Annotated in this window: 93 protein-coding genes, 4 tRNA genes and 2 pseudogenes (2 of these 99 running past the window's edge); 75 read left to right on the top strand and 24 right to left on the bottom strand. The window is 43.8% G+C overall.

Annotated features, from left to right (window positions below; genetic code table 11):
* Together ileS and NYE25_RS13490 are read left to right on the top strand one after the other, a co-directional pair.
* Positions 1–31: the final stretch of an isoleucine--tRNA ligase gene (ileS, locus tag NYE25_RS13495; protein ID WP_341146116.1), read on the top strand. 3,062 nt of this gene lie to the left of the window's left edge; the window shows 31 of its 3,093 coding nt (coding positions 3,063–3,093); the start codon falls outside the window, past its left edge; the stop codon is at positions 29–31.
* A 194-nt stretch (positions 32–225) separates the two neighbouring features.
* Complete coding sequence (locus NYE25_RS13490) at positions 226–657, top strand: DUF5665 domain-containing protein (RefSeq protein WP_341146115.1); 432 nt, start codon at positions 226–228, stop codon at positions 655–657.
* Between the two features lie 426 nt (positions 658–1,083).
* Here NYE25_RS13490 and NYE25_RS13485 read toward each other — a convergent pair whose 3' ends face one another.
* On the bottom strand, positions 1,084–1,809 hold the full coding sequence (locus NYE25_RS13485) for a TraR/DksA C4-type zinc finger protein (RefSeq protein ID WP_341146114.1): 726 nt from the start codon (positions 1,807–1,809) through the stop codon (positions 1,084–1,086).
* A 246-nt stretch (positions 1,810–2,055) separates the two neighbouring features.
* On the opposite strand from NYE25_RS13485, the gene lspA reads away from it, so the two are divergent.
* From lspA to NYE25_RS13415, 14 genes are all read left to right on the top strand, one after another.
* Entirely contained in the window at positions 2,056–2,568 is a 513-nt protein-coding gene (lspA, locus tag NYE25_RS13480) for a signal peptidase II (RefSeq protein ID WP_042190823.1), read from the top strand.
* On the top strand, positions 2,561–3,532 hold the full coding sequence (locus NYE25_RS13475) for an RluA family pseudouridine synthase (protein WP_341146113.1): 972 nt from the start codon (positions 2,561–2,563) through the stop codon (positions 3,530–3,532). Before lspA ends, NYE25_RS13475 begins: the two co-directional genes overlap by 8 nt.
* Before the next feature lie 207 nt (positions 3,533–3,739).
* Positions 3,740–4,993 (top strand): LL-diaminopimelate aminotransferase, encoded by a 1,254-nt coding sequence (locus tag NYE25_RS13470; RefSeq protein WP_341146112.1) that lies wholly within the window; start codon positions 3,740–3,742, stop codon positions 4,991–4,993.
* A gap of 624 nt (positions 4,994–5,617) precedes the next feature.
* Positions 5,618–6,181: a bifunctional pyr operon transcriptional regulator/uracil phosphoribosyltransferase PyrR gene (gene pyrR, locus NYE25_RS13465; protein WP_042130202.1), complete on the top strand. Its 564-nt coding sequence runs from the start codon at positions 5,618–5,620 to the stop codon at positions 6,179–6,181.
* Positions 6,182–6,185: 4 nt separating this feature from the next.
* Positions 6,186–7,091, top strand: a complete 906-nt coding sequence (locus NYE25_RS13460; RefSeq protein WP_341146111.1) for an aspartate carbamoyltransferase catalytic subunit — start codon at positions 6,186–6,188, stop codon at positions 7,089–7,091.
* A gap of 110 nt (positions 7,092–7,201) precedes the next feature.
* Complete coding sequence (locus tag NYE25_RS13455) at positions 7,202–8,485, top strand: dihydroorotase (protein WP_188114730.1); 1,284 nt, start codon at positions 7,202–7,204, stop codon at positions 8,483–8,485.
* Between the two features lie 117 nt (positions 8,486–8,602).
* Positions 8,603–9,781 carry a glutamine-hydrolyzing carbamoyl-phosphate synthase small subunit gene (gene carA / locus NYE25_RS13450; protein WP_042190808.1) on the top strand — a complete coding sequence of 393 codons (1,179 nt, stop codon included), beginning with the start codon at positions 8,603–8,605 and terminating at the stop codon, positions 9,779–9,781.
* A gap of 1 nt (position 9,782) precedes the next feature.
* On the top strand, positions 9,783–13,010 hold the full coding sequence (gene carB, locus NYE25_RS13445) for a carbamoyl-phosphate synthase large subunit (RefSeq protein ID WP_341128910.1): 3,228 nt from the start codon (positions 9,783–9,785) through the stop codon (positions 13,008–13,010).
* Between the two features lie 110 nt (positions 13,011–13,120).
* Positions 13,121–13,867 (top strand): orotidine-5'-phosphate decarboxylase, encoded by a 747-nt coding sequence (pyrF, locus tag NYE25_RS13440; RefSeq protein WP_341052318.1) that lies wholly within the window; start codon positions 13,121–13,123, stop codon positions 13,865–13,867.
* Positions 13,864–14,502: an orotate phosphoribosyltransferase gene (pyrE, locus tag NYE25_RS13435; RefSeq protein ID WP_341052319.1), complete on the top strand. Its 639-nt coding sequence runs from the start codon at positions 13,864–13,866 to the stop codon at positions 14,500–14,502. The genes pyrF and pyrE overlap by 4 nt, the downstream gene beginning before the upstream one ends.
* A gap of 396 nt (positions 14,503–14,898) precedes the next feature.
* Complete coding sequence (locus NYE25_RS13430; RefSeq protein WP_341146110.1) at positions 14,899–16,386, top strand: ABC transporter substrate-binding protein; 1,488 nt, start codon at positions 14,899–14,901, stop codon at positions 16,384–16,386.
* A 112-nt stretch (positions 16,387–16,498) separates the two neighbouring features.
* Positions 16,499–16,663, top strand: coding sequence for a hypothetical protein (locus NYE25_RS13425; protein ID WP_019909365.1), 165 nt, complete (start codon positions 16,499–16,501; stop codon positions 16,661–16,663).
* Between the two features lie 82 nt (positions 16,664–16,745).
* Positions 16,746–16,822 (top strand) — tRNA-Met (locus NYE25_RS13420).
* A 44-nt stretch (positions 16,823–16,866) separates the two neighbouring features.
* Positions 16,867–16,940 (top strand) — tRNA-Ile (locus NYE25_RS13415).
* A 119-nt stretch (positions 16,941–17,059) separates the two neighbouring features.
* Here NYE25_RS13415 and NYE25_RS13410 read toward each other — a convergent pair.
* Positions 17,060–17,521: a tyrosine-type recombinase/integrase gene (locus NYE25_RS13410; protein ID WP_341147727.1), complete on the bottom strand. Its 462-nt coding sequence runs from the start codon at positions 17,519–17,521 to the stop codon at positions 17,060–17,062.
* A 210-nt stretch (positions 17,522–17,731) separates the two neighbouring features.
* Here NYE25_RS13410 and NYE25_RS13405 point away from each other — a divergent pair, with 210 nt between their 5' ends.
* The 4 genes from NYE25_RS13405 (at position 17,732) to NYE25_RS13390 (ending at position 20,472) form a co-directional block, all read left to right on the top strand.
* On the top strand, positions 17,732–17,995 hold the full coding sequence (locus tag NYE25_RS13405) for a GNAT family N-acetyltransferase (RefSeq protein WP_341146109.1): 264 nt from the start codon (positions 17,732–17,734) through the stop codon (positions 17,993–17,995).
* Between the two features lie 76 nt (positions 17,996–18,071).
* On the top strand, positions 18,072–18,548 hold the full coding sequence (locus NYE25_RS13400) for a GNAT family N-acetyltransferase (RefSeq protein WP_341124383.1): 477 nt from the start codon (positions 18,072–18,074) through the stop codon (positions 18,546–18,548).
* A gap of 216 nt (positions 18,549–18,764) precedes the next feature.
* On the top strand, positions 18,765–19,367 hold the full coding sequence (locus NYE25_RS13395) for a restriction endonuclease (RefSeq protein ID WP_341147726.1): 603 nt from the start codon (positions 18,765–18,767) through the stop codon (positions 19,365–19,367).
* Positions 19,368–19,968: 601 nt separating this feature from the next.
* Positions 19,969–20,472, top strand: a complete 504-nt coding sequence (locus NYE25_RS13390; protein ID WP_341146108.1) for a hypothetical protein — start codon at positions 19,969–19,971, stop codon at positions 20,470–20,472.
* A 336-nt stretch (positions 20,473–20,808) separates the two neighbouring features.
* Here the strand turns inward: NYE25_RS13390 and NYE25_RS13385 are convergent, their stop codons facing one another.
* From NYE25_RS13385 to NYE25_RS13375, 3 genes are all read right to left on the bottom strand, one after another.
* On the bottom strand, positions 20,809–21,798 hold the full coding sequence (locus tag NYE25_RS13385) for a hypothetical protein (RefSeq protein WP_341146107.1): 990 nt from the start codon (positions 21,796–21,798) through the stop codon (positions 20,809–20,811).
* Positions 21,795–22,289, bottom strand: coding sequence for an RNA polymerase sigma factor (locus NYE25_RS13380; protein ID WP_042190786.1), 495 nt, complete (start codon positions 22,287–22,289; stop codon positions 21,795–21,797). Before NYE25_RS13380 ends, NYE25_RS13385 begins: the two co-directional genes overlap by 4 nt.
* Positions 22,290–22,466: 177 nt before the next feature.
* Positions 22,467–22,799: a DUF3139 domain-containing protein gene (locus NYE25_RS13375; RefSeq protein ID WP_341146106.1), complete on the bottom strand. Its 333-nt coding sequence runs from the start codon at positions 22,797–22,799 to the stop codon at positions 22,467–22,469.
* A gap of 108 nt (positions 22,800–22,907) precedes the next feature.
* On the opposite strand from NYE25_RS13375, the gene NYE25_RS13370 reads away from it, so the two are divergent.
* Positions 22,908–23,081: a hypothetical protein gene (locus NYE25_RS13370; RefSeq protein WP_341146105.1), complete on the top strand. Its 174-nt coding sequence runs from the start codon at positions 22,908–22,910 to the stop codon at positions 23,079–23,081.
* Positions 23,082–23,204: 123 nt separating this feature from the next.
* Here NYE25_RS13370 and NYE25_RS13365 read toward each other — a convergent pair whose 3' ends face one another.
* The 3 genes from NYE25_RS13365 to NYE25_RS13355 form a co-directional block, all read right to left on the bottom strand.
* Entirely contained in the window at positions 23,205–23,366 is a 162-nt protein-coding gene (locus tag NYE25_RS13365) for a hypothetical protein (RefSeq protein ID WP_179085777.1), read from the bottom strand.
* Positions 23,367–23,442: 76 nt separating this feature from the next.
* On the bottom strand, positions 23,443–23,985 hold the full coding sequence (locus tag NYE25_RS13360; protein ID WP_231573332.1) for an ImmA/IrrE family metallo-endopeptidase: 543 nt from the start codon (positions 23,983–23,985) through the stop codon (positions 23,443–23,445).
* A 140-nt stretch (positions 23,986–24,125) separates the two neighbouring features.
* Positions 24,126–24,302: a YjfB family protein gene (locus NYE25_RS13355; RefSeq protein WP_076098563.1), complete on the bottom strand. Its 177-nt coding sequence runs from the start codon at positions 24,300–24,302 to the stop codon at positions 24,126–24,128.
* Positions 24,303–24,451: 149 nt separating this feature from the next.
* On the opposite strand from NYE25_RS13355, the gene NYE25_RS13350 reads away from it, so the two are divergent.
* Positions 24,452–24,598 carry a hypothetical protein gene (locus NYE25_RS13350; RefSeq protein ID WP_156113170.1) on the top strand — a complete coding sequence of 49 codons (147 nt, stop codon included), beginning with the start codon at positions 24,452–24,454 and terminating at the stop codon, positions 24,596–24,598.
* Positions 24,599–24,676: 78 nt separating this feature from the next.
* Here the strand turns inward: NYE25_RS13350 and NYE25_RS13345 are convergent, their stop codons facing one another.
* Positions 24,677–25,108 (bottom strand): NucA/NucB deoxyribonuclease domain-containing protein, encoded by a 432-nt coding sequence (locus tag NYE25_RS13345; protein ID WP_341147725.1) that lies wholly within the window; start codon positions 25,106–25,108, stop codon positions 24,677–24,679.
* A gap of 107 nt (positions 25,109–25,215) precedes the next feature.
* Between NYE25_RS13345 and NYE25_RS13340 the strand changes: the two genes are divergently transcribed.
* Together NYE25_RS13340 and NYE25_RS13335 are read left to right on the top strand one after the other, a co-directional pair.
* Positions 25,216–25,632 carry a cytidine deaminase gene (locus NYE25_RS13340; protein ID WP_042194350.1) on the top strand — a complete coding sequence of 139 codons (417 nt, stop codon included), beginning with the start codon at positions 25,216–25,218 and terminating at the stop codon, positions 25,630–25,632.
* Between the two features lie 173 nt (positions 25,633–25,805).
* Positions 25,806–27,281 carry a glycosyl hydrolase gene (locus tag NYE25_RS13335; RefSeq protein WP_341146104.1) on the top strand — a complete coding sequence of 492 codons (1,476 nt, stop codon included), beginning with the start codon at positions 25,806–25,808 and terminating at the stop codon, positions 27,279–27,281.
* Positions 27,282–27,363: 82 nt separating this feature from the next.
* Here the strand turns inward: NYE25_RS13335 and NYE25_RS13330 are convergent, their stop codons facing one another.
* Positions 27,364–27,852 (bottom strand): PH domain-containing protein, encoded by a 489-nt coding sequence (locus tag NYE25_RS13330; RefSeq protein ID WP_341146103.1) that lies wholly within the window; start codon positions 27,850–27,852, stop codon positions 27,364–27,366.
* 117 nt (positions 27,853–27,969) lie between these two features.
* Here NYE25_RS13330 and NYE25_RS13325 point away from each other — a divergent pair, with 117 nt between their 5' ends.
* Together NYE25_RS13325 and NYE25_RS13320 are read left to right on the top strand one after the other, a co-directional pair.
* Positions 27,970–28,530 (top strand): hypothetical protein, encoded by a 561-nt coding sequence (locus NYE25_RS13325; RefSeq protein ID WP_339243088.1) that lies wholly within the window; start codon positions 27,970–27,972, stop codon positions 28,528–28,530.
* Between the two features lie 382 nt (positions 28,531–28,912).
* A complete protein-coding gene (locus NYE25_RS13320) occupies positions 28,913–29,248 on the top strand; it encodes a YolD-like family protein (RefSeq protein WP_042130171.1) in 336 nt (111 codons plus the stop codon).
* On the opposite strand, the gene NYE25_RS13315 is transcribed toward NYE25_RS13320, so the two are convergent.
* On the bottom strand, positions 29,245–29,409 hold the full coding sequence (locus tag NYE25_RS13315) for a hypothetical protein (protein WP_179283823.1): 165 nt from the start codon (positions 29,407–29,409) through the stop codon (positions 29,245–29,247). The two genes, NYE25_RS13320 and NYE25_RS13315, sit on opposite strands and share 4 nt — an antisense overlap.
* 298 nt (positions 29,410–29,707) lie before the next feature.
* Between NYE25_RS13315 and NYE25_RS13310 the strand changes: the two genes are divergently transcribed.
* From NYE25_RS13310 to NYE25_RS13270, 9 genes are all read left to right on the top strand, one after another.
* A complete protein-coding gene (locus NYE25_RS13310) occupies positions 29,708–30,394 on the top strand; it encodes a M15 family metallopeptidase (protein ID WP_042190775.1) in 687 nt (228 codons plus the stop codon).
* A 76-nt stretch (positions 30,395–30,470) separates the two neighbouring features.
* Positions 30,471–30,941 (top strand): hypothetical protein, encoded by a 471-nt coding sequence (locus NYE25_RS13305; protein WP_042190773.1) that lies wholly within the window; start codon positions 30,471–30,473, stop codon positions 30,939–30,941.
* Between the two features lie 161 nt (positions 30,942–31,102).
* Positions 31,103–31,188: transfer RNA gene (locus tag NYE25_RS13300), tRNA-Leu, on the top strand.
* Between the two features lie 40 nt (positions 31,189–31,228).
* Entirely contained in the window at positions 31,229–31,474 is a 246-nt protein-coding gene (locus NYE25_RS13295; protein WP_341146102.1) for a TipAS antibiotic-recognition domain-containing protein, read from the top strand.
* A 30-nt stretch (positions 31,475–31,504) separates the two neighbouring features.
* Positions 31,505–31,936: a MarR family winged helix-turn-helix transcriptional regulator gene (locus tag NYE25_RS13290; RefSeq protein ID WP_341146101.1), complete on the top strand. Its 432-nt coding sequence runs from the start codon at positions 31,505–31,507 to the stop codon at positions 31,934–31,936.
* 125 nt (positions 31,937–32,061) lie between these two features.
* Positions 32,062–32,415, top strand: a complete 354-nt coding sequence (locus NYE25_RS13285; protein WP_060626660.1) for a carboxymuconolactone decarboxylase family protein — start codon at positions 32,062–32,064, stop codon at positions 32,413–32,415.
* A 104-nt stretch (positions 32,416–32,519) separates the two neighbouring features.
* Entirely contained in the window at positions 32,520–34,214 is a 1,695-nt protein-coding gene (lpdA, locus tag NYE25_RS13280; RefSeq protein ID WP_341146100.1) for a dihydrolipoyl dehydrogenase, read from the top strand.
* Positions 34,207–35,151, top strand: coding sequence for a lipoate--protein ligase (locus tag NYE25_RS13275; RefSeq protein WP_341146099.1), 945 nt, complete (start codon positions 34,207–34,209; stop codon positions 35,149–35,151). The genes lpdA and NYE25_RS13275 overlap by 8 nt, the downstream gene beginning before the upstream one ends.
* A gap of 84 nt (positions 35,152–35,235) precedes the next feature.
* A tRNA-Leu gene (locus NYE25_RS13270) sits at positions 35,236–35,321 on the top strand.
* A gap of 108 nt (positions 35,322–35,429) precedes the next feature.
* Here NYE25_RS13270 and NYE25_RS13265 read toward each other — a convergent pair.
* Positions 35,430–35,636: a DUF6809 family protein gene (locus tag NYE25_RS13265; protein ID WP_341129588.1), complete on the bottom strand. Its 207-nt coding sequence runs from the start codon at positions 35,634–35,636 to the stop codon at positions 35,430–35,432.
* A 73-nt stretch (positions 35,637–35,709) separates the two neighbouring features.
* On the opposite strand from NYE25_RS13265, the gene NYE25_RS13260 reads away from it, so the two are divergent.
* Positions 35,710–36,204 (top strand): hypothetical protein, encoded by a 495-nt coding sequence (locus tag NYE25_RS13260; protein WP_341146098.1) that lies wholly within the window; start codon positions 35,710–35,712, stop codon positions 36,202–36,204.
* A 112-nt stretch (positions 36,205–36,316) separates the two neighbouring features.
* Here the strand turns inward: NYE25_RS13260 and NYE25_RS13255 are convergent, their stop codons facing one another.
* The 5 genes and pseudogenes from NYE25_RS13255 to NYE25_RS13235 all read right to left on the bottom strand — a co-directional run.
* Positions 36,317–36,715 carry a nuclear transport factor 2 family protein gene (locus tag NYE25_RS13255; protein ID WP_076284730.1) on the bottom strand — a complete coding sequence of 133 codons (399 nt, stop codon included), beginning with the start codon at positions 36,713–36,715 and terminating at the stop codon, positions 36,317–36,319.
* 4 nt (positions 36,716–36,719) lie between these two features.
* A complete protein-coding gene (locus NYE25_RS13250; RefSeq protein WP_341146097.1) occupies positions 36,720–37,541 on the bottom strand; it encodes a cytoplasmic protein in 822 nt (273 codons plus the stop codon).
* A gap of 26 nt (positions 37,542–37,567) precedes the next feature.
* The gene (locus tag NYE25_RS13245) at positions 37,568–38,197 is read right to left on the bottom strand and encodes a DsbA family protein (RefSeq protein WP_076284728.1); all 630 of its coding nucleotides are present in this window, start codon (positions 38,195–38,197) and stop codon (positions 37,568–37,570) included.
* A 100-nt stretch (positions 38,198–38,297) separates the two neighbouring features.
* Positions 38,298–38,477, bottom strand: a pseudogene (locus NYE25_RS13240) (FMN-dependent NADH-azoreductase); the annotation flags it as partial.
* A 121-nt stretch (positions 38,478–38,598) separates the two neighbouring features.
* Positions 38,599–38,802: pseudogene (locus NYE25_RS13235) on the bottom strand (transposase); the annotation flags it as partial.
* Positions 38,803–39,344: 542 nt separating this feature from the next.
* Between NYE25_RS13235 and NYE25_RS13230 the strand changes: the two are divergent.
* Complete coding sequence (locus tag NYE25_RS13230; RefSeq protein ID WP_341146096.1) at positions 39,345–40,937, top strand: sensor domain-containing diguanylate cyclase; 1,593 nt, start codon at positions 39,345–39,347, stop codon at positions 40,935–40,937.
* 326 nt (positions 40,938–41,263) lie between these two features.
* Here NYE25_RS13230 and NYE25_RS13225 read toward each other — a convergent pair whose 3' ends face one another.
* Both NYE25_RS13225 and NYE25_RS13220 read right to left on the bottom strand, forming a co-directional pair.
* Positions 41,264–42,337 (bottom strand): Gfo/Idh/MocA family oxidoreductase, encoded by a 1,074-nt coding sequence (locus tag NYE25_RS13225; RefSeq protein WP_341146095.1) that lies wholly within the window; start codon positions 42,335–42,337, stop codon positions 41,264–41,266.
* Between the two features lie 327 nt (positions 42,338–42,664).
* The gene (locus tag NYE25_RS13220) at positions 42,665–43,507 is read right to left on the bottom strand and encodes a DNA-binding protein (RefSeq protein WP_341146094.1); all 843 of its coding nucleotides are present in this window, start codon (positions 43,505–43,507) and stop codon (positions 42,665–42,667) included.
* Between the two features lie 364 nt (positions 43,508–43,871).
* Here NYE25_RS13220 and NYE25_RS13215 point away from each other — a divergent pair, with 364 nt between their 5' ends.
* The 3 genes from NYE25_RS13215 to NYE25_RS13205 all read left to right on the top strand — a co-directional run bounded on the left by NYE25_RS13215 (position 43,872) and on the right by NYE25_RS13205 (position 51,189).
* The gene (locus tag NYE25_RS13215; protein ID WP_341147724.1) at positions 43,872–47,768 is read left to right on the top strand and encodes a X2-like carbohydrate binding domain-containing protein; all 3,897 of its coding nucleotides are present in this window, start codon (positions 43,872–43,874) and stop codon (positions 47,766–47,768) included.
* An 84-nt stretch (positions 47,769–47,852) separates the two neighbouring features.
* Positions 47,853–48,698, top strand: a complete 846-nt coding sequence (locus NYE25_RS13210) for an NAD-dependent epimerase/dehydratase family protein (protein ID WP_341146093.1) — start codon at positions 47,853–47,855, stop codon at positions 48,696–48,698.
* A 280-nt stretch (positions 48,699–48,978) separates the two neighbouring features.
* Entirely contained in the window at positions 48,979–51,189 is a 2,211-nt protein-coding gene (locus NYE25_RS13205; RefSeq protein WP_341146092.1) for a helix-turn-helix domain-containing protein, read from the top strand.
* Between the two features lie 179 nt (positions 51,190–51,368).
* On the opposite strand, the gene NYE25_RS13200 is transcribed toward NYE25_RS13205, so the two are convergent.
* Positions 51,369–52,292 (bottom strand): helix-turn-helix transcriptional regulator, encoded by a 924-nt coding sequence (locus NYE25_RS13200; protein ID WP_341146091.1) that lies wholly within the window; start codon positions 52,290–52,292, stop codon positions 51,369–51,371.
* A gap of 406 nt (positions 52,293–52,698) precedes the next feature.
* On the opposite strand from NYE25_RS13200, the gene NYE25_RS13195 reads away from it, so the two are divergent.
* The 7 genes from NYE25_RS13195 to NYE25_RS13165 all read left to right on the top strand — a co-directional run bounded on the left by NYE25_RS13195 (position 52,699) and on the right by NYE25_RS13165 (position 64,400).
* The gene (locus tag NYE25_RS13195) at positions 52,699–53,583 is read left to right on the top strand and encodes an ABC transporter permease (RefSeq protein ID WP_143759569.1); all 885 of its coding nucleotides are present in this window, start codon (positions 52,699–52,701) and stop codon (positions 53,581–53,583) included.
* 15 nt (positions 53,584–53,598) lie between these two features.
* The gene (locus NYE25_RS13190) at positions 53,599–54,495 is read left to right on the top strand and encodes a carbohydrate ABC transporter permease (RefSeq protein WP_042190759.1); all 897 of its coding nucleotides are present in this window, start codon (positions 53,599–53,601) and stop codon (positions 54,493–54,495) included.
* A 108-nt stretch (positions 54,496–54,603) separates the two neighbouring features.
* Positions 54,604–56,259 (top strand): extracellular solute-binding protein, encoded by a 1,656-nt coding sequence (locus NYE25_RS13185; protein WP_445667177.1) that lies wholly within the window; start codon positions 54,604–54,606, stop codon positions 56,257–56,259.
* A gap of 98 nt (positions 56,260–56,357) precedes the next feature.
* Complete coding sequence (locus NYE25_RS13180) at positions 56,358–57,491, top strand: SGNH/GDSL hydrolase family protein (RefSeq protein WP_341146089.1); 1,134 nt, start codon at positions 56,358–56,360, stop codon at positions 57,489–57,491.
* A gap of 64 nt (positions 57,492–57,555) precedes the next feature.
* On the top strand, positions 57,556–59,259 hold the full coding sequence (locus NYE25_RS13175; RefSeq protein WP_341146088.1) for an alpha-1,3-galactosidase-related protein: 1,704 nt from the start codon (positions 57,556–57,558) through the stop codon (positions 59,257–59,259).
* Positions 59,260–59,405: 146 nt separating this feature from the next.
* The gene (locus tag NYE25_RS13170) at positions 59,406–61,787 is read left to right on the top strand and encodes a glycoside hydrolase family 95 protein (RefSeq protein ID WP_341146087.1); all 2,382 of its coding nucleotides are present in this window, start codon (positions 59,406–59,408) and stop codon (positions 61,785–61,787) included.
* Positions 61,788–62,339: 552 nt separating this feature from the next.
* Positions 62,340–64,400, top strand: coding sequence for an alpha-galactosidase (locus NYE25_RS13165; protein ID WP_341146086.1), 2,061 nt, complete (start codon positions 62,340–62,342; stop codon positions 64,398–64,400).
* A 71-nt stretch (positions 64,401–64,471) separates the two neighbouring features.
* On the opposite strand, the gene NYE25_RS13160 is transcribed toward NYE25_RS13165, so the two are convergent.
* Complete coding sequence (locus tag NYE25_RS13160; protein ID WP_341146085.1) at positions 64,472–65,341, bottom strand: helix-turn-helix domain-containing protein; 870 nt, start codon at positions 65,339–65,341, stop codon at positions 64,472–64,474.
* Positions 65,342–65,593: 252 nt separating this feature from the next.
* On the opposite strand from NYE25_RS13160, the gene NYE25_RS13155 reads away from it, so the two are divergent.
* The 3 genes from NYE25_RS13155 to NYE25_RS13145 all read left to right on the top strand — a co-directional run bounded on the left by NYE25_RS13155 (position 65,594) and on the right by NYE25_RS13145 (position 74,782).
* On the top strand, positions 65,594–67,918 hold the full coding sequence (locus NYE25_RS13155) for a glycoside hydrolase family 95 protein (RefSeq protein ID WP_341146084.1): 2,325 nt from the start codon (positions 65,594–65,596) through the stop codon (positions 67,916–67,918).
* Between the two features lie 227 nt (positions 67,919–68,145).
* Complete coding sequence (locus tag NYE25_RS13150; protein ID WP_341146083.1) at positions 68,146–69,687, top strand: response regulator; 1,542 nt, start codon at positions 68,146–68,148, stop codon at positions 69,685–69,687.
* A 286-nt stretch (positions 69,688–69,973) separates the two neighbouring features.
* A complete protein-coding gene (locus NYE25_RS13145) occupies positions 69,974–74,782 on the top strand; it encodes an S-layer homology domain-containing protein (protein WP_341146082.1) in 4,809 nt (1,602 codons plus the stop codon).
* A gap of 436 nt (positions 74,783–75,218) precedes the next feature.
* Here the strand turns inward: NYE25_RS13145 and NYE25_RS13140 are convergent, their stop codons facing one another.
* Complete coding sequence (locus tag NYE25_RS13140; protein ID WP_341146081.1) at positions 75,219–76,973, bottom strand: cache domain-containing sensor histidine kinase; 1,755 nt, start codon at positions 76,971–76,973, stop codon at positions 75,219–75,221.
* A 227-nt stretch (positions 76,974–77,200) separates the two neighbouring features.
* On the opposite strand from NYE25_RS13140, the gene NYE25_RS13135 reads away from it, so the two are divergent.
* The 3 genes from NYE25_RS13135 (at position 77,201) to NYE25_RS13125 (ending at position 80,826) form a co-directional block, all read left to right on the top strand.
* Positions 77,201–78,157, top strand: a complete 957-nt coding sequence (locus tag NYE25_RS13135; RefSeq protein ID WP_042190740.1) for an ABC transporter permease — start codon at positions 77,201–77,203, stop codon at positions 78,155–78,157.
* 27 nt (positions 78,158–78,184) lie between these two features.
* Complete coding sequence (locus tag NYE25_RS13130; protein ID WP_042190738.1) at positions 78,185–79,075, top strand: carbohydrate ABC transporter permease; 891 nt, start codon at positions 78,185–78,187, stop codon at positions 79,073–79,075.
* A gap of 137 nt (positions 79,076–79,212) precedes the next feature.
* Positions 79,213–80,826, top strand: a complete 1,614-nt coding sequence (locus NYE25_RS13125; RefSeq protein ID WP_179085782.1) for an extracellular solute-binding protein — start codon at positions 79,213–79,215, stop codon at positions 80,824–80,826.
* Positions 80,827–80,894: 68 nt separating this feature from the next.
* Here NYE25_RS13125 and NYE25_RS13120 read toward each other — a convergent pair whose 3' ends face one another.
* The gene (locus tag NYE25_RS13120) at positions 80,895–81,746 is read right to left on the bottom strand and encodes a helix-turn-helix domain-containing protein (protein WP_341146080.1); all 852 of its coding nucleotides are present in this window, start codon (positions 81,744–81,746) and stop codon (positions 80,895–80,897) included.
* Positions 81,747–81,877: 131 nt separating this feature from the next.
* On the opposite strand from NYE25_RS13120, the gene NYE25_RS13115 reads away from it, so the two are divergent.
* Positions 81,878–84,343 carry a beta-mannosidase gene (locus tag NYE25_RS13115; protein WP_076284711.1) on the top strand — a complete coding sequence of 822 codons (2,466 nt, stop codon included), beginning with the start codon at positions 81,878–81,880 and terminating at the stop codon, positions 84,341–84,343.
* Positions 84,344–84,610: 267 nt separating this feature from the next.
* Positions 84,611–86,794, top strand: coding sequence for an alpha-galactosidase (locus NYE25_RS13110; RefSeq protein WP_341146079.1), 2,184 nt, complete (start codon positions 84,611–84,613; stop codon positions 86,792–86,794).
* A gap of 44 nt (positions 86,795–86,838) precedes the next feature.
* Here the strand turns inward: NYE25_RS13110 and NYE25_RS13105 are convergent, their stop codons facing one another.
* The gene (locus tag NYE25_RS13105) at positions 86,839–87,717 is read right to left on the bottom strand and encodes a helix-turn-helix transcriptional regulator (RefSeq protein ID WP_042190729.1); all 879 of its coding nucleotides are present in this window, start codon (positions 87,715–87,717) and stop codon (positions 86,839–86,841) included.
* A gap of 318 nt (positions 87,718–88,035) precedes the next feature.
* Here NYE25_RS13105 and NYE25_RS13100 point away from each other — a divergent pair, with 318 nt between their 5' ends.
* The 20 genes from NYE25_RS13100 to NYE25_RS13005 all read left to right on the top strand — a co-directional run.
* Positions 88,036–88,233: a hypothetical protein gene (locus NYE25_RS13100; RefSeq protein WP_042190727.1), complete on the top strand. Its 198-nt coding sequence runs from the start codon at positions 88,036–88,038 to the stop codon at positions 88,231–88,233.
* Positions 88,226–89,488: a DNA polymerase IV gene (locus NYE25_RS13095; protein ID WP_341146078.1), complete on the top strand. Its 1,263-nt coding sequence runs from the start codon at positions 88,226–88,228 to the stop codon at positions 89,486–89,488. The genes NYE25_RS13100 and NYE25_RS13095 overlap by 8 nt, the downstream gene beginning before the upstream one ends.
* Positions 89,485–89,958 (top strand): hypothetical protein, encoded by a 474-nt coding sequence (locus NYE25_RS13090; RefSeq protein WP_339266457.1) that lies wholly within the window; start codon positions 89,485–89,487, stop codon positions 89,956–89,958. Before NYE25_RS13095 ends, NYE25_RS13090 begins: the two co-directional genes overlap by 4 nt.
* A gap of 151 nt (positions 89,959–90,109) precedes the next feature.
* Positions 90,110–93,040 carry an insulinase family protein gene (locus NYE25_RS13085; RefSeq protein WP_341146077.1) on the top strand — a complete coding sequence of 977 codons (2,931 nt, stop codon included), beginning with the start codon at positions 90,110–90,112 and terminating at the stop codon, positions 93,038–93,040.
* 205 nt (positions 93,041–93,245) lie between these two features.
* On the top strand, positions 93,246–95,009 hold the full coding sequence (locus tag NYE25_RS13080; protein ID WP_341146076.1) for a sensor histidine kinase: 1,764 nt from the start codon (positions 93,246–93,248) through the stop codon (positions 95,007–95,009).
* A gap of 32 nt (positions 95,010–95,041) precedes the next feature.
* Positions 95,042–96,616: a response regulator transcription factor gene (locus NYE25_RS13075; protein WP_341146075.1), complete on the top strand. Its 1,575-nt coding sequence runs from the start codon at positions 95,042–95,044 to the stop codon at positions 96,614–96,616.
* 85 nt (positions 96,617–96,701) lie between these two features.
* Positions 96,702–98,228 carry a glycoside hydrolase family 31 protein gene (locus tag NYE25_RS13070; RefSeq protein WP_341146074.1) on the top strand — a complete coding sequence of 509 codons (1,527 nt, stop codon included), beginning with the start codon at positions 96,702–96,704 and terminating at the stop codon, positions 98,226–98,228.
* 276 nt (positions 98,229–98,504) lie between these two features.
* Positions 98,505–99,791, top strand: coding sequence for an ABC transporter substrate-binding protein (locus tag NYE25_RS13065; protein WP_341146073.1), 1,287 nt, complete (start codon positions 98,505–98,507; stop codon positions 99,789–99,791).
* 68 nt (positions 99,792–99,859) lie between these two features.
* The gene (locus NYE25_RS13060) at positions 99,860–100,756 is read left to right on the top strand and encodes a carbohydrate ABC transporter permease (RefSeq protein ID WP_341146072.1); all 897 of its coding nucleotides are present in this window, start codon (positions 99,860–99,862) and stop codon (positions 100,754–100,756) included.
* A complete protein-coding gene (locus tag NYE25_RS13055) occupies positions 100,753–101,577 on the top strand; it encodes a carbohydrate ABC transporter permease (RefSeq protein WP_341146071.1) in 825 nt (274 codons plus the stop codon). The genes NYE25_RS13060 and NYE25_RS13055 overlap by 4 nt, the downstream gene beginning before the upstream one ends.
* Before the next feature lie 154 nt (positions 101,578–101,731).
* A complete protein-coding gene (locus tag NYE25_RS13050; RefSeq protein ID WP_042190718.1) occupies positions 101,732–102,163 on the top strand; it encodes a MarR family winged helix-turn-helix transcriptional regulator in 432 nt (143 codons plus the stop codon).
* An 18-nt stretch (positions 102,164–102,181) separates the two neighbouring features.
* On the top strand, positions 102,182–103,564 hold the full coding sequence (locus tag NYE25_RS13045; protein ID WP_341146070.1) for an MATE family efflux transporter: 1,383 nt from the start codon (positions 102,182–102,184) through the stop codon (positions 103,562–103,564).
* A 293-nt stretch (positions 103,565–103,857) separates the two neighbouring features.
* Positions 103,858–104,757, top strand: a complete 900-nt coding sequence (locus NYE25_RS13040; RefSeq protein WP_076284705.1) for a carbohydrate ABC transporter permease — start codon at positions 103,858–103,860, stop codon at positions 104,755–104,757.
* 63 nt (positions 104,758–104,820) lie between these two features.
* Positions 104,821–105,603, top strand: a complete 783-nt coding sequence (locus tag NYE25_RS13035; RefSeq protein ID WP_042194330.1) for a carbohydrate ABC transporter permease — start codon at positions 104,821–104,823, stop codon at positions 105,601–105,603.
* A gap of 139 nt (positions 105,604–105,742) precedes the next feature.
* On the top strand, positions 105,743–107,107 hold the full coding sequence (locus tag NYE25_RS13030) for an ABC transporter substrate-binding protein (protein WP_341146069.1): 1,365 nt from the start codon (positions 105,743–105,745) through the stop codon (positions 107,105–107,107).
* A gap of 105 nt (positions 107,108–107,212) precedes the next feature.
* Complete coding sequence (locus NYE25_RS13025; RefSeq protein WP_256716403.1) at positions 107,213–109,012, top strand: cache domain-containing sensor histidine kinase; 1,800 nt, start codon at positions 107,213–107,215, stop codon at positions 109,010–109,012.
* A complete protein-coding gene (locus NYE25_RS13020) occupies positions 108,987–110,585 on the top strand; it encodes a response regulator transcription factor (RefSeq protein WP_042190710.1) in 1,599 nt (532 codons plus the stop codon). Before NYE25_RS13025 ends, NYE25_RS13020 begins: the two co-directional genes overlap by 26 nt.
* Positions 110,586–110,609: 24 nt before the next feature.
* Positions 110,610–112,475, top strand: a complete 1,866-nt coding sequence (locus tag NYE25_RS13015) for a DUF2264 domain-containing protein (RefSeq protein ID WP_341146068.1) — start codon at positions 110,610–110,612, stop codon at positions 112,473–112,475.
* A complete protein-coding gene (locus NYE25_RS13010) occupies positions 112,465–113,580 on the top strand; it encodes a glycoside hydrolase family 88 protein (protein WP_341146067.1) in 1,116 nt (371 codons plus the stop codon). The genes NYE25_RS13015 and NYE25_RS13010 overlap by 11 nt, the downstream gene beginning before the upstream one ends.
* Before the next feature lie 374 nt (positions 113,581–113,954).
* On the top strand, positions 113,955–115,343 hold the 5' portion of the coding sequence (locus tag NYE25_RS13005; protein WP_341146066.1) for a sensor histidine kinase. The gene runs 288 nt beyond the window's last position; 1,389 of the gene's 1,677 nt are visible here — the first part of the coding sequence; its start codon is at positions 113,955–113,957; the stop codon falls past the right edge of the window.

The following is a 115,343-nucleotide window of genomic DNA, read 5'->3' as shown; positions in this document are numbered from 1 at the left end:
TAAATCCATCGGTATCCATATTGAAGTGTAAATCTGCATTACCTGTCCCAAAACAGCATATACTAGCGGCACAAGTGTAAACAGAGAACTTCTGTTTATGCGGGAAATATAGTCTTTATATTTCGCCCGCGAAAATAACGAGCCTCGTGCTCAAGGAGATGTATTCTCTTTGACCGGGCTCGTTTACTTTGTGGCGAATATAGACGTATGAGAGGAGCTGTGGCTGTGGAGGATCAGAAGAACAGAATCTCCGTCAAGACATCCGGCAACAAGAACAGCCCAGATAAGGGAATGGAGAAAAAGGTTATTCCTGAGGAAAACCCTGAGCGTTTAACAGCAGATCATCGCAATCCAGAAGACATTCCACTGGAAGAAAAAATGAATACAATGTATCGATTAACCTTTGAATGGGCCCATATCTTAGAGAAATCACGAATTTATCAGTATACGGAGCTGTTATATTCACCTTGGACTCTAATTTGGAAAAATATTTTATATGGAGCGGCTCGTGGAGTAGGGATCGCGCTTGGCTTTACTTTTTTTGCGGCAACGATCATCTATGTTCTTCAGGTTCTTGGAGCCTTGAATCTACCGATCATCGGAGATTATATTGCGGATATTGTACGAATTGTTCAGCGTCAGCTGGAATTCAAATAGCTTTTTAAGGCGTAGCTGTCTTTACTTGGTTTGTAGGAGAGAGTGGGGTTCGGTCAATCTTATTTGGTATATTTATCCAACCTTGGGCTTCTATATTTCTCCCCAGTCCGTACCTTTCCTTTTTTAATCTTTGGAGAGGGCTGCGCTGCTTTTTTTCCTCGTGTATGATGCGTAAGCCTCTCATTAATAATAAATATCGCCGGTCATCTTCATGACTAAGTTGTTGTACATTTTTAAAATAGTCGTGATTCACTTACGTTACACTCCTTGTATGTCGATTTCAGCATCGTTAGATCAGTTTAGCAGCTGAATCTGAACATTTTCTTAACAAAATGAAGTAGAGCTGAAAAAAACAAAAAAACAGCGGGCCATTCCACGATGAAACTGGAACCGCACGCTGTTCATTTTTTTGTGGGGACGATGCTTTTACTCCTCGCCTTCGAGCGGATCAAGCATGTAACTTCCCTCGCCACTATCCTTGTAACGCTCGTAGCTACGTCCCGGTACTACAATTAAATGGTTCCCTGTAATATCGGTGGCGATAAAGTTCTCCCAAGGCTCTACGCAGCCTTCCAGCTCATCAGCTTCAATTTCCATATCATTATAGGAGTCAATGTTGCTACCCTCCGCCATGGCGGGGGAATCGGAGTTTCCATAGCTTTCTACAATCTGCCAGGCATCCTCACCGTCAAAGCCGTTTTGATCCTCTCGTTCATCGAGACTCGTACGCCCAAATGGAGGAGACAAAAATTCTTCTTCAATGGGCCGAGTAAAAGGTGCATTTTGACGTGGGGCGTGCTCTTTACAATAAAGCGTGGAGGGAATAGCGGATAGACGCTCAAAAGGGATCGGTTTACCGCTAGCTTTACATATCCCATAGGTGCCTTCATCCATAGCGTTGAGAGCAGCTTCAATATCATCCAGCTCATGCTCGTCCCGCTCTAGCAGTGAAATATCCATGGAGCGATTATACAAATCGGTGGCTGCATCGCCTGGATGGTTGTCATTCTCGGAAAGTTCTCCGGTGCCATCCCGCATGGATTCCTGTAAGCCGTAATTTTCATTATTCTGAAGCCTGTGCTGAATAGTATCACGGTCTTTTTCTAATCGGGCGCGTAGCTCTGAGAGCTGCTGTACTGTCAGGTGCGTCATGATGAGTAAGCTCCTTTCTGTACTTTATTAAGAATCCTTCCGACAAACCGATTTGCACCGGATGGTTCTTTGTTAGGTTGACCTGAGAGGCGTTATTTTAGCGATGGAAAATAGTCCCCAAGATTAAGCGCCCGAGAGGTGTCACGCAATAGACGATCTTCTAAGGGCTGTGCTACAATATACAAGTCTTATAACAGTATTCGTACCGCATTTGGCGGGAAAAATAAGAACGGAGTGACAACTTCTGTGGTGTACTATTTGATTGCTCTTATTGTATTTTTGGTGGATCAGGGAACGAAGTATCTCATTGCCACACGTCTGGAGCTTGGGGAACAGATTCCGGTGATCGGGAATTTCTTCCTAATTACCTCACATCGTAATCGCGGGGCTGCTTTTGGGATTCTACAAGGTCAGCAATGGTTCTTCTTTTTAGTTACGGTTGTAGTGGTTGCAGGTATCGTTTGGTACTTGAACAAAACTAGACATTCGCGGAAGATGCTATCGGTTGCCCTTGGACTTGTTCTGGGTGGAGCGATAGGTAACTTCCTAGACCGGATGATCAGTGGTGAGGTTGTCGATTTCCTTCTGTTTAATTTTGGAAGCTATAGCTTCCCGATTTTTAACGTTGCGGATTCATGTATCGTCATTGGGGTTGGGTTGATTCTTTTGGACTCCTTCCGCGATCTTAAGAATGGTGAAGAAATCACGGAAATCAAAGAAGTAAAAGAAGCAAAGGAAGTAAAAGAAGGGAATGAATGATTTGAGTAAAGACGTCAATCACCAAGCGGCATCTACGAGCGAAGAAGAGAGGGACGTCACGGAGTGGACCGTTTCAGCAGAGAACGCGCGGGAGCGAATCGATAAATTTATAACGGAATCTTGGGAAGAGGATATTTCTCGTTCTCAGGTGCAGCTGTGGATCAGTGGTGGCCATGTTACGGTTAATGGGGCACCGGTTAAAGCTAACTATAAGCTCTCAGAAGGCGATAAAGTTTCCATTGTCGTACCAGCAGCGGAAGTTACAGACTTGATCCCAGAGAATATTCCGCTTGAAGTTGTATACGAAGACAGCGATGTCATTGTTATAAATAAGCCGCGTGGTATGGTTGTACATCCGGCTGCCGGGCACCCGTCAGGCACCTTGGTAAATGCACTGATGTATCACTGCAAGGATCTGTCCGGTATTAATGGTGAGATTCGTCCAGGTATTGTACACCGTATTGATAAGGATACCTCTGGTCTTATTATGGTGGCTAAAAATGATGCCAGTCACGCGTCGCTCGCAGCACAGCTTAAAGAGCATAGTGTAACACGCCGCTATATAGCAGTTGTACACGGCAATTTGTCGCATGACAAAGGAACGGTTGACGCTCCGATCGGTAGAGATCCACATGATCGCAAGCTATACACTGTAACGGAAAAGAACAGCAAGAAATCTGTGACCCATTTTACGGTGATGGAACGTTTCGGTGACTGTACACTACTGGAGCTGCAGCTGGAGACCGGCCGCACGCATCAGATCAGAGTGCATATGAAATTCATTGGTCATCCGCTTGTGGGTGATCCAATTTATGGACGCAGTAAAGGAACAGCTATGAATGGACAGGCGTTACATGCGGCGGTGCTTGGATTTATTCATCCTACGACAGGTGAATATAAAGAATTCAGCAGACCTATTCCGGAAGACATGGAAGAAGTTCTGTTCACATTGCGTAGCAGATAAGTACAAATGAAGTGATAATTAGTCTATGGTATTGAACTCTGCTTTCCATCATATTTAATAACATAAGGATAAAGAGAAGGTTATGCCTTATTCTTTATCCTTATTTTTTATCACAGAAACGGATCTCTAGAAACATAAGCCATCCAAGGGACGGCGAAGCCGTTTCTTCTAAAATTAGAATAGATATCCAGGAGATGAGATGAAAGTATGAGTATTGAACAATACCAAGACAGCTTCATTCAGACTAATTTTGCAGACCGCATCGGCGGTGCGAACTACGGCAAGGACACTTCGATTTATAAATTCGAGAAAATCAAACGTGCTAAAGCATCCGCAAAACAGGATTTTCCTGATATTGAATTGATCGATATGGGCGTAGGCGAGCCAGATGAGATGGCTGATGCAGGTATCGTGGCTAAGCTTGCTGAAGAAGCAGCTAAGGAAGAGAACCGTGGTTATGCGGACAATGGAATTGCTGAGTTTAAGACAGCTGCTGCTGATTATTTGCGGGAAGTATTCCGTGTTGAAGGCATTGATCCCGTTACGGAGGTAGTTCACTCGATCGGTTCTAAGCCTGCACTGGCGATGTTGCCTTCTTGCTTCATTAACCCAGGAGATATTACGATCATGACGGTGCCGGGTTATCCAGTGCTGGGTACACACACTAAATACTTGGGTGGACAAGTGTTTACAGTTGAGCTGAAGAAAGAGAATAACTTCCTTCCAGATCTGAACGAAATTCCAGAAGAAGTTGCTCATAAAGCCAAGCTTCTTTACTTGAACTATCCAAACAATCCGACGGGCGCTAGTGCGACTCCTGAGTTTTTTGCTGAGGTAGTTGCATGGGCTAAAAAATATGATGTAGTCGTTATCCACGATGCACCATATGCTGCCTTGACCTATGACGGTTTGAAGCCGCTTAGCTTCCTCTCTGTGCCAGGTGCTAAAGATGTTGGCGTGGAGCTGCATTCCTTGTCCAAGTCTTACAATATGACAGGCTGGAGAATCGGCTTTGTTGCAGGGAATCCTTTAGTTGTTAAAGCCTTCAGTGATGTGAAGGATAATAATGATTCCGGTCAATTTATCGCGATTCAAAAAGCTGCGGCTTACGGTCTTGCTCATCCAGAGATTACTGAAGCGATTGCTGCCAAGTATTCTCGTCGTCACAACCTTTTGGTAGATGCACTGAACAGCCTGGGCTTCCAAGCTGAGAAACCAAAGGGCTCCTTCTTCCTTTATGTTGCAGCACCTAAGGGTGTCAAAGGTGGTCGCCGTTTCGAATCCGGTGAGGATTTCTCGCAATTCCTGATCCGTGAGAAGCTAATCTCTACCGTGCCTTGGGATGATGCAGGTCCGTTTGTACGTTTCTCTGTTACCTTTATTGCAAAAGGGGAAGAGGAAGAAAGACATGTCATCTCTGAAATCCAAAGACGCTTAAGCGATGTGGAGTTTGAATTTTAAACATTAGTTAGACATTGAAGCCGCCTAGGGGAAACCTTGGGTGGCTTTTCTTTATGTAGTGGCTAGTCTACTGTGGATTAGACTACTGTAGAATAGAGCCTGTAAGATAGGGAATTCTTCCCTCTGATTTTGTGTTTTAGCTTCAATCCGCTAGAATATAGGGAATTTCCCCCTCTATTTCAGCATATTTGGTTGTATTCAAGGAAATCCTTTAATTTATAGGGAGGAATTCCGCATAAACTGATTATAATGACTATTGTGGCCTAATTATAGGGAGGTTTTCCGGTTTTCCCTATAATACCGCCTTCCTTTTGTTGTTAATAGAAGCAGGCTTGGAAAGTGTTGTAGTTTAGGCAGATAAAGTTGACATGCAGGGTTTGTTCTGTCATAATTCTCATTAAATGAATAGCGCCTTTAATTCAGTCCTGTGAGGCTGGCAAGGTAACGTGAATCGAGGTTCGCGACTCTTAGAAAGGTATCCGTGTGTATACACCGGACTGTCTTTTTATGCGCGCGGCCATCATCTTCTTCATCTGCGGATTTCACTCCTTGCCTGTTATAGGCAAGGAGTTTTTTGATTTCCAGGAACTTGAACAGGCGAAACAAGTGGAGGGTGACAAGATTATGGTTACTGAGAAAAATGTAATTATGGACGAAACGGCGATCCGCCGGGCATTATCGCGTATTGCTCATGAGATTTTGGAGAAGAACAAAGGGATTGAGAATTGTCTGCTGGTCGGTATCCGGACACGAGGCGTATACCTAGCACAGCGCATCGCTGAGCGGATCAAGGAAATTGAAGGCGTCGAGATTCCTTACGGCGAACTCGACATCACGCATTATCGGGATGACCGTGAAGTAGGAGGCAGTGAAGCGGTAGTGAAGAGTAACGTCATTATTACTTCCGGCAGTGATGGCATCCATGATAAGAAGGTCATTTTGTTCGACGATGTGCTTTACACTGGACGCACCATCCGCGCGGCGATGGACGCTTTGATGGATTGCGGACGCCCACGAATGATTCAACTGGCAGTACTGGCTGACCGTGGACACCGCGAGCTGCCGATCCGACCAGACTACATCGGTAAGAATGTACCTACCTCAAAGCATGAGCAGATTGAAGTGGCGCTGAAGGAATACGACGGCAAAGACGAGGTCTACATTATTTCAAACCGGGAGGAACGATAACATCATGACACTTACCAAGGTAAAGGAACGTAGTCTGCTGGGAATAAAAGAGCTTGACCGGTCGGAAATCACTGGGTTGCTGGACAGAACAGCGTACTGGGACAATCAAAGTGAGAAGCTAACTCCTATTTTGAACTCGCATTTTATTTCTAACATGTTCTTTGAGAACAGCACACGCACTCGTTTCTCCTTTGAAATGGCAGAGAAACGACTGGGTGCACAAGTACTGAATTTTACGGCTGCAGCTTCTAGTGTAGAAAAAGGGGAGTCGATCTACGATACAGTACGCACACTGGAATCGATGGGGATCGATGCCGGAGTTGTGCGTTTGAAGCCTGCAGGTGTGCTGCAGCAGTTAGCTGAGAAGGTGTCCATACCGCTTATTAATGCGGGTGACGGCAACAATGAACATCCAACACAAGCGCTGCTTGATCTATACACCATGACCAAAACGTTTGGAGATTTAAAGGGTCTCACGGTTTCTATTATCGGGGACATCATGCATAGCCGGGTAGCACGCTCCAATCTGTGGGGACTTACAAAGCTAGGGGCTAAAGTGCAATTCTGTGCACCGGAGAATATGAGGGCTCCTGAGCTTATGAAATACGCACCTTATGTAACCATAGAAGAAGCTCTTAAAGCAGATGTAGTTATGATGCTTCGTGTGCAGCTGGAACGTCATTCTTCTGGTATCGTACTTTCCGCGGAAGATTACCGCAGACATTATGGTTTAACGGAAGAACGCGCAGCTAAGCTCGCAAAAGATACAATCATTATGCACCCAGCTCCGGTTAACCGGAATGTCGAGATTGATGATGCAGTTGTAGAGAGCAGTCAATCAAGGATTTTCCCGCAAATGTCTAATGGGGTTCCGGTTCGGATGGCAGTTCTCGAAAGAGCTTTATTATAAAGTTTAAAGAATGATGATGAATAAGGACTAATAAATATACACAAACATGAATTTTTATTATATAATAACGAGAGGACCCGCAGCCGGGATCTGTGGGTAAAGGTAGAATCATGACAGTGATTATTAGAAACGCCAGCGTATTGAATAAGGAAGGCTTGTTAGAGCGGAAACATATTGTACTTGAAGAAGGTGTTATCTCGGCCTTAATCGATGGAAATGAAGCTGCTCCAGAGGCTGGAGAGATCATTGATGCTGAAGGCAAGCTGCTCATTCCAGGACTCATTGATATGCATGTGCACTTACGCGAACCGGGATTTGAACACAAGGAAACCGTGGAAACCGGAAGTCGTTCGGCTGCCAAAGGCGGATTTACAACCATCGCTTGTATGCCTAATACCCGTCCAGTAACAGATACCCCGGAAATCGTACAATTTGTCAAAGACAAAGCGCGTGAAGCTGGACTCGTTAAAGTACTTCCTTATGCAGCCATTACGAAAAATGAGCTCGGACGTGAGCTGACTGATTTTGCAGCACTTAAAGAAGCTGGAGCTATTGGTTATACCGACGACGGCGTGGGCGTGCAAAGTGCTCAAATGATGAAAGATGCTATGAACATCGCCGCAGCACTGGATATGCCAGTCATTGCTCACTGCGAGGATAATTCACTGGTTGAAGGCTGCTGTGTAGCCGAAGGTGAGTTCGCAAGAAAGCATGGCCTGAAAGGAATTCCAAATGAGTCAGAAGCCATCCATGTTGGACGCGATATTTTGCTGGCTGAAGCGACAGGCGTTCATTACCATGTGTGCCATGTAAGTACTGAACAATCGGTGCGACTGATTCGCCAAGCGAAAGAAATCGGCATTAAAGTGACTGCTGAAGTGTGTCCGCATCACTTGCTGCTCTCTGAAGAAGATATTCCAGGCCTTGATGCCAATTGGAAAATGAACCCGCCGCTTCGCTCCCGCCGCGATGTTGAAGCATGTATCGAAGGTTTGCTTGACGGCACACTAGATATGATTGTTACGGATCATGCGCCGCATAGTGAGGAAGAGAAGGCTAAAGGCATGCAACTTGCACCTTTTGGTATCGTTGGATTCGAAACAGCTTTCCCACTACTATACACAGCGTTTGTAGCAACAGGGAAATGGGATTTATCCTTACTAGTACAAAGAATGACTGCTGATCCTGCACGGGTATTCAGACTGAACACCGGTGTGATGGATATAGGAGCTCCTGCAGATTTGACACTGATTGATTTGGAGCAGGAGAAAGAAGTAGACCCAGGATCTTTCGCAAGTAAAGGACGGAATACTCCTTTTGGTGGCTGGAAGCTTAAGGGCTGGCCAGTAATGACATGGGTAGACGGCAAAGCCGTATGGACTGAGAAAAACTAGCGGACTGGTGGGGCGGAGTTGCAATCTTTACGGATGCAGCGATTGTGTACACGTTCACTCCGGAAGGCTTGTAAGGCATAAGCATTAGACTACAGAAACAAGAAGGAGTGGAATGGAATGCAGGCGAGATTGCTGCTGCAAGACGGAACTTTATTTACAGGTACCGCATTTGGCGCTGAGGGCGAGAAGACAGGCGAGGTTGTTTTTAATACAGGAATTACAGGATATCAAGAGGTGCTGTCTGACCCTTCATATTGCGGACAAATCGTTACAATGACTTACCCATTGATAGGGAACTACGGGATTACTCGGGATGACTTTGAATCTGTTCGACCTTTCGTACACGGCTTTGTAGTGCGCCGTCATGAAGAAGTACCTAGTAACTGGCGTGCTGAATATAGTGTGGACGACTTGTTGAAAGAATACGATATTCCAGGGATCAGCGAGATTGATACTCGGATGTTGACTCGGATTATTCGCCACTACGGAACAATGAAAGCGATCCTGACCACCTCTAACAAACGTGTAGAGGAACTGATGGAAATGATGGGAAATACTACGATTGAGGAATTGCGCAATCAGGTAGCTCGTACATCAACTGCAAGTTCGTACAGCAGCCCAGGCAACAAAGAAAGAATTGTACTTGTGGATTACGGTGCGAAGGCTGGTATCCTACGTGAGCTTAACGAACGTGGTTGTGATGTTGTTGTAGTGCCACATGATGTAAAAGCGGAAGAAGTTCGACGTCTGAACCCAGATGGTATCCTACTGTCCAACGGCCCTGGGGACCCGAAAGATGTGCCTCACGCTGTCAAGACGATTTCCGAATTGCTTGGTGAATATCCGATCTTCGGCATCTGCCTTGGTCATCAGTTGTTTGCACTTGCTTGTGGAGCGGATACAGAGAAGCTGAAATTCGGTCACCGCGGTGGGAATCACCCTGTGAAGGAACTGGAAAGCGGACGCTGCTTCATCACTTCCCAGAACCATGGTTATACCGTGAATGAGGAATCTGTGAAGAACACTGAACTAGAAGTTACTCACATTAATAATAATGATAAGACTGTTGAAGGTATTAAACATACTCGTTACCCAGCATTTTCGGTGCAATATCATCCAGAAGCGGCGCCAGGACCACATGACAGCAGTTACTTGTTCGATCGCTTCCTTCAATTGATTGCCGATCATAAAGCAAAGACACCTGTTGTTTCACGTCAGGCACAACTTGCGGCAAACGCCAGAATCACGGCGCCAAAAACTAACTTACAGCTTGAAGCCGTGAAAGGAGCTCTATAACATGCCAAAGAACGATAAACTTAAAAAAATACTAGTGATCGGTTCCGGACCGATCGTCATCGGCCAAGCAGCGGAGTTTGACTACGCAGGAACTCAGGCTTGCCAAGCCCTTAAAGAAGAAGGCGTGGAAGTCGTACTGATTAACAGCAATCCAGCAACGATTATGACAGATACAAATATTGCAGATAAAGTGTACATCGAGCCTATTACGCTTGAATTCGTAACTGCGATTATTCGCCAAGAGCGTCCAGATGGATTGCTTCCAACGCTGGGCGGTCAAACTGGCCTAAATATGGCTGTAGAATTGGCTCGTGCAGGTGTACTTGAGCAAGAGAATGTTAAGCTTCTCGGTACACAGCTTGATTCCATTGAGAAAGCAGAAGATCGCGATTTGTTCCGTGATCTAATGCGTGAATTGGATCAACCTGTACCGGACAGCACCATTATCACTACTGTAGATGAAGCAATGAAATTCGCTGAGGAAATTGGATTCCCTTTGATTGTACGTCCAGCTTATACGCTTGGCGGCACAGGCGGCGGGATCTGCGATAACGAAGAAGAGCTGCGTGAAACTGTCAAAGCAGGAATTCGTTACAGCCCGATCGGACAATGTCTGGTTGAGAAGAGTATTGCCGGCATGAAGGAAGTTGAATACGAGGTTATGCGTGATGCTAATGACAACTGTATCGTTGTCTGCAACATGGAAAACTTTGATCCTGTAGGCGTACATACAGGTGACAGTATCGTTGTGGCACCTAGCCAGACGTTATCGGATCGTGAATACCAAATGCTGCGCACAGCTTCGCTCAAAATCATCCGCGCCCTGAATATTGAGGGTGGATGTAACGTACAATTCGCACTTGATCCGCAAAGTTATCAATATTATGTAATCGAAGTAAACCCGCGTGTCAGCCGTTCCTCGGCTTTGGCGTCCAAAGCAACTGGATATCCGATTGCCAAAATGGCTGCCAAAATCGCGATGGGTTACACGCTGGATGAAATCGTCAATCCGGTTACCGGACAGACCTATGCATGCTTTGAGCCTACACTTGACTATATCGTAAGTAAAATTCCACGCTGGCCGTTCGACAAGTTCATTCATGCGAACCGTAAGCTGGGTACGCAAATGAAAGCGACAGGCGAAGTAATGGCGATCGGCCGTACTTTTGAAGAGTCGATTCATAAAGCGATCCGTTCCTTGGAAATTGGTGTTCACCGGTTCCGTCTGCCAGGTGCAGAGACACTGGAAGAGAGCGTGCTGCGTGAACGTCTTGCGAAGCCTGACGATGAGCGTCTGTTCCTGATTGCTGAAGCTTTCCGCCGTGGTTACGGTTTGCAAGAAATCCAGGATATTACGAACGTGGACTGGTGGTTCCTCTCCAAAATTGAAGGTTTGATTAACTTTGAAGAGGTTATTCGCGGCGAAGAAACTTTGTCTGCGGAAACTCTATACCAAGCGAAACGTAAAGGCTTTACAGACCGTGCGATTGCTGAGATTCGTGCAGAAGGACAAGCGAACGGGAAATTTACCAAAGAAGCTGATGTGCGCGCGCTACGTTTGGAGCAAGGTTTAACACCTGTGTTCAAAATGGTAGACACTTGTGCGGCTGAGTTCGAAGCTTCTACACCGTATTACTACTCGACTTATGAGACTGAGAACGAGGTCATTCATTCTGATAAGCAAAAGGTTATCGTGCTGGGATCTGGTCCAATCCGGATCGGTCAAGGGATTGAGTTCGATTACTCCACAGTCCATGCGGTATGGGCCATTCAAAAGGCTGGATATGAAGCGGTTATCATCAATAATAACCCTGAGACTGTATCTACAGACTTTAATACTTCGGACCGGTTGTATTTTGAACCCCTATTCTTCGAAGATGTCATGAACGTAATTGCGCAAGAGAATCCGATTGGAGTTATTGTTCAATTCGGAGGTCAAACAGCGATTAACCTTGCGGCACCTCTAAGTGCTGCTGGTGTGAAGATTCTTGGAACTAGCCTTGATAGCATTGATGAAGCTGAGAACCGTAAGAAATTCGAAGCTTTGCTGGCACGCCTTGATATCGCTCAACCGAAAGGCAAGACGGTTACCGACGTGGATCAAGCTGTAGAAACTGCACAATCCCTTGGGTATCCGGTGCTGGTACGTCCTTCCTACGTACTAGGTGGACGTGCAATGGAAATCGTATATAACGATACTGAACTGCTTAGCTACATGGTAGAAGCGGTGAAAGTGAATCCGGAGCATCCGGTATTGATTGACCGTTACATGCTAGGTAAAGAGGTTGAGGTAGACGCGATTTGTGATGGTGAGACAGTAGTTATTCCGGGCATCATGGAACATGTCGAACGCGCAGGTGTTCACTCCGGTGACTCTATCGCCGTATATCCTCCGCAATATCTGGATGAAGGTCTAAAAGAGAAAATCGCTGAGATCACAATTAAAATCGCTAAGGAACTGAAAACAATTGGACTGGTTAACATCCAGTTTGTTATCTATCAGGACGAAGTGTACGTAATCGAAGTAAATCCACGCTCCTCGCGTACGGTTCCTTTCCTGAGCAAGGTGACAGGAATTCCAATGGCGCATTTGGCAACTAAAATCATTCTCGGCAGCAAGCTGAAGGATGACGGTTATACAGAAGGTCTGTGGCCGGAAAGCGATTATGTATCGGTTAAAGTGCCAGTGTTCTCTTTTGCCAAACTGCGCAGAGTAGAACCTACACTCGGACCTGAAATGAAATCAACCGGTGAAGTTATGGGCCGTGATAAATTGTACGCAAAAGCTTTATACAAAGGTCTGATCGGAGCAGGGATGAAAATTCCAGCCACAGGCGCTATCATCGTTACGGTGGCAGATAAAGATAAAGCAGAAGCTGTGGAACTTATGAAGGGCTTCCACTCCATGGGTTACAAAATCATTGCAACTGGAGGCACGGCACAAGCGCTTGAAGAAGCAGGCCTCAACGTAATGAATGTAAACAAGCTGGATGAAGGTGCGCCAAACATTCTCGACTTGATTCGTGGTGGGCAAGCTAACTTCGTCTTTAATACACTGACTAAAGGCAAAACGCCAGAACGTGACGGGTTCCGTATCCGCCGTGAAGCGGTTGAAAATGGCGTCGTATGTATGACTTCACTGGATACAGTGACGGCACTTCTCAGAATGCTGCAGACGATTAACTTCTCGTCACAGTCCATGCCTGCTTTTGTCGGACAATTGAACTAATCTCATAAAGATGCATAGGGCGGTTTGCGTTTACGCAGACCGTTCCGCTATGCCTAGGGTCTAATAAATAAAGGGTGTGGATGTAGTCTGCACTGGATAGGAGCATGGTTATGGGAGTAGGAGAAGTAGAGTGGAAAGCGATGGCGAATCGTCTGATGATCGCTTTGGATTATCCTGATGTGACTGGAGCAAGAGCCTTGATCGATAAGCTGGAAGGAATTCCTTGCTATATGAAGGTAGGCATGCAGCTGTTCTATGCGGCAGGACCAGAATTTATTCAAGAGCTGAAATCTCGTGGCTATTCTGTGTTCGTTGACGTGAAAATGCATGATATCCCTAACACGGTAAAAGGTGGCGCTCAAAGTCTTACGAATCTTGGCGCTGATATGTTTAACGTACACGCGGCAGGAGGCTCAGCCATGATGGCTGCAGCACGCGAAGGAGCGGCTTCAGCAGTTAGTGCTAATGCTGCCCTTAAGATGCCTTTGATTATTGCAGTTACCCAGTTAACCAGTACGAGTCAAGAAGTGATGAATAACGAAATTGGGATCGCTGGAGAGGTAGCGGATACTGTGGTAAGATACGCCAAGCTGGCTGCCGATGCGGGTCTAGATGGTGTAGTAGCATCGCCACAAGAGTCAGCAGCTATCGCAGAAGCTTGCGGCCCAGCATTTTGCACGGTTACACCGGGTATCCGGCCAGCAGGTGCTTCCTTGGACGATCAGTCCCGGGTTATGACACCTGGAAAAGCCATTCGTCAGGGTAGTCACTACCTTGTTGTAGGACGGCCGATTACAGCTTCACCAGATCCACGTCAAGCAGCACTAAACATTATTGAGGAGATGACCCTAGCATGAGCTCATTAAATAGAAGTGAACAAGTAGCAAGTTATCTGCTTACGATTGGAGCAGTAGCACTGCGTCCCCAGGAGCCTTTTACATGGACCTCTGGTATCAAATCGCCGATCTATTGCGACAATCGTCTGACTATGGCTTACCCAGAAGTTCGTAACTATATTGCAGATGCCTTCGCGCAGCTTATTAAGAGCGAGTATCCGGACGCTGAAGTGATCGCAGGTACAGCAACCGCAGGTATTCCACACGCGGCTTGGGTAGCAGATAAACTGAACCTGCCAATGGCTTATATCCGTGATAAAGCTAAAGGCCACGGCAAGCAGAATCAGATCGAAGGTCTGATTAAACCGGGACAAAAGGTTGTTGTTATTGAAGATCTGATCTCCACAGGTGGAAGCTCCATCAAAGCGGCTCAGGCCGTGCAAGAAGCTGGCGCAGAAGTGCTGGCTGTACTCGCGATCTTCAGCTATGAGCTGGATCGTGCAGTGGATGCTTTTGCTGCAGCTGAAATGCCATTACAAAGCTTGTCCAACTACAGCACATTGATTGATGTGGCTCTTGCACAAGGTAAAATTGAATCGACGGACGTAGAAGTACTGAAGTCTTGGAGAAAAGATCCTTCATCATTTGGTGTTTAAGCTTAAATAAATGATTATAGTTTAGGCGAGCCTCTCACTTTTTAGTGAGGGGCTTTTATTTTTTAACAGACACAACATACTCAACTGTCATTCAAGACACGAATAGTTGTATTTTGTACACTTAAACTAACTTTTCTTAGAGGAATTGGCACTATAGTTGCACTTTGTGCAATTATAATCAGCCTAGTATCTGCCGAAACCTTCTAGTAGTGGAGATCGTGTATCTGCAAAAGCTCCTAGTAACATTTTTATGAGAATAATATGAAGAAATCGTAGTATAACTTTAAACGTCCTGTAACTTCCCTTCTTGATTAAAGCTTTATACTGTTACTAGGATTATGGATTATTTATCCATAAGATGTAGAAGAATCAAGTATTTTATGGGAGGATATAATAATGAATCATAAAAACAACAATAAACGGCTGTGGCGCCGCTGGTTAAGCCTTGGGGTATGCGCTGCGCTGATACTACCCTTAATCTCTGATGGGTGGAATACGGCTTGGGCTGAGCCTTCTAAGGCTTCAGTGGAGCAACGTGTATTGCGTATTGGGAGTCTATGGTCTGGGGAGGACGATTCGTTTTTTCGTCAGCAGTTTACGGATATGTACGAGTTGCAGCATCCAGAAATCAAATTGGAGATTATTCCGGCTATAGATACGAATGACCTTCGGTACAATAACACCTCCTCAGACGCGAGCTCTGACAATTTGGAAAATATCCGAGCGATTATGGGAGGAGATAAGCCTGTTGATGTGATCGTCGGTGATAGCGCATTAGTGAAGAGTTTGGTGGATCATAATCTTGTCCAATCGCTGGAGCCGCTTATAGCGCGTGATCAGTATGATTTAAGCAATATGGCGCCTACGATGCTGAATGGAGTTCGTGAACTGGGTGGAGGAAGTCTTTTTGCGTTGGCGCCGATCTTCTCGTCTAGTGCGCTTTTTTATAACAAGGGAATCTTTGATGCTGCTGGTGTGGGCTATCCAACGGACAAGATGACTTGGAATGAACTGTTTACGCTGGCAGATAAGGTGACGAAGAAGTCGTCTAATAAAGAAACTCGGATATACGGGTTCTCGATGAACCGTTACTTAAGTGATCCATTCTGGGATATGCAGAGCTATGTCGCACCGCTAGAACTTACGATGTACGATAATAAGGGTCAGCACATGACTGTAAATACTACACAGTGGAATCAGGCTTGGACTACTTACAGCCAGTTGGTTAAGAAACAAATTGTACCTGAGTTAAATGGGTTGGATTTTGCAGGAACAGAAGGGAATGCCTACAGTCCAATCCAAGGCGATCTGTTCCTCACAGGAAAAGCAGCAATGGTCGTTGGAGAATATGGTTATCTCAATGAACTGGCGGGAGTGGCCCGTAATGCTGCTAAGATCAAAAATTACAGTCCCATCAAATGGGGTGTGGTTACTGTACCTACCTTTCAGGAAAAACCGGATGTTGCCATTGGAACATGGCTTGGTAATATGATGGCTATTAGTTCTACGGCTACTAATAAGGAAGATGCCTGGGATTTGATTAAGTTCGTCAACAGTAATGAGGTTGCGAAAATTAAAGCCCATAACAAGAGTGAACTGACTTCCCGTAAGGATTATATTACCGCTCAGACCCCTTCTGTAAATTTGGAAGCTTTTTATACGCTTAAGCCTTTACCTGCAACGGATCCTTTATTGATCAGTTTACAGATGCAGAAGCCTGGGATTAGCCGGATTAGTGATGTTGGACGTCAATTATTCATTGATGTTTATCAGGGGAAGAAAACCGTCGAGAATGCACTCAAAGCTTGGGAGAAGCAAGGGAATACCATGCTGGATACACTTGAAAAAGATCCCACGGTCTATTTTGACTCGATCGGTGAATGACTCTGGAATATGCCCTAAGCCACCAGTTTTCTGGTGGCTTATTTTGTGGAACTTGGGCATGATAAGTTCAGAGCGGTGTATCATAAATTTGCGAAAAGGAGAAGAGAGCATCATGAATTGGATATACTTCGCGAAACTGTTCAGGACCAGATTTCAAGCAGGTTGTTTGGCTAAAAGATTGGAGCAAGATGGCTGGATTTACGGTTATCATGACCCACGTTTTGTAGAAATTTATCGATCCCGTAAGGGAAGGTACGGGGTTAGATTTCTGCCTTGAGAACTTTTATAAATTCTTCCTTGACGTAGACCCAATTTGTAATGTATATTATTTATTGTCGCTGTTTGAATATTTTTTCTGACGCGGGGTGGAGCAGCCCGGTAGCTCGTCGGGCTCATAACCCGAAGGCCGCAGGTTCAAATCCTGCCCCCGCAACCAATTTATTTACAACAGCAATTCTACATTCGGATATTTTTAGATCCGGGCCCTTAGCTCAGTTGGTTAGAGCGGTCGGCTCATAACCGATTGGTCGGGGGTTCGAGTCCCTCAGGGCCCACTTATCAAAAACCCTTACTTTGTAAGGGTTTTTTGCTGTCTATAGGATTAGTGATATAAAGAAAATAGGATTGGGAAAGGCCGGGATTTTAAGTTTGCTAACGGATTTGCTAACGAGAATTATTTTTCTGCAGTTTCGAGCTGTTTTTCAGCGTATTTATTCAGTTCTGCTTCAATTTTGTCAACGGCCTCTTCCTGCATGATTGGGAGTAGGTGTGAGTATCGTTTGTTGAACATCGCTGGAGTCATACCCAGTGGTTCAGCAGCTACCTTTGGATTTATATAACCTCCGCCAGGGTAGCAACATACTAAGTCATTATCCTCATATGAGTCTCCATATTCTTTTTTTATAATCCTCGATTTGTTTGTAGCGTTCTTAAGGTCATCAATAATATTCTGAAAAAGTTTTACCTGTCGTATGGAATCATTCGTTCTCGGGCGTTGAATGACTAAACCATCACGTGTCCAGTTAGCCGTCTGGATCACCTTGAGTTCTTTCTTTTCGAAGTCGATATCACCCCAGCAAAGTCCAAGGATCTCACCACGTCTCATTCCAGTATAAATTGCCAATGAAAACACAATAGACTGGCGGGCGCCTCATCAAGCTAACAGGCAGTAAAGTTTAACTTAAAATAAACTTTCCGTTTCCCGCAGTTAACTTAAGGTGTAATCTGAAAGCACCTTTTTTTGAAGGTGATACTCATCAAGAACCGTATTTATGAAGGAGTAACTTAATGCAAGCTATTAAATCTATAATAGAGTGTCCAGAGCGTCATATAGAGATTGCTGAATATGTTAAATAAAAATATAATTCGAAAAGAATTATCGCCATGGATCGCTCCTCTGTTCATTGACGAGAATGAGCGAGGGCAAGGTTTAGGTTCAGTATTGTTGGAGCATGCCAGAAAAATGGTGGGGCAATTGGGATATACGAAGGTTTATATAACGACTGACCATATTCGTTACTATGAGAAATATGGATTCAGAGAAATCGGTTTGGATAATTTCGAATGGGGACGACCCACCAAAATCTATGAGCACGACACTATAAAGTAATTTATCGCAACACGGTTTGTTTGGGACTTAACTAATGGGAAACGATAGTTGAATCTACAGAGGGATGGTATCAAACATGGACTATGAAATCAAAATAGCAACCTTGGAACATAAAGAAATACTCAGCAACCTGTTACAATTCTATATTTATGATTTCTCAGAATTTATGGAGTTGCAGTTTGAGGCAAACGGTAAATATGGTAATTATCCAATTGATGAATATTGGTCTAAAGACCCCAATTATCCATATTTAATCAGTCTCAATGGGAAATTTGTTGGATTTGTCTTAGTCAAATTAAAAAATCGGGAAGAAGATGACGCATATTTTTCTATTGCTGAATTTTTTATTGCGAAGAAGTATCGTAGGCTGGGATTAGGGAGATTGGTTGCTAAAGATATATTTGATATGCACCAGGGAAAATGGGAAGTTTACCAAATAGATAACAACAAGCCCGCTCAACTCTTTTGGAAAAAGGCAATAGAAGAATATACAGGAGGAAAATTTACTGAACGAATTGAAGTAGGAAGAAGAACACAAGTATTCTTTAGTTAATGATATTCAGGACTAGCAAGGGCTTACGCTAACGGGAAACGTGAGTCCAAAAACCAACAGTAGTCTAGGACTTTTTCTTACTAGTCATATATACATAATGTTCCAAATAATTTATATTAAGGTTCTAGGGTTTGGGAGTAATGGCATTGCAATTTGGAAGAACCTCGCCGGCATTGGCGAGGTTCTTATATTAATGGGGGTTGCTGGTTGACAAAAATGATAATTTTGTTGGTTATTCTTGCTATCATTACTGCTGTTTTTGTATTCAAAGTTTTATCAAGAAAGAAGAGTTACCCTCCCCAAAGTCTAGTTATTGATCCACTTAAGATTACGATCCAGGACATAGACCGAATGGAAGACGGAACTGGCTTTGTAGAATATCTGTATCGTTTATTTTTGGCCATGGGTTATAGTGATGCATATAAAACGAGAGGAGGCAGAGATTTTGGATCTGACTTAGTGTTTACAGACGGGGAGGGGGTTCGAAATGTTGTTCAGGCAAAGTGTTATTCTTATCCAGTAGGGTTAGAAGCTGTTCAAGAGATCTATAGCTCCATGAGATATTACAGGGCAAAAAAGTCCATGGTAATATCAACAAATCAATATACCTCAGCGTGTGAAGAACTTGCTAGTTATAACGCCGTAAGATTACATAGTAGAAGTGACCTTATAGAAATTATAAACTTTTTCAAGTCAGGGCAGATTGATAAAGCAAAGGATATCCTTGAGTCAGGGCCCAGGATTATACTGGAGTCATGGGATAATAAAGTAATTAAGAAGGACTTCAAAGTTGAAAAACGATGGGTTGCGAAGAAATAGATAGTTCGTAGAACAAGGAGCTTTTATACTGATGAACAATGAAGATTTTCAATACAGAAATACATACTTTTTCGTAGGGAATCCAACGATTCTATGGATCACCATACTTGGCTTGGTGTTGTTAGGATTTGTATTGTTTTATTTGATTAAGAAATACATAAAGCAGAGAAAATGAAACCAGGTATTTCATTATTGTTCAATAATTATGATGTTGCGAATGAGGAACGACAATCTTTGATGGTTGTAATGATGTGTGGAGCCCTCATATCTATTGGTGGATTAACTATTTGAAAAACAGAAAAGGTATTGTTGTGATGATCGTAGGAGTTATTGTATTAGGAAGGCTGGAATTTTGAGCTTGCTAACGGATGCACTGATACCAGATTTATCGCCATGCGCTTGCAGGGATAGTTTAAATCTTTTGAATGCACTAAAGAGCAGAGAGGTTTTATTAAACTTAAATAGAGGTCTGACATTCATTTGAAAAAAGTGCTATGATTATTAAATCAGTGTGTAGAGATATTGGTCTTTTTATTGGGCCAAAAATATATGTCTCATGATACGTCTGCCATCTGAAATATGATTCACGGAGATGACAAACATGCATGGAGACACAAGACTGCCCAGAAACGGAAAAGAAGGTATATTATTTTCACTCATTATTTCAATCATTTCAGTAAATACTATTGCCCCTATTATTGTGGGGTTGGAACGTGGCTTCAGTAAGGAAGTGTATATAGATACACTAAAGGTTATTCCGTTTATGTGGATGATCGTAGTTTTATCCGTAAGATTAGTTGCAGGGCCGATTGTTGGAAAAGTGATGCCAAAATTCATGGGACAAACCGATGGATTTAATGCTAGGGTGCTGTTGAATACTTTATTGAATGTTACGGTGTTATCTATTTTACTATCGATTATCGGCACATGGGTTGGGACGAAACAAATAAGTCTAGAGCCACTTAAAAACTTCCTTCATATCTGGCCAAGAAACTTTGGTATAGCATTTTGGATTGAACTGTTGGTTGCTCAGCCGATAGCAAGATTTGCGATGAAAACATTACACACAAGACAGGATCGTAAAACAGAAAGTGTAAATGCGTAACTAGCTGAAACGTTGTATACGAATAAGAATCTCAGGAACGTCCATCGTGGGCGTTCTTTTTTTGAGTCCCGTTATCATAGCAGTATTGAACATGTAAAAGAGCCATCATAGGATTAACCTACAACGGCTCTTTTATACTTAGAATCTGATATTCTGACATGACGCAATGCAAACCATGCAGCCAACACAAAAAGGGCGCTGTCGCAAAGCCATGAAATGGTTTTGCAGCAGCGCCTTTTTTTGTATCCAGCTAGACTTTTCTAATGGGTATGGTTCCCGAAAAGTTGTCCCAATCGTTGTTCCTATCGCTGTACTCTCGGTTTTCGACCATCATTTTTATGGTTTCATACTATCCCATAGCTGCTGGAATGCCCCGGACTCAACCTCGAAGAATACAGGTGCCTGACCGTAACGTACTAGCCCTTGACCAAACAGCGTCAGCTCTACCCTGGCGTTGTTTTCCAGCAGGAGATAGAGAACCTTGCGGTCTTCGCTGTCGTAGATGCCTTGCGCGGTAAGAGACTCTGCTGCCAGCGGTTTGGCTGCTTGGAGTGCCTTCAAGAAGCCATTAAGCGCCTCGTCGTCAGCGAGCGTTGTGTACTGCTGCTGTCCGTTGTTCCAACTGTCGAAGCTTTCCCATTGTGCGGAAGTAATTCGACCTTCCAGATTTAGCTTGCCAAATAGATCTGCGCCGCTGTTTACGGTGATCCCGTTTGTATGCTCGTACAGTTCGGCGAATACCTCGCCGTTGATTTCCGAATAGGACATAATCAGGAAATCGGAATCATATCCCTTTACGGAATAGATATCCGTTTCGCCGATGTTTGAAGCTAACTCAATATATTTGTCTTTACCGCTCCATTCATCGATGCCACCTGTAGTACGTCCCAGCTTGTCACCGCGCAGAGCGGCAGCATCGGCTGCGTTGATTCGAGTCGCAGACTGTGTATAAATGTTATCTTTATATACGACTAGAGCGATCATATCTGCCATAACGCCAGATTTGGTATCCGGCAGTTCCAGCTTGGGGATAACAATGCTTCCGGACGCATTTGTGCCAGAATTGTCTGGTTGGCTTGGACCTGGAGTTACCTGAGCGATTTGCCCTTGAGTACTCTGGCCATTTAACTGCTGCCATATATTAGGTGCAGCTAAGCCGATCCCGGCGGCGAGGACGATACTTGCCGCGATATAAACCGTCTTGCGTGGACGTTTCCGTTCCTGCTGTTGCTCCAGTTTGTCTATCAATTCTTTTTTCATCTCTTCACCTGGTTTCATAGAATCCACCGCTCTCTTGTATGATGTTCGAAACTGATCTTCTTTCATTGTGATTCCACTCCTTCCAGCTCCAGTTTTAACAGTTGCCGTCCCCGTTGAAGTCTCATCTTCACGGCAGACTGACTAATCTGCAGAATCTTGCTGATTTCCTGGATGGGATAGTCCTCGTAATAATAAAGATGGATTACGGTTTTATACTTCATAGGCATCGCCATAACTAACTGCAGTAGAGCCAAATCCTCGGGGGTGTCTACCGCAATCGGCTCAGCATTTTCCAGCTTAACCTCGCGCTTGCGCCAGCCTCTGCCCAGTAATGTTTTACAATGATTGGTGATTACTCGGATCAGCCATGCTTTTTGATGTTCAGCGTCTTTGAACTTTGGTGCTTTTTCTATCAGTTTGATGAAGGTATCCTGAGTGGCCTCTTCGGCATCTTGGCGGCTGCCTAAATGGACCAAAGCAATCCGGAACAGCATATCTGCGTAGATTTCGTAACTCTTTATCACATGATTTCCCGGCCGGGTCATGGATCGTTGCATGATTCTATGCCCCCTTTACCTATAACACCATTTAGGACGGCATTTGGTCACATTATGTTCCTGAGAAAATTTGTTAGCGTCTAGATCAAGGGTTAGAATCTAAAAAAGGTGCGATTGCCCCAGCAGCCATATCATGACTGTTGAGACAATCGCACCTTTATAATAGAAGTTCCCCCTTTACGGGAGGGTCTCCTCACTATGTTTATATGTATAGTTTGGATCAAACCTTTTTACAAGAGCCATGCTATATTGATAAATACGATCCTTTTCTTTTCTATAAAAGTATCTTGCATGGAGTTCATCTGCAAAGATAACCGTTGTACTTACGACGGGAGCCTTACCAATCTGGGTATAGACTTTATAGAGATCTTCATTCTTATAATCTCTCGCATCTACCAAATAATGAATCACTTCATTGTCCATGTGATTTCGGAAGGCCTGAAGCGCTAAAGAAGCGACTCCATATACAATAACGAAGGTAATAAGAATTATTTTTGTTCTTTTCTTCATTAATTCCCTCCATTTAGATAAAATGTATATATTATAAGATAATATATTGTGACTGGTATGTCATATCTATTGTATCTTGTAATTTACACATTAGAAGGGAGGAAGAAAATGATGCAACAAGAAGAAAAAATACAGGAGCTGGAGCGGCGAATTAAGGTATTGGAGAATCATACTAGTCCCAGGCTACCAGGTCTCAAAATCTTATGGTTTATTATTTGGGGAGTTGTGGGTATATTCCTCATTCTAACTCTTATTGGTGTGATTCAGTTTGTATCCGCATAATAAAGAGCTTACTATTACAAATAAGGCAGCAATTTAACTACCGATAGGTAACCCGCGTAGGTAAAGAATTGCCTGGGTATACTATACTTGCTGCCTTTTATTATGAACTTACACAAATCATCTTCAGTCTTCTTTGGGTTCTTGCAATAAAATGGAGAAGGTCCCCGTTTCATGATCCACTTCAATCGACTCGATCCCAACAAAATCCGGAATTTCGGGGTGTACTGCATCTACGTTATAATCTGGATGAGTCATCAATAATTCAATTACTTTAATGGCTTCCATATCGATCCCCCTTGCGAGAAATTCCACCATAATTAATGGTCCTTCATTGCGACTACCCTTATTATCTCCGCAGTCATTATTGAATATGTGTTAATCGTTCTTCGTTTCTTCCCATCACGGCCAATAATTGCCCCTGAAAAACACGTCTTTGAATTTGATCAATCCGCTGTAAAGCCAGCTCGCTTGGCACTTGAAATTCTGCTGCAAGATAGCTGATTGCATCTTCACGTTGCTCAGGCAATGTCATGCGGGAGATCATGGAGTAGGGCATAGCTGCATAAAGAATAAATCGCTCAGATTCATCCTCCTGTGCCCGCGTAAAATGTTCTGGCATCAATATTTGATCAGTACCATGGCGGAGCAGATGACAGAGCTCATGGAGAAACTCTAGCCGCTGCAGACTGGCTGGAAGCCGGTTGTCAATAAACATGGTGTACATCCCCGCTGATGCTTCGATGCTCTTGCTTCTTACATCCAAATAATGAACCCAAATATTAAGCCGTTCTGCAATATAAGCAATCGAAATTTGCGAAGGCTGAGTAAGGTTCAGACGCTTGTATAAATCTTCTGTCCACTTCTCCAGCGCAGTCATTTGATAATAGGATTTCATGTTATTCATATCATTCACCTCATTCAGAATCAGTTATAGGATCGTATGTTCGCATAAATGAGCAAAAGAAAAGCCCGAAGGCTATGTAAAGTAAAAAACATAAGGACACATAAGAACGAGTGTTCTCGTGTGTCCTTAGCATAAAGCAATTAAACACTAATATCAAGTGTTTTTCCTAAATTCGGAGCAACGCTTTTGCCCAGCATTTCCACCATCGTTTGACTCTGGGTTTCAGCCTGATTTTTGGCAATATTCATGACTTGTATTCCTACATTTTGAGCTAAGGATGCCTGGCTCATTGCCATTGATAATGCGGCTATATCCATATTGCACCTCCTTTGTGTATATCCTGTTTATCGACAGTGCCTACCTAATTCATTAGGTGAATAGCATTTGTTTGCCAATTCGCCCAAACAGCTTATCTCCTTTTTACATATCTTGTGCTGTAGTCATTAATCATTAGGAGGAATTAATTATGGGAATGGAACATTGTGGTTGTAACGTAGGTCCTGTAGTAAGCCCAGTAAATGTAGGTCCGGTGTGTAGTCCTTTTACTTCAACAGGAGCTATTCTGGTACTCTTCATCTTGCTGGTTATCATCACTAAAGCTTGCTTATTCTAAGCTAGCTGATGCACATTGTAGCCCCATCCGGTATACCGGATGGGGCTATTCTTTTGAAGCACTGTTCACGTTAGCTTATTATTTGAACATAAATTCTACGCGGGTTCCATCCGCAAAATCTTCTAACTGATTGCCAACCCAGCTTCCTGCGCCGCGGTTATCTTTTGGGGTTATGTATTCAATGTCGGCCCCTTTGCCGCCTTCATTACACATGGCCATGGGCCATTCATCGCGGTCGTAGCCTTTTTTGGTGGGGATCCCTTTTAAGGATTCTTTGCGGTTGTCTTCAGCCTGCTCACGGTTAATCGTGCACGTCGCGGACTCCCCTTTGGCAATCGCGTCCTGAATGTGCTTAGCGGTCTCAGGATAACGATCTGATGGGAAGATCAGCTGAACAACTTCTGAATCGGATGTGGACGATGGGGCTGCCGGATCTCCGTTCTGTTCATACCAGTAACCGCCCAAAGCAAGTAACACAACAATGATGAGACTGGTGAGTAATTTCTGTATTTTCAAATCTGCTCCTCCTTTTTTGGAACTTAAAATAGTATATCTTATATCATAATGCAGTGCGATTTAATATACTTAGGAAAAATAAGAGGAGGACGGAATTGGATATGGAGTATTTGATTACGATTGAAGATCAGACGCTTATAGCCTCTGCTGAAGATATTATTACTAGACGTTATGAATGGGGAAGACACCATGTAGGGGCGGCGCTCCGTACTAAGACGGGGGAAATCTTTACAGCGGTACATGTAGAAGCTAGCATGGGACGAATTACAGTCTGTGCAGAAGCGATGGTGATTGGAAAAGCGATATCCGAAGGCTACAAGGAATTTGATACGATTGTTGCGGTAAGGCATTCTGATCCGGACAGCGAGGAAAGAGAAATTAAAGTAGTTTCTCCCTGCGGGATGTGCCGTGAGTTAATTGCTGATTACGGGAAGGATTGCAAAGTTATTGTATCCGAGGACGGCCGGTTAGCTAAATATGATATTTCTGAATTACTACCGCTGAGATATACGAGGTAAATTGGAGATATAGTCAGGAGCGGCCGGGCTCCTTTTTTTATTGAGCCGTGAATTTATTCAGCAGTTCCTTACACTGTCCTAAATTACTTTACAACTTCATGTCCATTCGCTGAGTTCATGTCACTATTGTCCCCATACTATAACTTAAAAAAGTTAAAAGGATGTGAGAGTGGATGGAACAGCGCAATCTTCGAAATATGGTTGATTCGGCATCGAGGTTTGTGAGCGATGTTCAGTGGCAAATCGCGTATCGTAAATTGCAAATGGCTCCGGCGGATTCGGAAACGGTACCTTCTGCTCAGAAATTGTTGAATACCCTTTATTTTCTGCAAGGAAAAGGATGGATTAGTGGACAACATGATTATTTGGAGAGCGCGGATGAGTTCAATGGGAAGCTGAAAAATACTAGCGGGCAATACGCCGCCCTTCACGGATATGAGCTGGGGGCAATCAATAATCAGACGGCGGCACTATTAGACAATCAGCGGGATTGGGTCGTTAGCAGTGCTATTCGCTGGTATAAAGCCGGTGGAATCGTAACGATTAGCTATCACGCTCAGTTGCCAGGGACTGCGCCAGCTTGGGATAACGTATCTACGAGCATAAGCAACGCTGATTTTGACAAATATATAACCCCGGGTACCTCTCAGTACAACGCACTGATCGCTGATCTGGATAAGATAGCCCTTTCTTTAAAAAAACTAAATGATGCAGGTGTTCCTGTGCTCTGGCGGCCGTATCATGAAATGAATGGCGGATGGTTCTGGTGGGGGAAGAAGATCAACTACGTGGGACTGTGGAACCTTATGTTTGACCGTTTCACCAGCTATCATAAGCTGCATAATTTATTGTGGGTCTGGAGCCCAAACGCCAAAAATCAGTGGAGTGATGACCCTGCCGAATACTACCCAAGCGGTGACAAAGTAGATGTGCTGGCACTAGATATCTATGATGGGGATTTTAAGGGGAGTCACTATAATAGTCTATGGGATCTGGGGCGTGGAAAAGTGATCGCGATTGGAGAAAATGGAGAGCTACCGTCCCCTGCACTACTATCTAAATCACAGCCCAAATGGTCTTATCAGATGACCTGGGGCAAGCTTCTTTATGAGAAGAATACCGATGCGGTAATTAGAGCCTTTATGAATGACAGCTTTGTATTCACGCGGGAAGAGTATGCTGCTGAGGCGGCAATTGTAGCCGCTAAGGGAGACAGTGTGCTGCAGAGTGGACTATGGGGGCAATATTACAATAACATGACTCTTAGCGGTGCACCAGCGCTGACGCGAACCGATGCTAACATCCAATTTTCGTGGAAACAGGGTTCGCCTGATCCAGCCATTCGTGTCGACGCTTTCTCTGTACGGTGGAGTGGAAAACTGACTGCAGCCTATAGTGAAACCTATACCATTTACTCCTCCTCTGATGACGGGGTACGGGTGTGGATTGATGGAGGGCTGATCATTGATAGCTGGGTGAATCAGAGTGGACAGGAGCGAAAAGGCAATGTGAATCTGATAGCTGGCAAGCTACATGAAATAAAAGTGGAGTACTATGAGAATGAGGGGGACGCGCGAATTGTATTGCAGTGGGAAAGTCCTAGCCAACCCAAAGGGATTATTCCAGCAGGAGCGTTTTATCTTCCATAAGACGATATCCGAACTGATTCGAGCATCGGAATATTAGCGAAAAAGCCCCGGATTTCGGGGCTTTTTTTAATGTGAAAGAATCTTAGATTTGTTCACGGTAGCTAATGTTGTTGGCGATCTTCTCGTCACGAACAGCTTTGCGCAGAACATCTTTGACGGTTTGGGCATCATGGATTTTTCGGAAAAGAAGCTGAGGCGCTGAGGCATCATCAGAAAATACAGTTAATGTACCGATGCCGAGCATCCGGTCCATGATAGATTGTGCTACGGATAAATCGCGTACACGCAGTAATTCGATTTCTTCGACATTTTTACCGATAAGTCCGGTCTTTACCATAATGCGCTGGCTTGTAATGGTGTACGTAGTCGTGTTTAGGCGTACGATTCCTTTGAGGCGATCAGAGATACTGGCTGGTTTGCCTTTCCAGAGAACGACTTCTTGAGTAGCATTTTGATTTGCTGATGTACGACGGGTGGTCACTGGAGCAGTTCCGTCAATGCTAGATCCGCATTCTCCACAAAATTTAGCGCCCTGCTTATATTCTGATCCGCAGGTTGTGCAATAAGGCATAAATACTCTCCTTCCCTGATTACAATTGAAATAATTATAACATAATAGTCATTTTACATAAATTTCATTTGCGCTTTACACAAACCGACATTATTCTGTTAAGTGGAGGGATAAATAATGAAAAAAGTGTTACTAATAGGAACGCTAATGCTGACTGTCATCCTTAGCGCCTGCAGCAATAATAATTCAACTTCATCGGCTCCTGCCTCGGAAGAAGAAGTGCAGGAAACCGTGCAAAACTTCTACAATGAAATGTCTAAGCTTGATGAATTAGGAAAATCATCTTTAACGGAGTTCAACGAAGCTATTGCTGCTTATTCAGCAGGAGAACTTTCGGACAGGCAGTTGGAGAAGAAGATTAACGAATTCCAAAAGACCGCAACAGACTTATCCAATCAGGCTGAGAAAGTGAAAATTTCCTCTAGCTTGCCCGAAGACATTCGTAAACTGCTTGATGAGTCCAAAATTGCTTTTCAAAGTGCTTATTCTCTAAAAGAACAGGCCTCTCAAGGTGCTGATTCCGCAGAGGTCACTGCTGAGAAGTTCGAGGAATTGAATCAGAACGCTGACGTCGCGATGCTATACGGCATTTCCAAGCTTAATGAAGCAAGAGAAGCAACAGGACTCATCGATGCTGATGGTCAGTCCACCGCTGAATCAGAGAAAGTTCAAGAATAGATCGAAATTTAGACGCTGAACAGTTCAACTGTCAGCGTCTTTTTGATGCGATTTTGAGCTTGAGTAGAGGTAACACTGCCAATCCTATAAATAAGCCAGCTACGATTCCTTTTGTGAGGTCTGAGAGGGTACTGCTTCGATATACGAGGGGGTATAGACACAGGAATAATACGGGAATTAGGATGAGCAGGGCATTGTTTTTTTTCAAGTGGAAAGCTCCTCTCAATTAGATATTCATTATTATACAACTTTTAGATAAAAGAGGAGGATTTTGAAGTGGTATCTTTTTCCTGATTATTGATTATTCAGCGAAGGTGTGGATATAATACAAACATACGTTCGTGTGTAGCGGAATAAGTATAGAAATTAGGGAGGGGTTACCATGGGCAAAAAGCTGGAGAAAAACGGACTGTGGGAAAGCAGTCGCATGATGCTGCCGGAGCATAAGGTAAGAATTATTAGGGATGAACGAGAGACGCTGCGCCGCATTAAGCCTATTCTGGATGAGCAGAAGCTGGAGGAGATCGAATGTACACTTGCTTTATCGTTACGGAGTCATGTGCGCGTCACTGTTGTGCTGTTTGATCCTTTTGAGAATACGACAATTAGTGGTTTTGTGACTTCCATTCACACCCACTCGCGTGAGTTTAAGCTGCAGTGGGCGGAGGAATGGAAGTGGATCAATGTAGATGATCTAGTGGAGGTTTACATCGTTTAATGCTGAGAACCGCTGACTTCACTTTTTTCATAAGCAATTAGGGTCACCGTTGGGTTGCCGGTCAGATTTGCAATGGAAGCTTCGGCATTTCGAATAATTTCGAGTGCTTCTTCCTGCTCGCTCAGGGCAGCAACTTTATAGCTATCACTATGAATGTCCATATGTGTTCCCACCTTTCGCTAATATTTTGCCCTTTTTTGTAGAAATGATCCAAGGTGAAGAAGCTATGAATAGGTGCTTTTCAGGGGATATCTCGGGGATACCGGGGTCTTTTTTTAAAATATAAGAAAGTATAAGTTATACACCTATCCTTTATGTCTTATATTTCTCGCATAAACGCTTATCGTCCTTCCTTATAGGGACGCCGAAGACATTTATGCTTGTATGCTAAGGCAAGCAGGGGTATTAGTACAAGCGAATGGGGAAGCGGGATCATTGATTATACCAAGGGGTGATTCTATGCTGACTTTAGATCAAGTGAGGGACAAATCGGCAGCGAGGCTTGTTGGGCTTCATCCTGTTTTGGCAGCAGGGGCGAAGGCTTTGATTCAGCAAAGCTATGCCAGAGGAGTGCCCATCGTTATTACTCAGGGATTGCGGTCGATTGCTGAACAAAATGCCTTGTATGCGCAGGGGAGAAGTAAGCCTGGACCTATAGTTACCAACGCCAAGGGTGGAACCAGCTATCACAATTATGGCCTTGCGTTTGATTTTGCGCTTTTGCTGCCGGATGGAAATAGTATTTCCTGGGATATGAATCGTGATGGTGATAAAGATAAAATAGCGGACTGGCAAGAGGTTGTACAGGTGGGAAAACAGCTAGGGCTTGAGTGGGGAGGAGACTGGACGTCTTTTAAAGATTATTCACATCTGCAAATGGCCTTCGGCTTAACTACGACTCAACTTCGGGCAGGTAAACGTCCTACGACGGATCAGGTCAATGAAGCTTTAAAAAGAATTACTGGGGAGGATGACCAGGTGAACAAAGACGTTAAAGTAACGATAACCTTAAACGGCACTAAACTTACGGATGGTGTTCTTGATACCGGCGTAACGTATGTACCCGTGCGTGCTCTGGCTGAGGCGCTTGGAGCAAAGGTTACGTATGACGCAGCGAGCAAGACAGTGAATGTTGTAAAAGAGTAAAGCTATTCATGTATAGACAGTGCCACCCAAGGGGAAATTATCAGTGATAACTAACCATAAAGGGAGGCATAACACTGTGAATAAGCTGATAACAAGCCTTGCATGCGGTACTGTACTGTCAATGAGTATAATGGGAGCTAGTTACGCTAATCCAATCGGGTCAGCCGCTTTAGGCGGTATCCCGAACGCGAATACGGGCATGGATGGTACCGTGAATAACACTCGGATGATGAATACGGAAGGCAATCTAATGAACGGCACCACGGGAACGATGAATCAGCATGAGAGCATTATGAAAGATAAGATTCGCACAGGGGAAAATTATAGACCTAACACCAATAACTACAATGAAAATTACACCCGGGATAACTACAACAGAAATACGGTAACTCCACTATCCAACACTACAACGGACGGTAGATATCGCGCAACCAGTACAACTACAAATACTGGGACTACCAGCAGAGGATCTAACTGGGGCTGGCTCGGATTGTTTGGACTCTTGGGCCTTGTCGGAATGAGAAGCAGAAGTGACGAACGCAGATAATCGACATGCCAAATAACCCGTGTCGGCACACGCTGGAACGGGTTATTTTTAATGTGATAAAACTTTTTTTGAAAAAGGGATTGCGCGTTATCGATATTCATGATATTATATTTCTTGTCGCGTTATACGTAAACATCGTATGAAGCAACAACACATAATATGCCGGGGTGGCGGAACAGGCAGACGCACAGGACTTAAAATCCTGCGGTACGTGAGTACCGTACGGGTTCGACCCCCGTCCTCGGCATCACAGTGAAAACCTTGAGAAATCAAGGTTTTTTTCTATTATGATACTTATAGAAACAAGAGAAGCAGTTCTTGGTAACATGGAGAATGTAATTCGAGAATTGGCGAAACATAAAGATAAGTCTCCTGCTTCTCCTGAGGTTCAAAATTTAATAAGTAAATGGAAAAGCTGCCTTGAAGAATTTATGGTCGTTTTATCAATGACTTTAATCATTTTGACAAGCATTGGCGATTATGGCCGTATATCAGATAGCCTATCTCATTTCTATGGTATAATTCCATTTTAGAACATCAATCCATTTTGGAAGGGACATTATATGTTTAATTTGAATGATTGTATTGGTTTCATAACGAATACTGCTTCAAAAAAAATAGTAGACGAATTCAACAGGAGACTTAAAGACATTGGAATTACGAAAGTAAAATGGACGGCCCTTTTTTTTATCGGGGAAAAAGATGGAATATCCCAAAAAGAACTATCCCAAAAAATGAATGTTAATGAATCGTCTATAGCCAGGCTTCTTGATCGCATGGAAAGAGAAAAATTATGCTCAAGAGTCAGAGATTCTCAAGATAGAAGAATAATCAGAATTAATCTAACGCAAGAGGGCGAAGATCTAAGAGCTGAGTTGCTTCCGATAGGTCAAAATTTTCATGATGATGCAACAAATGGAATATCCCAGGAAGAACTGCATATTTTTACGACAGTATTAGATAAGATGGTTCATAATTTGTCAAAAATCCACTAAATCGTTCGATATTATTATAAGGAGGGTTTTTTTTACGTAAATACTTTACATAGCAACTATTGCAGTGTAAAGTATTATTATGAAATCATAAGTGAAACAATTCACATGAAAAGGATGGGATTCAATTGAAGAAGGATGTAAGACAAATGCTTCATGATTTTACAAGCGGGTTAGCTACTCTAGCTGAGACTAATGGGGACAGCGTAAATGCATTTATGAATTTGCTGGGAACCAATTATGCTGATGGTGCCTTAGACACCAAAACAAAAGAACTGATCAGTGTAGCGATTGGCGCGTATAATCGTTGCGAGTACTGCATAGTGTTTCACGTTTATAAAGCCTTGGAAGCAGGAGCGACCAGGGAGCAGATCCTTGAATCTGCTATGGTTGCTGTTGCCTTCGGCGGTGGACCTAGCATGGCGTATTCAGTCACATTACTTAAAGATTCTATTGATGAATTTGAACAAGATTTCAAGTAAGGATGTCATTTCATTGGCAATCTCTGCGCAATTGGCGGAGGTTGCCAAATTAATGGATACGGTAAATGTGAATAAAACTACACATCAGACTAGGGGGAATTTATGTGGATATAAAACTTGAACAGCTTACTGGGCATGAAAAAAAATCAAGAGTGGGAAAGATCAACATTTCTGTCGGGGAATCAGTTTCAGTGGGCCAGACCTTATTGCAATTGGAGAGTAAAAAGGGCAATTCCCCTTTTAATTCAAAATATAAATGCGTTATAAATGAGATTCTGGTTGAAGAAGGACAAGAAATTGAGTTAGGCCAGTGTTTATTTAAAGTTACTGCTGAAAATGCAGGAAAAGAAAAACCTAAGCTGGATTATTTTGGAGGGATGGTTTACGGTAAAAAGGAACAGTTACAAGCGGACCTGTTAATTATTGGGGCGGGACCAGGGGGTTATGTGTCGGCCATCTATGCTGCTAAACGTGGAATTAAAACGGTTATTGTAGAAAAATTGTCTGTGGGTGGAACCTGCCTTAATGTAGGTTGTATTCCAACCAAGGCTTTGATTAAATCCTCGGAGGTCTTTCATAATATAATGAAGGCCGAAGATTTTGGCATTACGGTTAAAGATATTCAGCTTGATATGGCTAAAGTGATTGATAAGAAGGATGAGATCAAGAATACATTGGTTTCAGGGATAGATTACTTGCTTTCAAAAAATAATGTGAGAATGATCAGAGGTAGCGCATCCTTTGTAAATGACAAACAGGTTCTTGTCAAGAATGGAAAAGATGAGTATACCATAGAAGCGACGGATACCATTATTGCAACAGGTTCAAAAATTGCCAATATTAATTTACCGGGGATAGATCATGAATTTGTTCTAAACAGTACATCGGCCCTTAAACATAAGGAGAATATAAGTTCTATCACCATTATTGGCGGTGGTGTAATAGGCATGGAGTTTGCCTTTATCTATTCCAATTTTGGAATTCAAGTAAATGTTATTGAGTTTTGTGATAGGCTTTTGACCATGGTGGATGCGGAAGTCTCAGCAGAAATTAAAGAAATAGCTATGGACAGAGGGATTGGAGTCTACACTGGAGCTAAGGTTACAAGAATTGAAAAAGACCAGAGTGGCAAGGCTATTGTTATTTTTGAAATGGACAATGCTGAAAAATTTATCACCAGCGAAAAAGTCTTGGTTGCTATTGGAAGAACGCCAAATATGGATGATCTGGAAATAGAAAAGGCGGGCATTGCTTTAAATGAAAAAGGCAAAGGCATATCTGTTAATGAATACCTTCAAACGTCTGCAGAACATATATATGCTATCGGGGATGTAACGAATCGTATTCAGTTGGCGCATGTAGCCTCTCATGAAGGAATAGCAGCTGTGGACCATATTTTAGGGACGCCTTCTCATGTAGATTATGGTATGGTGCCCAATGTAATATTTACAACGCCAGAAATTGCATCTGTAGGTTTAACAGAAGAGCAGGCCGTGCTTAAAAATATGGACATATCGATTAGCAAGTTTCCTTTTCAGGCTAACGGAAAGGCTTTAACAATGAGAGAGGAAAAGGGCTTCATCAAATTAATTAAAGATTTGTCCAGTGGCAAAATAGTGGGTGCTTCCATTATTGGGCCGGAGGCTTCTGCACTAATAAGCACACTCACAATAATGATGAACAGCAATATCACTGAGGAAGAAATAATACACACTATATTTGCTCATCCTACTACGGGAGAAGCCATTCACGAGGCTGTTTTAGGTTTTAGCATAGGAGCACTCCACTTCGATGAATAAAATTGTCCTTTCCCAAGAGAATGATCCCTATTTTAATTTGGCCTTGGAAGAGGAGCTGTTGAGAAACGCCTGCCACGACGAAGTTACGTTATATCTATGGCAAAATGATAAGACTGTAGTGATCGGCAGAAATCAAAACCCATACACCGAATGCGACATCGAACAATTAAAGAGTAATGAAGTGAGTCTGGCCAGAAGAATTTCGGGCGGGGGCGCCGTATATCACGACTTGGGGAATCTGAACTTCACCTTTATTTTCAAAAAGGAGCAGGAAAACCTCGAAAAGCAATTAGAGGTCATTAAAGGTGCAGTTGAGGGCTTTGGATTAGAGGCAGCGTTATCTGGTAGAAACGATTTAACTTATAAGGGGAAAAAGTTTTCTGGGCATGCTTTTTACGCAGAAGAAGAAAACGGATTTCATCATGGAACATTAATGGTGGAGGTCAACCTGGAGCAGTTGGAGAGAATATTAAAACCGTCAAAATTAAAGCTGGAAGCAAAAGGAATAAGCTCTGTAAAAAGTAGAGTCATCAATCTGAAGGAACTGAATAATGACATATCTGTTGCCAGCTTGACGGAAGCGTTAATAAAAAGCTTCAAGAATGTTTACGGCAACGTTGCTGCTCCGGTGAGATATAGTAAAATGACATATACACCTTTACTTATGGAAAAATATTTTGATAACAAATGGATTTACGGAGAGAGCCCTAAATATAATGTTATTGTAGAAAGAAGTACGCCTTCAGGCAATATTCAGGCTTTTTTTAACGTGGAGCATGGAGTTGTAAAATTTTTGAAAATTTATTCTGACAGCTTAGCTATTTTGAATTTCGAAGAGTTTGAAAATAAATTCATAAATATAGATTTCCATCAAATCATGGAAAAAAATCTTCTTGAAGAAATTTTTCGGGATTTGTATGAGAATAGTTTTATATAAATTTGGCGGCGCTGATACGCTTTGATGCGATTGTGCCGTCCTTCGCCTAAAAAATTAATCATATAAAGCTTCAGTACATTTCCTGCCGGGGTGGCGGAACAGGCAGACGCACAGGACTTAAAATCCTGCGGTACGTGAGTACCGTACGGGTTCGACCCCCGTCCTCGGCATCACAGTGAAAACCTTGAGAAATCAAGGTTTTTTTGTTTTTTTGGATTAGTTTCAAAAGAGATTTTTATTTAGAACAATTATTAAGCGCACAGGATTTACTCCTTTAATTATGGAGTTTTGTCATGAAAGGTACCCAACTTACTAGCAAGTTCCTCTTCCCCGGTTAAAACCTCGACCATGATGCCCGCCCCCAAGCGAAATCCATACTTGAAAATAGATGTTAACTCCATGCCATGAGTTTGAGCATATAAGTCTAATAACGCTTCCAACTCGTCGAACTCCTCCTCTGAAAGTCGCTCCTTCCAAATCTCTATGATTTCAGATATTTAGCGCCATTTGAAACAATATTTTTTTTAGAATTTCTTGCCAACGCATTAGATAATCAGAATGAGAGGCGACTTAATTGACAAAGAAGAGATGGCTAACTATTTTTATGTTGAGTATAATCTGATGATTACTAATAACAGTTCGTTGGATTTAAAAAGCGTAGTTGTTACTGTTGATGAAAAAGATACCATCCAAATAGATGCTTTGATCGATAGTAATATTAAGCTTGGAGAAGTTGCAAAGTTCCAGATGAAAAATGGAAAACATGTATTTAAGGTTACACTCAATCCGAAAAAAAATTACTCAGTAAGTAGAGAATTTACCGAAATTATTGTCATCAATAACTTAGTCTCTTCTGAACAGAACACTAACATAAACGATATAGTCATTAATCTTTCAGATTTTCTAGAGGGTATGACAGGAGAGCTCCTTGTTAAGAATCCGATAGATTACTTGTTCAACTCTACTTTTGATTTAACAGGCATCGAAGATCAAATCGTTGCCCTATATGCCAAAAAAACGCCATCCTTTCCTATAATTCTACAGAAAGGATAACGTCTTTTTTGCTTTATGGGTAGTGTAAAACCTTAGCTGATAGCGATGGGGTAGCGTCAGGAAAATACGGTTATCCTGACACTACCCCGTATACAAGTTAAGTTACAAACAACTAATTTGAACTTAATGCATTATTGACAGTTGCGCTGTCCACGATTTGAATAAATTTTTTAACCTTATCATTCTCATCAAATTCATATAGATGGCAAAAGTCTGCTATAAATGATTTTCCTGTTGCTTTATACGTCCCACTATATTTTCCGTAGACGATAACAGTGTGATTATTAAACGCATAGATTTCATCTTTTGCAGAATAGCCATCCCATTCGGTTCCAAGGCGTTCATGTACGTTTTTCACTACTTCATCTGGACCTACATAAGTACCCGCATAAGGAAATCCAGCAGCTTCTGTCCAAGATACATTATCACTTAAATACATTTTGAAGGCATCCAATTTTCCTTCACCGGTTAATACATACGTTTCATGTAATAATTTTTGGTATATATTCATAACATTACCCCCAAGGAATTTCTTTCGTTACAACTTTTGCACTTAATTCTAATACGCCTTTATTTGCATAGCCTGGATATGCTGCTTCAAGCTTTGCAACAAAATCCGTAGAAGTTTTACTTTCTTCAGAAGCTTTAATTGCAGTTTTTAGATAATTGATAGTTGCAATAAGTGCTTGATTATCTAAGGATTTTTCAATTGAACCATGGCTTGGTACGATTATGTTAGCATTTAACCCTTGTAACACTTTCAAGTTCTCAATCCAAGCTTCCATTGCTTCTTTTGAGCTAGTATCTGCTATGAAAACATGTATTTCGTTGAAAATATCAATGCCACCAATCAATAATTTCAATTCTCTGTTAAATAAGCTTGTTCTGTAATTATCTAAACCTACAAGTTCAAAAGTTAAACCTTGAAAGTCAATGGTTTTTTCTGTAAATACTTGAGGCAATACAACATTACTAGGTGCGTTCTCTCCAAGTGCATTTTTCCAGACTTTTAATTTACCTAAGACAGAATGAACAATATGTTCAACAGTGGATTCTGTGGCATACGCAATGGCTTCTGGATACGCTGCTTTAAAACTTTCTAACCCAAAGTAGTAGTCCGGATCTCCATGGATAATAAAAATTTTATCTAAATATAAGTTATTTTTATTTAGGTAATCAACAATTTCTTTCGAATCGGATTGAGTAAATTTCGTATTTATTAAGAATGCATGTCCTGCTTTTTCAACTAAGGTTGCAGTCACCATAAAACTATTTTCTTCAGAACTAAATATCGTCAATTTCACATCATTTTGATTCATTTCGATGGTTTTAAACATAGAATTTTATCTCCTTTTTGGTGAAATTATTTAATAATATAACAATCTTTAAAACGTGCTTCAATTTTATCCGACGTCATTACTCCGCCACCAATAGGAATTAATTGGTTATCTTTGTGTAGAAGTAAAGAGGGATAGCTATTTATACCAAGTTGTTGAACCGTGTTGAAATCATTTTGAACATCTATTATAGTTTCTTGAGATTTTAGTCGCTCTAGTACTTGTTCAGGATCCAAATGATGATCAATAGCTATCTTACGATATGTTTCAGGGTCACTCAGACTTTTTCCATTATAATAAAACGCTTTTTGCATGGCAGAAGTAAATTCTAACAAACGGTTCGGTGCTAATGAACGTAAAGCTGAAAAGCCAATTGCAGCATCTTTTGAATTCATTGTAAAAGTACCTTCTGACAACAAAGCCTGATATGAAGGACCAAATTCTGCACCAGTAAGTTTATTAATTCTTTTATTACCTTCTGATATATATGAGAATTTTTTTATTGGCAGATTATCTAAAAATAATCCTCCGGATAAAACAGTTAACGGAATTTCAGGGTGATTTTTGTAAAAACCTCTAATACTTTCTGAAAATCCATAGCACCATCCACAATATGCATCCCATACATATATAAGGGTGTCTTGTTTTGTCTCCATTAAAAACGCCTACCTTTATTTTTTTATTATTAACCAATCTCGCTGTTACTTAGAAATTCTCAGCTAACTTTTTAGAGCGTAGAATTGCATCTTCTTTAATCTATTGTGCTTTTTCAGGCGCCCTATTATGCCCTTCAACATCGATTGCTTCAAAAGAAGGGACGCAAAAAAAAATCATCATTACCAAAAGATGGCGATGCTCCATTTCTAGTTCTTCAGCTGGACCTTCAGAGTAGAAAGCACCATGTACTTGAATATGCAGTGCTTTTTTATCTGTAACAGGTACTGTTACTACTAGTTGTAACCATTGTAGTTACAACTAGAATGAAAGTCAATTCTTATTGACGAAAAAATTAACTTCCTATTATTGGGCTCAATCTAAAAATTAGTGGTTGATATGTTCAACTCAATAAACGGTGTCGATTGCATTCAATTAAAATGCCCGCCATATAACAACCACGATTGCGTGTGAAGTAGTGCCGGCGTTGGTAAGCTTTGATACGATTATGTCGTCCTTCTACGGTTGCACTCGTCCAACGGCAATGATGGTAGTTCACGATCTCATCCTGCCAATTACGCATGGTTTTCAAGGTGCTTCGCACGGCGCTTTCATACACAAAGGGCAGTAACGCAAAGCGTCTGCCCTTCATTTTGCTAACATTTTTGTTAACATGGCTACATATACAAATTTCTGAACGCAGAAAGTACAGAACACAAAAAAGTGCCGTCAACCCGCGTGGTTAAAGGATTTGTGTTCGTGCTTTCCGTGGTGTTGTTTCAGGACTTAAAATCCTGCGGTACGTGAGTACCGTACGGGTTCGACCCCCGTCCTCGGCATCACAGTGAAAACCTTGAAAAATCAAGTTTTTTTTGTTTTATTAATTTTAAAGCTTCCTCCAAAAGCTAAAGGTCCTTTGTACTTAGGAATCACATCCGAGTACACAGAACTCAGGTTGATAATACTCTTATTCAGTGCTTGTCAATTCACAAGCTCTGGAGAGGAGTTTTTTAATATGAAATATTTCATGAACCACCGTATATCGAATGGTATGTGAGAGATTGGAGTTCATTGATTATTGTCGAATAACATCTTAATTTGTTGTATTATTGTTTAAGCTAGTTTTCAAGATTCAAGGAGGGTTATAGTTTGCTTACACTGAGAAGAGCCGAGCCGCGTCAAAGTAAAAAGCTCAGTCTCACATCGCTGCTTACGGGCTTGGTTACGCTGGTGGTTCTACTAACCTCAAGCATTCTTCTGATCGGTTCATACGAGTCCAAAAAACAATCATTGATGGAGACTACGCTCCATTTGAATTACTACAACGCTGACCGAATGACCAAGACAATGGACTCCTTATTTCAGTCCATGCGCAGCAGTTTGGAATACAGCGCTGCCACACTCTCCGATGACGATGGCTCAACGCCGAAGCAAGTAGATGATAATTTAGAACTGATGCGCAAGAGTAGCAATTACTTCAATTCTATCGCTGTAGTCGATGCCGACGGGATGGTCCGCAACGTAGTACCGACTAGTTTGGGGACAACAGGCGACCATATTACTTCTAAGGCCAGTTTGGAAGCTCTGGCATTCAAAAAACCTTACATATCCTCCCCCTACATGACCCCAACCACCAAGAGACTAATCGTTTTTATGAGTCAGCCGATTTTCAGCAACAATGGCATATATCGCGGTATTTTGAGCGGCACGTTTTATCTGCAAGAGAACAATATTTTGTCTATGATTTTTGGCGACAACAACGTGGACGATTCTGGCTCTTATTATTATATTGTGGATTCAAGCGGGCATCTGTTGTACCACCCGGATAAGCAGCTCATTGGGGAGGATGTCAGCAGTAACAAGGTTGTACAGAAACTTATGAAAGGGGAAAGCGGGGAACAGCAAGTGCGCAACACCCGTAACGTTGAAATGCTTGCCGGATACTCCAGCGTACCGGCCAATGGCTGGGGAATCGTGGTCGTTTCGCCGATTAGTGTCATTCATCATCAACTGATGGGCCACCTTCGGACAATTCTCGGGTATTCGTTGTTTCCGTTCATTATACTCCTAATGGGCGTCATTCTCGTAGCGTGCAAGTTGGCCCGGCCTTTTGTCTCCCTGGCGAATCTGGTGAGCAGGATGGGCAAGGAGAAGATTGTATTGCCGGAAGCGAAGCCGCAATGGAGCCGAGAGGCAGATCTGCTGACCAAGGCTGTGTTGCTTGCCGCGACGGATATTCAGAAGCAGACGGATCAACTGACCCAAGAGGCTACGACGGATGCACTGACCGGTTTAATGAACCGGAGATCGTTAGTGTATACGATGGACCAGTGGATTGCCTCAGGGCAACCGTTTTCGCTCATTGTGCTGGATGTAGACAAATTTAAACTCGTGAACGATACCTACGGCCATCTCATCGGCGACGAAGTGCTGAAACATGTAGCCAAAGTTATAGTTAACTCGTTTCGCCCAGACGATGTTTGCCACCGCTACGGCGGCGAAGAGTTCATCATCTTGCTGCCCCATACTAGACCCGAGGAAGCTTTCACCGTAGCTGAAAGAGTCCGGCGGACACTGGAACAAAGCAGGGGTCCAATCCCGACACAGATTACGATCTCCCAGGGAATCGCCCATTATCCTGTTCATGCATTGGAGCGGGAGGGGCTGCTGGAGAAGGCCGATCAAGCGTTATACTTGGCCAAGAGCAGGGGAAGAAATCAGACGATGGTCGCAGATGGTTGAAACCATTGCTCGGCATCACAGTGAAAACCTTGAGAGATCAAGGTTTTTTTGTTTTAAGTTCCCAATTAAAGAGTGGGGCACACTGTACACATGCCGGTTCCTAAGGATGGAGACTACAGTCATTTATCAGAGGGGGCAGGATATTGTCCACTAATGGACTCCGGAAGTGATTCTCGTCAAACAACTGATTCAGATGAAATCTACGATGATTGTATTGCAAAACTGAACGAAGTCGGCACAGAGAAAATGGATTGGGAATCTATTGACTGGTTAAAGTGTTCAGCTTATTTTGTATATCAGCAAGGGGATTTCTCATCTGCCTGTTTTTATTTTGCAGGCCTGATCTCATCTTGCAAAGTTATAGTACTTTCAAGGGTGATGGCTTCATCGACCGCAAATGACAGTCTGATGTCTGTTAAGGCATCCGCTAATGAGTAGGCTGAAGTTCCCGTGTGCAGGAAGCTGGACATATTCAATAAGGCTTGTCCTATCCCAATCTCTTCATCAGAAAGGGGAGAGGGATGAAACGGGTTCTGAAATAGACTAAGCTGTCCTGCACGCAATTCATGCAAGGAGAGACTTTCCAGACTGCCTTCCTGTCCGCCTTGAATCCGACTAATGTTCATATACTCGGTCTCTTCGGTTCCCAGGCGACGGATAATCTCATTATCGCGAATTTCTCCATGTGATCCGCGGATGAGTACCCGGTTGGTACGGAGGGGCGAGAAATATTGGGAGCGAGTGAAGTCAAGCACAGCGCTTTTGCCGGAGGGAAACACCATAATTGCGATATCCTGCTGCTCTGTCTTCAGGTCATCTTCGGCCTCCCTCCCCCTATAAGAGAAGTCCATGATTGGAACCTCTAGCCGGCGAGCTGTGATTTCACATGCTGTGCCAGTGATCGAGAGCCATTTACGGATCAGGCTGATTCCATGATAACCATGCGCAACAGAGACTTGAACATGACCTACCTCGCCCAAATGTCCGGTTTGAATATAGGCGGTTCTTGCCTGATGGTGAGGCAACAGCGGATATTGCTCGGCTATTTGGATCAGAGGGAAATCAATGGGGCTGGATCGAAGCAGTTCATATTCAGCCGGCGTAGAGGCGGTGGGGGTTTCGGCCAACACAGGTACTTGCAGCGCTGCAAGCTCCAACAGCAGTGAGGCGGCAGCGGTCTTGGACACCGCCAGCACCACAAAATCGCTCTCGGCCGCAAGGTGTTCTATCGAGCTGTATACGGTCAGTTTCCATTTGTCGATCAGTTGCTGGTATTTGGCAGGGTTGCGGATCAATACACCTGTTACCTGAAATTGCTGCGGAAGCAGGTGAGCCAACTTAAGATACATTTCCGCCCGCCAGCCGCTTCCGATTATTCCAAAACGAATAGGTCTGTTCATCTTTAAAATACACCTCTAATGGTTGATTAGTATGTAAATACCTTCGTAGCACAGGCATCAGTTGTCTCTTATTATTGTATATAAAAAAATGATAGAGTACATAGGATTATGTATAATGTGAAACTATTACTTTTTATTGTCTTTAGCTAAGCTATCTTATGTATTTACATACAAAGGAGCGATTATCCAATAGCCGGATGATCGCTCCTTTGTATAATCCACTTATAAAATTTCAATCAATGACCCATTCCGTGATTGTTAACGGTGTAAATTGTAGAACCGGAATCGACAGCGGAAGCACCTGCAGAGGCGATCATCAAGCTTGAACTAATTAAGACTACGACTGTAAGTAAGAACATTTTCTTTTTCATTAGTTAACTCCCTCTCTATTATAGTTTTCATTATGTTGTGATGCACTTGGAGCTGTGATTGATTAGCATAGACTCTAAGGATCTCAAATAATGCCGCTGCTTTCTTAAAGCCTGTATCATCTTTCAGCGTAATACTTAATAGTAAGGTTTCCAGAATTGTGTTTATCGCATCGCACATATTCTCCTGTTTGTAGTGGTACATCGCCAGCAAGAATTTGTAATCCACAAAATATCTTATACTCTCTTGAGTTCCTTGTGCTCCTATATCGTTAGCGTTTATTTCGAATTCACTCAGAATCCAATCTACGGAATAGTTATATTTTATCGAGGATTCCAAGATGGTAATTAGTCCTGGCAGTAACTCTTCCTCAGCACTGTTTCTAATAAATTCAACATACTCCTTTAGAACTCCTGTCTGGCCTTCCAAAAGGTCGAGCACGTAGGTATTGGCTTTTGCAATATTACAGTAGTATTTGACTTCATTAATTCCTTCATCATCTAGTCCTTTAATCCAGCCCAATTCAGCATATTTTTGAATACACATTCTAGCTTCAGGATACTTACCGAGCTTTTGCAGTGCGATTCCTTTTGAACATAAGCTAAATCCAAAATAATAGGGAATACTCCGCTTTAGGTTTTGTTCTCTCAATGTGTCACTGCTTGTCTCATATATGAATGCAATCTGGGTAATCAATCTATCTGCAATTTCAATCATAGCACCCCAATTTTCCAATGAAAAAGATGCCTTAAGCATACTAGTTAAGAAATCAGCATTTAATCCATCCAAATCCAACTTCAATGCGATCTTCCTTTCTTCTGTATATCATTCATCTGTTATAGCTATGTCGGTTGTATCTCTAGACTATTCTTTATTTTACCAATAAAGTAAGTGATTTTCATCACTGGAACGAGGAAACAAGAGTTTGTTTTGTGATTGTCCAAATATAACTAAGGTACAGTGTTTTCACTAAGTTCCATAGAATCGAGGGAATTATGTTTGTTAGGCTGTTTATTTGCCCCTCTATTTAGGGGTTATTTGTACGTAAAATACCGAAATGTACCTATCTTGGAAATCCATATTCAATTATGATCTTTCCGAAAGAAAGCGCTATCAAAGTAATTTTGACCACATTTCCTGAGGGGGTAAGGATGATTTGAAGCGAATGGGAAAAAGATTGGGTATGAGTCTGCTAGTATTCATTATTGCAGCAGCACAGTTCGGTTTTACAGGAATGAAAGGCAATGTTGCGCAAGCGGCGGAAAAGAGTATGGCTCAAAAGCCGTATATGGGCTGGAGCAGTTACAGTATGCAAGTGTATGATGGGGCAGGAAACTGGACATCGGCGGAGAGCGTTAAGAAGCAATCGGATGCGATGCTTGAGAAGCTGCAAGCCCATGGATATGAATATATTAATATTGATGCGGGCTGGAATGGCGATATGGATGAATACGGGAGACCTATTCCTAGTAAAGTCCTTTATCCGAACGGATTTCAGGAGGTCATTGACTATGTTCATAATAATGGACAAAAGATTGGGATCTATCTGATCCCGGGGGTATCTATCGATGCATATAACCGAAATCTTGAGGTGTATGGGACAGGCGGCGAATGTCGTATTCAGGATATTACGGCCAAGCCGCTTACCATTATGGATTATTGGAATTCCTACACCTATAAAATTGATTTCACGAATCCCTGTGCCCAGAAGTATGTGGATTCCATTGCAGATATGCTTGGTGAGTGGGGGATCGATTTCGTCAAATTCGACAGCGTAACCCCTGGGTCGGGGATTGACAACTTGAGCCGGGATGCACGCGGCGATGTAGAAGCATGGTCCAAGGCTTTGGATAGAAATAACATCTGGTTTGAGCTATCCTGGGCGCTCGACCACAATTACGTAGAATTCTGGAAAAAATATGCTAACGGTTGGCGAATTGATTGGGATGTTGAATCTTATGACGGCAGTGGGTTGACAGCATGGCCGAGTATTTCCCGATTATTCCCCAAAGCAGCACTTTGGTGGCGGGATGCAGGCCCTGGCGGCTGGAATGACTTCGATTCCCTGAATGTTGGTAACGGCTCCATGGATGGTCTGACCAAGGATGAGCGGAAGACTGCGATGACGTTCTGGTCCATTTCTTCCGTGCCGCTCTATACAGGGAATGACATGACACGGCTGGACAGTTATGGACTAGAACTGCTTACCAATGATGAGGTTATTGCCGTAAACCAAGCCGGACGTCCTGGTCATCCGGTATCGATGGATACCCAGCAGCAGGTATGGTATGCCAATAATGGAGATGGGACTTACAGCGTTGCTTTGTTCAATCTGGGTAGTCGGGGTGCGGAGGTTAAAGTCAAATGGAGTGATCTTGGCCTTGATGGTCCGGCTTCAGTGCGCGACCTATGGAGCCATTCCGAGCTGGGAACCTTTGAGAAGGAATTCAGCGGTGGCATCCTTGAACCCCATGCCTCTCGCATGCTTAAAGTAACCGCGCTAAGCGGTACATCAGCTGTCAATAACGATGATACAGGGATGCGCTACAGCGGAGATTGGAAGCGAAATGGAGGCAAGGAGCTGTTAGAGGGGAAGCAGGATCTGAGCATTACAATCAAGGATTCCAGTGCTGCTGCTACGAACACTCCTCAAGAGGATGCTCTTAACTCTGGGGCTGACCCTACTGCGGATTCAGCTTTGACAAGCAATACCACCGTTACGGATGTGGTTTACATTAATGATAATGACAGCGGCATTAAATACAACGGCACATGGCAGGTTAGCTCAGCCCGAGAACATGGAGATTATAATGGCGATGTGCATTATACCGAGAAAGACGGTGATTCTTTTGAGTACACCTTTACGGGAACAGGCATTGAGCTGCTGACGGAAAAGCATGAATCGCAAGGAGAAATGATTGTTACATTAGACGATGGGGTTGCACAGACTGTAAATGCGTATACAAGTGGACCAAGAGAGGTACAACAATCTCTTTACAGTGTAGCAGGACTTTCTAACGGCCCTCACACGCTTAAGGTGAGCAAGGGATCGGGAAATTATATGCTGCTCGACGCGCTGAAAGTGACAACAGAAAGTCCGGCTGGGGGTCAGAACAGTTCTATCACTCCGACTTCCGCTGGGTTTGATAAAGCAACGGAACAACAGAAGGATGTCACTGTCTCGCTTAATCTGCATGGTAATACGCTGAGTGGTATTGAGAATAATGGAGTGGCACTCCGCGACGAAGATTATACGGTGACTAATGACAAATTGACCATTAAGAAGGAATATCTTGCACAGCAATCTGCTGGCATAACAAGTCTTAACATCAACTTTAATGCCGGTGATCCACAGACACTAGCGGTACACATTAGCGATTCTACAGGCATCCGTTATGTGATGGTTAATAACGACGATCCGGGAATCAAATATAACGGTACTTGGTCCCGCAGTAGTGGAAGAGGAGTGGGCGACTACAATGACGATGTGCAGTATGCGGAGCAGAATGGTGATTCTTTTGAATATACCTTTAGAGGAACAGGGATTCAACTGTTCACTGAGGTAGATGAATCACAAGGGGATATGGATATCTATGTAGACGATCAATACAAGGGCACGGTAAGCGCTTATCGAAACGGGCGATTGTCACAGCAGATTCTGTACAGTATCTCTGGGCTTACAGATGGACAGCACACACTCAAGGCTGTGAAAAAATCAGGCAGATTCATGCTGCTTGACATGCTCAAGGTAGAGATTCCGAATATGATTAATCCGATCGCAGCGAGCTTTGATAAATCGCCTTCTGCTCAGCAGGACATTGAGATTACACTTCTACAACAGCCGGAAAGCTTTATAGGCATTACGAATGGATCATATCATCTGGTTCCTGGGACCGATTATACGGTAGCTGGTGACCGTGTTACACTGAACAAATCTTATCTCGCATCACAACCAGTGGGAAAGCTGAACCTCAGCTTTACTATTGGTGGCGATTATCTTAATGATGTGCATTCAACGACAGTGGAAGGCGATTCCTTTGAATATACCTTCAAGGGCACTGGAATCCGCTTGATCACACCTACGGGTCCAGATCAAGGTGAAGTAGATATTTATGTGGACGGACAATGGATTCAGACCATGAATGCTTATAGTCAGAGTCGACTGACACAACAGGAGATTTACAGTATTTCTGGATTGGCAAGCGGCTTACACACACTTAAAGCTGTGAAGAAATCAGGTAATCTCATGCTGACAGATCAATTGAAATTCACAGTCCCAACCAGTGATGGCGGAACAACGAACCCTACAGAACCTCCAACACCAACGCCGACAGCAACACCTACACCGACTGATGCAGGGGGTCCGTCTATACCAGCTCAGCCTTCATCCACACCTACCCTGACTCCGACGCCAACGCCAACTCCGGCATCTGGAACTGATGGGAAGGATGATTCCGAGACGATGCGACATTCGGCGTATATCAACGGATATCCGGGTGGCTTCTTTAAACCCGATGCTCCCATTACCCGTGCTGAGATGGCAACCATCCTAGCGAAGGTTGCTGAGAAAGAGGCCACTGGATCAGGCGTAACATTCAGTGATGTATCCTCCAGCTATTGGGGGGCAGATGCTATTGCGAAAGTAGCTAAGATGGGACTAATGAACGGTTATATTGATGGTACTTTTAAGCCTAATCAACCATTGACGCGTGCAGAAATGGCTAGTTTAACAGCCATGCTGAGCCCGAATTCTACAACATCGGGCCGTGGCTTCTCTGACATCACCGGTCACTGGGCACAGGCAGCGATAAAGAAAGCCCAAGATATAGGCATAATGAATGGCTACAGTGACGGAACTTTCCGCCCGAATTCCAAGCTTACTCGTGCGGAAGCCGTTACAGCTATCAACAGAGTTTTGGGCAGGGGCCCGCTTATGGGTGTCACACAGTCAGGGTGGAACGATGTTCCAGTCTCCCACTGGGCATTCGGTGATATTGAGGAGGCTTCGACCGACCATATCTCGAAGCCTAGTACACAAGGCGGAGAACAGTGGACAGAATAAGTTGAGCGATGAATGAACGGAGGGGCCTTCTTTGGCCCCTTTTTTCTGAATGATATGAGATGAGAAAAAGAAGGGGAGATGAGCATGAATATTCTGATTACCGGAGCAAGTGGATTTATCGGAACGGCTCTAGCCAAGTATTTGGCAGATAAACATACAGTAATTTGTCTGTCACGCCAAGCTCCGGAAGGGGATTTTGCGTATGTTCAGGGTTCTTTTGATTCGGCGGAGGATTTGAGCAGGCTGGACTCGTATGATATTCAGGCGGTGATTCATCTTGCCGCAGTTACTGGCGGCTCTACTGAGGAGGAAAGCCTTGCTGTTAATGTGCTGGGAACAAGGAGATTGTACCGATATCTGCTTGACCACGGTTGCCAAAAGTTCATCACAGCGAGCTCCATTGCCGTGGTGGGTGGACTCACTGAGGATTTTATTCCGCTTGAGCTGCCTATCCCAGATGATCATCCCTGTATGGCAGCGGATGCCTATGGGCTAAGCAAGGCTATGGTCGAGGAGCTGACCCGGTATTTTCATCGCAATCATAAAGATACCGACTTTATCAATCTTCGCTTTGGAGCTGTAGCCTCCCCAGGCTGGATTCCTCCTGTCTTGAAGACAGGATCCAAGCCAACGCTCCCGTTCATCACACTGGGGCATGTCCATGCTGAGGATGTGGTGGAGGGAATTACTGCGGCACTGCAATCTCCACTTAAGCCGGGGGTAAGAACTCTCAATCTGGTTGGGCCGGATGCTAGCAGCAATTTGCCAGTGGCTGAGCTCCTTACCCCGTTGGTGGGGAATGATTATAATTTGGATTATTATCATTTTTCCGGTCAAGAATATAAGCCTTTGTATGCTATGGATCGTTTCAAGGAGGAATTCGGTTTTGTGCCTTCACGTTCTACCCGCCATACGATGGGTACAACTTAGAAGGGTTAACATACTGGAAAGATAAAAAATTCGGATGGTGAATAAAAAGCAGTGATAACGGCGTATATCGCTGCTTTTTATCCAGTTCTGAAAGTTTTAACACCTGTAAAATTGGGTTTGCACACTTGACTATTAAGTAAAATGTTTTAATCTATGGTAATGATAGCGCTATCGAAATGATATTAGGGGAGGGGTCACTACGCTTAAATATTCCAATATCTTTCGTAAATTCTTAATCTCCTATGTAGTCATTTTGGTCATTCCCAGCATTGGCGGATATATGTCCTATCTGACTTCGATTTCTGTGACAGAGTCTATCTCTATTGAGAACGGGGTCACCCAGCTCCAGAAAAGTCAGGAAATATTGGAGCGCCGCATGGCGGAAGTAGAAGGGTTTACCAGGCAATTGGCAGTCAACCAAGAGCTAAACGTTCTGATGAATGAAAGAGACAATGAGACGAACGTGTATGGCATTTGGAGAACGATGCGGAATGTCCTGACTTTCGGTCAGACGAATGATTTTTTGCAAAACTATTATATTTACCTCGCCAATTATAATCTTATTCTAACCCCAGGTTCTTCTTACCGACCGGAACATTACTACTCTAATTTCAACTATAAGGATCTTTCGCTACAGGATTGGACCAAAGAAGTGCTTGAGAAAACCCATCGCAGTGAAATCAAGCCACTCAGTGACTATGTTAGCAGGGGCATGCAAACCTCCGTTATTACCTATATGCAGTCACTCCCTCTGGATAGTTTCAACGATTCCTCACCAGCTGTCGCGGTAGTGATCATAGACGAGAAAATCATTTCTAGTCTGTTATCTGGTCTAACTGAGCGATACGGAGGCTGGGTTCATATCAGCGATGCTGAAGGAAATACGATTGTCCTGCAGGGAAGTGATGAGCAGAAAATGGCCCATATGACCGCTGATTCGGATTTTGATAAAAATAAGGTTAGTCAGTTCTATGAAGACGATCTAGTGATCACGACTCGTTCGGATTCGAACGGCTGGGTATACCAGACAGGAATTCCCCGGCATATTTTGATGGAGAATGCTAACAAGATCAAGCAAATGTCCATACAAATTACGGGAGGAACATTACTCATCGGCTTGATAGTTGGACTAATATTAGCTTACCGTAACAGCGCTCCAATCAACCATATGCTTAGCGTCATGAAGGAGCAATTTGGCAAGGAAGAGGCCTCCGCCAAGAATGAATTTGACTTTTTAAGCGGAAATATTGCCAATATGATCACTAAGAACAAGTTGCTGGAAACCGAACTTAATCGTCAGCTTCCGTTGGTCAGGGATGCATTTCTGAAGCGGTTATTAGCAGGTGAATTCAAAACGCATGATGAGATTCTCACTGCCGCCGAGCAGGTGGGGATTAACTTGAAACAGAACACTGGATATGTAGGAATTGTTCAGATTAACGGCTATGCCGGTATGGACAGCGTTGAGATTCTCAATGAGCTGAATGCTTCCCGTTTGCTGCTGAAGCAGTCCCTATCGGATCTCGGAGTGGATGTACTAATGACGGATATGGGCTCCGACAAAGTGGTAACTCTGTTTTTCTCCAAGGAAGAAGAGACCGACAAAGCGTATGAGGCAGAAAATATAACTAACATTCTGGAGAATTTGGCGCAGTACGTTTTTAATGAGTACCGTATTACTACTCAGGCGGGCTTCGGTGATCTTTTCACAGAAATAACGGAGGTTAGCCTTTCCTTTGACCAAGCCAAACAAGCTCTGGAATATGCCGTCTATATGAATAAAAAAGGAATTGTATGGAGTAGCGAAGCCCAAAATGAGAATACGACCTACTATTATCCACTGGATACAGAGCAACGTCTGATCAGTACCATTCGGGCTGGAGAGCTAGAAGAGGCTAAACGGATTGTCCGTGCGATTGTTGCCCAGAACATGGAACAGCGTGATTTATCCATGGAAATGAAGCAACAGCTTGTTGGTGAAATAAAAGGGACGTTTCTTAAGCTTCTGGATCAAAAGGCTTTTACAGAATACCCGGACATCGAGAGTGTGAAGCGGAGGGTCATAGACATTGGTTCATCGGAACGACTCGAAATGATTCAGACCGAATTTTTTGTCATTATGGAAGAACTGTGCGGACTTATTGCAAATAAAAAGAAGGATGTTCATATTCAGATTATTAAGCAGATCAAGGAATATACCGTAGAGAATTATTCGGATACAGAGCTGAGTCTGTACCGGGTAGCTGAACAGGTGGAACGGCCTGAAAAATACATTTCTCAATTGTTTAAAGAGGTTACCGGTGTCAATTTCTCCGATCATCTGATAAAAGTGAGAATGGATCAGGCTGTGATTTTGCTCAAAGATAGTCGGTATACGGTCGATGAGATTGCTATGCGGGTGGGCTATAACAGTTCACATTCTTTCAGACGGGCCTTCAAGCGGTTAATCGGCGTTTCACCGAGCGCTTATAGACAGTCTATTGATGAATAAACAGTTGTTTGGTGAAAATTAAGTATTAGACTGATTCATTAAAAGAAGCAGCGGCGGACCAAGACTTGATAAATAAAGTCTTAGACTGCCGCTGTTGTCGTTCAACTAACGTTTCCCGGTAGCTTTGAGGATCGCCGACGGTCTATGCATCACCAATCTCTGATCTCCGATATACGTGTCTACTTTACTTTATTTAATAAGCTTGTCACCATTCTGCTCAATGTCCCTTGATCGACGAAAGGAGCAAGACTTGCCAGCAGATCTGGGCTAAGATGTTCAGCTTCGACTCCACCAATCAACTTCTCGAGATTTTCCTTGTTCAGAAAAGGTGCGAGGCTTATGATCTGGTCCGCATCGATAGTGCCGTCTACAACCCGGTCTACCAAGCGGCTTAATGTTTCTCTGCTAATAAAGGGTGCCAGCCCTTGAACGGAATGCCAGCTCAAGCTGCCCTCTTCTGCTTGTTGTACCAACCGATCTACATGTTCTCTATCAAGAAATGGGGCAATCCCAACAAGATTGTGCACTTCTAAGGAACCGTCAATCGATTTATCTACCAGTCGACTTAATGTGTCGCTGCTGACGAACGGAGCGAGTCCAGTAATAGTATTCCACACAATTTCGCCCTCTTCTGCCTGACGAACCAGTTCATCCAATGTATCTGTTCCAAGGAACGGAGCCAGCTTCATGATCACGTCTAACTTAAGGACGGTGCTGTCTAATCGTTCTGTAACCTTATGCAGAGCGCTTGCTTTTACAAACGGCGCTACTTCTACAAGCTCCTCCAGCTCCGCCTCTCCGGTATTGACCATCTCTGCAACTTGTTCCGGCCTGTTCTCTGCGATCTCCTCAACGATCGTTCCTAGGTGCGGGTGCTCCCGAATTTCTGTATTGTCTCCTGCATTTAAAATGTCGTCTACCGTTTTGCCGAATAACCTCGCAAACTTCGGAAGCGTTCCGATATCCGGTAGCGAGTCGCCCCGTTCCCATTTCGATACCGCTTGATGACTTACATTCAGTTGATCGGCAAGTTCCAATTGGGTCAAATCCTGGTCTTTGCGAAGCTTCGAAATATAAGCTCCAATTTTACGCAAGTCGAGCATTGTATACCTCCAATAAACAAAATGTACAGTGCGCACTGTCAAAAACAGCATAGCATTTCTGCAAACGCAATCCTATCAAGCGTTGGTTGAATTGTCTCATGCGCTTTATTCAACTGCCGGTAGAATTGTCCAGATTGAAAATCTCCAGAGAGGGGCCTGATTCCGGAAAAATGGCCGTTCTACAGCTATTTTGTTCTCCCTGAATAGGGTTATTTGTACGCTGAAATGCCCAAGTGTACCTTTTCTTTGGGGATAAAAGTCAATTATGATCAACTCGTAGAAAGCGCTATCATAAACTACTGGCGGTTGCTTAGGGGGGATTGTTCTGGAGAAAGAAATAGTATTACATCACAAGTCGTTACCGAAGCGTAAGGGCTCTGTATTTTTACAAAATGCTCGTAGAAGTATGAAAAAGCACTGGCAGCTACATTTGCTCGTGATTCCACCTCTGTTATTTTTCCTCATTTTTAAGTATTATCCAATGCTGAACGCGGTTCTAGCCTTCAAGGACTACAACGTGATTAAAGGAATATGGGGAAGTCCATGGGTTGGATTTCATAATTTTCGATTATTTTTTGATAATCCGCAGTTTTGGACGCTGCTCAAGAACACCATCATGCTTAGTGGTTACCTGCTGCTGGCGGGATTTCCAATTCCGATTATCCTTGCGCTCATGATTAATGAATTGCGCGGGGGAAGGTTCAAAAAGTTCGTCCAGCTGGTCTCTTTTGCGCCTTATTTTATCTCGACGGTTGTCATGGTGTCCATTATTATGCTATTTATGGCACCTCGTCTTGGATTTGCGAACATCGCTCTCAACTTCTTCGGTTTGGAGTCGATCAATTTCCTTGGAGAACCGGGAATGTTTCGTTCGATTTATGTCTGGTCTGATATTTGGCAGACTGCGGGCTACAGTGCCGTTATCTATTTAGCAGCGCTTGCCGGCATCGATCCTACGCTTTATGAGGCAGCCAAAGTCGATGGCGCTTCACGCTTTCAAAAAATTCGTTATATTGATCTGCCAGGTATTGTGCCTACCATCGTCATCATCCTGATTTTGAATGTTGGGAATGTCATGGCTATTGGCTTTGAGAAGGTCTATCTTCTGCAGAACCCGCTCAATCTGGCGAATTCCGAGATCATTGCCACTTATGTCTACCGGGTCGGTTTGCTGAACGCCAATTATAGCTTTGCAACTGCGGTTGGTCTATTCAACTCGGTAATCAACCTTATTTTGTTGCTTACGGTGAATGGCTTGGCTAAACGCATCACAAACAACAGCATCTGGTAGGAAAGGAGCAACCACATGGCAGCAGTTCAACAAAAAATTAAAGAATCAACTGGCGATAAGCTATTTCTGACCACTATTTATATTCTACTCAGCCTCGTGGTCATCGCGGTAATTTATCCGCTAATTTTTATCATCAGCAGCTCGATTAGCAGTCCAGCAGCCGTTACCTCCGGTCGAGTCTGGTTATGGCCTGTAGATATTTCCTTCAAAGGTTTCAAGGTTCTGTTAAATACACCCGAGATCATTACAGGCTACGGCAACTCCATTTTTTATACAGCCGCAGGGACGTTCATTAGTGTTGTGCTTACGATCATGATCGCGTACCCTTTATCACGCAGAGGTTTCTTCGGACGCAACACTTTGATGATGATCATCACCTTTACGATGATTTTCAGCGGCGGGCTGATTCCGACCTATATGGTCGTGAAGGAACTCCATTTGATTGATACCCGCTGGGCACTGCTGATACCAAACGCGATTTGGGTATGGCAGGTCATTATTGCCCGGTCATTCTTTCAATCCTCCATTCCGGAGGAGCTGCTGGAAGCCAGCGAAATCGACGGTTGCAGTGATATGCGGTTTGTCTGGAGCGTTGTCATTCCATTATCGAAGCCCATTATCGCGGTGTTAGTCCTTATGTATGCGGTAGGACAGTGGAATGCATACTTTGACGCTTTGATTTATTTGAAATCCGCGAATTTGTTCCCGCTTCAGCTTGTCTTACGAAGCATCATCATCCAGAACAACAGTGCAGGTACAATGGATGCGATGAAAATGGTGGAGCGGCAGCAGCTTGCTGAGCTACTCAAATATGCACTTATAGTTATCGCTACTCTGCCTGTACTTGTTATCTATCCGTTTGTTCAGCGTTATTTTGTCCAAGGAATGCTGGTCGGTTCAGTTAAAGGCTAATTCACAGCTTTCAGAATCTGGAGAGGGGGAGAGGCACGCAGTAAAATGACAGAAAGATATCGTACCTGCCTAAATTATAAAAGGGAGTGATCGGATTTGAAGAAAAGTATGATGACCTTGTCATTGGTGCTGGTATTAATTCTTACGGTGGTGTTAAGCGGATGTGCTAATAAAAATACAGATAACACATCCTCCGCACCTGCTGACTCAGGTAACTCGGAATCAGCAAGCAAACCGGTGGAAATCAGCGTGTTCTCGGTTCAGGAATCCGGGATCGATGTTCCTACCAATAAATTTTCGAAATTTGTGGAAGACAAATTCAATATTAAATTCAAATGGGAAATCAACCCTTCAGACGGAGCCAAGGAAAAGCGCCAAATCTCACTTGCTAGTGGCGATTACCCTGATGCTTACCTGCTCACTCACTATATCGATCAGTTCTCACAGGCAGATCTTTTGAAGTATGGCAAACAGGGCGTACTGATTCCTCTGAACGATCTAATTGATAAATATGCTCCGAATATTAAAGCGGCTATGGAAAAGAACGATAATTTGAGAACGCTTAACACAGCGCCTGATGGTAATATCTACGGGCTTGTCGCTTACACAGAGTGCTTTCACTGCTCCTATCCGAGCAAAATGTGGCTCAATACCGAGTGGCTGAAGAAGCTGAATCTGGAAATGCCGAAGACAACCGAAGAATTCAAAAAAGTGCTGGAAGCTTTCAAAACACAAGATCCGAACGGGAATGGAAAAGCAGATGAAGTGCCGCTGAGTGGCTCCATTGAGGAGTTTGGTGTACGTATTGTGCCATTCCTCATGAATGCATTTGTATACGATGATGACCGCAATTATCTGAACATGATGGATGGAAAAGTTCAATCGGCGGCTGTCACACCGGAGTGGAAGGAAGGCCTGACCTATATCAAATCTCTGTTTGACGCAGGTTTGATTGATCCAGGGGCATTCACACAGAATGCGGAAGCCTTTAAGAAAATCGGTGAAAATGCCGATGCGGAAATTCTAGGCGCTGGTGCGGGCATGCACCCTGCGATTTTCGTCAATATTGATCCAGGCAATAGAAGCTCGGCACACTACAATCCTGTACCACCGATTAGCGGACCGGAAGGTATCTCCTATGCGACTCATGATGCAGGTGGCGTATCCCCAGGAGCGAAATTTGTCATCACCAACAAAGCTAGCGAGGAAGCACAGATCGCTTTAATTAAAATGGTAGACTACATGTTTACTTCTGAAGGACAGACCAATGGTGGCAGCGGTATGAAGGGCATTGATTGGACTGATCCAGAAGAAGGCGATGTAGCACTGGACAAAGATGTTAAACCAGTGATCAAGACCATTCCTATGGCGGAGGGCGAAGCGCCGCGCAATGCGGGCTGGAGCGGCATGGGTCACTTCTATATGCCAAAAGAGTACCGTGATACCTTCGTTCAAGCTACTGACGTCTACGCTTCCAGCGGTTATGAACGCAGATTGTATGATGCGACTCTGCTGTATGAAGGACATGAGCCTAAAGAATTATTCCCGATCTGGTCGATTTGGATTGATCCAAGCGAAATCGATGAAGCGAGCTTACTGCAAACCAACATCAAGAATTACATTGAGCAAAATCAGCTTCAATTCATCACGGGCAACAAGGATCTTAATAAAGATTGGGATGCATATATAAAAGGTTTGAAAGACTTGAAGTTAGATCGTTATCTCGAAATCTTGCAAAAGGCTTACGAAACTTCTAAAAAATAAAATATTGAAATCAGAATCAGGTGCTGTAAGATATACCCCAGCACCTGATTTCTTGATTTCAAGGGAAAATATACATTTTTATTTACGGAGGATCAGTCATGACAGAAGAGAAACATTGCAATCATCAATTTGTGGTTCCAAGACGGGGACTACCGAATACAAGCGTAAGACTTGCGGGAAAGGAGCCGGTGACTGTCGCCTTTTTGGGTGGTTCCATTACAGAGGGGGCAGGTGCTTCCGACGCAGATACATTTAGCTGGAGAGCGCTGACTGGTAAATATCTGCAGGAGCGATTTGCGATTCATGAATTCCGCTTCATCAATGCGGGAGTGGGTGGAACGAATTCCACGCTGGGCGCTCACCGATTACAGTCGCATGTCCTGGAATACGGCAAGATTGATCTTCTATTCGTTGAATTTAGCGTCAATGACGGCAACGACCGGGAAGAATCCATTAGAGGTCTGGAAGGAATTGTGCGCCAGTGCAGACGGTTGTCGCCCGGCACTGACATTTGCTTCTTGTATACGGCAGCAGAGAAGAATCTGTCAGGGAGCAATCCCTTTAACATTGCCGTCCACGAAGAAGTAGCTGAGCATTACGATCTTCCATCTGTTAATTTTGCAGCTAGAGTTTATGCACAGACTCAGGCCGGACAAATGGAGTGGACTGAGCTGGCTCCGGATGGATATCACCCCAATGATGACGGACATGCGCTGTATGCTTCTTTTTTACAGGAATATTTGGATGCAGCTCTTGTTCCTGACAACACACATTCAAATACCGGAAGCGCGTTAAGTATTGCTCCTCTGGAGGAGCGAAATTATGAATACGGTAATTTACTGGATTTCAGAGGCGCTGATCATGCAGATGGGTTCGAGTTACGCGAGCTTACCCCTGATGATCCACTGATGAACTGGCGATTTGGAACGGAGCATTTATATACAGACAGCAAAGAGGCATCTTTTTCTTACACGGTAACCGGACAGAGTGTGGGTCTGCTGCTGCTCTACGGCCCGGACAGTGGGATATTCGAATATTCGCTCAATGGCGGTCCCTTTCATGCGGTTAACTTATTCGATGAATGGTGTCCGCTTGCGTTTCGGCCTATTATTGCTATGTTCGGAATCGAGGAACAACGTCAGGAATTGCAAGTAACCGTGCGAATTACAGGGGAAAAGGATGAACAGAGTAAAGGCACCAGTCTGCGCATTTTGCAGCTAATGTACAATTGATTATTCTAACCTAGAGGATTATACTGCCTCTTATTAAGCGTTTACAATGCTAAGGAAGTTGGTGTTGATCATTTCTTTTACAGAACACAACGTCGATTCTTCTCCTATCGTAATCCGCCTGACTGATTTTGGTGTTCTGCCGGATTCCGGCTTGGATGCTCAGCCAGCCATGACAAGAGCTATTGAGGCAGCCGCCGAAATAAATGGGCCGGTCCTGCTGGATTGTCCAAATGGCTGCTATCATTTCTATCCGGAAGAGGCGATCCGGAAACCCTACTACATCTCCAACACTACCAGTGAAGAAGAGAATCCTGATGTCACCAAGACTATAGGAATTCTCTTAAAGGGGCTGCACAATTTAACATTTGAGGGCAATGGCTCTCTATTTATCTTCCATGGCAAGCAGACTATGTTCTTGCTGGATGGATGCAAAAATGTAGAGATTCGTAATTTACATACCGACTATGCTCGGCCGACTGTGACAGAGATGGAGATTACTGAAAGCGGTACTCATTATTTCGATGTCCAGGTTCACCCCGATTCGCGTTATGAGATCAGGGATGGCAAGCTGGTCTGGATCGGTGAGGGCTGGAGCTTCTCGGAAGGACCAATGCAGATCTACGATCCATTGCGCAATACGACTTGGCGGGTGGACAACTGGTCGGAGCTGGCTGATTCGGTTGAAGAGCTGGGGCCGATGAAGCTCCGCTTGCATTTTGATCATCAGCCTGAGGTTGTTCCCGGGCAAGTCCTGCAAAGCCGTGATGGTATTCGCGATCAGGTAGGTGTCTTCATTGTGGAAAGCTCTAACATCACGATCAGCGATGTGGGGCTGCATTTTTTACACGGACTTGGTGTTGTGGGGCAGTTCAGCGACAATCTCACCTTTCAACGCATGGATATTTCGCCGCGCCTGGAGACAGGCCGAACGGTTACTGGCTTTGCGGATTTCATCCACATGTCCAGCTGCCGAGGTAAAATAACTGTTGCAGACAGCCGTTTTGCCGGTTCTCATGATGACGTCGTCAATGTCCATGGTACCTATCTACGGATCGTTGAGAAGCTGTCTGCGAATAGGGTGAAGGTTCGGTTCATGCATCCGCAGACTTACGGTTTTATGGCCTTCCATCCGGGAGACGAAATTGAATTTGTTCGTTCTGGCTCTCTGACTACCTATGCTGCTAATGAAGTGATAGAGGTTACGCGTCTCAACCCACGCGAGCTAATACTGACTTTAGCACAGCCTATTCCTGAGGGGATTGGCAGCCATGATGTGATCGAGAATGTAATCTGGACACCGGAGGTTGAAGTCGTAAATAATCACTTCGCGCGGGTACCGACCCGCGGTATCCTTGTGACAACCCGGCGTAAAGTAGAGATTAAGGGGAATGTTTTTGATCGGATGCAAATGAGTGCGATTCTGGTTGCCCTGGATGCGGAGTCTTGGTATGAGTCTGGCAAGGTGGAGGATGTAACCATCGCTGACAATCATTTTATTGAATGCGGGGGCATCGAGCATCCGGTTATTTTCATTTCGCCAGAGAATACAGAGGTTGGTGAGAGCACTCATGTTCATCACGGCATAGTTATTAAGAACAACAGGTTCGAGACTGGTGAAACGTTAGTCCTTAGTGCCAAGAGTACCCGCGGACTGGTCTTCAGTGCTAACGAAATTGTCATGGGTGGGGAAAGGACGAACTGTCTTTCCAGTGTTGAGGATGCGATACGTTTTACCGCCTGTAGCGAGGTCGACATTCAGAATAATTAGTTCAATGAGTTAGGGGAGGTTGTGTTAGATCGCGATATGGATCGGTAGATCGATGTATAGAAAACGCTTTATCTGATCTTTATAATGAGGGCAGACTTGGGGGAATACATTATTTAATTCATGACAGATCGTGAGGGAGAGAACCAATGAAACTTCAATATGACAAGCCAGCAAATGTATGGACCGAAGGGCTTCCGATTGGGAATGGCCGTCTGGGTGGTATGATCTTCGGCGGTGTGGAACAGGAGAAAGTCAGTCTAAACGAGGATACATTATGGTCGGGATTCCCGAAGGATGGGAACAATCCAGGTGCTAAGGAAGCTTTGCCAAAGGTTCGAAAGCTGATTCAGGAGGGCCGGTATACAGAAGCGGACACCCTGACTAGAGAGATGCTAGGTCCGTACACCCAATCATATCTGCCGTTTGGAGATTTACTACTTCGTTTTGAGCATGGTGGTGTTTATCAATCCTATCGGCGGACATTAGATATTGAACATGCGGTTCACCGCATTGAATACAAGATTGGTAAGGTTACTTATACCCGTGAGATGTTCGCTTCACATCCTGATCAGTTGCTCGTGCTGCGTCTGACTGCAAGTGCACCGGGAGCGCTGAATGTACATGCTACGCTAGATAGTTCGCTTCGGCATAGCCTTCACGCTCAGGGTGATAACTTTGTACTCTCGGGAACTGCACCGGAGCATGTTGATCCAAGCTATTTTTGGAGTGACAATCCGATCCAATACGGAGAACCTGGCAAGAGCAAGGGCATGGCCTTTGAAGGACAACTCTCCGTAGTGGCAGAGGATGGGGAAGTTACCGTTGACGATAGTGGTATTCATCTGTTGGGAGGAACGGCTGCAACCTTCTATTTCAGCGCGGCTACAGGCTTTAATGGCTTTGACAAAATCCCGGGAACTGAGGGGAAAGATGCTTCTGCTATTGCAGCTTCTTACTTGGCAGATGTGAATGGAAAGTCTTACGACAGCTTGCTTCAAGCGCATGTCGAGGATTACCGATCACTTTTTGACCGAGTGAAGCTTCAATTAGGTAAGACGCAAGCCCCGGAGTCGATGTCCACGGAGCAACGGATTACGACATACGCGGCACAAGACCCTGGTCTTGTCGAGTTGCTGTTTCATTACGGGCGCTATTTGATGATCGCAAGCTCGCGCCCCGGAACACAGGCTACTAATCTGCAGGGAATATGGAATGCGGTTACCCGTCCGCCGTGGAGTAGCAACTATACACTGAACATCAATACAGAGATGAATTATTGGCCAGCTGAAATTTGTAATCTGGCGGAATGTCATGAGCCGCTGCTGGATATGATCGGAAATTTGGCGAAGATGGGTGCAGAGACTGCTCAAGTCAACTATGGTGCCCGAGGCTGGGTGGCTCATCATAATACGGATCTATGGGCACAGACAGCACCGGTGGGGGATTATGGTGACGGAGATCCAAGCTGGGCTTACTGGACGATGAGTGGCGTTTGGCTGACACAACATCTCTGGGAGCATTATGCTTTTGGCGGGGACGAGGAATATTTACGGACTTCCGCTTATCCTGTGATGAAGGAGGCGGCTCTGTTTGCACTGGATTGGCTTATTGACGATGGTAACGGAAGGCTTATGACCTCCCCATCCACTTCACCAGAGCATAAATTCCAGACAGCGGAGGGCTTGGCTGCAGTCAGCGCAGGTGCTACTATGGATATTTCGCTCATCTGGGAGCTGTTTACGAATTGTATCGAGGCTTCGGAAACGCTTGGAACGGATGAGGATTTGCGTGCAGAATTGGTAAGTGCTCGTGAACATTTATTGCCACTGCAGGTTGGTAAGTACGGACAGTTGCAGGAATGGTCCTTAGACTTTGAGGATGAAGATATGTATCACAGACATACCTCGCATTTGGTCGGTATCTATCCGGGCCGGCAGTTGTCAGAAGAAGAGACCCCTGAGCTGTTCGCTGCCGCCAAAACTTCGCTTGAACGGCGTGGGGACGAGAGCACGGGCTGGAGTCTGGGCTGGAGAGTTGCGCTCTGGAGCCGCTTCCGGGATGGCAACCGCTCACTGCGCCTGCTCTCAAACATGCTGCGGCTGGTGAAGGATGGGGAGTCCGAACAGTATAGTCACGGCGGTGTTTATGCCAATTTGCTTGGCGCACATCCACCGTTCCAAATTGATGGTAACTTCGCCGCTTCTGCCGGAATTGCTGAGATGCTACTGCAATCTCACCTGGAGTATCTCGATCTGCTGCCTGCACTGCCAGATGAATGGCAGGAGGGAAGCGTGGCGGGGCTACGTGCCCGCGGTGGTTTTGAAGTTAGCATTCAGTGGGATAGAGGCCATCTCGTGGAAGCACAGATTACCTCCCTTCTAGGCAATGAATGTGTGATCCGCACAGATGCTTCGCTCATGGTGAGTAATGGCGGCAACGAGATGGAATTTGACCGCTCCGTAGATGGAACGGTGAGCTTTCCAACGACCGCAGGCCAGACCTACAAGCTTATAGTTGGTAAGCAATAATAGTCAGTTTCATACGAATATGGACAGCAGCAGAGACCTAAATTACAGGATCCTGCTGCTGTTTTTTTGTACGAATATAATGCTGATCAACAATTAGGGAAAAACTCCCTGAAATTCGGAGATTTTTGCTCGCAAGACTAACAATCAGGGAATTTCTCCCTGAAATTCATCCGATCTGGTGGTGAATTTGGAATTCACTCTGTTTTTTAGGGAGGAATTCCCTCATTACATTGAAATATAGTGTTTTCTGGCTTTTTTTAGGGAGGTTTTCCCTAATCTATCTCTTCTAGCTGCCCGAAGGTGAAAACGGAGTGTGGATACGAAATTGTTGAGCATGAGTAGTATTTTATGTACATCCTCTTCTTCTTGTCATCGACATGAATACTAGGGGGATTTAGGTTTGTGCTAGATGTGTTAGATCGCGGTATGGATCGGAAGATCGTTGTATAGAAAACGCTTTATCTGATCTTTATAATGAGGGCATACTTGGGGGACACAGGTACAGAGCCTGCCGCCTTCAAGGTCCAAAACGCAGTAACAAGGAGGCAAATCATGCTAACTGATAGTGCTACAACGGTAAAAGTGAATACGGACACAGCATCTCTTATCCGTGTAACCAATGATGAGGTGAATCTAGAGATTGATCTCGGGACGGGTGAAGCATCCGTTGCCCGCGGAAACACTTCTCATGTAAAAGGGATTCGCAGTGCATTCCGCTGGCAAGGTCGGGAATATAACACTGAACATTATCAGAGCCACACACTGAAGTCTCAGGAAGTGGTAGTTCGTGAGGGCTTTGGAAAAGGTGTTCACGTAGTCATTTTGCACGAAACGTCCCTGCTGCCACAGCTGGAGCAGCATTTCTATATTTATGAATCTTCATCATTTGTATTGATGCAAATCGTAATCGCAAGCGATGAAGAGATCAAGGCAAACCGGATGGCTGTCCTTCAGACCAAATCGGTGTCACTTGGCGGGGAGTCAGAGCAACCCGAAGAACCAAGCATTCTGCGTGTGCCGTACGACAACGACAAGTGGGTCAGATATACAGTAGTGAAGCCGCCGATGGATACGGAAAGCTATGAGGTAACCGCATTGTTCGCGCCGGAAAGCCGGCAGGGAATTATTATGGGTTCCATTACGCACAAGGTGTGGAAGACAGGGATTCGTATCAAAAGCGAACAGAGCGGAGGAATCGAGGAGCTGGATCTTTACGGCGGCGCTGTAAGTGAACTGACCCGCGATTTCCAGCCACATGGTTATGTGAAAGGAACTAGAGTAGAGTCGCCGCTCGTTTTCGTAGGGTTCTATGATGATTATAGAAAAGGGCTTGAAGCGTACGGTCAGGCTAATACCTGGATAGAGGCTCCTCTGTCATGGGATGGCGGCGTTCCTATCGGCTGGAATAGCTGGTCTGCGGCAATGGCTGAGCTTGATTACGATCTTTATACATCCACCAGTAATTTTCTGAAAAATGAAGTGCAGCCGCTAGGATTCCAGAATGAGGACACACTGTACATCAACTTTGATGCTTTCTGGGACAATTTCACACCAGAAGAAATGAAGAATGCACTGGACCTGGTTCGGGAGAACGGTCATAGACCGGGAACTTACTGGACGCCTTTTGCCTTCTGGGGAAGTCCGGCTCAGTTTGGAGATCTCGTGGAAGGTACAAACGGCAAATACACTTATGGTGATATCTTGCTGCGAGACAGCGAAGGAGAAATTTTGCCGGATGTTGATGGAGGGCTGGCCATTGACCCGACACATCCAGGCAACCTGCAAAGAATAGATTGGTATACGAATAAATTCATCTCGGAAGGCTTCGAGTATGTCAAGCTAGATTTCTTGGCGCATGGTGCACTGGAAGGGCAACATTACAATTCGGAGATTACGACGGGAATTGCGGCATATCACTATGGGATGATTTACTTGCAGAACAAGCTCTCACCAGAGGTGATCGGTCGGCCGTTCTTTATCAATCTATCCATCGCTCCATTGTTCCCTTATGCATTTGCGCATAGCCGCCGGGTATCCTGTGATGTCTTCGGCACGCTACACGATACGGAATATTTGTTGAACTCGTTGACACATGGGTGGTGGATGAGTCATACCTTGTACCATTACAATGACCCGGATCATTCCGTGCTCTACAAGAGCCACAACCAAGATGCCACTGGCTGGCATGAAGGACGGAGCCGACTGACTGCTTCGGTCATCGCTGGAACGGTACTTCTGCTAGGCGATGATTTCCGAAAAGAAGAAGCAGCCGCACGGGCCAAAGCGTGGCTGGGCAATAAAGAGATTATGGATGTCGCCCGCCTAGGGAAGACTTTCCACCCTGTCGAAGGGGATCTTGGCAAGCAAGCTTCCGATACTTTCGTACTTGATGATGCAGAAGATGATGTATTCTATCTTGCTGTCTTCAACTATGATGCTGTGAATTCTGCTCATAAATCTATCTCCTTGGAGCGTGCAGGGTTGAAGGGTCAAACAGCTTACCAACTGCTTGATCTATGGGAAGGCACACAAGGGGAAACAGCGGGAGAGCTTGTAGTTACGCTCGAACCGGCAGAGTCCAAAATCTTCAAATTAACGGCAAAAGCCAACTGATTATACACATTGAAAAAAGAATACGCGCAACCGCTTCTCGCGGATAGCGCGTATTCTTTTTTGTTGGAGTCTTACATTCGTATTCGGCTTTGCGGATTAAGGCGGTATTGTGTTGGATTAATGCCGTAGCAGGTACTGAAATGTCTGGAGAAAGGATGGATGGAAGGATAACCCAGCTTCTCAGCGATCGCAGTCACACTAAGCTCACTCTCCAGAAGCAGTCCTGCCGCCCGCCTCATGACTAAATTATGATGGTAGACGCGTGGCGTCATTCCGGTCTCCCGTAGAAACAGCTCATGGAAATATGTCCGCTTGAGCCCGCAGAACTGTGCCCAATCTTCGATAGACTTACCACGCTCGGGGTGGGTGTTCAAATATTCCAGCAGGCGGACAATACGATAATCACTTGGCTGATGCTGATGGAGGGCATTATACCAGCTCAAGATCCAGCCGTACAGATAGCTATTGGCCGTCTCATTACGATAGAACAGCGCGTCATTGTAAGACTTGGCAATCATCACAAGACTATCGTATAGCAGAGGATATTTAGCTAGTGGAAATACACAAGGCAACTCGTTCAGCTCGGCGCAGGGTGCTTCGGTGGCTTTTTTTTCAAATTGTAAGACTTCAGGGGCATGGATAAATAAAAGGTTATTAGATACTGGAGAGCGGTTGTCCCATAAATCAAAATAGATGTTGTAGGACGACAGTGGATGAGAAGGCATGATATGAAAAGCATGGGGCTGACCGGGACGGAGAAAGACAAGTGTCCTCCGTTCAATCGGATAACGTATTCCGTCGATCTCCATCTCACCGGGGCCATCAGTAAACAAGTGGAACGCGTATGCATTACCGACTCTCAGATGCTCATTGCTGCTGCCGTCGTACACATAAGGCATGATTGCGCCGACATACGGAGTCATTTCAGATAGTTTATTCATGCGGCCCCTCTTTTCTATTCTTACCGTACAAATCGTCAAATAATCGAACAGGTCAACAAAGACAGTGATTAATCCAAATGATACGATAAATACAATGAATCCGCAACATATTGGATAGGTTTAAGAAAGTGTGATTCATCTTGAAAGAGATGGAATTATGAATAATTTTACACTATATAGCGGATTAATTAACAACATTTTTAGAGGGTTATCGCGCTTGCACAGATTCTACTATGGACAGGAGAAAATAAAATGAGCGATTTTAGATTATGGTATTCTACCCCTGCAACAGATTGGTCACAAGGATTGCCACTGGGCAACGGAAGAATAGGTGCAGTAGTGATAGCTGCTCCGTATCGTGAGGTATGGAACATGACCGAGGTTACCTACTGGTCGGGTCAAGCTGAGTCAGAGCCTGCTCCTTTCGGAGGCAAAGCTGCGCTGGAAGAGATGCGAAAGTACTTCTTTGCTGGCGATTATAACGAAGGTGACCGTCTAGCCAAACAACATCTGCAGCCGAAGAAACGAAATTTTGGTACGAACCTTGGTTTATGCGAGGTTGTCATTGACTTTGCAGAACAGGACACGGATTCCAGGTCAGCAGCGGCTATCGAGCGAGAGCTGGATTTGACCTGTGCGGTGGCCCAGACAGTGGTTCAAAGTAGTGGAACAACGCTGCATCGTGAGATTTTTGCCTCCCATGCTGATGATCTGGTGGTCTCAAGAATTTGGAGCGATGAACCGGGAGGTGTATCCTTTACGATCGGTCTGGAGGGTGGTTCAGAGTCGTTTACGACTCAAGTCGTGAATGACGACACTATTGAATTCAGAGGACAAGCCACAGAGAATGTGCATAGTGACGGCACTTGCGGGGTATGGGCAAAGGGACAAATTAAGGTAAGCATTTCCGGCGGTACGATGTACAGAGGGGACGGTCAATTGAGAATTGCCGGAGCCAATGAGGCTCGAATTTATTTTGCCGTCAGCACCGAGTACAACCGTAGTAACTCAGAGTGGGAAATGGAGAGCAGCAGCACATTACAGCAGGCTTTGATTAAAGGATATGCGCAGTTAAAAGAAGATCATATCGAAGATTATGAGCAAGAATATGGTAAGGTGGATATCCAATTAGGTACCACTGGGAAGGTGAATCTGCCGACTGACCAACGTATTCGATTACTGGCACAGGGCCAGGAGGAGGATTCGCAGTTGTTCGCGTTGTTCCTGCAGTACGGACGTTACCTGACTATTGCTGGAGCTCGGGCAGACTCCCCGTTACCGCTGAATTTACAGGGAATATGGAATGATGGTGAGGCTTGCCGTATGGGGTGGAGCTGTGACTATCATTTGGACATCAATACGCAAATGAATTACTTTCCGACGGAAGTCGTAAATCTTGGGGACAGTCATTTACCATTAATGCGCTATATTGAGGGTTTGTCTCATGCTGGAAAGTCAAGCGCTCGCGATTTCTATGGCAGCAAAGGCTGGGTAGCACATGTATTCTCGAATGTCTGGGGATTCACGGCTCCGGGCTGGGAGACATCTTGGGGGCTAAACGTTACAGGTGGACTATGGATTGCGACGCATCTGATGGAGCATTATGAATACAGTCAGGACCGTGTATTTCTGGAGCAACAGGCATATCCAGTGCTAAAAGAAGCCGCAGCATTCTTCCTAGATTATATGACCATTCATCCCAAATACGGCTGGTTGGTGACTGGACCTTCGAACTCGCCGGAGAATCATTTCTATCCTACGGATAGCAGCGATGGGGCACAGCAGCTGTCTATGGGTACCACTATGGATCAGATGCTGGTGAAAGACCTTTTTGAGTTTTGTTTGAAGTCTGCGAAGCTACTGAATACGGACGAGGAACTACAGGAGCAGCTGGAGCAAGCGATATCCAAGCTGCCACCATTTCAGATCGGCAAGAGAGGACAGCTGCAAGAGTGGCTAGAGGACTACGAGGAAGCGCAGCCGGAGCATCGGCATTTGGCCCATTTGTTCGCGGTATATCCAAGTAATCAGATCACACCAAGTAAGACACCTGAACTTAGCGCTGCGGTGAGAGTAACACTTGAGAACCGGATGGTTCAGGAAGAACTGGAGGATGTGGAATTTACCGCAGCATTGTTCGGTCTCGGCTTTGCCAGATTGTATGATGGGGAAAAGGCCTTTAATCATATTTCTCATTTGATTGGTGGACTCAGTTTCGATAATTTATTTAGCTTTTCCAAATCGGGCATTGGAGGAGCGGAGTGCAATATTTTTGTGATCGATGGGAATTTCGGGGGTACGGCTGTTATTGCCGAGATGCTGCTGCAAAGCCATGAGGGTGAGATTCATCTGCTGCCTGCACTTCCAAAAGCATGGGGTACAGGATCGGTATCTGGACTGCGGGCCAAAGGAAATGCTGAGGTTGATGTAGCTTGGGACAATGGTCAATTAGTGGAAGCTACGATCCGTACCTACTCGCCAGGAACCGTGACACTTCGGTTGGGAGATAGAAGAGCTACTGTTCAAGGAGAAATAGGAGGAAGCTACTATTTTAACAGTCAGTTAGAGTTGGTATAATGATTCAGCGGGGGTGATATGAACCCCCGCTTTAATTATGCTGGGTTATTAGCGCATGATTAAAGGGCTATCCGGTCTGTTATGGACCGGATAGCCCTTTTGCCGATGTCTGCAAATTAACGATTTATGCCTGAAAATAACTTTCATTTATTTGGATCATAGTAGCCTAAGGGGAAAAGAATATAATAGAAGAAACAGATGCAGACAACAAAGAGGAGGGGACATCAGTGTATAGTATTTTTCTAGTTGATGATGAAGAAATAGGCCTTGAGATGATGAGAGATTATATCCGCTGGGAAGAAATGGGTATTTATGTCGTCGGAACTGCGAGTAATGGTAGAGAGGCTCTAGAGAAGATAGAGGCCATTAGACCTGATATTATTCTTACAGATGTCCAGATGCCGATTATGAACGGTATTGAAATGGCTAAAAAAATACATGAGAGCTATGACTGGATGCAGTTAATGTTCCTGACTGGGCATGACGAATTCAACTATGTAAAATCGGCTCTAAATGTAGGTGCTGTTGGATATTTACTGAAGCCCCTCGACTTGAATGAAATTGGAAGCGTTATCGCAAAGGTGAAGCAGCGCTGTGAGGAAGTTCAAATGAAGAAACGTTCCATGGAGGCGGCTAAAACGAACCTTCTTAAGGAGCTTTCCTATGAAAAAAATGCGGAACATGCCGCTGATCTGGCGACCAGCTATTGCAAGCTTACCCGTGAGTCTGAGAGGAATCGCTACGCAATGGCGCTGTTCAGTATCGATCCGATTGAGGCAGAGGGGGAACAGCAGAGTCTGGAGGATTGTAAGAACCGGTTGGTAGCTTTTCTGGATCATTTCTTCAAGTCGAAGAATATAGAGACGGTATTTGTGCCTTACAAAGATGGGGAGGTAGGTGTGTTTATGGAAGCACGCCAACAGCCTGGGTATTATGCGTGGGAGGATTTGGCCGCGGCTATCCGAAGTGGACTGGATTTCACAGTGACGGCAGCAGTCGGTGCACAGGAAACCGAATTAACGGAGGTTCATTGTCTGTATAAGCAGACGCGTGAAATCCTAAACGAGCGTTTCTATAAAGGTACGGGTTCAATTATTCATGCCTTGGCGATTTCAAACCAGTTTGATAGTGAGCATGTGCCACCTTTTAATAGGAAAGAGTGGTTTGAAGCTATCAATCAGCTAGATTTCGAGCAAGCCGCACAGAAGCTGCATCAGTATTTCGAGGGGCTAGCCCTACTAAGAATCAAGAAAAAAAATATCTGCGATTGGGCGATTGATCTTGTCGACGAACTGCTGGAGCAACTGCATCAACCTGTTCCTGAGGGGGTTAAACGGGCGGAGTTATATCATTCCATCTATAATGCACTGACTTTAAATGAGATTGAGGATTTGATCCTGGGCACTGCAGGCAATGCCATGAGCTTGCTGGGTGAGCGTCTTATGGACAAAAACACGAAGCTAGTTCACAAGGTTCGCAGTATGATCGACCAGAATTTTGATCAGCCGATTACGATCAATAGCTTATCTGATCAGGTTTATTTGTCGCCCAACTATTTACGCTCCATCTTTAAAGACAAGACTGGTATCACGATTCACGATTATTTAACACGTATCCGGCTCGATAAGGCTACAGAGTTGCTGGCTGACGGCTCGCTCAAAATTCAGGATATCGCCCAAAGAGTCGGTTACGAAAGCACATCTTATTTTATCTCCCTATTTCTGAAGAACCAAGGGGTTACACCTAACGAGTATAGGAAGAGTCTATGATTGTGCCAGCGCTTCAGTTCGGCAAATAGGAAATAAAGTTACTTTCCCTTACGAATAGTAAACTTGCGATATGGATATTAATCCCTCTGCTTTTTACAATTAAGCATGTATTATAACTAGCACATGTGAGGGGCTTCATTCATCAAGGCAATCAAAGGTGTTTTAGTTCATCGAAAATCGGTAGCGCTTTCAAGATGCTTCTTAACCAACTCCTTTGATGACTTGATGGACAGATATAGCCCGAATATCACAAAAGTGCAAGGAGACCTACAAACGGAGGGATTAAATGTTCGGGAAAGCAATGAAAAGAGGATTTTTGTTCTTGGTCATCATCTGCTTGGTAATAGGCAGTGGCGGTCAGTTTGTCAGTACGGTTTATGCCGATGATACGGAGAGTACTACCTATGAAGCTGAAGCTGATGGAAATGCTATGACTGGCAATGCTTCTATTTCTGAACACCCAGCGGCTTCCGGGGGGCAGAAAGTCGGAGGCATGTATCAAGGAAGCACTTTGCAGTTCAATCATGTGACTGTAAGTGAGAGTGGGAATTATAAAATTACAGTGTACTATATCTCTGGCGATTCGCGGCCATTCAATATCAGTGCCAATGGCGGCGATAAGCAGTTTGAAGAACCACCCAAGACAGTGGATTGGGATACGGTGGGAACTTATGATGTGACACTTCCGCTGAATGCTGGAGAGAACAGCATCCTGATTGATGACAACAACTGGTATTCTCCAGACATCGACAAGATCGTAATTCATGGACTGGACGACAGCGACCCAGGTGAAGGATCTGGAGGCGACTGGAAGGAGAAGCTGCATGGTGCAATCATAGAAGCTGAAGCGCCTGAAAATATAATTACAGGCAACGCCAAAATAGCGGACAGCAGCGTTGGTTCCGGTGGAAAAATTGTAAAGGATATGAATAAAAACAGTACTTTACAGTTCACAAATGTCACTGTGCCGGCAGCGGGAACGTATTTGATCCGTATTTCCTATATTTCCGGTGACCAGCGGCCTGTCTATATGCAGGTGAATGATGGACTGGATGAATTGGTTGATCTGCCAAAGACAGCAAGCTGGGATACGGTAGGAACTTATGATGTAGAAGCCTCCTTGCAGGAAGGGCTGAACACGATCACTTTCTCGGATCATGACTGGTACTCTCCAGATTTCGATCGGATTGAAGTCATTCCGTATACGATCAGTTATGAAGCGGAGTCTCCGGTCAATGATTTAACTGGAGAAGCGCGAGTTGGCGATAGCCCGAATGCTTCCGGTGGACAGAAGGTAGGGTATCTGAATGGCGGCAGTTCCTTAACTTTCAATAAGATTACGGCTCCGATGACAGGGGATTATCGGATCACGGTAGCTTATTTCTCAGGTGACCCGCGCAGCTTATACGTCAGCGCTAATGGTGGGGCAGAGCAGTATTATGAACTGCCAAAGACACCAGACTGGGATACGGCGCTCACATATGAGCTTACACTGCCCCTGAACGAAGGCGAGAATACAATCAAATTCTCAGACGGCAACTGGTACGCGCCAGATCTGGATCGAATTATTGTAGAACCGGCATTGGGTACAGATCCTAACCCTCCAGTTGAAGCGGATGGTGATCTGGGGACACCAGGGACTTCGAATAACTACGGGGCCATCACCGTTACCGAATATACTTATGGAACGCTCGTATCGAATGGACAATATGAGGTTTCCTTTAATACTAAGTCTGGATACGCAAGCTACAAGTGGACGGATGGTCAGAAGCTGCAAGGAATCTATAGCAGCATCAAACTCGGTGATACTCTCGTTGAGACTACAAGCTATGAGAATCATGCAAGCGCTGGTGCTCCAGTAGAAATTCAGGATGGCTTTGGCAAAGGAGTGGAGCTTACTTTTGTTCATACCTCAGCTGGACAGCCAACGCTCAAACAGGTTTACAAGTTTTATGACGATCAGAAGTATTTCTTAACTCGTCTGGATGCCATTAGCGATACGGCGCTACAGACTAATTATATGTCACCTATTACCGTAAAACGTTCAGGTGGAGTGGATATCGGTGCCAGTGCAGATAACCGGGTACTGACCGTTCCTTTTGACAATGATGCTTGGATTCGTTATAAATCTCAATCTATGAACCGAGCGGATACCAGCTATGAAATGACGACTATTTTTAATAACTCGACACGCAGCGGCCTTGTGCTCGGGTCGGTAACTCATGATACGTGGAAGACCGGGATCGACTGGAAAGGTTCTTCTAATCGGCTGAATGAGCTAGCGATTTATGGCGGAGCAGCCAGCGACGTTACACGGGATACCCAGCCTCATGGCATCCTTACAGGCGCAGAATTGTCTTCGCCGATGATTATGGTGGGGGCATTCAGTGATTACCGCACAGGACTTGAGGAATACGGAAAAGCTAATGCGATCATCACACCTCCACTGTTGCTGAATCCTGAGTTGCCGCAAGGCGTACCTGTTGGTTTTAACAGCTGGGGAGCTTACGAAGGTACACTTTCATACCAAGACGTTGTGGATGTCTCCAATTATTATAAGGAGCACCTAAATGATTTCAATAATAACGGTAATGTATTTATTAATATGGATTCCTATTGGGACAATTTGAATGATAAGCAGCTTGCTGACGCTGTATCAGTAATTAAGGGCAATGGTCAGCATGCAGGTATTTATTGGGCACCATTTGTATATTGGGGCAACAATATGAGCCAGCCGGTAGAGGGTACCGACAATAAGTATACGTATGGCGACATTGTCCTCAAAGATGCCGAGGGTAAACCGCTGCCGACGCTGGATGGGGCTTTTCCTCTGGATGTGACACATCCAGGTGCTAAACTGCGCATGAATTATTTTTTGGACAAATTTAAGGATCTGGGCTTTACCTTCATCAAATTGGATTTCTTGACGCACGGTTCGCTTGAGGGACAACATTTCGATCCAACCGTAACGACAGGGATTCAAGCTTACAATGAAGGAATGCGTTATGTGAAAGATCGTTTGGATGGCAAAATGTTCATTAGCGCATCTATTGCGCCAATCTTTCCAAGCCAATATGCACACAGCAGACGTATTTCCTGCGACACCTACGGCAAGATCAATGAAACGGAATACATGCTGAATTCGTTAACTTATGGATTCTGGCAAAATGGCACAATTTACACCTATACGGATCCCGATCATTTAGCGTTGGCCCGTGCTTCCAGCTTAACTGAAGCTCGCAGTCGAATGAACTCTGGCGTCATCGCCGGTACCGTACTTCTCGGTTCTGATGATGTTAACGATCCAAAGGCACAGGAGTACATGACTGCCTTGTTTAACAACAAGGAGGTTCTCGAACTAGCGTTAAAAGGAAAAGTGTTCAAGCCGCTGGAAGGAAATACGAATGCAAATGCAGCGGATACTTTTGTGATGAAAGACGGCAACGATTATTATCTGGCTGTATTCAACTACAGCGCCAATGCTTCTGCAGACAAAACGGTGAATCTTGGTAGAGCCGGACTGGACGCAGCGGATTCGTACACGATGCAAGACCTATGGACGGGAGAGGTTTCGACTATTTCAGGAACACTCGCGTTGTCCTTGCAGCCGACTGAATCGAAACTGGTAAAATTGACAGCTGCACCTAAGAAAGTAACAGGTGTATCGCTAGATAAGACAGAGCTAACATTAACCGCTGGTGAAACCGGAAAGTTGACGGCTACGCTATCTCCGGAAGAGGCGGCGAATAAAGCAGTACACTGGACTTCGAGCGATACGTCTGTAGCTACCGTAGTGTATGGAACGGTAACGGCTGTAAATGCTGGGAAAACCACAATTACTGTGGAAACAGCAGACGGCGGCTTCAAAGCTATGGCAGAAGTTACAGTCAAAGCAGCCTCCACTGTAGAACCGGGAAATCCTGAAGTCCCTGCGAATCCGGGTAACAACAACGGTACTCCTGGTAGCATTGTAGATCAAGAGAATGGCGCGGGCACTCTAATCCTTACACCAGAGATGCTGAAAGTGGATAGTGCATCTGGTAATGTCATCGTGGAGATTAAGGGAGATACACAACAGATACAATTATCCTCTGATGTAGTTCGCCAGTTGGCGAATCACACACTGGTTCTGAAGTCCGGTAAGTTCTCCATGAAGGTGCCTGCGGATCTGCTCCGCCAGTTGCAGAGCAAGCTACCGGAAAGTCAGCGGGATGATAGCACGATAACCCTGAAATTAGTACCACTCAGCAGCAAGGCTAATGAGATCATTGCTGCAGCGGAGGGAACTACTCAAGCACAGGTTAGACTCATGGGTGATATCTATGAGTTCAGTCTGTCGGTGACCACGAAAGCTGGCACATCAGAAACGCTTTCTGCGTTCGATCAACCCATTACGCTAAGCCTGACAGTAGGAGAAGGTTTTGATTCCAAGCGTGGAGGCATTTACTATATTGCGGATAACGGTAAGCTGGAATATATCTCTGCGAATTATGCTGATGGTGTATTGACAGCACAAGTTAACCACTTCAGTAAATATGCTGTGCTGGAGCTCAAACGGACCTTTGTCGATGTGCCAGCCAATCACTGGGCTAGTCCTGCAATCCAAGAGCTGGCGGCGAAGCTGTATGTTCAAGGGACTGGCAAAGACAAGTTTGAACCAAACCGTGCGATTACGCGTGCCGAGTTCACCTCTATGCTCGTTCATTCCCTAGGGTTGACCACAAGGGGAGATGTTAGCTTTGCTGATGTTGCACCGTCTGCTTGGTACGCGGAGTCCATTTCTATCGCTTACAAGGCGGGCATCGTGAGCGGCAGGAGTGCGACCAAGTTCGAGCCGGCTGCACAGATTACCCGTGAAGAAATCACGGTCATGTTAATGAAAGCTTATGAGCTGAAGAATGGCAAAGTAACTGTTGCTTCAACTGATGTGACATTCAAAGATATGAAGCAGGTCTCCTCTTGGGCAGCCGCTTCTGTAAAGGGAGCAGCCAGCCTAGGACTGGTTCAAGGTCAAAATGAAGGTCTATTTGCACCAAAAGGGATCGCTTCCCGAGCAGAAGCGACCCAAGTGATTTATAACTTGATTATGAAGTAAAACATTGCAAATATACAAATGAACGAAGGAGTTAAGCAATCTCTAGATGCTTAGCTCCTTCGTTTTTGGTGTTCACTGAAGCTTTATTAAAATGATAATGGTTATATCGAGGGGCTCGTGGCAAGCTCGTGGTAACTAGGCTAGGTGAGAGCGATTAGGGAAAATATCCCTAAAAATAGCCAGAAAATTCCTGGATGCAATGTAATTAGGGAAATCCTCCCTAATAATCGGGCGAATTCTGAATTTACCTCCAAATCAGCAAATAATCAGGGAGGATTTCCCTGATTATCAGTATAATGAGCAAAAATCGCCAAATTTCAGGGAGGATTTCCCTAATTATTAATCAATATTTCTGATTTCTCAATAAGCTTTAATAAATCCAAACGATCTGTAGCTACCTACGGACCATATTGCGGTTATTCAGATGCGTGGTTCCTCAAATTTCCTTTTGCGGCAAACGAATTTGCACAGTGGTTCCTATTCCGAGCCTACTAAACACTGTAACGCCGTAATGCTCACCAAACCTCAGTTTTATCCGTCGATCTACGTTTGAAATCCCATAACCTCGCCCGGGTTTATCGTCAAGTAAAGTGTGAAGTGTCTCACGGCTCATCCCCATGCCATCATCAATTACAGATAGAATAATATCACTATTTTCGACTATGCCTTTGATATGAATATTTAGCGGGCTTTCCTGATTCCACACCGCATGAAGCACCGCATTTTCTACAAAAGGCTGCAAGGCTAGCTTGACTGTAGAGTAAGGTAAGATCGCTTCATCAATATTGTAGGTGATGTTCAGTTGTCCTTTGAATCGGATCAGTTGAATGGCATTGTAGCTTTGCGTCAGCTTCAATTCTTCATTAATAGTTAAGATGCTCTTTCCTTTATTCAGGGAGATGCGATAAAACTTGGCGAGATGAAGCACCAAATCCTGAATGCGAGTATCTTGATGTTTTAGGGCAAGAGACGAAATGGAGCCCAGTGTATTGTACAGAAAATGGGGGTTGATCTGGGCCTGAAGCAGGTCAAGCTCTGCCTCCTTGTTCTGTAGCTCCTTCTGATACACTTCGGTGATTAGACTCTTTAAGCGTGTAGTCATTTGCTTGAAGGCAAAATGAAGCTGGCCAATTTCATCATTACCTAAATATTCATCATTCGTAGGGTTGAAGTCACCACGTTCTAGCCGCCGGATCATTCGGATTAACATTCGGATACGCTTGCTAAACATCGATGCAGTAATATAAATCAACAATAATGCGACGACTATAAAGCCTAAAGAAATTTTGATGATGAGCTCTGACAGTGATTTCGCATCCTGAATGATACTGTCATAAGGGAATATAGAGACGGTTTTCCATCCATTTGTGAGCGTGTTATAGACGGCGAAAGCCTTTTCCCCTTTATAGGTAGTATCAAATCTGCCAGAAGGCAATTCATCAAAGTTCTGATCAAGCATTTCCGGCAGACTTGTATTTAATAATTGTTTGTCGGCGGCTGATAAAATAAGGCCCTTGTCATTAACAATAAAAATATCTTTGCCGCCTGCTTCTTTCTCCATTAAAGAATAGATCACCGATTCGGATATTTCGAAGACCAGAATACCGTAGGGATATTGGTTGCGATTATTGTTCAGTAACCTAGCCAGTGTAAACATTGCGGGATTATCTTGTGACTGTGGTGAGGACAGATGAATAATATTCCCATGAGACTGCATCAGCTGCTTGTACAGCTCTGTCTCTTTCACTTCGGGTGTAACTGGCTTGATATAATAATTATCCTTGGGCAGTGATGGATTGTCGGAATAAATGAAAACGCTACCAAAATCGGGATAGGCAGCCATTACCGTGTCTATACGATTGCCAATATATTGATAGACGTCTAGATAAGATGGATCATCTTGATATTCGCTCGTGAGGTAAGTGGCTAGCCTATTATCCAAGTAAATAGAAGCGGAAATATGCTCATAGCTGTCCAGTTTGTTCTCCAGGTTCTTGTTGATCTGGGCCGTTGAATTCATCATATTGATGTAGATTTGATCGGTCAGCTTTGATTTTGTAAGTTCGAATGAAAAATAGACAAAAAGCATCATTGGAAGAATGGTGACCAGAACGAACACGAGGAATAGCTTGGAGCGAAAGCTAAGGTCGATAAAAGGCATATAAATATACTTTTTGTAAAAATGACGCATCGTAGAAGTCCCTTCTTTACTGTGAATTCACGGAAAGCCAAGTTTATCATATCAGACTGAATATCGAAATCCAATGCTCGAATGTTCAGAAACTCCTTTAAAAAGCGCTATCATTCGGAGGATTGAAGTATAGAAAGGAGCCCTATACGGACTTAAGATAAATAGGAGAGAAGCTGAATCGAGATGTAGCAGGGCATGCTGCACTAAATAAAAAGGGAGGGTATTTGATGCATAAAGCAAGCGCTATCAAAACAGTCAGGGGCAATAATTTTTGGTACAGATTAAAAGAGCAGAAATGGTTATTTTTGCTAATGCTCCCTGCCATAATTGCGACATTGCTATTTTCCTATGGACCTATGTTTGGTATGTATATGGCATTTACAAACTATCAACCGGGTGGAGGAACATTTTTTCAACAATTTTTCCATGCTGACTTTGTTGGCTTTAAGTGGTTTGAATATTTCTTTACCACAGGAGACTTCTACCGTGTAATGCGTAATACGCTTGCGACAAGCCTCTTGACCTTGTTATTCGGGTTTCCTGCGCCGATCATACTCGCGCTTGTGCTGAATGAAGCAAAACAGGGATTTTTCAAACGCTTTACGCAGACGGTTTCTTATCTACCGCATTTTATCTCATGGGTTATCGCCGCTAACATTGTTATTACGCTGCTAGCTTCCGATGGGATGTTCAACAATCTTCTAGTAACGCTCGGGATTGTTAACGAACCGGTAGCTTTTCTACAAAACGGACCTTTATTCTGGTGGATTATCGCCTTATCTAATATGTGGAAAGAAATGGGTTTTAGCGCCATTATGTACCTAGCTGCAATATCCGCTATTAATCCAGAGCTTTACGAAGCCGCAAGAGTAGATGGAGCTAGCCGATTCAAGCAAATGTGGAATATTACGCTCCCTGCTTTACGTCCAACTATCGTGATATTGGCCATTCTTGCAGTCGGAGGTATTTTGAATGCCGGCTTTGAACAACAATATCTGTTGCAAAATAACACTGTACTTGAGTACTCGGAAGTTATCGATATTTATGCATACAAATACGGGTTACAAAACAGCATGTTCTCCTACGGGGCTGCCGTGGGGGTATTCAAATCCGTTATTGCCTTCATTCTTGTTGTAATCGTGAATCGAATTTCTAGAAAAGTGAACGACCAAGCGTTGTTCTAAATAACAAAATGGAGAGGAGCGCTTGAGATGTTTTTGAACAGATACGGAGATCATATCTTTAAGTGTTTTGTATATTTGATTCTCATCCTTGTGTTGCTAGTTACCTTCTTACCTTTTTGGAATATTCTCGTTCTTTCATTAAATGCTGCTGAGGATACTGTTCGTGGCGGCGTCTACTTTTGGCCAAGAGATATCACCTTTGATAGCTACAAACAAATTTTGAAAGATACCGAAATTATGAATGGGATATGGGTAACAGTTAAACGGACCGTAATTGGTGCACCACTGTCGGTTCTTGTGATTACGATGCTTGCTTATCCGCTAAGCCGGCGGAATTTGATGGGACGCAAGGGCTGGAACCTTTACTTCGTCTTTACGATGTATTTCGGAGGCGGTTTGATTCCTTATTACATGGTGCTTAAAGCCCTGAATATGATCGACACTTTCTCCGTTTTTATTCTGCCAGGCTTGATGAATGTCTTCTATATGATTATTGTCCGTACCTTTATGGAGGGATTACCTGGTGAGATTGAGGAGTCAGCGAAGGTAGATGGAGCGAACGACTTAATGATTTTCTTCCGGATTGTGCTGCCGTTAACAACACCAGTACTCGCGACAGTGGGCCTCTTTCAGGCAATATCGCATTGGAACTCGTGGTTTGACTCCTATGCATTTACTTACAGCTCAGACCTGAAGACCTTGCAAGCTGTCCTCGTCAAAATACTGAGTCAATTCCAGACCGGAGGTATGGTATCGCAATCGCAAATGCTGGCAAACTCCGCCAAGCGAAATGCTGTTTCAAGCGATACGATCCGGATGGCAGCGACGATGGTTGCAACATTGCCTATCGTTCTAGTATATCCGTTCCTGCAAAAGTATTTTGTTAAGGGTATGACTTTGGGAGCTGTTAAGAGTTAATATGATTAAATAACCGAACGCCAGCCGGAGAGGAGTTGTCCAGCTGGCGGCCCTGAAGGGGGGTGAGCGGACAGACTTGCTTGGTTGCTTGATAGACTTGTGACGTAACTTAATTAATGGGAGGAATTAGGGTGTCTATGATAAAGAAAAACAAATTGTTGAGCGTAAGTATAACTGCTGCATTATCTGCTTCACTATTAGCGGGCTGTGGCTCTAATGATGGAACAGACAATACAAACAAAGCGGCTGGAGACAATACAAAACAAGAGCCGATTACACTTACATGGTTTGATTCAAATACTAAGGGAGAGCCTTTTACTGATGCTGTCGCCCAAGAAATCACTAAAAAGACTGGCATTGAGATCTCTATTCAGCAGCCAACAGGAAATCCGACAGAGAAGCTAAGCTTGATGCTTGCCAGCGGTGACTATCCGGATGTGGTCGTGATGAGCCGTGGGGATGCTTCACTTGATAAATACATTACAAGCGGTGCCTTTATTCCACTCGATGAGCTGATTGAGAAGAATGGCCCTGATATCAAGGAAATGTATGGCGACACACTGACCAAGACTCGTTATAAAGATGGAAAGAACTATTACTTGGCTAACTGGTATGGACTAGATAGTGATCCAGTCTTCGGGATGCTGATGAGAAAAAATCTGCTTGCAGATCTGGCACCGGACAAAGCAGATGGCTCAACACCGCTTACAACAGATGAATTAGAAGCGATTTTGAAGGATTTTAAAGCGAAAAACAAAACGATTGATGGAAAAGAATCGATTCCAATGACCATGAACGGCGAGAATATGGGCGCCAACCTTGGAACATTCAAAGGCATGTGGGGTCTGAAAACTTACTATGATAACAATGGAACATTGCAATATGATGTTAAGGATCCAAAGTATCGTGAAATGTTGCTCTACGTAAATAAATTATACAGAGAAGGTCTGATTGAGAAGGAATTTGCGATTAGCAAAACGCAAACTTGGGTTCAAAAGCTGGCTACTGGCGCAGTATTCTCCACACCAGGCGCTTACTGGGATCCAGGTAACGGGAACGGAACTTTGAAGAAGGATGGCGGAGAAGATAATCAGCTCTTCCCATACAAGGTTGTTGCCCCTGGAGTAGACCCTGCCCAAACGACATTTGGACCAAGAAGCTCACTTGGATGGGATGCTATCGCTATTACTAAGAACAACAAGCACCCTGAAGAAACAATGAAGCTGTTCAATTTCTTGGCAAGTGATGAAGGACAGCATTTGCTGCTGTGGGGCCAAGAAGGCGTTCAATACACCATGGTGGATGGCAAGAGACAACCGGACCCTGCATTCTTGGATAGCTTCAAGGAAAACTGGGACGACACAGTCAAGAAGAGCGGTGTCCGCAAATGGTTGTGGTTTATCAAAAATGGTCTGGATGCAAATGAACAGCCTTACGATATGGCCGTTAAATATCAACGCAGTGAAGTAGATCAGATGGCAATCAAGAGTCTTGGGGATTCCGTATGGGATACAGCGGCATATGACAACTTGAGCCCTGATGGCGGAACACCTGAAGCACTGACTGCACAGAAGGTAAAAGATATTATGGATCAAAGCATTACGAGAGTAATCATTGCTCCTACTGAAGCCGAAGCCAACGCGACATTCGATAAGATGCTTGCGGAAATGAAAAAGGCTGGGGATGAGAAAGTAGAAGAAATCATTAACCAAAAGTACGCAGAGCGTATGGAGCTGTGGAATTCAAAATAATTATTGTAAGGGCTTCCTCTCTGCATTCAGGCAGAGGGGGAGCCTTTTTCTATGTTTTCAAATGTTAATTAAACTAGTCTATTAGCATGCGCATTTTTGCGGAAATCCAGCGGGGCCTGGTGATAGTACTTTTTGAATTGATGATAGAAATGGCTGACATTGTCAAAGCCGGACTCCAGAGCAATTTCGACCACACGTAGTTCTGTAGTAAGTAGCAGATTACGTGCCACGTTGAGCCTAAGTTGGTTGATATATTCTGTTGGTGTCTGGTTCAAGTACTGGCGAAAGGCCCGGTTGACATGACCGGCGCTTCTGCCCGATAACTCGTACAGGGCATGAAGGCCTTTGTTTAAGTTTTCTTTTAGATGCATCTTGGAAACGGCATGTTCGAGCCACAGTGGGAATTCTGGCTGCTCGATGGTTTCTGGAGAGAAAAAATGCTGGGTAAGTGTATCTACGAGTATTCCTTTCAGATAAATCCTGGACTTTACTTTGTCTAAGGTAGAAAGCATTCGGATGCGTTCGAAAGAACGAATGAAATCATCCATCTCCATTTGAGATAACATGGTGATTCTAGGGAGCGGAGTATGTAATAGCCCGTGCAGGAATCCTTCTTCATTCAGGTAACTAAAGGCATCATTAATGAGGCTTTTTCGGCAGGGAATGTTCAGAAAGCGGCAATCGTTATCCCCGTCAGCTTCATAGCGATGGGTATCATCGGGCCGGATGAAGACAAGGCAGCCAGATTGAAGAAGCTGGGCAGCCCCGTTGACGATATGCCGGCACCGGCCTTCAGTGAGTATGAAAAATTCATAAAAATCATGCGTATGTTCTGGGGATACCTGACTCAGAGATTCTACCCAGAAGGGATCAGCTAGCAATTCGGGGTTTATATGGCTTGCCTCAGTGTATTTGATCATGTTTTTCCTCCAGTGTTAGTGATGTTAAAATAGCACACTACTTTTGCGAACACAATAGAAGAAATGTATACATATTATTGTTAAAATTTTTATACAAGAAGTCAAAATAGCACATTTGTGGAGGCGAAAATATGCAACTTGTCAATCTAAACGGAAAATGGGAAATGAAACGGCTTCATGAACCGAAATGGCTGGAAGCCAACGTGCCAGGCTCTGTCTACCATGATTTGTTGAATGCAGGTGAAATGCCAGATCCGTTCTACCGCGAGCAGGAGTATGAGGTTCTGGAACTGTCCAATTACGATTACGAATATAAGCGTAGTTTTCAGCTGGAAGCAGGCGTACTAGAGCATGACCGAGTATTTCTGCTGTGTGAAGGGCTCGATACGCTTTGTGAGCTTTCCCTGAATGGAACTAATATTCTGAACAGTGACAATATGCACCGGACGTATGAAGTGGATATCAAGTCTGTATTGACGCCTGGTGATAATACTATCCACGCCATTTTTCGCTCCCCAGTAGAATTCACTCTACGGAAGCAAGCAGAATTGCCGCTCAGTGGATGTGCTGATGCGGTAGAGGGGATATCGCATCTGCGCAAAGCGCACTCCATGTTCGGCTGGGACTGGGGTCCAAAGTTACCCGATCTAGGAATCTGGCGTAGTCTCTCTATTCAGGGTTACAACAGTGCTCGCCTTGAAGATGTTTATATTACGCAATTCCATGAGAAGGATAAGGTCATGCTGGATGTTCGAGTTAGAACAGAGAGCTGGCAAGCGGCTGATCGAGAAATTGTGGTTAAAGTTCACACACCAGCGGGTCTGTGCATTGAGCATCGTGTGTCTGAAATGATTGGGACGGATCAACATATTGCACTGGAAATTATGGAGCCAGAGCTGTGGTGGCCGAATAATCTCGGTGCTCAGCCACTGTATAACGTAGAGGTTGTAATTGAGGAAAAGTCACAGGAGTTAGATCGTAGAGAATTTCGGATTGGACTTAGAACCATTACTGTGAAGCAGGAAGAAGATCAGTGGGGAGAATCGTTTGCTTTTGAAGTCAACGGTGTGCTTATTTTCTCTACAGGTGCCGACTATATTCTGGAAGACAATCTTCTACCTCGCGTGTCTAGGGATCGCACGGATCGCTTGCTCCAAAGCTGTGTCGCTGCCAATTTCAATACGATTCGCGTATGGGGTGGCGGGTATTACCCGGATGATTATTTCTATGATCTCTGCGATGAATATGGCCTCATTGTCTGGCAGGATCATCTGTATGCCTGCGGCATTTATGCTCTGACGGAAGCCTTCGAGGAGAATATCACTCACGAGACCATCGATAACATGAAACGTCTTCGCCATCATGCTTCGCTAGGCTTGTGGTGCGGCAACAACGAGCAGGAGCTGGCTTGGGACGAATGGGACTGGGAGAAGCATTACTCACTGCAGCTTAAGGCAGATTATATTAAGCAATATGAGGTGCTTCTACCGGCAATTGCTAAAGAAATTGATCCGAATACTTTCTATTGGCGTGCTTCACCCTCCTCCAAGGGTAGCTTTGACAAGCCAAATGACGAAAATTACGGAGATATGCATTACTGGGGGGTCTGGCATGGGAAGGAACCGTTTACCGATTATCGGAAGCTATATCCGCGCTATATGTCTGAATTCGGATTGCAGTCTTTTCCGGGCTTGAAGACCATCGAGTCGTTTACGCTGCCGGAGGATCGCAATATCTTCTCTTATGTCATGGAGTCCCATCAGAAGAACAATACCGGGAATGAGAAAATTCTCTACTATATCGGGGAGACTTACAAATATCCGAAAGATTTTGAGTCTGTTCTATATGCCTCGCAGTTGATCCAAGCAGAAGGGATGCGCTGCGGCGTTGAGCACTGGCGCAGACATAGAGGTCGCTGTATGGGTGCGTTGTATTGGCAGTTGAACGACTGCTGGCCGGTAGCTTCTTGGTCCAGTATCGACTATTATGGCCGGTGGAAGGCTATGCATTATGCGGCTAAACAATTCTTCGCGCCGATTCTTGTTTCTGCCCATGACGAAGGAACGAAGGTCTCCCTTCATGTCTCTAACGAAAGCAGAGAACAAGTTATTGGTGAACTGAGTTGGAGACTGCTCACTCGGGCATCGGAGGTCTTGCTGGAAGGCATAAAGCCAGTGGAGATTGCCGCGTTAAGTACTGCTGAGTTCGAACAGCTTGATTTCGGCCGCATCCTGGATTCGAAACAGAAGAAACGTGAGACTTATCTGGAATATTCTTTTGAGGTAGAGGGCGAGACAAAGAGTGGCGGAACGGTCCTGTTTGTTAAGCCGAAGCATTTTAGCTTCGTTGACCCTGAGCTTGAAGCCATACTTACAGAGGAAGAAGAACAATTCGTCATTACTGTGAAGGCTACGGCGTATGCTCGTTTTGTCGGCCTAGACTTCAAGGAAAGAGATGCTATCTTCAGCGACAACTATTTTGATATGTCGGGTGGTACAACTAGGACCATTACCATCGCTAAAAAAGATCTCGACCAGCCAGCTACGGCGGAAGAACTTCGTGCACAGCTTACTGTACGCTCCGTATTTGATATTTAATTAGGAAGATTCACAGGAAGTAGGCCCTTATCTTGGGGCCTCTTTTTTTATGTATTTTTTTTACTATAGCCGCTAATAATCATTTATTGTTCTGCAAAGCTTAATAACATGAAATTGAATTTTTTATAGATCAATATTTTACTACTTAAGGTATAGATATTAAGATTGTATCCCCTTCCAATTATCTTTAAAATAGACTTCAAACAACAAGATAAATTAAGTCAGTTATATTACAACAAGATCTGATAAGAAGAGTAGGAGGATATTATGAGCATTTATTATGATGACAGCCGCAAGGTGTTTCATTTACAGTCTGAGCAGTCCAGCTACGTTATTGAAGTCGTTAGAGGTGAGCTTCCAGCGCATGTCTATTGGGGTCCTAAATTAGAAGGAATAGTGCAACCGCTGAATTTGGTGGAACGTTGCTCTTTTAGCCCGACCTACACAATGGAGGACAAGAGAATCTCCCTCGACACTATTCCAAGTGAATTTCCGTCTTATGGGAATGGTGATTTCCGGGAACCAGCACTTGAGGTTCATTTGGTAGATGGTACGACCGTTACGGATTTCCTTTATAAGAGCTATAAGATCAATAAAGGGAAGCCTGAGTTAAAGGGATTGCCTTCCACTTATGTTGAAAGTGAAGAAGAAGCAGAGACACTGGAACTTTTTCTTCAAGATGACAAAAGTGGACTGATTGCTGTATTAAGCTACACCGTGTTTAATAATCAGGATGTGATCACACGTTCTGTACGGATTGAGAATCAAGGTAAGGACAATGTGGTGCTGAAGCGTGTGTTAAGCGCAAATGTTGACTTCCATGATTCCGATTATGACATGCTGCAATTATCCGGTACTTGGACGAGAGAACGCCATATCTATAAAAGACCGCTTGTACCTGGTATCCACCGAATTGACAGTAAGCGCGGCGCGAGTAGCTCCACGCAGAATCCTTTTATGGCTTTGCTTGCAAAAGATGCAACAGAGGACCACGGTGAAGTATACGGGTTCAGCCTTGTGTACAGCGGAAGCTTTCTTGCGCAAGCAGAAGTGGATCCATACGGTATTTCCAGAGTGGGGATCGGCATTCAACCGTTTAATTTTCAATGGCTGCTTGAACCTGGGGAATCCTTCCAGGCTCCTGAAGCTGTGCTGGTAAGATCCAGTCAAGGGCTTGGGGGATTATCAAGGACTTATCACCGCCTATATCGGACCCGGTTATGCAGAGGCGAATTCCGTGATCGTAAGCGCCCTATTCTCATCAACAACTGGGAAGCTACCTATTTTAATTTTAATGCAGATAAAATCAAAGAAATCGCTCAAGCAGGCAAAGATCTCGGACTTGAACTGTTTGTCTTAGATGACGGCTGGTTTGGGAAACGAGACAATGATGATAGCTCCCTCGGAGATTGGGTAGAGGATCGCCGCAAGCTTCCTGAAGGTCTTGGAAAACTTGGAGAAGATATTACGGCAATGGGCATGGAATTCGGATTATGGTTCGAACCGGAAATGGTATCGCCAGAAAGTGATCTTTATCGTGAACATCCAGATTGGTGTCTTCATGTGCCAGGTCACAAAAGAACGTTAGCTCGCCAGCAGCTTGTTCTGGATTTATCCCGTAAGGATGTATGTGATTATATTGTGGAATCGGTTAGCTCCGTGCTGTCATCGGCTCCGATTACTTATGTGAAATGGGATATGAACCGGAATATGACAGAGATTGGATCTGCTCTTCTGCCAGCGGAACGTCAACGCGAAACGGCTCACCGCTATATTCTTGGACTTTATGATGTGCTGGAGCGTATCGTCACCCGTTTCCCTCATATTTTGTTCGAAAGCTGCTCCGGCGGCGGCGGACGATATGATCCGGGAATGCTGTACTATATGCCACAGACCTGGACCAGTGATGATTCGGACGCGATTGAAAGATTGAAGATCCAATATGGAACAAGCATGGTGTATCCTGCAAGCTCTATGTGTGCTCACGTATCGGCTGTTCCTAACCATCAGGTGCACCGTATCACACCACTCGAAACACGCGGTCATGTTGCGATGTCTGGTAACTTTGGCTACGAACTAGATATGACCAAGCTAACTGATGATGAGCGGGAGGATATCCGGAAACAGGTTTCTGAGTACAAGGAACTGAGAATGCTGATTCAGTTCGGTGATTTCTATCGACTGCTTAGTCCATTTGAGGGGAATCAGACTGCGTGGATGTTTGTTTCGGATGATAAAAAAGAAGCTTTTGCCACGTACTTCAGAGTTCTGGCCGAGCCTAATGCACCTCTCCGTAGATTGCGGTTGAAAGGACTCGACCCAGCTAAGAACTACAAACTTGAGCTTAACGGTGAAGTGTACAGAGGGGATGAGCTGATGCACTTCGGACTCTCACTTCCACAGCTTGAGGGCGATTTCAAAAGCTTATTATTTGTACTCAAAGAGGTTTAATAAGAAAAGGAGTAAGCCACTGGCTTGCTCCTTTGTTATATGGATCAATTTTCGAAAAATACATGTTTGGTTTGGAACGCTAGATCCTGTTCGCGGTAAGTCGAAGGATTGACCCCAAAATAGGATCGAAAAACCTTTCCGAAGTAGCTGGCATTATCAAATCCGCTCTCCGTCGCAATCTGGTTGATACTCAAATCTGTTGTTTTAAGCTTGGAAGCTGCCAACTCGATCCGCCGTCTTTTTAAATATTCAAAGGGTGAAAGATTGATGTTTTTTTGAAACAGTCTGCAAAGATGATGTTTGGAAACACCAACATGAGCGGCAACATCGTCTAAGCTTAGATTATTATTATGCAGATCATCCTTCATGAATTGAATAGCGGCGTGAAGCTTGTCATTTTTTATATAGGTGGTTAACAAATTTGGTTTCTTGAGGTATTTCTCCATGGACAAGATCCACTGAAAGACTTTTCCCGTTAAAAGATGCAAATCCCTTTCTTCATGAACCTGAATGTCCTTGAATGTACTCCACAATAAATCTATCGAAACCGATTCTTGGGGGAGTTCTACAATTGGACCGCAATGAGCAGCGAGTTGGTTCCAAAGTGAAATCGCTAAAGGCCCCCGTAGATTGAGCCATAAAACTTCCCAAGGCTCTGTGCCTTCTTCCGGATAATAGTACCTGTGTATGCTGGGGACAGTCACTAGAAAAGCTTTGCCCTTCGTTAACCGATGAACAACCCCATCGATTTCAATTCTACCCTCTCCCGATAATGTGTACTGAAAAATAACACAACTTCTCTCCGTCCGGTTCTGGCCGTTGAAGGAGTAGGCAGGTGAATCGAGTTGTTCCCAACCGATAGAATCAAACAGAAGCATGGAAGCTTCTTCTTCCGAGCGGAAGGTGTAGGAGGAACGGAACATTAGCAAAATTCCTTTCTAGAAAAAGCTTTTGAGTACAGATCAATAATTTACTACTGTTGTTTACTCTATCAAAGTGTAAACTTTTTTCGTTGTCTGTTCAATCTCTGTTGAATACGCAGGTCTGGATGCTCATTTTTTATAGCACATGGATGCACTCTAATGAACTGTGATCTCGTTCGGTCTGGATTAGATTATTCTCAGCTTTAAAAAATCAGATCCGGTATGGTGGGGGAAATTACCTCACCTTTTTTGTTGCTTAAAATTCCCGATTACGCATATAATACAAACAAGTGTTCTTATTTTTATGGAGGCGATCGCATGCAAATCAGCATCGGCCAAATAATTGAAATTATATATCAGGATAAGGCGAGAAATATCAGCCAGCGGAAAATTGAAATACACAGTATCCGTGACGGACGCATACGAGCAAGTTGTCTGACTACAGGAACGCCTCGCATGTTCTTGGCAGCAAATATTCTTTCATGGCAGCCCGTGCAGGAACAACGTCATGCCTAAGAATCGCGTCATTCTACTGTCTGATTGCCAGGCATTTTACGCCTCTGTGGAGAAAGCTGCCCACCCTGAATATCGAGATAAACCTGTTGCAGTGGGGGATCCAACAAGAATGAACGGTATTGTGTTGGCGGCCTGCCCGCTTGCAAAAGCGAAGGGGGTAACAACGGCTTCGCGTGTAGGTGAAGCTTTAGCAAAATGCCCAGAGCTAATCGTAATAAGGCCACGCATGGGGACTTACATTAAAGTATCACTCTTAATATCAGAGATTTACCGAACATATACCGATCTGGTAGAACCCTACAGTATCGATGAGCAGTTTCTTGATGTCACAGGATCTCTTGCATATTTCGGAGGATCGCTGCAGGATATGATTCATAAAATTCAGCATCATGTTTTACTTTCGACGGGAGTCTGGACTCGGGTAGGTATTGGATCTACTAAGGTTATGGCAAAGATGGCGACAGATAACTACGCCAAAAAGATGAAGGATGGAATTTACGAACTGACTTTTGATCAATTAGAGACGACCCTTTGGAAACTTCCCGTGCAGGATATGTTTATGGTAGCGGCTAGAATGACCAAGAATTTTTGGCGTATGGGTATATCCACAATTGGAGATATTGCGCGAATGGAACTGTCAGAATTTAAGCGACGAATGCGAACTACCATGGGGAAGCAAAGTGATATTCAAGCGGAATATTATTGGCAAACTGCGCGCGGGCTAGATCCTAGTCCAGTGGTCACAGGAATGCGTCATCAAATCAAATCAGTGGGACATGGCAAGGCTTTGCGCTGGAATTTATACACCAGGCATACGGATATTGAGGTTGTGCTGCTTGAGCTCGTCATTGAAGTATGCCAGCGAGCCCGGCGGTATGGTTATATGGGATCGGTAGTATCTATTTCAGTTTTAGAGACGGACGGAGAGCGTTCAAACGCTTACGAGCGTCAGATGACATTGCCCGAACCCACATCACTAACACACGAAGTAGCTGCTGCTGCGCAAAAATTATTTGCAGACAACTGGTCGGGCCTTCCCATAGGTCGATTAGCGATTTCCTTGACTAACCTATCAGATGATAGCGTCATCCAACTTACACTCTTTGATGACAGGGTTCGGGCTTACAACAAAGAACGTGCAATCGATCAAATAAAAGCTCGTTATGGCAGTAAAGCTCTAATCAGAGCTTCATCTATGCTTGAATCCGGTGTTGCCTTAGAAAGAGCTGAACAGATTGGAGGTCACTATAAATGAGTAAACTTGAGGGTAATGAACGCTGGAAAACGAAAATGATCATGACCGAGCATGTTGAGCAGTACGAGGAACAGCAGCGTGAGAACCCAGATAAAATGATAACTGTGGAGGAACGTACGATGGTTCGAGACCTCATTTTGCTTCCTTATATAGATACTATGGTTAGCAAGAGCCTGAAAGAGATCGAGCCCTCCAGCAACATTCTTAAACGTGCCTATCTGATGGCTGGTCAAGCCATTCAACGCCGGATCATGCAGGATACTTATCGGCTGCAAAAAGAGCTGAAACAGCGGAATATCAGGGTGCTGGCAGATGAACAGGAGGAATTCTTGGTGTATTACAAAATCTTTTGCCGAGGATATCAGGAACGCTTTGGATTAACTCGAGATGTTATGCGTACAGAGATAAGCTTAAGGTTGACTAAATACACAGCTGAACTCGGAGCAATATTAAAAGATCATTTGAAATAAAACAAGGCTTTGTCAGTAATTATACTGGCGTGGTCTTGTTTTATGTGAACCAGAAATTAATCCCGGAGACCTTCTACTGATGGAATAATCGCCCAGGGATATGATAAGCTCATGTAGAGTTATCATATCCCTAAACAGAGGAGGGAAATCTATGAGCCGTTTGATCACAGGGAACACTTATTATGGATTTCAGGTTGTTAATGAGGAATTTATCCCGGAGAACGAATCCAACGTATTCACGCTGGAACATCTGAAGAGCGGCGCCAGGCTGCTGTTCGTGCAGAATCAGGATGACAACAAGGTATTCAGCGTAAGCTTCAGGACCCCGCCTGAGGATAGTACGGGGGTCTTTCATATTTTGGAGCATTCCGTATTATGTGGTTCGGAGAAATATCCGGTCAAGGAACCTTTTGTAGAATTACTGAAAGGCTCGATGCAGACGTTCCTGAACGCATTTACGTTTGGGGATAAGACGATGTATCCAGTAGCGAGCCGGAACGATCAGGACTTCTCTAATTTGGTGGAGGTTTATCTGGATAGTGTTTTTCAACCGAATATTTATAAGCAACAAGAAATTTTTGAGCAAGAGGGCTGGCACTACGAGCTTCAGCATCCCGAAGATGAGTTAATCTATAAAGGCGTGGTTTACAACGAGATGAAGGGTTCATACTCCTCGCCGACTACGGTATTGATGGATAGAATCAAAAAGTCATTGTATCCGGACACGATTTACCGTCATTCTTCAGGTGGAGATCCACAGGAAATTCCTGCGCTAACCTATGAGCAGTTTCTCAAGGCGCACAGCAACTATTATCATCCGTCTAACAGTTATTTTTATCTCTACGGAGACGTTAATATTGAAGAGAAGCTGCAATTTATAGACCAGGAATATCTTGGTTCTTATGAACGAAATAGCTTCGATACTTCCATTGCCCTACAACAGCCCATTGGAATGACGGAGCTGGTAGGGGATTATCCGATTCTGGAAGCAGAAACAGCCACTGATAAGACTTATTTGAGTCTGAATTATGTGATTGGAACTTCTACAGATCGGGAACTGAACCTTGCTTTTGATATTTTAAAAAGCATGCTGATGGACAGCAACGCAGCTCCGCTCAAGCAAGCCTTGCTCGAAAGTGGACTTGGCAAAGACGCGTTTGCTTTTTATTCCGACAGTATGGTTCAACCGCTGCTAGGTATTACGCTGACGCATTCCAATGCCTCCTCCAAAGATGCCTTTGTGGAGCTGGTGAAGACTACATTAAAGCGTTTGGTCCAGGACGGACTAGATGAGAAGCTGGTGCTGGCAGCGGTCAACAGTAAGGAATTTGAGCTGCGGGAAGCGGACTTTAACCAGTATCCGAAGGGTCTTACTTACAATATCGAAGTGATGAAATCCTGGCTCTATGACGGTCAGCCGACTACTCACATGCGCTATGAAGAGGTGCTCACGGCCATTCGGGAAAAGCTTGCGGACCGTTATTTTGAGAAGCTGATTGAGGACTATTTGCTGAACAGTGATCATTGCAGTGTGGTGGTACTGAACCCGTCCAAGACGATCGCAGCGGAAAAGGAAGCATCCACTCAGCATCAATTGAGTGAATACAAAGCGTCACTGCAACCAGATCAGTTGGAGCAGCTTGTTCAGAGTACACAGCATCTTCTGGCGCGGCAGAGTCGTGCGGATGCAGCCGAAGATTTACAGAAGCTACCGAGCTTGTCTTTACAGGATATTAACCGCAGCGTAGAACCTCAGGTGCCGACCCATGAACAAATCAATGAGGGAATAAAAGTGATCCACCATGAGGTAGCTACCCATAAGATTACCTACTGCAAGCTTTATTGGGATACGGGTGTTATAGCCCCTGAAAAGATTCCTTATTTGGTGCTATTGGCAGAGGTATTGGGCCAAATGGAGACTGCGTCCTACAGCATCGAAGAGCTCACCAGTGAAATCGGGATCAAAACCGGGGGCATATATTTCAGGAATGAGCTCTATGGCGCTGCAAAAGCTACGGGGGCGAGCTATCAGCCTAAATTCTCTGCGCTGGTGAAGGTGATGGCGGGGCATATTGGTGAATCACTGGACCTGCTGCGAGAGATACTCTACACAAGTGCGCTCGACAATCTGACCAAGCTGCAGGAAATCGTCCGCCGGGAAGCCTCGCAGATGGAATCGATTCTGAATCAAAGAGGGAATGAGATTGCGGCCAGCCGTCTGATGTCCTATTTCTCGGACATGGGAGCGTATCAGGAACAACAGGGCGGCGTTACTTATTATCGCTTTATCCGCGAGCTTGCCGAGACGTTCGATCAGCAGGGAGCTCAGGTGGCAGACACACTGAAGGACATCTGTGGGGATTTGTTCAATAAAAACAACTTGGTCATCAGCGTGACTGGTACGCCTGATTTGTATGAAGAATTCATAGCTAATGCAGCGAAGCTGGGTATCCAGGATCGGCCAGTAGTAAATAAGCCTAAGATTACGGCACAGGGACATGCGGACAATGAAGGATTCATGTCTTCCAGCCAGGTACAATATGTGGTTAAGGGATACGACTTCACTAAGCTAGGATTCACATATTCAGGCAAAATGCAGGTGCTCAAGAAAATCATGAGCCTTACCTATCTGTGGAATGCCGTACGTGTGAAGGGCGGTGCGTATGGCGGAAACCTGGTTCTGCGCAGAGATGGGATAATGATGTTCACCTCCTACCGTGATCCGAATTTGCAGGAGACGCTGGAGGTTTATGATCAGGCTTATCGATTTGTTGAGGGGTATGAAGCAGATCCCGATGAGATGACCAAAGCGATCATTGGCACCTTATCTATGCTGGATCAGCCTCTTAGTCCCAGCGCACAGGGACGGCGGGCGGACCGACATTATTTTGAACAGGTGACGGAGGCCGAACTGCAGCGAGAGCGGGATGAAATCTTGTCGACAACACCAGAAGATATCAGACAGTACACCGATTTACTTAAGGCTGTGACGGAACAAAATTATTTCACGGTGGTCGGCAATGCTTCAAAGCTGAAATCGACAAAAGCATTATTCGGAAGTTTAGAGGAACTTGTGAAGTAACAAGAAAACAGGATTCTGAAGAAGGACATCCATGTATTACGCTTTCCGTTCATTGAACGGGAGGCGTTTTTGTTTTGGATAAGTTGGAATCCGTCTTTGACCAACCTGCACCGTTGACGTCCCCCTAAAGGGCGTTTATAGTACAATGAGGTTTAAACAGAATTTTTGACCCTTGAATTTATTCAAAGGTTGGAGGAGCCAGATCATGAAAAGACCCAGCTCACTGAGAAGTAAAATTAATGTTTATTTTATTACGATGCTAGTCGTTATTTTGGGTATTTTCAGTTTAGCCATCACCCAATATTTCAAAGAAACTTTTCGTGAGAATGCGGTTAGTACTGGAGAACAACTCGTCGGGCAATCCATATCGACTATGGATACATACTTCAGCCACCTCAAGAAGATCATCCAAGTCTTAGGTAGTAATGAAAATATCTTAAAGGCTGTTGAATATCGCAACTCCGTGGACGAGATCAACTACAAATATGAGCTAGCTAACAAGTGGACTGTTGAATATGCGATGCAAAATGCAATCGGTTACAATTATGATATTAAAGACATTATAATTATCGGCAAAGAGGGCACCGCTTTATATCATTCTGGAGGCTCTATCAAAAGTGATTATAACTTTTGGGAGCAAGATTGGTTTCCTTCAAAGCAGGATGACTATGCCATCGTAAAATTCACAGGCTTACACGCACAAGATTATTATTTTAATAAAACAGATGAGCAAACGATCTCCATGTTCATCCCAGTTAAAGACTACCGAAATGTACATAAAGACTATAACGCGACATTAGTGTTTAACTTTTATGTGGATAAGATGTTTTACTCTGGAGATTTATCTTTTTCACATGCGATCATGATCGTTGACTCCCAAGGTAATATCGTCTGGAACACCTCGAATAACTTGAATGGAGAGCAGATGTTGCAAATGAAGCAGCAGCTTATCGGTGATAAAGGTAGCTTTATTGTCGATCAGACGGACTCAGATACATCTCCATATTCAGTGGTGTATGATACTTCGCAGATCACTGGCTGGAAAAATATTGGTCTCAAATCGCTGGATGAAGTAGATCGTCACATTCATGTATTGATCATGTTCTCTTTCTACTCCGTATTAGCTACCATCGCTGCCGTACTAATATCATCCATGATCATTTCAAAAAGTATTACGAAACCGATTACAAAGTTAGCTCAGAAATTCAAAAGGATTCCATTGGAAAGCTTAGAAGTAGATTTATACGATGACAGTACTAAGGAAATTCTTATTTTATCTGCCACAGCGGACAAAATGATTAACAAAATTAAAGATCTAAATCATGAGGTTTTGTTTGAACAGGCTAGTGCGAAAGATGCCCAAGTACGGGCACTCCAGCATCAAATCAATCCGCATTTTTTAAATAATACATTGCAAATTATTAAAGCATTAGCATTAAGTAATGATTCACAAGCTATATCTGAAATTTCAACGATTCTAGGTAAAATGTTGACTTACTCCATATACCAGCCTTATGAAATGGTAGAACTGATGAAAGAAATTCATCACGCAGAGAACTTTCTTAAGATTCAAATGTACAGGTATCCCAATATGTTTGATTACGAGGTAGTTTTTCCAGAAGATTTATCAAGCGTGAAAGTTCCTAAGTTGATCCTACAGCCCATTGTAGAAAATGCAATTCAACATGGGATATTAAAGAAAGGTCACGGTTATTTAGTAATCTCAATTCAAGAAGAAGATGAGCATATCCTTATTTCTGTAATCGATAATGGCGGGTGTATGTCAACGGAGGAACAAGAGCAGATAGAATATGAACTTAAAAACAATCAGGTAGGAAGCAAATCAAGTAGTATCGGTCTTGCGAATATTCATGAGAGGGTTAAGATCTCATACGGTGGAAATTGCGGCATCCGTATAAACTCGGAATATGGTAAACAGACCACAATATCTATTGTTATTCAGAAATAACAATACTACCGGATAAAGAAGGGGAGACAGCTATGATCAGCGCATTAATTGTAGATGATGAGCTTTTGACGGTGCGTATGTTGGAGAATACAATTGACTGGAAGTTTTATGGTATTCAAGTTATTGCAACTGCGCAATCTGGGGAACAAGCTTTAGCTCTGTATCGTAATTACCAAGCCGAGTTGATCATTACCGATATTAACATGCCCGGTATGAATGGGATTGAGTTCATTAAACAAGTCAGAGAAATAAACAAAGAGACTAGGATTATTCTGCTAAGTGGGTTTGGAGAGTTTCAGTATGCGAAGCAAGCATTGAAATATGGAGCGTCTGCCTATATTTTAAAACCATTTGATGAGCTGGAATTAGATATGGCTTTAAAGGAAGTTGTAAATGAAATTTCTTCTAACAAAAAAACACAGAAGATGATTCAGCAAAATAAGCATATTTCTCAAAGCAGAATGATAAAAGGATTTATGAAAAAAACGGTCGCAGAGAGATCTCTTCAAGGGATGGCCAGTGAGCTTAATTTTAGTTTTGATAATTATGTCTTGTTCAGTATGAATATAGAGAATGAAACGATTAATGAATTTATGGACATCAGTAACATACTTCTTTCTAAGAGTAGTTATATTCAGGAGATTTTATCAAGTGTTTTAAGCGGATATGGTGAACTCATAATTTTGGAATATGAAGAGGACGGGTGGTATATTTTAATTTCTCAAATTCACTTAGACCAGGCCCCGCAATGTGCACAAGAAATGATACATTCATTCATGGAAACGTTCGCAATAAAGTCTAACGTATGTTTTAGCAGTTGTTATCATGCACTTAAAGAACTCCCGCTAGCTTACGATGAAGTAGAGAAATTGAAACGCCTAAGTCAATATACAAATAACGGTGCAATTCTGGGTCACGGATACAATTATAAGACTACTGCGTTCGATAAATTGCAGATGATTGAAGATGAGAAGACGATTGTCTCTTATATTTTGAGTGGCAAAATTGTCCCGGCTCGTGAAAAGTTGATTGAAATCTTACAACATACTATTCATATCAACCCTTCTTCTCTGGATGATGTGTATGATTTTTGTTTTAACACCCTTACTGAAATTAGGAAATATCTTTTAGAGGGGAAATATATTTCTTCGATCTCTAATGTAATCATGAACGTGAACTATCAAGACTTACTCAAGCTATCGACCATCGATCAACTTACAAACTTTATGACGAAAATGATCAATAGCATTACTACCCTTGAAAATAAAGGGAACTCCAGTGTCAATCAGTCTGTGGAGAAGTGTATTCAATATCTGGAAGAGCATTATAGCGAGAATGTTTCTTTGGAAGAAGTATGTGAACATGTAGCGATGAGCAAAAACTATTTTTGCTATTTATTCAAACGTGAAACGGGAAAGAGTATGTGGGTCTCATTGACTGAGATAAGAATGGATAAGGCTAGGTATATGTTAGAGCATACCGATATGAAAAGTTACGAGATTTCTTATAATATCGGCTATGATAATCCAAGTTACTTTTCTAAACTCTTCAAAAAGATGCATGGTATGACACCTAATGAATACAAGAATAAACACATAACAAAGTGATATAAAACGATAATATATTTCGTGTTGGAGTTGTTAGCTCGATGATACAATGACGAGATCATAGAACTCTGAGGGAGTGATCTTGTTGAATATTTCATTTGAATTGTTAGAGAGCGAGCATTGGTATGGCGGGTATTCACATCATGGGTGGGCCCAGCCTTTTGGAGGGAACTCTGAAATAGAATTGGATCTGACCATCAATAACACCGTAAACCAAGCGATGCCATTTTTCGTTTCGACGAAGGGAAGATATATTTGGTGTGCAGACGGGTTCCATATTCAATTTAAAAAAGACAGCATATCGATCGATTATTTTAAGAGTGAGCCCATATTGAATGCACAGTTTAATACTCTTAAAGAGGCATATAACGATGCACGCGCCAAGCACTTTCCTGTCCAAAAGGGATCTATTGGGATGAATCTATTTACAGCGCCACAGTATAACACTTGGATTGAACTGACCTTTAATCAAAATCAGATGGATGTAATGAAATATGCAGCGGATATCACAGGACATGGTTTACCAAGCGGTGTTCTGATGATTGATGACGGTTGGAGTGATTATTATGGGAAGTGGTCATTTAACAAAGAGAAATTCCCTGACGCCAAACAAATGATCGAGGACCTACATCAACAAGGCTTTAAGGTAATGTTATGGATATGCCCTTTTATAACGCCAGATACGACGGAATTCAGGTTTCTAAGAGATCACAACATGCTTATTCAAACGAACGATAAGGAACCTTTTATCACCAAATGGTGGAATGGATATTCGGCGATATTAGATATGTCTAATCCGAATACGATCAAATGGCTAGACCAGCAGCTTGGTGTACTAATGAAAGAATTTGGGGTAGACGGATTCAAATTTGATGCTGGTGATAGTGTGTATTATTGTGATGACATGATTACTAATAGACCAACGGATCAGAATACGCAATCTCGTTTATGGGCGGAGTATGGAAGTAAATACGAATATAATGAGTTTCGGGTGACGTGGAAAGCGGCAGGCTTACCTCTTATGCAGAGACTAGCCGATAAAAATCATAGCTGGGACGAGCATGGAATACAATCGCTAATTCCTAACACACTTGTACAAGGAATAACAGGTCATCCGTTTGTATGTACCGATATGATTGGCGGGGGGGAATATTTGAACTTCCATCAGAACCGTCAGCACTTGGATGAGGAATTGTTTGTTCGCCATGCAGAGATTGCTTGTCTGCTTCCCACGATGCAATTTTCTGCTGCTCCATGGAGAGTACTCAGTCCGGAGAACTTTGATCTTATTAAGAAAAGTGTTCAGCTTCGAAATGAATATCTCCCGCTGATCCTTCAACTGGTGGAGAATGCCCGTCTTACAGGTGAACCGATCGCCAGATTCATGGATTACGTCTTTCCTAATCAAGGTTTGGAGAACATCAATGATCAATTTATGTTGGGTAATCAAATATTAGTCGCACCTATACTTCTAAAAGATGCTACCGATCGATGGGTAAGGTTGCCTAAGGGAATCTGGAAAGATCGATACGGTCATATATTGGAAGGTGGAGTCACTGCTGTTTTGTCCCCAACAGAGGGTGAACCCATCGTATTGGAACTTCAATCATAAGCTACTGATTCCTAACGCCTACGACATAGCCAGTGATTTTTTGCCGGCATTGTGTGGGCGTTTTTTTATGGAAATGATGATCGGAATATAGTGTTAGAATATATTTGCATTTGTTTGCTCCATCGTAATCTGCGTTAACATTCGGCCTCCACGGTCGCTAAAAACCATAATAATGTATTAAAAGATCATGAATATTATTGATTCATTACCCCTTTAGGAAGCGCTATCATTGAGAGGTAAAGAAGAGATCATAATACTAATTTCGGAGGGGTACACATGAAAAAAGCATTAGCGGTGTTGCTTACTGCTATATTAGTCATTTCGGTAATTTCCGGTTGTGCAAAGTCGGAATCGAAACCAAATGCTAATTCTGACAAAAAATCTGCCGCAAATACTGAAGTCAAGAAGGTTAAAGTTCGCCTGATGGCTTACAACCAGGAGAGTATTCGAAAATCGTACCTGGAATTCTTAAAAAAGGAGCTTCCGAATATTGAAGTAGAGTTTCAATTTGTTGCCTTGGATCAGTTTAACAGTGTCTTAAATACACAGCTTGCCTCCAAGGAAGGACCGGATCTGATTGAGACCGGCGGAGAAACAACTCTCTTAGCTTCAGCAGGATATCTGCTAGATCTTACAGATCAAGACTTTATCAGTAATTATATAGAAACAGGATTCCAAGCTTATACACTCAAAGATAAGATTTATGCTGCGCCGCTACAGTCCTGGTTCGAAGGTATTTACTATAACAAAGCTATCTTTAAAGAAAATGGATTGACTCCACCACAAACGTTTGACGAGTGGATGCAAATTCATAAAACCTTGAAGGATAAAGGAATTAAACCGCAGTCTATGGGGGCGTCCTCTTGGGAACCTATGATGAAGCAATCCATGGGCATGGTGCTGAATGAGTTTTATTCCAAGTCAGAAAACAAAGGCTTCGACGACAAGTTTAATGCTGGTGAAGTGTTGCTTGCGGACAACTGGAGTAAAGCACTTAAAGATTGGAGCAAAACTATAGAGCAGGGATATTTAGATTCGAACATGTTGGGTATGGATTATGATCAGGCGCTGGATGAGTTCGCAACAGGTAAGTCAGCGATGTGGCAATCAGGCCCTTGGGCATTAGAAACGATCAAACAGAAGAATTCCAATCTTGAACTAGGGATGTTCCCGTTTCCAGGTGTTGAAAAAGGACCGGGCTGGATGATCGGTGGACCGGGCAGTGCTTTAGCGATTAACAAAGATTCGAAAAATGTGGAAGCAGCATTAGAAGTTCTAAGAGTTACAGCAACGCCTGAGGCTCAAAAAGCTCTGATCGCAGATAATGTAGGCAGTTCTTTCGTGAAGGGTGTAGAGGTGAATTTAGGTGAAGAATTTGCAGACGCTGCTGCAGCCTTTGAAGCCGGGAATGTATATGGTCCGTGGCTGTATTGGTTGGGCGGAAACCCAATTGTTGAAAGCTACGGTAAGGCACTTCAGGAAGTACTTGCAGGCTCAAAGACAACAGATCAAGCGCTGAAAGATGCCGATCAAACGGCAAAAACAATCAGAGATTCCATGTAAATTAACAGACTAGATATGTTGGAAGAAAGGGGCTATCATAGCCCCTTCTGCTTAGGGGAGGAACACATATGAAGGTGGTATTCACGAAAACCCTGCGGAATCACTACGTGTATTTATTGATGATTGCCCCAGCACTCATTGGGTTTAGCATTTTTTTTATTTTGCCGACACTGATGAATTTTGGATACAGTTTGACGAATTGGTCTGTGTATAAACCTAATTACAGCTTTATCGGAATTAAGAATTTTGTAGAGCTATTTCATGATGTGCAGACAACGGCCGCGGTTAAGAATGCATTTGTTTATGCGATGGTCATGACCCTTCTACAGAATATTTTAGCCATTCCTTTGGCGATTGCCCTATCTCTAAAGCTCAAATCAGCCAATTTATTAAAAACAGTATTTTTTGCTCCAGCTATTCTGAGTATTTTAATCGTAGGTTATCTATGGTCATTTATCATGACCTCAGCAGATCATGGTTTGTTGAATCAACTGGTTCACTTGTTCGGGTTTCAGCCCGTTAATTGGCTTGGTAACCCCAAACTCGCCCTATTTTCCGTCTTGTTCACGCAATTATGGCAATGGACGGGATGGGCTATGGTAATCTATCTAGCAAATATTCAAAGTATAGATGAGTCTTTGTACGAGGCAGCGAAGATCGATGGTGCTAATGCATGGCATAGATTCTTTAAGGTTACGCTTCCTTTGCTTTACCCTTCTGTCTCTTTTAACGTTATGATGAGTATGATCGGTGGTTTAAAGGTGTTTGATATTATCTTTTCCATGACTTCAGGTGGACCTGGATATTCTACAGAAACGATTACTACCATGTTGATTCGCAGAGGATTTACAGAGGGAAGAACCGCATATGCGGCTGCCTTTGGCGTGATTTTCTTTTTACTTGTATTAATAGTTTCCAAGGTTATTACCTGGAGCTTTAATAAATGGGAGGAGAAAATATCATGAACAAACGTAGCCTGATCATACTAGAAATTGTTTTACTCATCCTTGCCGTTATCATGTTGATCCCGATTTATTATCTGCTTGTTACGACATTTAAGACACCTGCAGAGGCAGCGCTCAGCCCAATGGGACTACCTCAGAGCTTCATGCTAGACAATTATATTAAAGCCTTTACCGCAATGAATTACCCTCGAGCGCTTCTGAACAACGTTATTATTAATGTGTCTTCCGTGTCATTATTGGTAGCATTCTCATCCATGGCCGCTTATGTAATTGCACGAAGACCAGAAAAAATGTATAAACGAATTTATGGGATATTCATGATTGGGCTGATGGTTCCCTTTCAGATTTCATTGATTCCGTTATACAAAGTTGTATCTGGATTAGGCGTAATGAACTCATTAGTGGGTGTTATATTAGTCAGTGTCTTTTGTATTAATATGTCGTTCTCTATATTTTTGTTTAAGGGCTTTATTAATACGATTCCCTATGAGTTAGAAGAGGCGGCGGCTATTGATGGATGTAATAAGCTCCGCGTTTATTGGGTGATTGTATTTCCATTGCTCAAGCCTATCATCGCAACCGTATGTATCTTAAATGCGCTGGCGGTCTGGAACGACTTCATGACTCCACTTTTGTTCCTACAGAGCCCTTCCAAAGCAGTAATTTTACTAGAGGTTTATAAAAATGTTGGGCCGTTCTCTACAGATTGGACCGCATTTTTCCCTATGATGGTATTGGGCGTATTGCCAATGATTATATTCTACTTGTTTATGCAGAGATTTATTATTAACGGGGTTGTTGCAGGATCAGTAAAAGGATAAGAATAACGAATAAGAGCGAAGGTCTTTTGTAGACTTTCGCTCTTATTTTCTTTTGAGATTTTATTTAGTTAGAACATTGACAGTTAGAGTTCTAACTATTATGATAATGATGTTACTTAGAGTTCTAACTAATACGAATGCGGAGGAAATAATAATGAGCAAACCCGTTGAAAATACACCATTTTCTAATTTGATTCGAGAGATCGGGATGAAACTAAAAAGTACAGCTGACGCCAGGCTGAATGAGCTAGGGCTGAATTCACAGCAAGGACGCATGATCGGTTATATTTTTGAGCATCAAGAAAAAGGTGTGATTCAAAAGGATTTGGCGGAAGTCTTTAATAGAAAAGGGGCGAGTATCACCAGCATGCTTCAAGGGTTAGAAAAGAAAGGCTATATCAAGCGGGTCACACCTGAAAATGATGAACGGCAGAAGAGCATTTTTGTTTTGGAAAAGGGCGCTCTTTTGGTCGAGGAGTTCAATGAGATTTTCTCAGGGGTAGAAGCAAGCATTACAAAAGCACTCAGTCCGGAAGAAACAGCAAACTTAAAGTCTTTACTGCAAAAAGTTAATTCAAGTCTATAAACGTTCGGAGGGTTAATCATGGAAACAGAAGTCTCCAATCAATATTATTTAGAATCGGCGCCGATCAAGAAGGCAATTGCTCATTTATCCATTCCTATGATGATCGGGATGTCTGTAGGTACCATCTATAATGTAATCAATGCTTATTTCATTGGCTTACTCCACAATACTAGTATGCTGACTGCCATTACGCTGGGTCTACCCATTTTCACAGTCCTTATGGCCTTTGGGAATATGCTTGGCGTAGGTGGCGGAACATTTATTACAAGGCTCGCGGGGCAAAAGGATACGGAGAAGGGAAAGAAGGTTGCCGGATACACTTTTTATGGAAGCATTATAGTGGGTATTCTTATTGCTCTAATAGCGATGTTAGCGATTGATCCAATTACGCGATTACTAGGCGCAGATGCTGCTACTCTAGACTTTACTAAGGCTTATGCTTTGACCCTTTTTGCCGGTGGATTTGCCATTGTGCTTAATTTTGCCTTGGAACAGCTAGTCCGTTCCGAAGGTGCCTCCAAAGAATCGATGTATGGTATCTTTATTAGTACGGCTTTAAGTTTAATTTTTGATCCACTCTTTATTCTTGTGTTGAAATGGCATGTGGCAGGTGCTGCGTTGGCGATGGTTTTAGCGAATGTGGGTTCCGCGATTTATTATGTCTATTTTTTAGAAACGAAAAGTGAGCATTTAAGGGGATTTTTGAAGCAGTTCAAGATATCTGTTCGTGATCAATTAGAAGTATACAAAATAGGTGTATCGGAGTTATTGCAATTTAGTTTTGTGATTGTGAGCACGCTTTTGTTAAATAACTTCGCGATTCAATATGGAGAAAATGTGGTTGCCGGATTTGGTGTGGCCTTAAGAATTGTGCAAGTTCCGGAGTTCTTATCAATGGGCTTATTCTTAGGTTTGATTCCGCTATTTGCGTTTAACTTTGCTAGTCAAAATATGGCGAGACTTAAATCAACGATTAAACATGCTTTTGCCTATATCGGAGGTATTGCTTTTGTCTTTGTAGGTCTAGTGTTTCTGTTTAGAGGAACGATCCTGCATTTCTTCTCTAATGATCCTTCAGTGTTAAGTATGGGAACTTATATTTTGGTAGCCATGCTGATTTCCGCTTTATTTAATGGATTTACAGGTTTGTTTATAAGTATTTTTCAAGCGACCGGACAGGGGATACCAACTAACATTATGGCCATCACACAAGGCGTATTGTTTATCCCTATGATTATCGTGTTACATTCTGTCTTTGGACTTCATGGCGTGATCTGGTCAATGACCATAACAGAAGTTATAACGAGCTTAATGGGCGTCATCTTGTTTATGATTTTTAGTAAAAAGCTGAAAAGCACTGGCGGGGATGGAAAAGGTGTTATAGAGGTAGCGTCCGTGTAAAACGATCTTTACTTTACGTGGAAAAATAGAAATGTAGTGGATGGCGGGAGCATGGCTCGCGCTTTTTTTGCAAATATAAGAAAGTATAAGTTTTACAATATACTTTATGTCTTATATTTCTCGCATAAACGCCTTTGGCGTCCTTATAAGGACGCCAAAGGCGTTTATACTTGGTTGTCTAGAAAACTTCGCAACTAAAGGATCGGTAAAATTAGTTCCAAAATGAACAATTCTAGTTCTTATGATTACGGCTTACTTTTTCTACAATTATGGATAAGTAAAGGAGGAGAACTATGATACGAAAATTTCATCTTAAAATGGATACGCGCGAAGCAATCGCTGGGTATTTATTCGTCGCTCCACTGATGTTGGGGCTGATCATCTTGACGTTGATCCCAGTGCTGGGCTCACTGCTGTTAAGCTTCACGAACTGGAACTTTGTGGCTGGGTTAGGGGGGATTAAGTTCGCGGGCATGGATAATTTCATAAGGCTGTTTCATGATGATGCTTTTATGAAAAGCTTGCTGAACAATCTGCTCTTTATTATCACAGTACCGGTTACGATCATCGTTGCTCTGCTGTTAGCGATCCTGATTGATAAACAGGTGTTCCTGAAGGACTTGTTTAAAGTGATTTACTTCCTTCCCTACATCTCCAGTGTAGTTGCCATCGCTATGGTTTGGCAGGTAATGTTTCATCCCTCATTAGGACCTGTCAATCAATTCCTGATGTCACTGGGGTGGAGTAATCCGCCAAAATGGTTAGCTGATATCCATTATGCTTTGCCGTCGCTTATGTTGATCCAGATTTGGATTCAACTCGGTTACAACATTATTATTTTTATCGCTGGGTTACAGAGTATTCCGAAGGACCTTTATGAAGCAGCTGATATTGATGGGGCCAATAGCTGGCGGAAATTCCGCAATATCACGGTTCCCTGCATTTCGCCAACTACCTTTTTCCTGCTGGTTACAGGGGTCATTGGTTCATTTAAAATCTTCGATCTGATCCAAGTGCTGACACAGGGTGGACCGGCCAATTCCACGACCGTTATCGTTTATGAGCTATATGACACCGCCTTCAATCAATTGAAGACTGGTTATGCCTCTAGCATGGCACTTGTCCTGTTCCTCATCTGCCTGATCATTACAGCCCTGCAGATGTTAGCGCAAAAAAAATGGGTCAATTATTAAAGGCAGAAAGGAGAAATTACAGTGAGAAAAGAGCTTCTATCCAGAACGTTCTGGACAATCGCAATGGGACTGTTAGGTATCGCATTTCTTTTACCGTTTCTATGGATGTTATCCACTTCCTTTAAACTGGAGAAAGATGTGTTTGATTTTCCGATACAATGGCTGCCACAGCAGTGGAACCTCATTGAGAATTATAAACAGGTTTGGTCAGGTGATTTCGCTCGTTATTACGGAAATTCCATTTATATTACGCTGGCAACGACTATAATTAATGTGCTGATATGCGCACTGGCTGCTTATGGGTTCTCCAAGCTGCGTTTTCCGGGTAGAGATGCGATGTTTGTAGTTGTATTGGCCCTTTACATGGTTCCTCCGCAGGCTTCGCTGGTTCCACAGTTTCTACTATTTAACTGGCTAAATCTGATTGATACGCATTTAGGATTGATCTTAATTAACAGCTTTAGTATTATCGGTGCGTTTATGCTCAAGCAATTTTTTATGGGGGTAAACAACGAGTATCTTGAATCGGCGAGGATGGATGGAGCAGGTCATTTTCGTTCTTTTCTACAAATTGCCTTTCCGCTGATCCGTCCCGCTGTAGCTACTTATGCTATTCTGCGTTTTATCTGGACCTGGAACGACTACCAGTATCCACTCATTTTTTTGAAATCTAAAGAGCTGTTTACTATTCAGTTAGGTATTCGGTTGTTTGGGGACCAATACGGGGATGTTTATTCCCTCATGATGGCTGGTGCGGTATCTGCAATTCTGCCACTGCTGATTATTTTTGCTCTCGGTCAGAAGCAGGTTATTGAGGGAATTGCCCTCGGAGGCGTGAAAGGATAATAAAAGTCAAAATAGTTTCTCTTCGGTAGAATATGAGAACTTTCCTCGTCTATCCTGCATGTTAGGATGTTCTTGTAAGCAGTTACATAGCTTTGGCTGTAAAGCGAGGTATACCCAACACATTTATAGGAGGGTCTATATGAAAAAGAAATTATTATCCGTGCTTATGATCACATCTATGGCGTTGTCACTCACCGCATGCGGTGGAAATGCGAAAACAAATAATGCAGGAGCAACAGATGGGCCTGATGCTGGTGGAAATAAGGAGCCTGCAGCAGAGAAGGTTACGCTGAAGCTGAGTACCTGGCAGACGGAAGCCAAAGCGAAGTGGAGCACGATTATCGCAGAGTTTGAGAAGGCGCATCCCGACATTCATGTAGAAGTGGATCTACTGAATGAAAAAGGGGATTCTGTAGCCTCTATGCAGAAGCTGGATTTGATGGCCGCTGCAAGTGACCCGCTGGATATTGTCGAACTGCCGTATACCAACTATTCGCAGCGTGCAGATATCGGTGTGTTAGCGCCGATGGACGAATATATTCAGAAAGAAGGGTATAAGCTCTCCGATGAATATCTAGTGGACACTACGGTCAATGGCAAAGTCTATGCGTTACCGTCATCTATGCAGCGCTGGTTCGTGCTTCTTAACAAAGAAATGCTAGATGAGGCTGGTCTGCCGGTTCCGACCGACTGGACATGGGCGGATTTCGAAGAGTATGCCAAGAAATTGACCAAGGGTGAGGGCGCAACGAAGCGTTTTGGCGCCTATCTGCACAATTGGCCGGATTATTTCCAACTCCAGCTGATGAGTAAACCTGAGGATAATACTTTTCTGAAATCTGACGGAACCTCCAATGCCCTAGACCCGCAATTTAAGGCTAATCTGCAGATGATGAAGAAAATGATGTACGAAGATAAGAGTGCTACTCCTTACGAGGATATTATTTCGCAGAAGCTTGCCTACCGGAATCAGTATTTTAATGGTTTAGCAGCGATGCTTCCGATGGGTGACTGGATGGTTGCGGAATCGGGTGGAACGGATGCCATTCCAGCAACCTTCGTTACCGCATTTGCGCCGATCCCTCGACTGGATAGTGAGAGCAAACATTACTCACCTGTTCAGCCAACCTATATGGGGATAGCTGCTAAATCCAAGCATAAGGAAGCAGCTTACACCTTTGTACGCTGGTATACCTCAGAAGGACTGGAAATTGGCGGACGTGTCTTCTCTGGCTGGGCGAAATCGGATACGAACAAATTGGTGGATACGATTGTGAGTGGTTCTAAGGATCCATCTATGATTGATGTTGATTCCCTGAAATATACGATGGAGAATTCGACACCTGGTGCGACGCAAGTTCCGGCTAAATATGCGGATGAAGCTAAGAACAACGTTATTCCAGAAGCGGAAATGTATCTCCTTGGCCAACAGGATCTGGATGTCACAGTTGCCAATATCGATAAGAAAATTTCGGAGGTCGTTCAGAACAACAGCGGAAAGTAGGCGGAGACTGATTGTACGCTTCCCCAAGGGGGCTTATAATGTGGGGGCAGGAAAGCATTTCTGCCTCCTGCTCCAAATTTAAAACAGATATGGGGCCTGTCATCCGTGTTTAGAAAGCATCAATCACTTCGAATGAAACTTGTCTGGTCTTCAATGATTTGCGTACTGATCCCGCTAGTCTGCATTTACATGGTTACAGATTATTTAACCCGGGATCTGATTCTGGAGAAGGCCGTTGGCAGCGCAAGAGAATCTCTCAATGCGTCCAGTGCCAATATGAATGCCATTTTTGAACAAACGCTAGAGCAGTCCAATTTTGTGCTTCAGAACAGCGAAATCAGGCAGATGATGTCTGCTGTTCCAGAGTCGCTCCATTCAGCGAAAGAGATCATCCAGTATAACCGTATGTCGCGGATGCTGGATGATATGTTCGTTCTTTCAGAGTATTTGAAAGTGACGCTGATCGGTAAGAATGGATTTATTTATACGAGTTATCCTTATAGCGACTTTAATCCGAAAACCTTTTATAGCGAGCGTTGGATGTCACTATTGAAACAAACTCAGCCGATTTCGACTTTCTGGAGAGCGGAGCACGACACCTACTACAACTATTCTGATAAGGGCTCAGCCAATTGGGTAACTATTGCGAGACCTATACAATCGACCTCCAGCAGCACGATCGGATATATGATTATCAACATCAATGAGCGTAAACTCCGCCCTTATCTGAACAATGACAATGGCAAAGAGATGATGCTTTTGGATGACAAGGGAACTGTAGTCTCACATGCTGATCCAGCCCGAATTGGTGAAACAATGACGTGGTGGAAAAAGGAAGGTCGGCTTGATACTGTCGAGATCAGTGGGGAGAAATTTTTGTATGTTGACCAGGAGCTGAGCAGCAACAGATGGCAGATGGTGAGCATTATCCCTATGAAGGCGGCATTGTCAAAGAATAAACAGATTTTATTTATCAGCTTAGCCGTGCAAATTCTATTCTTTACCTTCTTTTCCGTTCTCTTAACTGTTCTAATCTCTAAGCTGACTCAGCCCATCGTGAAATTAAGTGCTTTTGTAAAGCGAATAGGTCGTGGTCAATTGGACGAACGTTCGCTAATCCGTGGGAATAATGAGGCGGCTCAACTGGCCCGTACCATCGACCAAATGCTAGATCGAATCGAGTCCATGATTGAACAAATCACCTATGAGCAAACAGGGAAAAGAAAAGCTGAACTGGAAATGCTGCAGGCACAGATCAATCCGCACTTTATGTTTAATCTGTTGAATTCGATCCGGTTAAATATTCTGATGCAAGGAGACAAGGAGAACGCCGAGTTGATTGGTTCGTTGTCGTCTTTGCTCCGTATGACCTTTAACAGAGACAATGAGTTTATCCCGCTTCGTGAGGAGACAGATACGATATCTCATTATGTGACTTTGATGAATTTTCGTCATGCCAATCAGGTCAGGCTGGAAATGAATTTAGCAGACGGAACTGCTGAAGCACTAGTGCCTCGGTTTATGATTCAGCCTATGATCGAGAATGCCATCATCCATGGTTTCGAGCAGTTTGGTGGTGAGATCTTTATTGAAGCTCGTATTATTGCAACTACAGGAACCTTGGTTATCACCATTAAGGATAATGGTATCGGAATGTCACAGGAGAATTTAAAAAGACTTCGTGAAACCGCATACAGTAGTGAGCAAATTGCAGAAGAGGACAGAAAAGGATTCTCCGGCATAGGCTTACGTAATGTGGCCCAACGCCTCAGTATGATTTATGGTGCTTCATTTAAGTTGAATATATCAAGCGAACCTGATGTGGGTACGGAGATTTGTTTGGAGTTTCCACTGAACTACGGAAAGGTGGGTATAGAGAATGCTGACGGCAATTTTGGTGGATGATGACTATCCGGTTATCCGTTATTTGTCGCAGGCCGTGTCATGGAGTGAGCTCGGGATTGAACTCACCGGATGTTATTATAGCGGTCTTGAGGCTTGGGAAAAAGCACGGCAGAATCCACCGGATCTGATTATCACCGATATTGGCATGCCTAAGATGAACGGACTGGAGATGCTTGAGAAATTCAGAGCGATGAAGCCCGGAATTCGTGCGATTATTCTGTCCTGCCACAACGAGTTCAAATACGCTCAGCAGGCGCTGAAATTAAACGTAGGAGAATATATTTTAAAAGAATCACTGAATATCGAGCAGCTGGAACATGCACTCAGAACACTTGTGAAGGAAGTGGGTCTGAACAGGCAGCAGCATACCGAGATGCAGGTATATAAGCAAAAGCAATCACAAAACCGTGCTGCGCTAAAAGAAAAGTTTCTAAAAGATACATTATACCAATCTTGGGACAAGGTAGCTTGGATCGAGCAAGCCCGGTCAAACGGAATTATGATCCATGCCAAGACCTACATTCCAATGCTTATAGTGATTGACCGTCCAGAGGAAGCCTCACGGGTGCGCCGTATGAGTGAATATACGATTTCTTTTGCCGTCGAGAATATTATGCAGGAAGTGCTTGAGGCTGATCACAGTTTATTTATTTCGAGATACAGCCATAAGGAGATTGTTATTCTTTTCTGCAGCGACCAGTCTTCCAGAGACCACCAAGCGATCTATCATTCCATTCAAAATGCAGCCTCTGCAGTACAGAAATATCTCAAGCTGTCTGTCTCCTGCATATTTGGTGCTGAGGCACGCAGTCCTGAGGAAATTCGCGGAACACTGCAGCGGATGTTAAAGGAGAAGATCCAGCGGTTTTATTTTCCAGCAGCGGGCATCCACCGTTTTGAAGAGATTAGCTTTTCGCGGGATGATATTTATGCCGAATATGGAAGTCTGTACGCTGTTATTAATGATGATATTGCCCTGAATAGGGAAACAGAGCTTCGTGTTCATGTAAAGGAATGGCGAGAATGGGTGGCAACGCAAAAGTTTCATCCAAATGAAGTTAAGGAATGTGTTCTCCGGTTGCTGATGGACTTGCAATTGAAGACGAAACAGCTGCTGCAGTCTCCATTGCCTATGGCGGAAGAAAAGCTGTTTAGCGTGGTGAGTGACATTGATACCCTCGAGCATTTGGAAGAGTGGTTAGTTCAGTACTTGGAAGAATTAGCGCGGAAAATAAGTATATTCTCTATCAAGTCTAAACGCAGCGAGGTTATTAAAGCCCAGCAGTTCGTGATCAGTCATGTAACGGAGAAAATAACGCTGGAGGACATGGCTGGACGCCTGAACTTGAATGCCAGCTATTTCAGCCGCTTGTTCAAACGGGAAACAAACCAGAATTTCATCGAATATGTAAATATGCTAAAGCTTCAGAAGGCAAAAGAGCTGCTTAATCAGTCTGGAAAGACTGTGGAAGAGATCTCCGAGTATCTGGGATATGCCAACAAAAGTTATTTTATCAAGCTGTTTAAACGGGAAATGGGCATGAGGCCTAGTGAATATGCGGCTTGGCATTGAGTTTGGATTGGAGGAACCATTACTGTGGAACTGAAGGGTACTAAAAATGAATTACAAATGTTCTTAAATGACCTATATGCTCCGCTGGATAGTCGATTTACTTCTGGATGTGCAGGAATCGGTATGGGAGCTACAGGATCAATATACAATGAAGCTACCGCGCTTATGGAAGCCTTCGCTCGTCCGTTATGGGGGCTTGTTCCCCATGCCAGCGGGGGAGGGGAGAGTGCGCTTTGGCCGAAGTTCCTCGAGGGGATCGTCAATGGGACTGACCCTGAACATGAAGAATACTGGGGTGAATTCTCAACCAAAGACCAGCGTATGGTGGAACAGGCCGTGCTGGGACTGGGGCTTGCTCTTGCGCCGCATAAGCTGTGGGAGCCGCTGAGTGATGTTCAGAAAATGCAGGTATATAACTGGTTGAACCAGATCAATCATGTGGATCGTTCGAACCCGAATAACTGGCTGATGTTCACGGTTCTTGTGAATGTGGGCTTTAAGAAAGTCGGATTGCCCTACGATCAAGAGATAATGAATCATTATTTGGAGAAGATTGATACCTACTACTTGAGTGATGGCTGGTATTCCGATGGGCTGACCGATCAGAGAGACTATTATATTGCTTTTGCTATGCATTATTATACGCTGATATATGCTAAATTGATGGCGGATGATGATCCTCAGAGGGCTGCAGTTTACCGGGAAAGATCCGCGCAATTTGCCAAAGATTTTATGTATTGGTTTGCTGAGGACGGAAGTGCTATTCCTTTCGGACGTAGTCTGACCTATCGTTTTGCGCAGGTCTCTTTCTGGAGTGCGCTGGTGTATGCCGAGGTCCTTCCTTTTTCATATGGCGTTCTCAAAGGAATTATAATGCGTCATTTTCGTTGGTGGTTTGAGAAGCCTATTATGGGAATAGACGGATTACTAAGTATCGGATATGCTTACCCGAATCTGGTAATGACGGAGAACTACAATGCCCCCGGATCACCGTATTGGGCCTTTAAAGCTATGCTTATTCTTGCCTTGCCGGATGATCATCCTTTTTGGCAAGCGGAAGAAGAACCACTGCCTGTATTGAAAGAGATGTTACCACTCGAAGAGGCACGTATGCTGGTGAGTCGTCCGGAAGGAAATAAGCATGTTATTGCCTATACCTCTGGTCAGATGGCTAACTTTGATATGGCCCATAGCGCAGCTAAATATTCCAAGTTTGCTTACTCCACGCTGTTCGGATTCAGTGTGCCGAAGGCGGGTTATGGCTTAGTTCAAGGCGCTTACGACTCTACATTAGCATTGTGTGAATGTGATGAACATTACCGGGTACGCAGATTCTGCGAGACGTGGGAAATTGGAGAGAATTATGTATATTCACGCTGGCATCCCTGGAGCGATGTACATGTGAAGACATGGATTATTCCAGCGGGTCTGTGGCATGTCCGTATTCACAGCATTCATAGCGCCCGGTGTCTCGACGTAGCGGAGGGTGGATTTGCCATTGGCCAGTCTGCTGGTTTCTCACGCAGTGATCGGGAAATCATTCATGTATCTAACACTGCTGTCTCGGTGCAATTGCCCTGGGGAATCAGTGCCATACATATGCTAAGCGGTTTTGACCGGGGAGAATGCGTGCTACCCGAACCGAATACTAATCTGCTGAAGCCTCGGACGTTTCTTCCGAGCTTGATCTCCAGATTGGAGCCGGGAGATCAGGTACTGATATCTGCTGTCTTTGGAGCAACGAATACTCCGGAGAATCAGGCCAGTCTGGCTTCGCCGCCGCTTATTCAGTGGCAGTCAGACGGAAGGATTGCTGTATACGATCCTAGTAACGATGCACTTTTGCATACTGTTGATTTATTGGAAAGGAGCAACAAAGATGTGGACTAAGGCCATTGAGGATGCGATTCACAAAATTGGGAGTAACATTACTAACCATCCGGGCAAATTGCCTCATATCGCCGAGGGGCAACAATACGAATGGGGAGACAATGATGATTGGATAGAGGGATTCTATGTGGGCATGATGTGGCTTGCCTACGAATATGGTAAAGATTCATTCTTTAAGGAGGCGGCAGCCTCATGGCTAGGGGACTTCAAGCATCGTTTGGATCAGCACATCGCCTTAGATCATCATGATATTGGCTTTTTGTATTCACTAACTGCAGTAGCGGAGTGGAAAATAACAGGCAGTGAAGAAGCCCGAGCTGTCGGTCTGCAGGCTGCAGATACGTTGTGTAAACGCTGGCGTGAAACAGCTGGAATTCTCCAGGCTTGGGGTCTAGAGAGTGATCCTGAGAACGGGGGGCGTATCATTATTGACTGTTTGATGAATTTGCCTCTGCTGTTCTGGGCTGCGGAGGAAACGGGGGACAATCGCTACTATGATATAGCCCTTCAGCATGCGTTAAAGAGCCGAAAATTTCTTGTGCGCGGGGATGCTTCCTCTTATCATACTTTTTACTTTGATCCGGCTACGGGGAGTGCGATTCGTGGAGGAACTCATCAAGGGTATGAGGATGGTTCGACCTGGACTCGTGGTCAAGCCTGGGGAATATACGGTTTTGCGCTGGCGTATCGCTATACGCAGAATGAGGAATTTCTTATTACTTCTAAAAGCCTGGCTCATTATTTTATAAGCCATCTTCCGGAGGATAGTATGGCTTATTGGGATTTCGATGTGCCTGTGGAAGCGGGGACCCCTCGCGACAGCTCGGCTTCAGCCATTGCGGCTTCCGGTCTTTTGGAGTTGCTGGATCTTCTGGACGCAGATGACCCGGATCGTGCTATTTATGAAGCAGCCTTACTCCGCAGCATGAAATCCTTAGCGGAACATTATGCGACATCCGGAAATCCGGAGGCGGAGGGGCTTCTAAAGCATGGTTCCTATCATGTCAGAGGTGGACGTGTGCCTGATGGCCATATGATTTGGGGAGATTATTATTATTTGGAAGCGCTGATCCGTATGCAGACGGGAATCCGAGGATATTGGTAGTAGAAGTCAATAGCAGTGCCCCTTTCTCGATAAGTCGGAGGAAGGGGCACTGCTTTATTTATTCCCCTGCTTTAGTTACAACATTTAAACGCAAGTGACGAGAAACTGCTCTCTGTGTAAGGTAATACTCATTATGCAAAGCAAAATGGGTTAGTGTTAGCTCTGGATAAATATATGTTATATTAATGCTTATGGGTGCTAGGAGAACAGTGAAGATAGATTACGGCATACAAATGGGGGATCAAACATTGATGGTACGGATTATAAGAAGTATAAAATCTTTGATAAACACTAACTCGAAAAAATTAGCATTTAAAATACCATTTGCCTATTTTTTAGTCATTTTGCTTACGGTGGGTTTCAGTTATGGGGTGTTGAATCAAATATCTACTAATTCAGCCCAAAAGAAAATTAACGAGGCTTCTTTGCAAACGATTACTTCTATACAGACAAACGTTGATTTAATGATTGAAAACGTAAACAATTACTCTAAAATGATATTTTCCGATCGTAATCTGCAAAACTTGTTAAGGCAGGGAGGGGTGTATTCCAATCTGGATACACAATCTAAAGTTAGCGCCTATTTGTATAATCTTATGCAAGCGGTTCCTATAATTGATTCTGTTAATATTTTCGACAATACGGGGCATCGTTTTTCCGTCGGAACACAGGAATTACCAACTTTTATGGAAGCGGACATAAAGGATGCCTCATGGTATGAGCAAGTTGTAAGTAATAAAGGGAAATATATTCTAAGATTAAATGGCAGCGGAGCTTTTTCAAGAATGGGAGCCGATGAAAATTTCGTATCTTTTATACGGTTGATTCGGGATATTGATAACACTTCTCCCCTAGGGGTGTTGGTCATTAATATCAAAGACGACGCCTTTGTACAGGCGTATTCCAATCTGCTGAATCAGAGTTCCTTTGAAATTGCTATTTTAGATGAAAATAATCATATCATCGTATCCGATTCCACCCAAGATCAACATAATTCAGTCTATAAAGAGATCCTTATGACAAACAGAGAGAGCCTGGAACAACAATTTCAGAAAAGCAATTCAGGATCTCTTACATTGAATTCTGGTTCACAGAAGTATAGAATCTCTTATCTCTCAGGTGGAGAATTTAATTGGAAATTTGTAAGTATTACACCCTACAATACAATTGATTCGCGGAATAAATCGCTTGTACTCTTGGCATTGCTTCTATTGATTATCAACGGAAGTATTTTCTTTTTTAGTTCCTTCATCATTTCGCGCAGTATTATTAATCCGATACATAAGCTCCTCCGATCCATGAACAAAGCTCCTAGGGGTAATTTTATGAAAGTAAAAGTAGAACGCAATATTTATGAATTCGAACAGTTGTTTAACGGTTATAATCACATGATTGAGGAAATGGATCAGCTTCTGACCCGAATCGTCGAAGAGCAGAAGATGATTCGTAAAGCTGAATTGAATACACTGCAATCCCAGATCAAACCGCATTTTTTATATAACACGCTGGACTCCATTACTTCGTTGGCGTTGTCTGGATTAAACGATCAGCTATGTGAAATGATTGAGGCATTGGGAAACTATTATCGTATGAGTGTCAGCAAGGGCTTAGACGTTATCACTCTCGGTGAAGAGATTGAAATGGTTCGTAATTATTTGAAAATCCAAAATATACGTTATCAGGATGTCTTTGAGGCTCAGTTCGATGTGGATGAAGACTGCCTTCAATATCCTATACCCAAGCTGGTTATACAACCATTGGTT

Origin of the sequence: Paenibacillus sp. FSL E2-8871, from assembly GCF_038000345.1 — a bacterium.
Taxonomy (GTDB): domain Bacteria; phylum Bacillota; class Bacilli; order Paenibacillales; family Paenibacillaceae; genus Paenibacillus_AQ.
This window is presented reverse-complemented; position numbering and strand designations above follow the sequence as displayed.

Bases quoted from the DNA above. Each gene is read 5' to 3' on its own strand.
- carB (WP_341128910.1), top strand. From the start codon at position 9,783: ATGCCAAAGAACGATAAACTTAAAAAAATACTAGTGATCGGTTCCGGA.
- NYE25_RS13035 (WP_042194330.1), top strand. From the start codon at position 104,821: ATGGGACTGTTAGGTATCGCATTTCTTTTACCGTTTCTATGGATGTTA.
- NYE25_RS13095 (WP_341146078.1), top strand. From the start codon at position 88,226: ATGCCTAAGAATCGCGTCATTCTACTGTCTGATTGCCAGGCATTTTAC.
- NYE25_RS13255 (WP_076284730.1), bottom strand. From the start codon at position 36,715: ATGAATATATACCAAAAATTATTACATGAAACGTATGTATTAACCGGT.
- NYE25_RS13040 (WP_076284705.1), top strand. From the start codon at position 103,858: ATGATACGAAAATTTCATCTTAAAATGGATACGCGCGAAGCAATCGCT.
- NYE25_RS13430 (WP_341146110.1), top strand. From the start codon at position 14,899: ATGAATCATAAAAACAACAATAAACGGCTGTGGCGCCGCTGGTTAAGC.
- NYE25_RS13460 (WP_341146111.1), top strand. From the start codon at position 6,186: ATGACACTTACCAAGGTAAAGGAACGTAGTCTGCTGGGAATAAAAGAG.
- NYE25_RS13370 (WP_341146105.1), top strand. From the start codon at position 22,908: ATGATGCAACAAGAAGAAAAAATACAGGAGCTGGAGCGGCGAATTAAG.
- NYE25_RS13145 (WP_341146082.1), top strand. From the start codon at position 69,974: ATGTTCGGGAAAGCAATGAAAAGAGGATTTTTGTTCTTGGTCATCATC.
- NYE25_RS13010 (WP_341146067.1), top strand. From the start codon at position 112,465: ATGTGGACTAAGGCCATTGAGGATGCGATTCACAAAATTGGGAGTAAC.
- NYE25_RS13260 (WP_341146098.1), top strand. From the start codon at position 35,710: ATGAGAGGCGACTTAATTGACAAAGAAGAGATGGCTAACTATTTTTAT.
- NYE25_RS13200 (WP_341146091.1), bottom strand. From the start codon at position 52,292: ATGCTCGACTTGCGTAAAATTGGAGCTTATATTTCGAAGCTTCGCAAA.
- NYE25_RS13225 (WP_341146095.1), bottom strand. From the start codon at position 42,337: ATGAACAGACCTATTCGTTTTGGAATAATCGGAAGCGGCTGGCGGGCG.
- pyrF (WP_341052318.1), top strand. From the start codon at position 13,121: ATGGGAGTAGGAGAAGTAGAGTGGAAAGCGATGGCGAATCGTCTGATG.
- NYE25_RS13290 (WP_341146101.1), top strand. From the start codon at position 31,505: ATGTTTAATTTGAATGATTGTATTGGTTTCATAACGAATACTGCTTCA.
- NYE25_RS13140 (WP_341146081.1), bottom strand. From the start codon at position 76,973: ATGCGTCATTTTTACAAAAAGTATATTTATATGCCTTTTATCGACCTT.
- NYE25_RS13405 (WP_341146109.1), top strand. From the start codon at position 17,732: ATGTTAAATAAAAATATAATTCGAAAAGAATTATCGCCATGGATCGCT.
- NYE25_RS13210 (WP_341146093.1), top strand. From the start codon at position 47,853: ATGAATATTCTGATTACCGGAGCAAGTGGATTTATCGGAACGGCTCTA.
- NYE25_RS13395 (WP_341147726.1), top strand. From the start codon at position 18,765: ATGATAATTTTGTTGGTTATTCTTGCTATCATTACTGCTGTTTTTGTA.
- NYE25_RS13275 (WP_341146099.1), top strand. From the start codon at position 34,207: ATGAATAAAATTGTCCTTTCCCAAGAGAATGATCCCTATTTTAATTTG.
- NYE25_RS13325 (WP_339243088.1), top strand. From the start codon at position 27,970: ATGAAAAAAGTGTTACTAATAGGAACGCTAATGCTGACTGTCATCCTT.
- NYE25_RS13310 (WP_042190775.1), top strand. From the start codon at position 29,708: ATGCTGACTTTAGATCAAGTGAGGGACAAATCGGCAGCGAGGCTTGTT.
- NYE25_RS13320 (WP_042130171.1), top strand. From the start codon at position 28,913: ATGGGCAAAAAGCTGGAGAAAAACGGACTGTGGGAAAGCAGTCGCATG.
- NYE25_RS13205 (WP_341146092.1), top strand. From the start codon at position 48,979: ATGTCCTATCTGACTTCGATTTCTGTGACAGAGTCTATCTCTATTGAG.
- NYE25_RS13470 (WP_341146112.1), top strand. From the start codon at position 3,740: ATGAGTATTGAACAATACCAAGACAGCTTCATTCAGACTAATTTTGCA.
- NYE25_RS13115 (WP_076284711.1), top strand. From the start codon at position 81,878: ATGCAACTTGTCAATCTAAACGGAAAATGGGAAATGAAACGGCTTCAT.
- NYE25_RS13455 (WP_188114730.1), top strand. From the start codon at position 7,202: ATGACAGTGATTATTAGAAACGCCAGCGTATTGAATAAGGAAGGCTTG.
- NYE25_RS13215 (WP_341147724.1), top strand. From the start codon at position 43,872: ATGGGAAAAAGATTGGGTATGAGTCTGCTAGTATTCATTATTGCAGCA.
- NYE25_RS13055 (WP_341146071.1), top strand. From the start codon at position 100,753: ATGAACAAACGTAGCCTGATCATACTAGAAATTGTTTTACTCATCCTT.
- NYE25_RS13030 (WP_341146069.1), top strand. From the start codon at position 105,743: ATGAAAAAGAAATTATTATCCGTGCTTATGATCACATCTATGGCGTTG.
- NYE25_RS13090 (WP_339266457.1), top strand. From the start codon at position 89,485: ATGAGTAAACTTGAGGGTAATGAACGCTGGAAAACGAAAATGATCATG.
- NYE25_RS13190 (WP_042190759.1), top strand. From the start codon at position 53,599: ATGGCAGCAGTTCAACAAAAAATTAAAGAATCAACTGGCGATAAGCTA.
- NYE25_RS13160 (WP_341146085.1), bottom strand. From the start codon at position 65,341: ATGAATAAACTATCTGAAATGACTCCGTATGTCGGCGCAATCATGCCT.
- NYE25_RS13485 (WP_341146114.1), bottom strand. From the start codon at position 1,809: ATGACGCACCTGACAGTACAGCAGCTCTCAGAGCTACGCGCCCGATTA.
- NYE25_RS13330 (WP_341146103.1), bottom strand. From the start codon at position 27,852: ATGCCTTATTGCACAACCTGCGGATCAGAATATAAGCAGGGCGCTAAA.
- NYE25_RS13130 (WP_042190738.1), top strand. From the start codon at position 78,185: ATGTTTTTGAACAGATACGGAGATCATATCTTTAAGTGTTTTGTATAT.
- NYE25_RS13475 (WP_341146113.1), top strand. From the start codon at position 2,561: ATGAATGATTTGAGTAAAGACGTCAATCACCAAGCGGCATCTACGAGC.
- NYE25_RS13155 (WP_341146084.1), top strand. From the start codon at position 65,594: ATGAGCGATTTTAGATTATGGTATTCTACCCCTGCAACAGATTGGTCA.
- NYE25_RS13425 (WP_019909365.1), top strand. From the start codon at position 16,499: ATGAATTGGATATACTTCGCGAAACTGTTCAGGACCAGATTTCAAGCA.
- NYE25_RS13360 (WP_231573332.1), bottom strand. From the start codon at position 23,985: ATGAATAACATGAAATCCTATTATCAAATGACTGCGCTGGAGAAGTGG.
- NYE25_RS13250 (WP_341146097.1), bottom strand. From the start codon at position 37,541: ATGTTTAAAACCATCGAAATGAATCAAAATGATGTGAAATTGACGATA.
- NYE25_RS13050 (WP_042190718.1), top strand. From the start codon at position 101,732: ATGAGCAAACCCGTTGAAAATACACCATTTTCTAATTTGATTCGAGAG.
- NYE25_RS13100 (WP_042190727.1), top strand. From the start codon at position 88,036: ATGCAAATCAGCATCGGCCAAATAATTGAAATTATATATCAGGATAAG.
- pyrE (WP_341052319.1), top strand. From the start codon at position 13,864: ATGAGCTCATTAAATAGAAGTGAACAAGTAGCAAGTTATCTGCTTACG.
- NYE25_RS13195 (WP_143759569.1), top strand. From the start codon at position 52,699: ATGAAAAAGCACTGGCAGCTACATTTGCTCGTGATTCCACCTCTGTTA.
- NYE25_RS13340 (WP_042194350.1), top strand. From the start codon at position 25,216: ATGGAGTATTTGATTACGATTGAAGATCAGACGCTTATAGCCTCTGCT.
- NYE25_RS13065 (WP_341146073.1), top strand. From the start codon at position 98,505: ATGAAAAAAGCATTAGCGGTGTTGCTTACTGCTATATTAGTCATTTCG.
- NYE25_RS13085 (WP_341146077.1), top strand. From the start codon at position 90,110: ATGAGCCGTTTGATCACAGGGAACACTTATTATGGATTTCAGGTTGTT.
- NYE25_RS13080 (WP_341146076.1), top strand. From the start codon at position 93,246: ATGAAAAGACCCAGCTCACTGAGAAGTAAAATTAATGTTTATTTTATT.
- NYE25_RS13365 (WP_179085777.1), bottom strand. From the start codon at position 23,366: ATGGAAGCCATTAAAGTAATTGAATTATTGATGACTCATCCAGATTAT.
- NYE25_RS13335 (WP_341146104.1), top strand. From the start codon at position 25,806: ATGGAACAGCGCAATCTTCGAAATATGGTTGATTCGGCATCGAGGTTT.
- NYE25_RS13110 (WP_341146079.1), top strand. From the start codon at position 84,611: ATGAGCATTTATTATGATGACAGCCGCAAGGTGTTTCATTTACAGTCT.
- NYE25_RS13105 (WP_042190729.1), bottom strand. From the start codon at position 87,717: ATGTTCCGTTCCTCCTACACCTTCCGCTCGGAAGAAGAAGCTTCCATG.
- NYE25_RS13125 (WP_179085782.1), top strand. From the start codon at position 79,213: ATGATAAAGAAAAACAAATTGTTGAGCGTAAGTATAACTGCTGCATTA.
- NYE25_RS13400 (WP_341124383.1), top strand. From the start codon at position 18,072: ATGGACTATGAAATCAAAATAGCAACCTTGGAACATAAAGAAATACTC.
- NYE25_RS13245 (WP_076284728.1), bottom strand. From the start codon at position 38,197: ATGGAGACAAAACAAGACACCCTTATATATGTATGGGATGCATATTGT.
- NYE25_RS13020 (WP_042190710.1), top strand. From the start codon at position 108,987: ATGCTGACGGCAATTTTGGTGGATGATGACTATCCGGTTATCCGTTAT.
- NYE25_RS13180 (WP_341146089.1), top strand. From the start codon at position 56,358: ATGACAGAAGAGAAACATTGCAATCATCAATTTGTGGTTCCAAGACGG.
- NYE25_RS13375 (WP_341146106.1), bottom strand. From the start codon at position 22,799: ATGAAGAAAAGAACAAAAATAATTCTTATTACCTTCGTTATTGTATAT.
- NYE25_RS13295 (WP_341146102.1), top strand. From the start codon at position 31,229: ATGATACTTATAGAAACAAGAGAAGCAGTTCTTGGTAACATGGAGAAT.
- NYE25_RS13060 (WP_341146072.1), top strand. From the start codon at position 99,860: ATGAAGGTGGTATTCACGAAAACCCTGCGGAATCACTACGTGTATTTA.
- NYE25_RS13380 (WP_042190786.1), bottom strand. From the start codon at position 22,289: ATGCAACGATCCATGACCCGGCCGGGAAATCATGTGATAAAGAGTTAC.
- NYE25_RS13045 (WP_341146070.1), top strand. From the start codon at position 102,182: ATGGAAACAGAAGTCTCCAATCAATATTATTTAGAATCGGCGCCGATC.
- NYE25_RS13390 (WP_341146108.1), top strand. From the start codon at position 19,969: ATGCATGGAGACACAAGACTGCCCAGAAACGGAAAAGAAGGTATATTA.
- NYE25_RS13170 (WP_341146087.1), top strand. From the start codon at position 59,406: ATGAAACTTCAATATGACAAGCCAGCAAATGTATGGACCGAAGGGCTT.
- pyrR (WP_042130202.1), top strand. From the start codon at position 5,618: ATGGTTACTGAGAAAAATGTAATTATGGACGAAACGGCGATCCGCCGG.
- NYE25_RS13165 (WP_341146086.1), top strand. From the start codon at position 62,340: ATGCTAACTGATAGTGCTACAACGGTAAAAGTGAATACGGACACAGCA.
- NYE25_RS13355 (WP_076098563.1), bottom strand. From the start codon at position 24,302: ATGGATATAGCCGCATTATCAATGGCAATGAGCCAGGCATCCTTAGCT.
- NYE25_RS13185 (WP_445667177.1), top strand. From the start codon at position 54,604: ATGATGACCTTGTCATTGGTGCTGGTATTAATTCTTACGGTGGTGTTA.
- NYE25_RS13350 (WP_156113170.1), top strand. From the start codon at position 24,452: ATGGGAATGGAACATTGTGGTTGTAACGTAGGTCCTGTAGTAAGCCCA.
- carA (WP_042190808.1), top strand. From the start codon at position 8,603: ATGCAGGCGAGATTGCTGCTGCAAGACGGAACTTTATTTACAGGTACC.
- NYE25_RS13315 (WP_179283823.1), bottom strand. From the start codon at position 29,409: ATGGACATTCATAGTGATAGCTATAAAGTTGCTGCCCTGAGCGAGCAG.
- NYE25_RS13135 (WP_042190740.1), top strand. From the start codon at position 77,201: ATGCATAAAGCAAGCGCTATCAAAACAGTCAGGGGCAATAATTTTTGG.
- NYE25_RS13120 (WP_341146080.1), bottom strand. From the start codon at position 81,746: ATGATCAAATACACTGAGGCAAGCCATATAAACCCCGAATTGCTAGCT.
- NYE25_RS13075 (WP_341146075.1), top strand. From the start codon at position 95,042: ATGATCAGCGCATTAATTGTAGATGATGAGCTTTTGACGGTGCGTATG.
- NYE25_RS13385 (WP_341146107.1), bottom strand. From the start codon at position 21,798: ATGAAAGAAGATCAGTTTCGAACATCATACAAGAGAGCGGTGGATTCT.